General features: G+C 46.2%; 105 protein-coding genes and 1 tRNA gene. 57 read left to right on the top strand and 49 right to left on the bottom strand.

Annotation, left to right across the window (positions count from 1 at the left end; genetic code table 11):
• Window positions 1-57 precede the first annotated feature (57 nt).
• Window positions 58-1,443, top strand: a complete 1,386-nt coding sequence (locus ABS362_RS07080) for an FAD-dependent oxidoreductase (RefSeq protein WP_350411697.1) — start codon at window positions 58-60, stop codon at window positions 1,441-1,443.
• A 56-nt stretch (window positions 1,444-1,499) separates the two neighbouring features.
• Here ABS362_RS07080 and ABS362_RS07075 read toward each other — a convergent pair whose 3' ends face one another.
• Both ABS362_RS07075 and kynU read right to left on the bottom strand, forming a co-directional pair.
• The gene (locus ABS362_RS07075; RefSeq protein WP_350411696.1) at window positions 1,500-2,969 is read right to left on the bottom strand and encodes a potassium/proton antiporter; all 1,470 of its coding nucleotides are present in this window, start codon (window positions 2,967-2,969) and stop codon (window positions 1,500-1,502) included.
• 132 nt (window positions 2,970-3,101) lie between these two features.
• Window positions 3,102-4,379, bottom strand: a complete 1,278-nt coding sequence (kynU, locus tag ABS362_RS07070) for a kynureninase (protein ID WP_350411695.1) — start codon at window positions 4,377-4,379, stop codon at window positions 3,102-3,104.
• 269 nt (window positions 4,380-4,648) lie between these two features.
• Here kynU and ABS362_RS07065 point away from each other — a divergent pair, with 269 nt between their 5' ends.
• Both ABS362_RS07065 and ABS362_RS07060 read left to right on the top strand, forming a co-directional pair.
• Window positions 4,649-5,746, top strand: a complete 1,098-nt coding sequence (locus ABS362_RS07065) for an amidohydrolase family protein (protein ID WP_350411694.1) — start codon at window positions 4,649-4,651, stop codon at window positions 5,744-5,746.
• Window positions 5,747-5,938: 192 nt separating this feature from the next.
• The gene (locus tag ABS362_RS07060) at window positions 5,939-6,457 is read left to right on the top strand and encodes a DUF4168 domain-containing protein (protein ID WP_350411693.1); all 519 of its coding nucleotides are present in this window, start codon (window positions 5,939-5,941) and stop codon (window positions 6,455-6,457) included.
• 68 nt (window positions 6,458-6,525) lie between these two features.
• Here the strand turns inward: ABS362_RS07060 and ABS362_RS07055 are convergent, their stop codons facing one another.
• The 3 genes from ABS362_RS07055 to asnS form a co-directional block, all read right to left on the bottom strand.
• Complete coding sequence (locus ABS362_RS07055) at window positions 6,526-8,064, bottom strand: hypothetical protein (protein ID WP_350411692.1); 1,539 nt, start codon at window positions 8,062-8,064, stop codon at window positions 6,526-6,528.
• A gap of 101 nt (window positions 8,065-8,165) precedes the next feature.
• A complete protein-coding gene (locus ABS362_RS07050) occupies window positions 8,166-9,665 on the bottom strand; it encodes a hypothetical protein (RefSeq protein WP_350411691.1) in 1,500 nt (499 codons plus the stop codon).
• A 116-nt stretch (window positions 9,666-9,781) separates the two neighbouring features.
• Window positions 9,782-11,221 carry an asparagine--tRNA ligase gene (gene asnS / locus ABS362_RS07045; RefSeq protein ID WP_350411690.1) on the bottom strand — a complete coding sequence of 480 codons (1,440 nt, stop codon included), beginning with the start codon at window positions 11,219-11,221 and terminating at the stop codon, window positions 9,782-9,784.
• 272 nt (window positions 11,222-11,493) lie between these two features.
• Between asnS and rpoN the strand changes: the two genes are divergently transcribed.
• The 4 genes from rpoN (at window position 11,494) to ABS362_RS07025 (ending at window position 16,001) form a co-directional block, all read left to right on the top strand.
• Entirely contained in the window at window positions 11,494-12,945 is a 1,452-nt protein-coding gene (rpoN, locus tag ABS362_RS07040) for an RNA polymerase factor sigma-54 (RefSeq protein ID WP_350411688.1), read from the top strand.
• Window positions 12,946-13,077: 132 nt separating this feature from the next.
• A complete protein-coding gene (locus ABS362_RS07035; RefSeq protein ID WP_350411687.1) occupies window positions 13,078-13,698 on the top strand; it encodes a hypothetical protein in 621 nt (206 codons plus the stop codon).
• 607 nt (window positions 13,699-14,305) lie between these two features.
• Entirely contained in the window at window positions 14,306-15,088 is a 783-nt protein-coding gene (locus ABS362_RS07030; RefSeq protein WP_350411686.1) for an enoyl-CoA hydratase-related protein, read from the top strand.
• Between the two features lie 184 nt (window positions 15,089-15,272).
• On the top strand, window positions 15,273-16,001 hold the full coding sequence (locus ABS362_RS07025; protein ID WP_350411685.1) for a TapB family protein: 729 nt from the start codon (window positions 15,273-15,275) through the stop codon (window positions 15,999-16,001).
• Window positions 16,002-16,069: 68 nt separating this feature from the next.
• Here ABS362_RS07025 and ABS362_RS07020 read toward each other — a convergent pair whose 3' ends face one another.
• Together ABS362_RS07020 and ABS362_RS07015 are read right to left on the bottom strand one after the other, a co-directional pair.
• Window positions 16,070-16,900, bottom strand: a complete 831-nt coding sequence (locus ABS362_RS07020; RefSeq protein ID WP_350411683.1) for a hypothetical protein — start codon at window positions 16,898-16,900, stop codon at window positions 16,070-16,072.
• Between the two features lie 86 nt (window positions 16,901-16,986).
• On the bottom strand, window positions 16,987-17,814 hold the full coding sequence (locus tag ABS362_RS07015) for an ABC transporter ATP-binding protein (RefSeq protein WP_350411682.1): 828 nt from the start codon (window positions 17,812-17,814) through the stop codon (window positions 16,987-16,989).
• A 103-nt stretch (window positions 17,815-17,917) separates the two neighbouring features.
• On the opposite strand from ABS362_RS07015, the gene ABS362_RS07010 reads away from it, so the two are divergent.
• A complete protein-coding gene (locus ABS362_RS07010; protein WP_350411681.1) occupies window positions 17,918-18,496 on the top strand; it encodes a DUF4142 domain-containing protein in 579 nt (192 codons plus the stop codon).
• A gap of 86 nt (window positions 18,497-18,582) precedes the next feature.
• Window positions 18,583-19,149, top strand: a complete 567-nt coding sequence (locus tag ABS362_RS07005) for a DUF4142 domain-containing protein (protein WP_350411680.1) — start codon at window positions 18,583-18,585, stop codon at window positions 19,147-19,149.
• A gap of 138 nt (window positions 19,150-19,287) precedes the next feature.
• Here ABS362_RS07005 and uvrA read toward each other — a convergent pair whose 3' ends face one another.
• From uvrA to ABS362_RS06980, 5 genes are all read right to left on the bottom strand, one after another.
• Entirely contained in the window at window positions 19,288-22,191 is a 2,904-nt protein-coding gene (uvrA, locus tag ABS362_RS07000; RefSeq protein WP_350411679.1) for an excinuclease ABC subunit UvrA, read from the bottom strand.
• 131 nt (window positions 22,192-22,322) lie between these two features.
• Window positions 22,323-22,712 carry a YidH family protein gene (locus ABS362_RS06995; RefSeq protein WP_350411678.1) on the bottom strand — a complete coding sequence of 130 codons (390 nt, stop codon included), beginning with the start codon at window positions 22,710-22,712 and terminating at the stop codon, window positions 22,323-22,325.
• A 111-nt stretch (window positions 22,713-22,823) separates the two neighbouring features.
• Entirely contained in the window at window positions 22,824-25,565 is a 2,742-nt protein-coding gene (locus tag ABS362_RS06990) for a T9SS type B sorting domain-containing protein (RefSeq protein WP_350411677.1), read from the bottom strand.
• A gap of 168 nt (window positions 25,566-25,733) precedes the next feature.
• Window positions 25,734-26,597 (bottom strand): LOG family protein, encoded by an 864-nt coding sequence (locus ABS362_RS06985; protein ID WP_350411676.1) that lies wholly within the window; start codon window positions 26,595-26,597, stop codon window positions 25,734-25,736.
• 141 nt (window positions 26,598-26,738) lie between these two features.
• Complete coding sequence (locus ABS362_RS06980; protein ID WP_350411675.1) at window positions 26,739-27,986, bottom strand: ABC transporter permease; 1,248 nt, start codon at window positions 27,984-27,986, stop codon at window positions 26,739-26,741.
• 183 nt (window positions 27,987-28,169) lie between these two features.
• Between ABS362_RS06980 and queA the strand changes: the two genes are divergently transcribed.
• The 3 genes from queA to ABS362_RS06965 all read left to right on the top strand — a co-directional run bounded on the left by queA (window position 28,170) and on the right by ABS362_RS06965 (window position 30,755).
• The gene (gene queA / locus ABS362_RS06975; protein ID WP_350411674.1) at window positions 28,170-29,216 is read left to right on the top strand and encodes a tRNA preQ1(34) S-adenosylmethionine ribosyltransferase-isomerase QueA; all 1,047 of its coding nucleotides are present in this window, start codon (window positions 28,170-28,172) and stop codon (window positions 29,214-29,216) included.
• A 183-nt stretch (window positions 29,217-29,399) separates the two neighbouring features.
• Window positions 29,400-30,041 (top strand): CatB-related O-acetyltransferase, encoded by a 642-nt coding sequence (locus ABS362_RS06970; RefSeq protein WP_350411673.1) that lies wholly within the window; start codon window positions 29,400-29,402, stop codon window positions 30,039-30,041.
• A gap of 36 nt (window positions 30,042-30,077) precedes the next feature.
• On the top strand, window positions 30,078-30,755 hold the full coding sequence (locus ABS362_RS06965; protein WP_350411672.1) for a 2-C-methyl-D-erythritol 4-phosphate cytidylyltransferase: 678 nt from the start codon (window positions 30,078-30,080) through the stop codon (window positions 30,753-30,755).
• 585 nt (window positions 30,756-31,340) lie between these two features.
• On the opposite strand, the gene ABS362_RS06960 is transcribed toward ABS362_RS06965, so the two are convergent.
• The 3 genes from ABS362_RS06960 to ABS362_RS06950 form a co-directional block, all read right to left on the bottom strand.
• A complete protein-coding gene (locus tag ABS362_RS06960) occupies window positions 31,341-32,063 on the bottom strand; it encodes an ABC transporter ATP-binding protein (RefSeq protein ID WP_350411671.1) in 723 nt (240 codons plus the stop codon).
• A gap of 85 nt (window positions 32,064-32,148) precedes the next feature.
• The gene (locus tag ABS362_RS06955) at window positions 32,149-32,370 is read right to left on the bottom strand and encodes a DUF2795 domain-containing protein (RefSeq protein ID WP_007652164.1); all 222 of its coding nucleotides are present in this window, start codon (window positions 32,368-32,370) and stop codon (window positions 32,149-32,151) included.
• A gap of 277 nt (window positions 32,371-32,647) precedes the next feature.
• Window positions 32,648-33,967 carry a DUF349 domain-containing protein gene (locus ABS362_RS06950; RefSeq protein WP_350411670.1) on the bottom strand — a complete coding sequence of 440 codons (1,320 nt, stop codon included), beginning with the start codon at window positions 33,965-33,967 and terminating at the stop codon, window positions 32,648-32,650.
• Window positions 33,968-34,302: 335 nt separating this feature from the next.
• Between ABS362_RS06950 and ettA the strand changes: the two genes are divergently transcribed.
• Window positions 34,303-35,973: an energy-dependent translational throttle protein EttA gene (gene ettA / locus ABS362_RS06945; RefSeq protein ID WP_350411669.1), complete on the top strand. Its 1,671-nt coding sequence runs from the start codon at window positions 34,303-34,305 to the stop codon at window positions 35,971-35,973.
• 467 nt (window positions 35,974-36,440) lie between these two features.
• On the opposite strand, the gene ABS362_RS06940 is transcribed toward ettA, so the two are convergent.
• Both ABS362_RS06940 and ABS362_RS06935 read right to left on the bottom strand, forming a co-directional pair.
• Window positions 36,441-38,015, bottom strand: a complete 1,575-nt coding sequence (locus ABS362_RS06940) for a serine hydrolase (RefSeq protein ID WP_350411668.1) — start codon at window positions 38,013-38,015, stop codon at window positions 36,441-36,443.
• A gap of 832 nt (window positions 38,016-38,847) precedes the next feature.
• On the bottom strand, window positions 38,848-39,819 hold the full coding sequence (locus ABS362_RS06935) for a zinc dependent phospholipase C family protein (RefSeq protein ID WP_350411666.1): 972 nt from the start codon (window positions 39,817-39,819) through the stop codon (window positions 38,848-38,850).
• 218 nt (window positions 39,820-40,037) lie between these two features.
• On the opposite strand from ABS362_RS06935, the gene ABS362_RS06930 reads away from it, so the two are divergent.
• Both ABS362_RS06930 and ABS362_RS06925 read left to right on the top strand, forming a co-directional pair.
• Entirely contained in the window at window positions 40,038-41,102 is a 1,065-nt protein-coding gene (locus ABS362_RS06930; protein WP_350411665.1) for an FUSC family protein, read from the top strand.
• Window positions 41,103-41,233: 131 nt separating this feature from the next.
• Complete coding sequence (locus ABS362_RS06925; protein ID WP_350411664.1) at window positions 41,234-41,881, top strand: hypothetical protein; 648 nt, start codon at window positions 41,234-41,236, stop codon at window positions 41,879-41,881.
• A 129-nt stretch (window positions 41,882-42,010) separates the two neighbouring features.
• Here ABS362_RS06925 and def read toward each other — a convergent pair whose 3' ends face one another.
• The 8 genes from def to ABS362_RS06885 form a co-directional block, all read right to left on the bottom strand.
• On the bottom strand, window positions 42,011-42,580 hold the full coding sequence (gene def, locus ABS362_RS06920; protein WP_350411663.1) for a peptide deformylase: 570 nt from the start codon (window positions 42,578-42,580) through the stop codon (window positions 42,011-42,013).
• Window positions 42,577-42,996 (bottom strand): Holliday junction resolvase RuvX, encoded by a 420-nt coding sequence (gene ruvX / locus ABS362_RS06915; RefSeq protein WP_350411662.1) that lies wholly within the window; start codon window positions 42,994-42,996, stop codon window positions 42,577-42,579. Before ruvX ends, def begins: the two co-directional genes overlap by 4 nt.
• 102 nt (window positions 42,997-43,098) lie before the next feature.
• A complete protein-coding gene (locus tag ABS362_RS06910; RefSeq protein WP_350411661.1) occupies window positions 43,099-43,593 on the bottom strand; it encodes a DUF2231 domain-containing protein in 495 nt (164 codons plus the stop codon).
• Between the two features lies 1 nt (window position 43,594).
• Window positions 43,595-43,912: a hypothetical protein gene (locus ABS362_RS06905; protein WP_350411660.1), complete on the bottom strand. Its 318-nt coding sequence runs from the start codon at window positions 43,910-43,912 to the stop codon at window positions 43,595-43,597.
• A gap of 63 nt (window positions 43,913-43,975) precedes the next feature.
• Window positions 43,976-46,402, bottom strand: a complete 2,427-nt coding sequence (locus tag ABS362_RS06900; RefSeq protein ID WP_350411659.1) for a TonB-dependent receptor domain-containing protein — start codon at window positions 46,400-46,402, stop codon at window positions 43,976-43,978.
• Window position 46,403: 1 nt separating this feature from the next.
• Entirely contained in the window at window positions 46,404-47,777 is a 1,374-nt protein-coding gene (locus ABS362_RS06895) for an HTTM domain-containing protein (protein WP_350411657.1), read from the bottom strand.
• Window positions 47,778-47,789: 12 nt separating this feature from the next.
• Window positions 47,790-48,902, bottom strand: a complete 1,113-nt coding sequence (locus tag ABS362_RS06890; RefSeq protein WP_350411656.1) for an imelysin family protein — start codon at window positions 48,900-48,902, stop codon at window positions 47,790-47,792.
• A gap of 93 nt (window positions 48,903-48,995) precedes the next feature.
• Window positions 48,996-50,093, bottom strand: a complete 1,098-nt coding sequence (locus tag ABS362_RS06885; RefSeq protein ID WP_350411654.1) for a DUF4856 domain-containing protein — start codon at window positions 50,091-50,093, stop codon at window positions 48,996-48,998.
• 261 nt (window positions 50,094-50,354) lie between these two features.
• Here ABS362_RS06885 and ABS362_RS06880 point away from each other — a divergent pair, with 261 nt between their 5' ends.
• The 5 genes from ABS362_RS06880 to ABS362_RS06860 all read left to right on the top strand — a co-directional run bounded on the left by ABS362_RS06880 (window position 50,355) and on the right by ABS362_RS06860 (window position 57,043).
• Window positions 50,355-52,016 carry a S41 family peptidase gene (locus tag ABS362_RS06880; RefSeq protein WP_350411653.1) on the top strand — a complete coding sequence of 554 codons (1,662 nt, stop codon included), beginning with the start codon at window positions 50,355-50,357 and terminating at the stop codon, window positions 52,014-52,016.
• Window positions 52,017-52,090: 74 nt separating this feature from the next.
• Window positions 52,091-53,293, top strand: coding sequence for a homogentisate 1,2-dioxygenase (locus ABS362_RS06875; RefSeq protein ID WP_350411652.1), 1,203 nt, complete (start codon window positions 52,091-52,093; stop codon window positions 53,291-53,293).
• A 102-nt stretch (window positions 53,294-53,395) separates the two neighbouring features.
• A complete protein-coding gene (locus ABS362_RS06870) occupies window positions 53,396-53,920 on the top strand; it encodes a hypothetical protein (protein ID WP_350411651.1) in 525 nt (174 codons plus the stop codon).
• A gap of 14 nt (window positions 53,921-53,934) precedes the next feature.
• Window positions 53,935-54,312 (top strand): co-chaperone GroES, encoded by a 378-nt coding sequence (locus ABS362_RS06865; protein ID WP_350411650.1) that lies wholly within the window; start codon window positions 53,935-53,937, stop codon window positions 54,310-54,312.
• 181 nt (window positions 54,313-54,493) lie between these two features.
• Window positions 54,494-57,043, top strand: a complete 2,550-nt coding sequence (locus ABS362_RS06860; RefSeq protein WP_350411649.1) for a DUF5916 domain-containing protein — start codon at window positions 54,494-54,496, stop codon at window positions 57,041-57,043.
• Window positions 57,044-57,330: 287 nt separating this feature from the next.
• Here the strand turns inward: ABS362_RS06860 and ABS362_RS06855 are convergent, their stop codons facing one another.
• From ABS362_RS06855 to ABS362_RS06840, 4 genes are all read right to left on the bottom strand, one after another.
• A complete protein-coding gene (locus ABS362_RS06855) occupies window positions 57,331-61,092 on the bottom strand; it encodes a S8 family serine peptidase (RefSeq protein WP_350411648.1) in 3,762 nt (1,253 codons plus the stop codon).
• Window positions 61,093-61,274: 182 nt separating this feature from the next.
• Window positions 61,275-62,246: a porphobilinogen synthase gene (gene hemB / locus ABS362_RS06850; RefSeq protein ID WP_350411897.1), complete on the bottom strand. Its 972-nt coding sequence runs from the start codon at window positions 62,244-62,246 to the stop codon at window positions 61,275-61,277.
• A gap of 199 nt (window positions 62,247-62,445) precedes the next feature.
• Window positions 62,446-63,687 carry an ornithine--oxo-acid transaminase gene (gene rocD / locus ABS362_RS06845; protein ID WP_350411647.1) on the bottom strand — a complete coding sequence of 414 codons (1,242 nt, stop codon included), beginning with the start codon at window positions 63,685-63,687 and terminating at the stop codon, window positions 62,446-62,448.
• 121 nt (window positions 63,688-63,808) lie between these two features.
• On the bottom strand, window positions 63,809-64,117 hold the full coding sequence (locus ABS362_RS06840; RefSeq protein WP_350411646.1) for a hypothetical protein: 309 nt from the start codon (window positions 64,115-64,117) through the stop codon (window positions 63,809-63,811).
• Window positions 64,118-64,265: 148 nt separating this feature from the next.
• On the opposite strand from ABS362_RS06840, the gene ABS362_RS06835 reads away from it, so the two are divergent.
• The 11 genes from ABS362_RS06835 (at window position 64,266) to ABS362_RS06785 (ending at window position 72,035) form a co-directional block, all read left to right on the top strand.
• Window positions 64,266-64,439 carry a C1orf53 family protein gene (locus tag ABS362_RS06835; RefSeq protein ID WP_350411644.1) on the top strand — a complete coding sequence of 58 codons (174 nt, stop codon included), beginning with the start codon at window positions 64,266-64,268 and terminating at the stop codon, window positions 64,437-64,439.
• 15 nt (window positions 64,440-64,454) lie between these two features.
• Entirely contained in the window at window positions 64,455-65,348 is an 894-nt protein-coding gene (locus ABS362_RS06830) for an arginase family protein (protein ID WP_350411642.1), read from the top strand.
• A gap of 139 nt (window positions 65,349-65,487) precedes the next feature.
• Window positions 65,488-65,727 (top strand): 50S ribosomal protein L28, encoded by a 240-nt coding sequence (gene rpmB, locus ABS362_RS06825; protein ID WP_162346556.1) that lies wholly within the window; start codon window positions 65,488-65,490, stop codon window positions 65,725-65,727.
• Window positions 65,727-67,136 (top strand): aminopeptidase P N-terminal domain-containing protein, encoded by a 1,410-nt coding sequence (locus ABS362_RS06820; RefSeq protein ID WP_350411641.1) that lies wholly within the window; start codon window positions 65,727-65,729, stop codon window positions 67,134-67,136. Before rpmB ends, ABS362_RS06820 begins: the two co-directional genes overlap by 1 nt.
• Window positions 67,137-67,281: 145 nt before the next feature.
• Window positions 67,282-67,470, top strand: a complete 189-nt coding sequence (gene rpmG / locus ABS362_RS06815) for a 50S ribosomal protein L33 (RefSeq protein WP_162427922.1) — start codon at window positions 67,282-67,284, stop codon at window positions 67,468-67,470.
• 2 nt (window positions 67,471-67,472) lie between these two features.
• Window positions 67,473-67,625: a DUF4295 domain-containing protein gene (locus ABS362_RS06810; protein ID WP_162346559.1), complete on the top strand. Its 153-nt coding sequence runs from the start codon at window positions 67,473-67,475 to the stop codon at window positions 67,623-67,625.
• Between the two features lie 109 nt (window positions 67,626-67,734).
• Window positions 67,735-68,697, top strand: coding sequence for a signal recognition particle-docking protein FtsY (ftsY, locus tag ABS362_RS06805; RefSeq protein WP_350411640.1), 963 nt, complete (start codon window positions 67,735-67,737; stop codon window positions 68,695-68,697).
• A gap of 9 nt (window positions 68,698-68,706) precedes the next feature.
• A complete protein-coding gene (locus ABS362_RS06800) occupies window positions 68,707-69,228 on the top strand; it encodes a carboxypeptidase regulatory-like domain-containing protein (RefSeq protein WP_350411639.1) in 522 nt (173 codons plus the stop codon).
• Window positions 69,229-69,512: 284 nt separating this feature from the next.
• On the top strand, window positions 69,513-69,938 hold the full coding sequence (locus tag ABS362_RS06795; RefSeq protein WP_350411638.1) for a hypothetical protein: 426 nt from the start codon (window positions 69,513-69,515) through the stop codon (window positions 69,936-69,938).
• 234 nt (window positions 69,939-70,172) lie between these two features.
• Window positions 70,173-71,486, top strand: a complete 1,314-nt coding sequence (gene rimO / locus ABS362_RS06790; protein ID WP_350411637.1) for a 30S ribosomal protein S12 methylthiotransferase RimO — start codon at window positions 70,173-70,175, stop codon at window positions 71,484-71,486.
• Between the two features lie 153 nt (window positions 71,487-71,639).
• Window positions 71,640-72,035 carry a hypothetical protein gene (locus ABS362_RS06785; protein ID WP_350411636.1) on the top strand — a complete coding sequence of 132 codons (396 nt, stop codon included), beginning with the start codon at window positions 71,640-71,642 and terminating at the stop codon, window positions 72,033-72,035.
• A gap of 3 nt (window positions 72,036-72,038) precedes the next feature.
• Here ABS362_RS06785 and ABS362_RS06780 read toward each other — a convergent pair whose 3' ends face one another.
• The gene (locus ABS362_RS06780) at window positions 72,039-72,419 is read right to left on the bottom strand and encodes a PH domain-containing protein (protein ID WP_350411635.1); all 381 of its coding nucleotides are present in this window, start codon (window positions 72,417-72,419) and stop codon (window positions 72,039-72,041) included.
• Window positions 72,420-72,848: 429 nt separating this feature from the next.
• Here ABS362_RS06780 and bshC point away from each other — a divergent pair, with 429 nt between their 5' ends.
• Together bshC and ABS362_RS06770 are read left to right on the top strand one after the other, a co-directional pair.
• Entirely contained in the window at window positions 72,849-74,426 is a 1,578-nt protein-coding gene (bshC, locus tag ABS362_RS06775; RefSeq protein ID WP_350411634.1) for a bacillithiol biosynthesis cysteine-adding enzyme BshC, read from the top strand.
• Window positions 74,426-75,001, top strand: a complete 576-nt coding sequence (locus tag ABS362_RS06770) for a 5-formyltetrahydrofolate cyclo-ligase (protein WP_350411632.1) — start codon at window positions 74,426-74,428, stop codon at window positions 74,999-75,001. Before bshC ends, ABS362_RS06770 begins: the two co-directional genes overlap by 1 nt.
• Before the next feature lies 1 nt (window position 75,002).
• On the opposite strand, the gene ABS362_RS06765 is transcribed toward ABS362_RS06770, so the two are convergent.
• The 3 genes from ABS362_RS06765 to mnmC2 all read right to left on the bottom strand — a co-directional run bounded on the left by ABS362_RS06765 (window position 75,003) and on the right by mnmC2 (window position 77,449).
• The gene (locus ABS362_RS06765; RefSeq protein WP_350411631.1) at window positions 75,003-76,109 is read right to left on the bottom strand and encodes an endonuclease/exonuclease/phosphatase family protein; all 1,107 of its coding nucleotides are present in this window, start codon (window positions 76,107-76,109) and stop codon (window positions 75,003-75,005) included.
• Window positions 76,110-76,272: 163 nt separating this feature from the next.
• Window positions 76,273-76,617 (bottom strand): hypothetical protein, encoded by a 345-nt coding sequence (locus tag ABS362_RS06760; protein ID WP_350411630.1) that lies wholly within the window; start codon window positions 76,615-76,617, stop codon window positions 76,273-76,275.
• Window positions 76,618-76,771: 154 nt separating this feature from the next.
• Window positions 76,772-77,449 (bottom strand): tRNA (5-methylaminomethyl-2-thiouridine)(34)-methyltransferase MnmC2, encoded by a 678-nt coding sequence (gene mnmC2, locus ABS362_RS06755; RefSeq protein ID WP_350411628.1) that lies wholly within the window; start codon window positions 77,447-77,449, stop codon window positions 76,772-76,774.
• Window positions 77,450-77,668: 219 nt separating this feature from the next.
• Here mnmC2 and ABS362_RS06750 point away from each other — a divergent pair, with 219 nt between their 5' ends.
• Together ABS362_RS06750 and rlmN are read left to right on the top strand one after the other, a co-directional pair.
• Window positions 77,669-78,100 carry an acyl-CoA thioesterase gene (locus ABS362_RS06750; RefSeq protein ID WP_350411627.1) on the top strand — a complete coding sequence of 144 codons (432 nt, stop codon included), beginning with the start codon at window positions 77,669-77,671 and terminating at the stop codon, window positions 78,098-78,100.
• An 18-nt stretch (window positions 78,101-78,118) separates the two neighbouring features.
• The gene (gene rlmN / locus ABS362_RS06745) at window positions 78,119-79,192 is read left to right on the top strand and encodes a dual-specificity RNA methyltransferase RlmN (protein WP_350411626.1); all 1,074 of its coding nucleotides are present in this window, start codon (window positions 78,119-78,121) and stop codon (window positions 79,190-79,192) included.
• 26 nt (window positions 79,193-79,218) lie between these two features.
• Here the strand turns inward: rlmN and ABS362_RS06740 are convergent, their stop codons facing one another.
• Window positions 79,219-80,181, bottom strand: coding sequence for a YihY/virulence factor BrkB family protein (locus ABS362_RS06740; RefSeq protein ID WP_350411625.1), 963 nt, complete (start codon window positions 80,179-80,181; stop codon window positions 79,219-79,221).
• A 134-nt stretch (window positions 80,182-80,315) separates the two neighbouring features.
• Between ABS362_RS06740 and ABS362_RS06735 the strand changes: the two genes are divergently transcribed.
• The gene (locus ABS362_RS06735) at window positions 80,316-81,071 is read left to right on the top strand and encodes a DUF6503 family protein (protein WP_350411624.1); all 756 of its coding nucleotides are present in this window, start codon (window positions 80,316-80,318) and stop codon (window positions 81,069-81,071) included.
• 46 nt (window positions 81,072-81,117) lie between these two features.
• Here the strand turns inward: ABS362_RS06735 and ABS362_RS06730 are convergent, their stop codons facing one another.
• From ABS362_RS06730 to ABS362_RS06720, 3 genes are all read right to left on the bottom strand, one after another.
• On the bottom strand, window positions 81,118-82,560 hold the full coding sequence (locus ABS362_RS06730; protein ID WP_350411623.1) for a DUF4403 family protein: 1,443 nt from the start codon (window positions 82,558-82,560) through the stop codon (window positions 81,118-81,120).
• A gap of 191 nt (window positions 82,561-82,751) precedes the next feature.
• On the bottom strand, window positions 82,752-83,390 hold the full coding sequence (locus ABS362_RS06725; protein ID WP_350411622.1) for a BT1926 family outer membrane beta-barrel protein: 639 nt from the start codon (window positions 83,388-83,390) through the stop codon (window positions 82,752-82,754).
• Between the two features lie 169 nt (window positions 83,391-83,559).
• On the bottom strand, window positions 83,560-84,534 hold the full coding sequence (locus ABS362_RS06720; RefSeq protein WP_350411621.1) for an NAD-dependent epimerase/dehydratase family protein: 975 nt from the start codon (window positions 84,532-84,534) through the stop codon (window positions 83,560-83,562).
• A gap of 345 nt (window positions 84,535-84,879) precedes the next feature.
• Between ABS362_RS06720 and ABS362_RS06715 the strand changes: the two genes are divergently transcribed.
• The 3 genes from ABS362_RS06715 to ABS362_RS06705 all read left to right on the top strand — a co-directional run bounded on the left by ABS362_RS06715 (window position 84,880) and on the right by ABS362_RS06705 (window position 87,420).
• Window positions 84,880-85,740 carry a hypothetical protein gene (locus ABS362_RS06715; RefSeq protein WP_350411620.1) on the top strand — a complete coding sequence of 287 codons (861 nt, stop codon included), beginning with the start codon at window positions 84,880-84,882 and terminating at the stop codon, window positions 85,738-85,740.
• A 54-nt stretch (window positions 85,741-85,794) separates the two neighbouring features.
• Entirely contained in the window at window positions 85,795-86,991 is a 1,197-nt protein-coding gene (gene kbl / locus ABS362_RS06710) for a glycine C-acetyltransferase (RefSeq protein WP_350411619.1), read from the top strand.
• Between the two features lie 207 nt (window positions 86,992-87,198).
• Window positions 87,199-87,420 (top strand): PLDc N-terminal domain-containing protein, encoded by a 222-nt coding sequence (locus ABS362_RS06705; RefSeq protein ID WP_350411617.1) that lies wholly within the window; start codon window positions 87,199-87,201, stop codon window positions 87,418-87,420.
• Here the strand turns inward: ABS362_RS06705 and cdaA are convergent, their stop codons facing one another.
• Together cdaA and folP are read right to left on the bottom strand one after the other, a co-directional pair.
• A complete protein-coding gene (cdaA, locus tag ABS362_RS06700; protein ID WP_350411616.1) occupies window positions 87,421-88,260 on the bottom strand; it encodes a diadenylate cyclase CdaA in 840 nt (279 codons plus the stop codon).
• Entirely contained in the window at window positions 88,257-89,114 is an 858-nt protein-coding gene (gene folP / locus ABS362_RS06695) for a dihydropteroate synthase (RefSeq protein WP_350411896.1), read from the bottom strand. The genes cdaA and folP overlap by 4 nt, the downstream gene beginning before the upstream one ends.
• A 44-nt stretch (window positions 89,115-89,158) precedes the next feature.
• Between folP and ABS362_RS06690 the strand changes: the two genes are divergently transcribed.
• From ABS362_RS06690 to ABS362_RS06655, 8 genes are all read left to right on the top strand, one after another.
• Window positions 89,159-89,710, top strand: a complete 552-nt coding sequence (locus ABS362_RS06690; protein WP_350411615.1) for a DUF1599 domain-containing protein — start codon at window positions 89,159-89,161, stop codon at window positions 89,708-89,710.
• A 55-nt stretch (window positions 89,711-89,765) separates the two neighbouring features.
• Window positions 89,766-90,416: a hypothetical protein gene (locus ABS362_RS06685; protein WP_350411614.1), complete on the top strand. Its 651-nt coding sequence runs from the start codon at window positions 89,766-89,768 to the stop codon at window positions 90,414-90,416.
• A 54-nt stretch (window positions 90,417-90,470) separates the two neighbouring features.
• Window positions 90,471-91,568: a BT_3928 family protein gene (locus ABS362_RS06680; protein ID WP_350411613.1), complete on the top strand. Its 1,098-nt coding sequence runs from the start codon at window positions 90,471-90,473 to the stop codon at window positions 91,566-91,568.
• A 113-nt stretch (window positions 91,569-91,681) separates the two neighbouring features.
• Window positions 91,682-92,344 carry a hypothetical protein gene (locus ABS362_RS06675; RefSeq protein WP_350411612.1) on the top strand — a complete coding sequence of 221 codons (663 nt, stop codon included), beginning with the start codon at window positions 91,682-91,684 and terminating at the stop codon, window positions 92,342-92,344.
• A 37-nt stretch (window positions 92,345-92,381) separates the two neighbouring features.
• Window positions 92,382-93,443, top strand: a complete 1,062-nt coding sequence (locus ABS362_RS06670; RefSeq protein ID WP_350411611.1) for an ABC transporter permease — start codon at window positions 92,382-92,384, stop codon at window positions 93,441-93,443.
• 113 nt (window positions 93,444-93,556) lie between these two features.
• Entirely contained in the window at window positions 93,557-94,063 is a 507-nt protein-coding gene (locus ABS362_RS06665; RefSeq protein ID WP_350411610.1) for a shikimate kinase, read from the top strand.
• 104 nt (window positions 94,064-94,167) lie between these two features.
• Window positions 94,168-94,776, top strand: coding sequence for a sterol desaturase family protein (locus ABS362_RS06660; protein WP_350411609.1), 609 nt, complete (start codon window positions 94,168-94,170; stop codon window positions 94,774-94,776).
• A 316-nt stretch (window positions 94,777-95,092) separates the two neighbouring features.
• Window positions 95,093-97,432, top strand: coding sequence for a T9SS type A sorting domain-containing protein (locus ABS362_RS06655; protein ID WP_350411608.1), 2,340 nt, complete (start codon window positions 95,093-95,095; stop codon window positions 97,430-97,432).
• Between the two features lie 36 nt (window positions 97,433-97,468).
• Here ABS362_RS06655 and ABS362_RS06650 read toward each other — a convergent pair whose 3' ends face one another.
• The 5 genes from ABS362_RS06650 to pheS all read right to left on the bottom strand — a co-directional run bounded on the left by ABS362_RS06650 (window position 97,469) and on the right by pheS (window position 100,428).
• Complete coding sequence (locus ABS362_RS06650) at window positions 97,469-97,639, bottom strand: hypothetical protein (protein ID WP_350411607.1); 171 nt, start codon at window positions 97,637-97,639, stop codon at window positions 97,469-97,471.
• Between the two features lie 186 nt (window positions 97,640-97,825).
• Window positions 97,826-97,899 (bottom strand) — tRNA-Asn (locus tag ABS362_RS06645).
• Between the two features lie 130 nt (window positions 97,900-98,029).
• A complete protein-coding gene (locus ABS362_RS06640) occupies window positions 98,030-98,488 on the bottom strand; it encodes a hypothetical protein (protein ID WP_350411606.1) in 459 nt (152 codons plus the stop codon).
• Complete coding sequence (locus tag ABS362_RS06635) at window positions 98,436-99,293, bottom strand: 3-hydroxyacyl-CoA dehydrogenase NAD-binding domain-containing protein (protein WP_350411605.1); 858 nt, start codon at window positions 99,291-99,293, stop codon at window positions 98,436-98,438. Before ABS362_RS06635 ends, ABS362_RS06640 begins: the two co-directional genes overlap by 53 nt.
• Window positions 99,294-99,402: 109 nt before the next feature.
• Window positions 99,403-100,428 carry a phenylalanine--tRNA ligase subunit alpha gene (gene pheS / locus ABS362_RS06630; protein ID WP_350411604.1) on the bottom strand — a complete coding sequence of 342 codons (1,026 nt, stop codon included), beginning with the start codon at window positions 100,426-100,428 and terminating at the stop codon, window positions 99,403-99,405.
• A gap of 409 nt (window positions 100,429-100,837) precedes the next feature.
• Between pheS and ABS362_RS06625 the strand changes: the two genes are divergently transcribed.
• The 9 genes from ABS362_RS06625 (at window position 100,838) to ABS362_RS06585 (ending at window position 111,012) form a co-directional block, all read left to right on the top strand.
• The gene (locus ABS362_RS06625; RefSeq protein ID WP_350411603.1) at window positions 100,838-101,650 is read left to right on the top strand and encodes a LiaF transmembrane domain-containing protein; all 813 of its coding nucleotides are present in this window, start codon (window positions 100,838-100,840) and stop codon (window positions 101,648-101,650) included.
• A 7-nt stretch (window positions 101,651-101,657) separates the two neighbouring features.
• Window positions 101,658-102,698, top strand: coding sequence for a sensor histidine kinase (locus ABS362_RS06620; protein ID WP_350411602.1), 1,041 nt, complete (start codon window positions 101,658-101,660; stop codon window positions 102,696-102,698).
• Complete coding sequence (locus tag ABS362_RS06615) at window positions 102,676-103,419, top strand: LytR/AlgR family response regulator transcription factor (RefSeq protein ID WP_350411601.1); 744 nt, start codon at window positions 102,676-102,678, stop codon at window positions 103,417-103,419. The genes ABS362_RS06620 and ABS362_RS06615 overlap by 23 nt, the downstream gene beginning before the upstream one ends.
• Window positions 103,420-103,440: 21 nt before the next feature.
• A complete protein-coding gene (locus ABS362_RS06610) occupies window positions 103,441-103,854 on the top strand; it encodes a hypothetical protein (RefSeq protein ID WP_350411600.1) in 414 nt (137 codons plus the stop codon).
• 245 nt (window positions 103,855-104,099) lie between these two features.
• A complete protein-coding gene (locus ABS362_RS06605; RefSeq protein WP_350411598.1) occupies window positions 104,100-104,741 on the top strand; it encodes a TetR/AcrR family transcriptional regulator in 642 nt (213 codons plus the stop codon).
• Window positions 104,742-104,765: 24 nt separating this feature from the next.
• On the top strand, window positions 104,766-106,133 hold the full coding sequence (locus tag ABS362_RS06600) for a TolC family protein (protein ID WP_350411597.1): 1,368 nt from the start codon (window positions 104,766-104,768) through the stop codon (window positions 106,131-106,133).
• 4 nt (window positions 106,134-106,137) lie between these two features.
• On the top strand, window positions 106,138-107,316 hold the full coding sequence (locus tag ABS362_RS06595) for an efflux RND transporter periplasmic adaptor subunit (protein ID WP_350411596.1): 1,179 nt from the start codon (window positions 106,138-106,140) through the stop codon (window positions 107,314-107,316).
• A gap of 19 nt (window positions 107,317-107,335) precedes the next feature.
• A complete protein-coding gene (locus ABS362_RS06590; RefSeq protein WP_350411595.1) occupies window positions 107,336-110,749 on the top strand; it encodes an efflux RND transporter permease subunit in 3,414 nt (1,137 codons plus the stop codon).
• Between the two features lie 8 nt (window positions 110,750-110,757).
• Window positions 110,758-111,012 (top strand): acyl carrier protein, encoded by a 255-nt coding sequence (locus ABS362_RS06585; protein ID WP_350411594.1) that lies wholly within the window; start codon window positions 110,758-110,760, stop codon window positions 111,010-111,012.
• A gap of 212 nt (window positions 111,013-111,224) precedes the next feature.
• Here the strand turns inward: ABS362_RS06585 and ABS362_RS06580 are convergent, their stop codons facing one another.
• The 5 genes from ABS362_RS06580 to ABS362_RS06560 form a co-directional block, all read right to left on the bottom strand.
• Window positions 111,225-111,365, bottom strand: coding sequence for a hypothetical protein (locus ABS362_RS06580; protein WP_350411593.1), 141 nt, complete (start codon window positions 111,363-111,365; stop codon window positions 111,225-111,227).
• A gap of 569 nt (window positions 111,366-111,934) precedes the next feature.
• Window positions 111,935-112,675: a M48 family metallopeptidase gene (locus ABS362_RS06575; protein ID WP_350411592.1), complete on the bottom strand. Its 741-nt coding sequence runs from the start codon at window positions 112,673-112,675 to the stop codon at window positions 111,935-111,937.
• Window positions 112,676-112,926: 251 nt separating this feature from the next.
• On the bottom strand, window positions 112,927-113,112 hold the full coding sequence (locus ABS362_RS06570; RefSeq protein WP_350411591.1) for a hypothetical protein: 186 nt from the start codon (window positions 113,110-113,112) through the stop codon (window positions 112,927-112,929).
• An 18-nt stretch (window positions 113,113-113,130) separates the two neighbouring features.
• Window positions 113,131-113,673 (bottom strand): YkvA family protein, encoded by a 543-nt coding sequence (locus ABS362_RS06565; protein ID WP_350411590.1) that lies wholly within the window; start codon window positions 113,671-113,673, stop codon window positions 113,131-113,133.
• Window positions 113,674-113,854: 181 nt separating this feature from the next.
• Window positions 113,855-114,487 carry a C40 family peptidase gene (locus ABS362_RS06560; protein ID WP_350411589.1) on the bottom strand — a complete coding sequence of 211 codons (633 nt, stop codon included), beginning with the start codon at window positions 114,485-114,487 and terminating at the stop codon, window positions 113,855-113,857.
• Between the two features lie 282 nt (window positions 114,488-114,769).
• On the opposite strand from ABS362_RS06560, the gene ABS362_RS06555 reads away from it, so the two are divergent.
• On the top strand, window positions 114,770-115,150 hold the full coding sequence (locus ABS362_RS06555) for a hypothetical protein (RefSeq protein WP_350411588.1): 381 nt from the start codon (window positions 114,770-114,772) through the stop codon (window positions 115,148-115,150).
• Window positions 115,151-115,343: the final 193 nt, after the last annotated feature.

Raw genomic sequence — 115,343 nt, 5'->3', positions numbered from 1 at the left:
AAATGAAAGGAAACCGTTACTTTACAGCAACAGTGGTATTGCCCTATACTTTACACTATGACCGAGAAGAAGAACATCGCCATTATGGGAGCCGGGCTTGTAGGCTCGTTGCTATCGTTGTACCTGGCCAAGCGCGGCTATAAAGTAGACCTGTATGAGCGCCGCCCCGATATGCGTGTCAGTACCCTGGATGGCGGCCGTTCTATAAACCTCGCACTCAGCGATAGGGGCTGGAAAGCGCTGCGTGGCATAGGCATAGAAGAGGAAGTGCGCCAGGTAGCAATACCTATGTATGGGCGTGTAATGCACGACGAGCAAGGCAACCTGACGTATCAGCCATACGGCAAGGAAGGGCAGGCAATTTACTCCGTGTCGCGGGCCGGGCTGAACATGGCGCTTATGAATGTGTCGGAGCCAAACCCGGACATAAACTACCACTTTAACCGCCAGGTGCAGGACGTAAACCTGAAAACCAACGAAGTAACCCTGCGCAACCACGATAACAATACAGACGAAACTATAGCGCCAGATCTGATCTTTGGGGCAGATGGGGCTTTCTCGATGGTGCGCGGTGCCCTGCAGAAAACAGAACGGTTTAACTACCAGCAAAGCTACCTGGAGTATGGCTATAAAGAACTAACTATACCGCCAGCTGAAGGTGGCGGCTGGCTCCTCGAAAAAAATGCCCTACACATATGGCCGCGCGGCAACTATATGATGATCGCGTTGCCGAACACAGACGGCAGTTTTACCTGTACCTTGTTTTTCCCTTACGAAGGCGAACGCTCTTTTGCCTCCATCAAGAATGATACAGACCTGCTTAACTTTTTCCTGGAGGTGTTTCCGGATGCAGTGCCGCTGATGCCGGATCTGGCCCAGGACTATTTCTGCAACCCAACAGGCTCACTGGTAACTATAAAATGCTTTCCGTGGAGCTACGAAGATAAAGTGCTGCTGATAGGTGATGCCTGCCATGCAGTAGTTCCGTTTTACGGGCAAGGTATGAATGCCGGCTTCGAAGACATTACTGTGCTGGATAAGATGCTGGATACTTTTGACGGCAACTGGCAAAGCCTGTTTAAAACCTTTGAGCGCAAGCGCAAGCCTGATGCAGACGCCATTGCCGACCTGGCCGTGATGAATTTTGTAGAGATGCGCGATAAAGTGGCCGATCCGCGTTTCCTGCTCCGCAAAAAAGTTGAAGCTAAAATAAGCGAACAATACCCGGGCAAATGGAACACGCTCTATAGTATGGTAACCTTCTCCGATCTGCCTTATTCTTACGCCCTCGAAACCGGCAGGCAACAGGACAAGATCATGAAAAAAGTGATGAAGCACATCCAGACCATAGAAGACTATAGCAAGCCGGAAGTGCAGCATCTCCTCGAACAACAACTTATTCAGAAAGAGAAACTGAAAACTTACCAACCACAGGAGGCATAACCTGTTTTGCTTAAACTATAGATAGCAGGCAGAGAATTAGAGTTGCACGTTATAGTTTATGCAGGAATGCCGAGTGCCTGGTTTACTTTTTCCAGTTCGCTGTCATTATCGATCATGACCAGCAGCTTGTCGTTTTCTTCGAGCACGGTGGCGCCATTTGGGGTAACATATTTGCCGCCCCGGTTTATAAGCACGATCAGGGCTGTTTTCGGGAACTGCAGTTCAACTATAGATTTGCCAACGCCGGTGCTGTTGCTGGTAAGATCCAATTCTACGAGAGCATTTTTCATGTCCAGGCCCATTTCCTCGCCCAACTGAAAACGCTTCGGAGATTTGTCGTTGCGCGATAAGCGGAGCCACCTGGCCACCAAGGCAAGTGTGGTACCCTGCAGCATAACCGACGTGAGTACAATAAAGAATACGATGTTAAAGATCATGTTTGATTTACCTACACCGGCCAGCATGGGGTAAGTGGCAAACACAATAGGTACCGCACCGCGCAAACCTACCCACGAAATGTAAAGCTTATCCCGAAACGTGCTCCGGAAAGGGACCATACTGACAAACACGCTTATCGGGCGGGCCACCAGAATCAGGAAAACAGAGATCAGCATGCCAGTACCTAGCACCGGTATCATCTGCGACGGAAACACCAGCAACCCAAGCGTTAAGAACATCAGGATCTGCATGAGCCAGGCCACGCCATCGTAAAATTTGGTTAAGCTGCCTTTGTGTATAAAGTTACGGTTACCCAGAATAACGCCCGCAATGTACACGGCCAGGAAACCGTTGCCATTAATAACCGCAGTGAACGCATAAGTAAAAATTAACATGCCCAGCGAAAGCGCCGGATAAAGTCCTTCCTGCTGCAAGGTGATGCGGTTGATGACCCAGGCCATAATACGGCCCATAGCAATGCCCATTACAGCGCCAATACTCATCTGCAGGAAAAACATGGGCACCAGACTCCAGATACTGGCCTCACCCTCGTTCACCACCATAAAAGTTAAACTTACCGTCAGGAAGTAAGCCATCGGGTCGTTACTACCAGATTCCAGCTCGAGTGTGGGGCGCAGGTTATGTTTAAGGCCGATGTTTTTGGAGCGTAGGATTGAGAACACTGCCGCAGCATCAGTAGACGAAACGATAGAACCAAGCAATAAACCTTCCAGCAGTGTAAAATCAGATATCAGCCAGACAAATACGCCCAGCAGCATAGCCGTTATAAATACCCCTACAGTTGATAAGCTCACACCCCGCCAGAGAATAGGCTTAGTGGTTTCCCAGCGCGTATCCAGGCCGCCTGAAAAAAGGATGATGGTAAGCGCGACAGTACCCATCGACTGTGCCGAACCCGGATCGTTAAAATGAATGTTGCCAATGCCTTCGGAGCCGGCCAGCATACCAACACCCAGAAACAGAACCAGCGCCGGAATACCAAACTTACCAAGGCTCCTGCTGAGCAAGATGCTTATCAGCAACAGGATGGATGCACCAAGCAAAATGTTCTCTATCGATAAATTCATCCGCAGGGTTGATAACTATAGTTGCTATTTATACTTAAAACCGAGTCAAAGTTTCGGGCTTCAGAAAAATTACTCACAAAAAAGGCCTGCAGTACATACTACAGGCCTTTCAGTGGTTAAAACTTTACGCGATTACTGATGCACTTCCAGTGTTTTATGCAATATTTCTGAGAAGCGATACACTTCCTCGAAGCTATTGTAAAGCGGGGTAGGAGCCACACGAATAACGTTTGGCTCACGGTAGTCCACTATAATGCCGGCCTCCATTAGTTTATTAAACAACTCACGGGCATTTTGTTTTACTAAAATAGATATCTGGCTGCCACGGGCTTTCGGGTCTGTTGGGGTAATCATCTCCAGCACGTCTTTGCCTACATGTACATCATTGATCAGGTACTCCAGGTAACCGGTCAGTTTTTCGCTTTTGGCGCGCAGGTTTTCCATGCCAGCCTCATCAAACAACTCCAGAGATGCACGGTGCACGGCAAATGGCAATATCTGCCCGTTGCTGAGCTGCCAGCCTGCCGCTCCGGGCATTGGTATAAAACCTTTCTTCATCTGGAAACGAGAGCTGGCATCGTGGCCCCACCAGCCGGCAAAGCGCGGCAGGTCCGGGTTGTTGCCGTGGCGCTCATGCACAAATACACCGGACGTACCGCCCGGCCCCGAGTTCAGGTATTTATAAGTACACCAAACGGCAAAGTCAACATTCCAGTCGTGCAGCTTAACAGGTATGTTCCCGGCTGCGTGCGCGAGGTCAAAACCAACTATAGCACCTGCTTCGTGGCCTGCTTTGGTAATAGCTTCCATATCAAACACCTGCCCGGTATAGTAGTTAATGCCACCCATCATGACCAAAGCCAGTTCATCGGCATGTTGTTTTATACTTTGCAGGATGTCTTCGGTGCGCAGGGTGTGCTCGCCTTCGCGCGGGTAAAGCTCAACTATAGCTTCGTCGGGGTTATAGCCATGAAAGCGGGTCTGTGTTTCTAAAGCGTATTGATCAGAAGGGAAAGCGCCTGCTTCGGTGATGATCTTGAAACGCTTGCCTTCCGGTCTGTAAAACGACACCAGCATCAGGTGCAGGTTTACCGTCAGTTGGTTCATGATAACGACTTCGCTTTCTTTGGCACCTACTACACGCGCAGCACCGGCAGCTAACAGTTCGTGGTAATTAAACCAGGGTTCCTCGCCTTTAAAATGCCCTTCCACAGCCAGGTTAGCCCATTTGTACATCTCGTTATCGATGTACATCTGTGCCGATTTAGGCTGCAAGCCAAGCGAGTTGCCACAGAAGTAAATAGCATCCTGCTTGTTTACCTGCGGAAAGTAAAATTTATCTCTGAAGTGATGTAACGGGTCGTTCTTGTCCTGCTCCTGCGCAAAGGCAAGGGTATTCTGGTAGTTCATTGTAAATGCAGATCGTTTATAATTTGTGCCACCAAGCGCGGCTATAGTTCGTAAAGGTCTGCGAATATACTAATTTGTGCCGGTTTGCTTTTGCGTTATAGTTGGGTTTGCTGCCGTGGCTATAGTTTATAGTTAGAGCTGCTGCGCAACTATAAAATCAGGGAAGCTTTTGTAGCCGGGCCTGCGTATTTATAGTATAAATGCTTATATTGTTGAATTGCCTGACAGTGCCGTATAGTTGAAACCGGCATTTTCGCCCTTGTTACATCATGCACATACATACGCCCACACATCCTGTACTAACTGATTCCGGTCTGCTGAAGATCGATATACACACGCATATTTTGCCAGCTACCTGGCCCAACCTGCGCGAGCGTTACGGTTATGGCGGCTTTATACGCCTGGAGCATCACAAGCCATGCTGCGCCCGCATGATGATGGACGACAAGTTCTTCAGGGAGATAGAGGACAACTGCTGGGATCCAAAGGTGCGCATGCACGAGTGCAGCCAGCATAAAGTTGGGGTGCAGGTGCTGAGCACTGTGCCGGTCATGTTTAATTACTGGGCCAAACCCGAACATACCTACGACCTGAGCAAATTCCTGAACGACCATATTGCCGGTATTGTGGCCGATTACCCGGACCGCTTTATTGGCCTGGGTACGCTACCGATGCAGGACACCGAGCTATCTATAAAAGAGCTGGAGCGGTGCGTAAAAGAACTGGGCATGCCGGGCATACAGATCGGAACCAATATTAACGGCCAGAATTTAGATGCTGCAGAGCTCTTCCCGATATTTGAAGCCGCCCAGGATTTAGGAGCCGCCATTTTTGTGCACCCCTGGGACATGCTGGGCAAAGACCGCACAAGCAAATACTGGATGCCCTGGCTGGTAGGTATGCCTGCAGAAACTACCGTTGCTATCTGCTCGATGATATTCGGAGGTGTGTTTGAGCGCCTGCCGAAACTACGTGTAGCGTTTGCGCACGGTGGTGGTTCGTTCCCGTCAACTATAGGCCGCATTGCCCATGGCTTTGAAGTAAGGCCAGACCTTTGCGCTATTGATAACAATGTGAACCCACGCGATTATTTAGGCAAATTCTACTTCGACTCGTTGGTGCATGACCCATTAATGCTGGAGTATCTGGTGAACCTGGTAGGTGCTGAAAAAATCGCCTTGGGAACCGATTATCCCTTCCCGCTGGGCGAATTAGAGCCTGGTAAACTGATAGAATCGATGCCTTACGACCTGGCAACTATAGAACGCATGCTGAACGGCACCGCTCTGGAGTGGCTGAACCTGAAAAAGGAGCAGTTTTTGAAAGAGCCAACTATAAAATCAGCATCTTCAGTTGTGGGTTTATAGTTAGATTAACACTATGGCCATTTTATAGTTTCGGTAGCCTTTTCCGTATTAATCTCGGGCTTTATACTATAGCTTTGATTCCCCATGTTGCCTCGATTTAAGAACTAAACCGCCACTAAAAGAGTATACTATAGGTTTATGGCTGCTAATCAGCTTCAATTTATCCACTCTTAAAACCAATCCGGGAATTTTATGAACATGATCAATAATAAACTGAAAGGGTTTGCTGTAGCTATACTTATAGTTGGGGCAGGCACTGTTACCAACTCAGCTTTTGCACAGAAAAAGCAGCAGACGCAACCCGTTCAGCCTAAAACAGAACAAAACACACCCACCACTAGCTTCACTGATGCAGACCTTAAACAGTTCGCCGATGCCAACAACCGCCTCATAGTGGTGCAGCAGGAAGGCGAGAAAGCCATGCTTGCTATTTTAGCTGAGGAAAAACTGAGCGTAGAAAAATTCAGTGAGATGGCAAAAGCGCATCAGCAGCAGAAAATGAACGAAGTAAAAGCAACTCCCGAAGAATTCGCAGCTTTTAACCGTTCTGCGCAGCGTATGATAGAAATGCAGCCAACAATGGAGCAGGACCTGGAAAAGGCAATTGTAAAAGACGGCATGACCGTAGAAAAGTATGAGCAGATAATGGTCGCCTTTAAACAAGACCCAGCTATGCAGGCCAAAGTGCAGAAACTGATGGAACAGAAATAAGAAAACGATAGACCATAAAAAAGCGCTGCTCTAAAAGGGCAGCGCTTTTTGCTTGTATTCTCTTTTCTTTAGCTCTCCGGTGCAAACTCCATTATCCGGAAAGTTTTTGTCTTGCGGTCGTAGTAGCCGTAGTGCAGTTTGTTGCCATAGCGGTAAACCGTTTTATAGTCTGGCTCCGACTTCAGCTCCTGCTCAAACTTATCTACCTTGTCCTGTACCAGCTCGTTTGTCCCATTATCAGCTTTTGCCAACGTGTTATCGTCCAGCACAGCCCTGAAATAAGTGCTTATGCCAGGCCCTGACGGACGACTACCGCCCTGCCCATACGGGTCGTAAAAGTAGCGGCTATAGTACGGCGAATTAAGATAGTAGCTTGGGATATTATAAGCCGGCACCCAACGTCCGGGTATCATCATCAGTCCGCGCGAAGTTCGGTAGTACTGGTCCGGGGTGCGCACCATTCGCGACATATCCTGAGATGGATTGCGCTCTCCCGGCGGATCATAAGAGCCTATTGTTAACTGTATGGTGCTATCCGTAAATGCATTTACTGTAATGGCAGGCAGGCCGTCAGCCAACTTCTTCATTACTTTGGATGTCTGCTTTACGGTATCTACATCAGATGCAAACAAGCCGCGCATACCACGCTGATACACTGGCGTAGACTTGATCGCTATTTCCTGGTCGCCGCTGAAGGTATAGGTTTTTACAGGCTCCAGGGTAGTGAAGTTATAAGCAGTTAAGTTCAGCTTATCACGGTCGAGTTGCAGCCTGAAAAGCGTATCGCGGAACAGGAAAGAGTTAAAAGCCGGGTCGTTGCGCTGCTCCAACGCGGGCAGCGTACGGTAAGTTGATTTTCCGGTATCCCAGTCCAAAGCCAGAATTTCGGTTGTCGCTTCTTTTCGGTTCAGGTCCTTAAGGGGCTGTCCATCAAAGATCATGTAAATATTGCCATCACGACTATAGATCTTGCCGCTATGGTAACCAGCTGTTACTGTCTGCTCCATATCCGGGTGCACATACACCAGATCCATCAGGCGTGCATCACGGGTGCGGGTTTCGGGCAGGTTAGGCTCAAATATCCGGCGCTCCATTTTGGCAAGTCCTTCCTGCGAATCGTTGCTGCGGTATAAGTGCAGGCGGTCTTTCCGGTCGGTATACAACATATAAAAGTGCTCATCGTCGCCGAAACCACCTACGAAATATGTATTGCGCTCTTTGTCAAGCTCTACATCCTGCAAGCTTCTGAAAGCACCAGTCTTACGGTTAATGGCAAAAGGTCGCACATAATCGCGGCGGCCATTTTCGTAGCGGCTGTAAAATATAAAATCGGTATCGGTTACGCGTGTGCCCAACACCTGTGGGTCGCGGTTCCAGCGGTAAGGAATCTCATGCTGGGCCCGAACTTCTCCGGTAGGGGATACAAGGGTGAAATGCAGCTTATTATTTTGATAAAAATACAAGCAAACATTCCCATTATCGTCGGCCACTGAAACCAGGTCTTCTGGCTGGCGAAGTGGCAGCTCCAGGTTTGCGAACTCGCGCTGGGCACTGGCCATTTGCGCAAATCCCAAAAACAGGAGCAGGGTTAGGATGAATCTATGCATAGTTTAATATACTGTTTTTAAAGTATAACTAGCAAATTTCCAGCCAGAAGTATTAAGTTAGAGATAATTTATAGTTGTGATTTTATATATTGGTTCTAGAATTACTGGGCAGGTGCTGAAAACATTACAAGCTTCAAGGCTTTTTCGTCCAGGTCCTCATAAACAAAGTAAGCATTCCCATTGGCTTTATAAGTAGCTGTTGAGCCTATTCTTTTATCTCCTTTTTGAAGATGTATCTCATAATCATCAACCTGGTCCTGTAAGGTTCTGCCTGTAGTATGTTCTACTTTAGTGTAGGTTGCTGCATTTAAGAAAGCCTTAAAATAAGTGCTTACGCCGCTTCCCTGGCTATAAAAGCCCGGGCTTGCCATAGCCATACGGGTGGAGGGTAACGTTACTGACCCGCCTGGTGTGGATATGGTGCCACCGCCCATTGGCATGCCCATACCGCCGCCATAGCCACCAGAAGGCGTAGGTGCTACATAAGAACCAATCGTTAATTGCAGTGTGTTTGTTCCAGTCTCTTCAACGGTAATAGCCGGTGTACCTTTATCCATTTTGCGTAACACTTCGCTAGTCTTCTCCAGTACCTTATAATCCGAATCATAGATGGTAGCAGCGCCACGTTTTAATACCGGTGTGGATTTTAACGTTAACTGATCATCTTTGCCGTAACTATAGTTTTTCAGCTGTTTTAGCGTAGGGAGTTCATATACATCAAGTATAAGTTCTTTGCTACTTACCTGCACCCTGAATAACTGGTCTTTAAATAAGTATGAATTAAAGTTTAGCCCGGTTTTGTAAGGCATCTCGGGTAACTTGGTAAGCTTTGATGTGCTGTTAGTAAGGTCGAGTTCTAAGATATCGGTTGTAGTAAACTTGGTATTCCCAAGCATAAAGGCGTCAAAAACAAAGTATAGCTTGTCTCCTTGCTTGTAAAGTTTCTTTTGGTGGTGGGCTGCATAAACTGTTTTAGCCGACTTCTCATTCATAAATTCTACATCAGAGTAGCGGAGAAACCTGCTCGGACCATTATCTATAGTTATAACTATAGTTTTAATATTGCTTTGGCTATTGGCATCTAGCTGAAGTACCTGCAGAGCACTTTCTTTTTTACTGTAGAAAAGCATGTATACCTGGTTGCCTTCTGTAAAGCTGGTAACGAACTTACACCCTTTCAGCAGTTCAGGCTCCAGATCAGGGAGAATTGTGTTTTCGCCAGTAGCCTTATTTACCTTGTGCTGTATGATCTTATAACCTCTGTCAGTCTTGCTATATTTGTAAAAATGGAAACTCTCCCCTTGGTCAAGTGATCCCAGGAAGTCTTGTTGCTCTATAAAATCAGAATTTAGCTTTGTTTTGCCTAATACCTGACCAGTTGGTGTAAGTGAAAGGAAGTAGGTAGAAGTAAATTTGGTGAAGAGGTTATACTGCGTCAGGTAAAGGCATGTGTTTCCGGCATCGTCAATGGCTGGAGAAATGTCTTTTATAGTTGAGATCTTTCCTGAAAAGCTCTTGATAGGTACTGTTAATATTTCCTGTTGAGCTACAGCTGTAAATGGCAGCAACACGGCCAGTGCTAATTTGTAAAGTTTGGTCATAGCTTATAATTAAATTCGGAGTATCAAATATAAGCAAAAACATATATGCTATGTTATAGTACACAAAAAAGCCCGACCAGTTATGGTCAGGCTCTCCTGTAAAGTATAAATCTTACTTAAAACTCTGCGTTCTGCGGTGTTCTTGGGAAAGGAATTACGTCGCGGATGTTGCCCATGCCTGTAACGAACTGCACCATACGCTCGAAGCCAAGACCGAAACCAGCATGCGGACAGCCACCGAAACGGCGGGTATCCAGGTACCACCATAGGTCTTCCTCGTGTATGCCAACGCCTTTCATGCGCTCTACCAGAATATCCAGACGCTCTTCACGCTGCGAACCACCTACAATCTCACCAATGCCCGGAGCAAGTATATCCATAGCCGCTACCGTTTTGCCGTCGTCGTTCAGGCGCATGTAAAACGCTTTGATATCTTTCGGGTAATCGGTAACTATAACCGGTTTTTTGAAATGCTTCTCTACCAGGTAACGCTCGTGCTCACTCTGCAAGTCAATGCCCCAGCTAACTTCATACTGGAATTTCTTCTTCTTGTAATGGTTCGAGTTTAATAGAATATCGATGGCCTCAGTGTAGGTTACACGCTCAAAATCGTTGTTTACCACAAACTCCAGCTTCTCCAGCAGGGTCATTTCCTGGCGCTCGTTCTGTGGCTTGGCTTTATCTTCTTCTGTTAAACGCTGGCCCAGGAACTCAATATCCTCACGGTTGTTTTCCAGTGCATAACGAATGATGTATTTGATAAACTCTTCGGCCAGGTCGGCGTTCATTTTCAGGTCGTAGAAAGCCATCTCCGGCTCAATCATCCAGAACTCTGCCAGGTGGCGCGTCGTGTTCGAGTTTTCAGCACGGAACGTAGGCCCGAAAGTATAAATATCACTGAAAGCCATGGCAGCCAGCTCGCCTTCCAACTGACCGGATACCGTAAGGTTAGTAGCCTTGCCAAAGAAGTCTTCAGCGTAGTTTACCTGTCCGTCTTCTGTTTTAGGCGGATTGATCGGGTCTAACGTAGTCACACGGAACATTTCGCCGGCACCTTCTGCATCCGAAGCTGTGATGATAGGCGTGTGCATGTAAACAAAGCCTTTTTCGTTAAAGAACTTGTGCACTGCAAATGCCAGCGAGTTACGCACTCTGAAAACAGCGCCAAACGTGTTAGTCCGGAAACGCAGGTGTGCAATCTCACGCAAAAACTCCAGCGAGTGTGCTTTCTTTTGTAACGGATATGCTTCAGGGTCAGCTTTGCCAAGTACTTCTATGGTTTTAGCCTGTATTTCAAATGCCTGTCCTTTGCCCTGCGATGCTACCAGCTCACCGGTAATAGAAACGGCAGCGCCGGTTGTAACGTCTTTCAGTGCTTCTTCGCTGAAATTATTGGCATCGGCTACAACCTGTATCGTATTTATAGTAGAGCCGTCGTTAACGGCAATAAAGTTCACATACTTATTTCCGCGCTTGGTGCGCACCCAGCCTTTCAGCAGAACATCTTTGCCCGCTTCGGCGCCCGTTAGCAGGTCTTTTACTTTTGTGCGTTGCATGTAACGTTGCGTTTATGTAATTTAAAAGTAGCCAACTATAAAGGTATAAAGAAAGACCGGAAATGTTGTGGCCGGTAACCCATAGTTTATAGTTGATAGCCTGCAAAGGTAAGCCAGAAACTATAAAAAGCGATAAACACGCAGGTGAGGATGGACGTTCTTAACAAAAAATGTGCTAAACAAACGAATTTTCAACCTTTTGTTGATAATGCGAGTAAAATTATTCTAAATTTGAAATACGGGGAACCGTTATAATAACCAAATCTTAACCCATGCAGCGTCTCGACTTAAGACAACTTTTACAGCAGAAGCTATCGCCGCAGCAGATACAATTTATAAAGCTGTTGCAGATACCTACGGCCGAGCTGGAGATGCGCATTAAAGAAGAGCTGGAAATAAACCCAGCCCTGGAAGAAGGTGCTGAACAGCCTGAAGACCAATATAGCGACACAGATTCTGACGAATATGGTGATAACGACGATGACTACGGCAAAGACGATGTAGACATTAACGATTACCTGAACGATGACGAAATAAGCGGCTATAAAATGCAGGGCGACCGTGGCGGCGAAGACGAAGACGACCGCGAAATGCCGATTGCTGTTGCTTCTTCGCTTACTGATCAGTTGATGGATCAGCTTGGTTTTCTGGATTTGGATGACAAGCAGCATATTATTGGCATGCAGCTGATCGGAAGTATAGATAACGATGGTTACATCCGGCGCGACCTGAGCGCTATTTCTAACGACCTGGCTTTCTCGCAGAACGTGGATGCCAGCGAAGAAGAAATTGAAGAAGTGCTGCACATGATCCAGACCTTCGACCCGGCCGGTATTGCTGCCCGTGACTTGCCGGAGTGTTTGTTGCTGCAACTGCACCGCCGCGACCAGGACGAAACAATTATACTTGCCGAGCGCATTTTAGAAGATGCCTTCGATGAGTTTACCAAAAAGCACTACCAGAAAATACAGTCTAAGTTTAGCGTGTCGGAAGATGAGCTGAAGAAGGCTATAGATATAATTACCAAGCTTAATCCAAAGCCAGGTGGTGCCGGAGCCGGCATGACGCGTATTCAGTATATCATCCCGGATTTTATATTGACCAACAATAACGGCCAGCTGGAGCTTTCTCTAAACTCGCGTAACGCACCGGATTTGCGCATCAGCCGCTCGTATGCCGATATGTTTGATGCCTATGATAAGTCAGACAAGAAGGACAAGAAGCTTAAAGAGACGGTAACGTTTGTAAAGCAGAAACTGGATGCAGCCAAGTGGTTTATAGATGCCATTCGCCAGCGCCAGAACACGCTGTTGCGTACGATGGAATCCATCATCAAGTATCAGCACAATTTCTTCCTGGAAGGTGATGAAAGCGAACTGCGACCGATGATCCTGAAAGATATTGCCGAAGATATTGGTATGGACATTAGTACTGTAAGCCGTGTTGCAAACAGCAAAGCCGTGCAGACCGAGTTTGGTATTTATCCGCTCAAGTATTTCTTCTCAGAGGGTATAGCCACCGACTCCGGCGAAGATGCCAGTAGCCGCGAAGTAAAGCATATCCTGAAAGAAATTATTGAAGGAGAAAGTAAGCGCAAGCCACTTTCTGATGAAAAGATAGAGCAGATACTGAACGAGAAAGGCTACAACATTGCCCGCCGTACCGTTGCCAAATACCGCGAGCAGCTGAACATACCAGTAGCCCGCCTTCGCAAAGAACTATAATTGTTGGTGGTTAAATTGTTTAATGGTTGTATGGTTAAATTGCTGGTTTTACTGACGTGTAAGATGCAACGAGTTGCGTCTCTACAATTATAACTTTCTAACTTCTCAACTTTTTAACTTTCTAACTCCAACGTGAATCGTTCGCTCGCGAAAGCTCTCTCTTTTGTTTTACACCCGCTGTTGCTGCCAACATACCTGTTTGCTTTTATACTTTATTACTTGCCTGCCCCCGCACTTTCGCTTCCAATGCAAAGCCGCTGGATCGTGCTGGGTATGATCTTCTTTACCACGTTTATTATACCTGGCTTAGGTGCCTATGCCATGGTGCGCTCCGGCCAACTGGACTCTATGGAAATGGAGCGCCGCGAACAACGCCGTTTGCCGCTGTTATTTACCAGTGTGTGTTATGGCATCACCACTTACCTGCTCTACCGCGAACCCGCTTTTGATGAGATATTTTACTTTATAATGGTCATTATCACGGCATCGGTGTTACTAACGTATGGCATTTCGATGTTCTGGAAAGTGAGCGCGCATAGTGTAGGAATAGGAGGGGCTTTAGGCTTACTTTTATTGCTGAGTAAACTGGTGCCAGACGTGCCGATGCTGTTGCCCATATCCCTGAGTATAGTTTTAACTGGTGCTGTTTTATCAGCCCGTTTAGCGCTACACGCACATTCTCCCGCAGAAGTATACACTGGTTTTGGAGCAGGCTTGTTACTGGCGCTAACTGCTGGTATGTTTGTGCTGTAGTTTGTTTGATCCCTTCCCGGTCTTCTCCTAAGAATAGTGTAAGTCTTTAACCCACCCCTGCCCCTCCCGAGAGGGGAATTTCTGCTACAGTTATAGTTGAGACTATAGTTCTATAGTTACAGTCCACGAGCGGACAGGTCGCGACCTGTCCCTACGGAACTATGACCACGATAAATATCGAAGCTTACCGGTTCTAACTATAATTTAGCAGTTGCTATGAGAAAGATCACAGTCTTTGGGTTGAGCGCCTTGTGAATATCTGATGCCGCAGGCATTGCGAGGCACGAGCAAAAGAGATTCGCACAGCGCGATGCCCAAAGACGGGGCCTCCCGGCCGTGAGGGCACCAAAGCTAGTTTGAAACTATAGGTTTATAGAGCTCCCAGGATTAGAGGTAATTTGAAAGGATAGCTTGGTTCTAGTTGTGGTCAATTAAACTATAGGACAAATAAGATCCCTCGGCTACCGCTCGGGATGACAATAGAGAAACTATAGAATCCGGATTTCTCCCGATGGTCGAAATGACAATCAACACACAACACCATACACTTTGCACTTACCCCCATATCCATTACCTTTGAATAACTACAAAACAAACCTTACAGACTATGACTTACGAGTGCTTACTATATGATGTGCAGGATGGTGTGGCAACTATTACGCTTAACCGACCGGATGTATTTAACGCTTTTAACGACCAGCAAAGCTACGATCTGCAGGATGCCCTGAAACAGGTAACCCGAGATGACAATGTGCGCGTGGTGGTATTAACCGGTGCCGGCAAAGCGTTCTGCTCAGGGCAGGATCTGAAAGCAATTGCCAGTGCCAGCAAACGTGACTTGTCAGAGTCGTTGGAGAAACGATATAACCCGATCATCAGAGCCATGCGCAATTTACCAAAGCCGATCATCTGTAAACTGAATGGCGTGGCCGCTGGAGCAGGGTGTTCGTTGGCGCTGGCTTGTGATATGGTGGTGGCATCTACAGCAGCCAGTATGATCGAAGTATTTGTGAATGTAGGCCTGGTACTGGATTCTGGTTCATCGTTCTTCCTTCCGCGTGTAGTGGGTTCTTTAAAAGCATTTGAGTTGAGTACATTAGGCTCTAAGGTATCTGCGGAAGAAGCATTGCAATTGGGCATGGTAAACAAAGTGGTAGCTCCTGAAGAACTGGATGCTGCCGTAGCAGATCTGGCTGCGCGTTATGCGGTGGCGCCTACCAAAGCCATTGGCCTGATGAAGAAAATGCTGAATAAGTCGTTTAACTCGTCGTTGGATGAGATGTTGGATTACGAAGCGTATTGCCAGAAAATTGCCGGTAACTCTGCTGATTATAAAGAAGGTGTAACTGCCTTTAATGAAAAGCGCAAACCACAATTTAAAGGGGCATAACTATAAACTATAGTTTAAGCAATATAAGATGCCGGGGTTATGCTCCGGCTTTTTTTATGATTGCTCCAAAGCCCTTTACAAGTTATATCCGTAAATATAGTCTGGCGGCTTTTATGCCTTTATGCATTGACCAGCAAGGCGTTAAATCGTTTCTCTGTGATCCTTTAACCAACTCTTTATAAGAATGAAAAATAAGGTCTTTTACTTTTTGATGCTGCTGACGGTAGCAACTATAGTTTCGGTGCCGGTGCGGGTACTTGCACAGGAGTGTTCAGGGTATTATATGTTGAACAACAATGCGGAGTACGAGCTTATTAACTATGATAAAAAGGATAAGCTAACGGGCAGGGTACATTACAAAGTTACCTCTGTTAACAGCAGCCCTACCAAAACCGAAGCAAACATCCATAGTAAGATCTACGACGAGAAAGGAAAGCTTGCCACCGAAGGCGACTATACCGTTACCTGCCAGAACGGAAGTATCCTGATCGATATGCGCTCCATGATGAATCCGGGGATGTTAGCTGCTTACAAAGACATGGATGTGAAAATGCACGGCGACCAGATAAATTACCCCTCGACGTTAACAGCCGGACAGAAGCTGGAAGACGGCACCTTTACCATTGATGTACTGGACAAACAAAGCGGGCAGGCTCTTACGTCTATCGTTATGAATATTACAGAGCGTATAGTTGGCGATAAGGAAAATATAAATGTACCGGCAGGCGCGTATAATGCTTACAAAATAAACCAGGAGATGGAGATGCAAACCAAAGCGATGGGCATGAGCATGCCGGCAACACGCATTCAGACGGTGGAATATTTTGTGCCGGGCGTAGGGATGGTTCGGTCAGAGTCTTACAAAAACGGAAAGTTGCTGTCGTATAGCGTGCTGAACAAGTTATCAAAGTAAGTACTATATAAACTATAAAAAAGGCCTGCTATGTAGAGTAGCAGGCCTTTTTTATAGTTTATAGTTGCTTAACGCAGTTCAATTCTTTTAGTACGGCCATTTATAGTTAGGTCCGCGATCTTGTCGCAGGGTTCGCCGCCAATAGGGTCGTAGTTTAAGAGTAACGTGTGGCCGTTTTCGGTGGTAGTGCGTACCAGGCCCGCTACAAAGTTACGAACACAGGTTTCTGCCAATACCAGTTTCAGAGGCTGCTCAATTACGGTATTAAATTTTACATTTCTTCGGTTCACGCCAGCCGATCTACCTGTTATCTGGTATACATCATCAGCTATCAGGCGGGTATCGGTGCCGGCAATCTGCTCTACAACGCGAATAGCGCTCCATTCTACTTTCCCTTTCTCTGTTTCGATGCTGGCATCCCTTACCACTACGTTCATTTTATTAGCATTTACATAGGTCTTTACTTTAGTTCCTGTAACATGCATGTCGTTTACATAGTAATCCTGCAAGGTTATAGTTACGCTGGAGCCTGCTGTATGGCGCTGGCCATCAAAAGTAGCTATGATTTTGCCTCGCCTGCTTTTACCGTCGCGGCAAACGCAGTTGGTGCTACCAAAATCGATCGTAAGGGTGCGGGTTTCGGTGTTAAAGGTACGGGTAACACATGCCGGTAATCTCTCTGCTGTTGCAACAGTACGTCCGTTCATTAGCGCGTCGTCGTTGCTAGCGTCTTCTACATACGCATCCGTCGCACTGAACTCCATTTCAGCCAGCGTTTCGGCTTCCACAGTTTCGGTATCCATTGCCTGCGCATCATCTGCATCTTTCTGGCAACCGGAAAAAACTAACAATCCGGCCATTGCCAGTAGCGGTAAACTTTTTAATAGCTGCTTTTTCATTTTGGGTTCGGGTTAGGGTATACGCCTGTTAGAGTGTAAATTACAATAATAGTTTAACGCTATATTAAAAAAATATTGTAGATGTATCAGAAGGCATACCCTACCGAGAATTTAAGCTTACCAAGCGGGGTAGCTGCAATGTAAGAGCTTTCGTCGCTGATGATCTCGTAGCCTATAATATGCTCGGGCAAAAGTTCTTTAGCGCTGCTGGCTTTGGCATATTTTACGCGGCCACCTAAGGCACCGGCAAGCTCCAGTGTAAAATGCCTGCCTACCAAATACTGATACCCGATCTGGTAGCTGAGGTCTAACGAGTGCTGGTACAAACGGCCTACATAACGGTAGTTGGGCGAAGTTGGGTCTTGCTCAGGCAATTCAAAAACATCTTTATCGAACAGCAGGAAGCGATAGCCGAACACCGGCCCATGAAAAAAACCAAAAGGAGCATCTTTCTTTTTAGAGGTATAGTGGCGCTGGCTCATGTGTACGGCAACGCCCAGCACATCTTTCGCCTCAAAGTCTTCCCAATCCTCTGTGCCGTCTTTTAGATAACTTTTATAGATGTACCCTATCCCATACTCGTTGGCTATCCGCTCTGTGCGCAACTTCTCTAAGGACAGGTATATCTCGCCAAGCTGCAACGGATGAAACTTTATGATGCGGTCATGCGCTTTATCTATCTCTTTCACATCTTTTGAGTCCGGGTCTGGCTCCTGGCCCCGTTGTGCTGTGGCAGCATTAAGCGATAAGATGCAAACCAAAAGTAAACAGGCTTTAATCAGCGTGTGTAAATTCTTCTTCATAGAGATCGGGTTAAGAGGCCAACTATAGTTTAAGCCTGTAACTATAAAAGTAAACAGTAAAGTAATGATAATCTTTACGCAAAAATAACCGGCATTAGCCAAAGCTGCCATAGCACTGGTTTATAACATGCCCTTACGTTATAACTTGATGACTATCAGGGCGTATAAAATATGTTGTAACGCGTTGTTCTACTACTATACAAACTATAAAACTATGAAAAAATTAACATCAACAACATTGATAGCCTGTGCTTTGCTTTTTGGCTTTAGCTGTAACCAGAAGCAGGAACCTGTAGAGGAAGCGCAGGAGGCGAACGAACAAACCTTTGAGGACACTTCGGTAGAGGAAACGATGGACGACCTTTCGGAGTTTATGACCGAGGCAGCCAGCGGCGGCATGATGGAAGTGGAGCTTGGTAAAATGGCCCAGGAAAAAGCACAGCACGCCGATGTAAAAAGCTTTGCCCAGATGATGGTAACAGACCATACCAAAGCTAACGACGAATTGAAAGTACTGGCAGGCACTAAAAGTATTGTGTTACCGGATAGCATGAGCAAGGACCACATGGACCACATTACTGAATTGCGTGATAAGACCGGAGCCGACTTCGATAATGCTTACATGGACCTGATGGTAGAAGACCACGAGGAGGATGTGAAAGAGTTTGAAGAAGCTGTGAACGAACTGCAGGACCCGGAAGCAAAGGCATTTGCCAGCAAAACACTTACTACTCTGCGTAAGCATCACGAACGTGCCAAACAGATAAATGATATGCTGGATAAAAAGAAATAGTGAGATCCGGCTTAAATCTTTAAAACATATAGAAGCATCTGTAAGTAACTATACTTAACAGATGCTTTTTGTTTAATTAAAGAACTATGAAAAAATATTTATCCTATTGTCTGCTGTCTGGGGTGTTGCTCTTTACGCAAGTAAGCTGTAACTCCAACGACAGTATAAAAGCCGCCGCCGAGCAAAGCGTAGCCCAACTGGAACAGGCCGGTGTTAAAGATATGGAGAACGATGCCATTTTCGTGGCCGAAGCAGCCAGTGCCGACATGTTGTACCTGCAGCTTAGCGAAGAAGCTTTAACCCGTGGTGTAAGCCCAGAAGTAAAACAGATAGCACAACAGATGCAGGGAGAACACCAGCAAATGCTTACAGAACTGCAGAACCTTAGTGCCCGGGCAAACCTGGTGCTACCGCAAACTTTAGGAAATGCCCATCAGGATATCTATGACGAAGTAGCTAATAAAGAAGGTATTGCTTTTGACCTGGCTTACATCAGGGAAGTAAGACATTTGCACGATAAGCTCCTGGACCGCTACGAAGATATGGCGGAGCATGGTGTATCGATGGAGGTGAAACAATACGCCTCGCGGCAACTGCCACTGATAAGGCAACACTTGGAGCAGGCCGAAGCACTGGAAAACAAGATACAGTAAACTAAAAAGCCGCAACTATAAACTATAGCTGCGGCTTTTTAGTTAATTGCCCTCGCTCGCGTCCCGCGAGTGTGAGTTGCCAGCGGACTCTGGCCGCGCTATAGTTTAGCAGACAAACCAGTTTTTGTAGATTGCTAACTATTGCTGTTCCTGTCCGTCTTCTCGGTAATGGCTGGTAGCCAGTTCCTCTTTCAGGAATTTCGAAGTATAGCCTTTCTTTACTTTGGCCACTTCTTCCGGGGTACCTTTCGCAACTATAGTTCCACCGCCTTCACCACCTTCCGGACCAATATCGATGATCCAGTCTGCGATCTTGATCAGATCCAGGTTATGCTCGATAATAAGAACGGTGTTGCCCTTGTTGGTCAGTTTATGCAATACTTCTGATAAGTGCTCAATGTCCTGGAAGTGTAATCCGGTCGTTGGCTCATCCAGGATATAAAGCGTCTGGCCGGTATCTTTTTTAGATAACTCCGTTGCCAGTTTCACACGTTGTGCCTCGCCACCGGATAGGGTAGTAGCCTGTTGCCCCAGTGTAATGTAACCTAAACCAACTTCGTTCAATGTCTGGATCTTGCGCAGGATGCGCGGCTGGCTCTCGAAGAAATCTACGGCCTGCTCCACGGTCATGTCCAGCACATCGGTAATGCTTTTTCCTTTAAAGCGAACTTCCAGGGTTTCGCGGTTGTAGCGTTTTCCTTTGCATACTTCGCAGGGTACATACACATCCGGCAGGAAGTTCATTTCTATCGTTCGCATTCCGGCACCTTCGCAGGCCTCGCAACGGCCGCCTTTTACGTTAAACGAGAAACGGCCCGGAGAATATCCCCTGATCTTAGCTTCCGGCAGTTGTGCGAATAAACTTCTGATATCGGTAAACACGCCCGTGTAAGTAGCAGGGTTAGAGCGCGGGGTACGCCCGATCGGCGACTGATCCACTTCAATAACCTTGTCTATCTTATCCAGCCCTTCTATCTTTTTATAAGGCAGCGGCTCGCGCTTCGCCCGGAAGAAATGGGTGTTAAGTATAGGATACAGGGTATCGTGTATAAGAGATGATTTACCAGAACCTGAAACACCGGTTACACAGATCATCTTACCCAAAGGCAGTTCCAGTGTTACGTTTTTCAGGTTGTGGCCTGTAGCTCCGATCAGTTTTAATGTTTCGCCATTGCCCGGGCGCTTGGTGCGCGGTACAGCAATGCCGCGGCGGTTGCTCAGGAAGTCGGCTGTAGTGGTGCCGGCGTTCATCATTTCTTCCGGGGTGCCAGCTGTAACTACCTGTCCGCCGTGTATACCTGCTCCCGGGCCGATATCCACCACGTAATCCGCCTGCATGATCATGTCCTTGTCGTGCTCCACCACTATAATAGAGTTACCCAGGTCGCGCAGGTCTTTCAGGGCATTTATCAGGCGTTCGTTGTCGCGTTGGTGCAAGCCTATACTTGGCTCATCCATAATGTAAAGCACACCCACCAGCTGCGTACCGATCTGGGTAGCCAAACGAATTCGCTGGCTTTCGCCACCGGAAAGTGTTTTAACCGGGCGGTGCAGACTGAGGTAATCCAGGCCTACATCCAGCAAAAAGCCGATACGCTTCCGGATCTCTTTCAGCAGTTCTTTGGCAATTACATTCTGGCGCTCGGTCATACGTTCTTCCAGACCCTCGAACCAGGCAGCCAGTTTATTTATATCCAGCACCGAAAGCTCACCAATGTTTTTGCCAGCTATCTTAAAGTGCAGCGACTCTTTTTTCAATCTATATCCGTTACACTCCGGGCAGGTATTGGTTTGCGTAAAATCTTCTACCCACGAACGGATGTTATCTGAATCAGACTCCATCTGGCCTTTCAGGAAGTTGATGATACCTTCGAACTCCACCACATAGTTGCCTTTCTTGGTATTTACTTCCAAGTCTTCGTCCAGGCCATAAAGCAACACCTTCATCACATCTTCAGGTAAGTCCTTAAGCGGAATAGAGACCGAAACTTTAAAGTGCTTAAACAGGGCTTCGATCTGCTTAAAGATCCAGATATCGCGGTACTCACCCAGTGGCGCAATACCACCACGACGAATACTCAGGCTTTTATCAGGGATAACCGATTCTTCTGTGATTTCCTGTATCTCGCCTAGGCCATTACAAACCGGACAGGCACCGTAAGGCGAGTTGAACGAGAAGGAGTTTGGAGCCGGGTCGTCGTAAGCGATACCGGTAGCCGGGTCCATTAAATGACGCGAGAAGAAGTGGGTTTTATCAGCATCGGCATCTAATATAAGCACGGTGCCTTTGCCATGTGTCAGCGCATTCTGGATGGAGCCTGACAGACGGAAACGATCCTCTTCTTTTACAACGATCTTGTCAATTACAATCTCGATGTCGTGAATTTTATAGCGGTCTACCTGCATTTTGGGCGCTATCTCCATCAGTTCGCCATCCACGCGGGCCCGGATAAAGCCCATTTTGCGGATCTGCTGGAAAAGCTCACGGTAATGTCCCTTACGGCCTTTAACTACCGGCGCCAGCACAACTATACGCTTGCCATCGAAATTCTCGAGGATGTGGTTCACGATCTGGTCGTCGCTTTGGCGCACCATTTTCTCACCGGTCACATAACTGAACGCTTCGGCCGTACGTGCCCACAACAAACGCATAAAATCGTAGATCTCGGTGATGGTGCCAACCGTGGAGCGCGGGTTGCGGCTCGTGGTCTTCTGCTCGATAGAGATTACCGGCGACAGGCCTTCGATCTTGTCTACATCAGGTCGCTCCAGGCCACCCATAAACGAGCGGGCATAGGCCGAGAAGGTCTCCATGTAGCGGCGCTGCCCTTCGGCGTAAATAGTATCGAAAGCCAGCGACGATTTGCCTGACCCACTGATGCCCGTAAAGACAACCAGCTTGTAGCGCGGCAGTTTTATAGATATGTTTTTGAGATTATGTTCGCGGGCGCCATATACTTCAATCTGCTGCGTTTCGCCGTTATGCGAGAAGGCTGCTGAAGCTACGCCGGTATCTGTAGTTTGCTTTTGTTCTAAAGCCATTCAGGATGCGTTGATTTTAAATAGCAAAGGTATAAAAATGCCGGCGCTTTACGACTGTAAAACTCCAACCCTTCTTAACAGAAAACAAGGGCAATTGGTTTAGCAAATGATAACATTCCTGTAGCTATAGTTTAATCGGTGTTGCCGTAGCGGGATGCTTCTTTTTCGTGTATTTTGGCGTGGTGGTGGCTGGTCTCTGCAAAATCTTTACGCTGATGTTCTATAAGGTTCTGTTTTATTTTATAGCGGTATAAACTATAAACAGACAGTATGACCCCAATAAACAAAAGCCCTCCCCCGGCAATCTCCATATAAATGTGCCCGGATAACTTGATCGCGGCAATACCACCGGCAATAATAGTGATAGCTGTACGGAGGTAAGCCATAAGTGTGCGCTCGTTGGCAAAAATAGTACGCTGTATAGCCATCTGGTTCCGTATCTCGGTATTCTTTTTCTCCTGCTCCTTCAGCTTCTTTTTCAGCTTTTTTATTTCTTCCTGTTCCGGGTCGTGTAGCATCATGGCATTGAGTAAGGTATATGGCAGTAACTATAAGCTGAACTATAGGGTCAGGTGTATCCGTCTATAGTTCGTACTAAAAGTATACGGCGGCAGGTAAGCAGGGGATGATACCTATTGCATTACCTCCAGCCAGCCTTTATAAGTACGACCTGTTACAGGGTGCTGAAGCAAATAATAGAACATGCCTGTGTTGGCAGCCTGCGGTGCCCAATCGTTTTTATAGTTGCGTGTACGGTATATCTCTTTGCCCCAGCGGTTAAACATAACTAGCTCCCAATCGTCCTCCGTCAGGCCATGTATGTAAAACACATCGTTTTTGCTATCCCCATTTGGAGTGATGATGTTAGGGATGAACAGGCCGCCAATGCAGTCTTTAAACTTAACGGTTATCTCATCGGTGGCTTCGCAGTGCTGGTTGTAGGCTTTTAGTTTGTAGGTGCCGGGCTTAGTAATAGCAAACGTTGCCTCAGTGCTGCCATCCTGCCATTCGTACCGAATGCCGCCAGGCAGTTCCCTGCCAACTATAAGGGTATCGCCGTAGCAAAGGGTGGTATCGTTGCCTAAATTTATAGCTGGTCTTGTAAGGTAAGGTAGCCATATCTCATCGCGCACTACGCAGCCTAACTCATTGGTAACATCTACCCAATACTTACCTGGTTCTGATACTAAAAATGTCGGGTTAGTGGAGCCATCCTGCCACAGGTAAGTGGAGTTAGGGTAAGTAGCATCCAGCAGTTTGGTGTCGCCGGTACAAAGTGTTTCGTTAGGGCCCAGGTTAACTATAGGTATTGGCAGGTGTTTTATCCGGATAGCATCGGCGGCGCTGCAGCCTTTGCTATTGGTAAGCGTTACCCAGTATTCGCCGGCATCTGCTATAGTTATAGTTGGCGTAGTGGCGCCGGTACTCCATTCGTAGGTCATGCCGGGTTGGGTAGCGTCCAGGGTTATAGTTGTGTTGGCACAAATGTCGCGGTCGGGGCCAAGGTTTATTACAGGCAATGCGTTGTAAACTATAGTTATCTCATCTGTAGTTTTGCAGCCTTCCGCACTTGTAACTTCTACGGTGTATTTACCGGCCTTTGTAACTGTAAATGTCGGGTTGGTAGAGCCATCCTGCCACAGGTAAGTTGCTCCCTGGTTAAAGGCATTCAGTTCTATAGTCTGGCCTTCGCATAGTTCGCGGTCAGCACCCAAGTTTACAGTTGGCAAACTATAGTTCGATATCTTTACTTCGTCGCGGGTAGTGCAGGGGCCAACTGTAACATCAACCCAGTAATTGCCCGGTGTGGTAGTGGTTATAGTTGGCGATGTGCTGCCATTGCTCCATTTATAAGTAGCTCCGGTGGTAGTTGCATCCAGGGTTACTTCGGTGCCGGGGCAAACATTGCGGTCAGGGCCAAGGTTAACTACAGCCGGTGCCTGAATAACTATAGTTATAGTATAGGTCTCTTCTCTGTTGGCAATGTGACGTGTAAAGGTAACGGTGTACTCGCCGGGTGCGCTGAAATTATGGTTGGCGCTTAAGCTGCCGGCTGTGTTGTTGTTTCCGGATGCCGGGTCGCCGAAGTTCCATTGCATAAAGGTGGGTTTATCCCAGGGAGCGGCATCAAACGTGAAAGTACTGGCCTCACCAAAACACCTGATCGTAAATTTCACATCGGAAGGATAGGCAAAATTGCTTTGTACAAAAGCCGGTAAACCCATACCATTTCTTCTTCCTGACAGGTACAGACCCTTGTCATCGTAGTTACACGCAATACCGGCATTGTTGGGGTCTTTAATTACACCCATGTGCGCGCTGTATGGTTTTGCAAGGTAAATCTTACCATCTGGGGCTAGCTGTAAACTACCACCAATATACCTGATCGTCCGGTCGAGGTTTGCTTCTCCTATCAGTACGCCGGTGGCATCTATAGAGGCGGGGTTGTTAAGGTTAAGGTCATACTGATAGATCCTGGTGCCCTGGTCTGTAGAAACGTATAGTTTGGAGTTGTCCGGAGAGAATTCTACGCCATAAGGTCCGCTGCCAAGGCTTAAGGTTACAGCTCCCGAAAAAGTCGGGGTAGAGAACAGGCCCAGTGTACCGGTAGCATTATCGAATTTAAACAACCGCGTTGTGTTAGTGCGACGGTTGGCTACCGCTAACATATAGCCATCCGGCGATATCTTCATACACCCTATGGCATTTACGGGCACATTTGCCGGCGGATAAATGTCGCTTGAAAAACTTGAACTTACTGCCTTAACAGTTACATCAACGCCCGCTTCGTCAACCAAAAAGCTCAGAAATGTGCTGGAGCCATGTTCTTCCACTACTACCCAGGTGTCGCGTTTGTTTCTGTGTTGTACTGCAGTTAGCTTTTCAGCAACAGGTGTATGCAGATATGTATTTTTCTCTATTACTTCTCCTAAGCCATTATTCCTGCTCATGTCTATAGTAGAGTATGCCAGGCCTCCGCTTCCGTTAGCGCCAGTTGTAAACAGGTAGTATATGTGTTGCTTTCCCGGGTTTTTGACAATAATACACGATTGTGCAGAGTTTGCGTTTCCGGCCAGGTTAGCCCCATTGCTCATGATCTGATGTTCCTTGTTCCAGACGGCGGTGCCATCCGAATAAAACAGGAGCTTGCCTGAGGCATCGGCCACAGATGCGGTACCCTCAGAAGCATCGAAGCCGCCATCTGTCAGCACTGTTGGGGCACCACTGTTAAAATCAAGGCCAGCACCGTTCCCGAAATACCAGATGTTACTTTCTTTCTGAGCAAACACCTGGGAAAAGGCTCCAACTATAAAAAAACAAACTATAAATGCTGCTGCTCTGCTAAACAGCGTAAGCCAAACCTCACGGGCCATATTTTATCAAACTATAGATATCCAGAATACTGTAAATATAGTTGTTATAGGATGTTATAAGTATAGGATAGGGTAAATATTTAGTGAAGGGAGTTCGCTTGGATGAATGACACAAAAAAAGCCCGCTGTGTTGGCAGCGGGCTTTCGGGTAAACTATAGTTGTTTCTCTTAAAAGTTCGGAGAAAGCAGGTACTTGTTATAGAAATCATCGATCACCTTAACGGCTTCCGATGGGTCGTCTACAATATGTACCAGGTCAAGGTCTTCCGGGCTGATGTTGCTTTCCATGCGCAGCATTACATCCTCTACCCACTGCATTAAACCGCCCCAATACTCGCGGCCTACTAATACGATCGGGAAGGCACCGATCTTCTTGGTCTGGATAAGCGTGATCGCTTCGAAAAGCTCATCCAGCGTACCAAAACCACCTGGCATAACTACAAAGCCCTGTGCATATTTCACAAACATAACCTTGCGCACAAAGAAGTAGTCGAAGTTTATAATCTTATCAGAGTCGATGTAGATGTTGTTGAACTGCTCGAACGGCAGGTGAATGTTAAGTCCCACCGATTTGCCACCCTCAGAGTGTGCGCCTTTGTTACCGGCTTCCATAATGCCCGGGCCACCGCCTGTAATTACACCGTAACCATGGCGCACCAGCTTGGCAGCAATTTCCTCGGCCATTATGTAGTATTTGTTGTCGGCTTTGGTTCTTGCCGATCCGAAGATAGAAACGCACGGACCAATTTTGGCCAGCTTCTCGAAACCATCCACAAACTCAGCCATTACCTTAAATATCTGCCACGAGTCGGCTATTTTAATCTCGTTCCAGTCTTTGTCTACAAACGCTTTACGAATGCGGATATCTTCTTCAGAGGCAGGAGGGGCTAATACTTCGCCGGCTTCGCGCAGGTCGGTAATAGATTTTGCCTTGTTTTCGTTTGCATCGGGGTTTAAAATGGTACGCCCGCTACCAGAGTTAAGCGACTCGTCGTGTAACTTTGTCTTGCTCGTTTTTCTAAGCTTTGTCATAATAAATTAAAATCATCTTCTCGGCAGGGCAACAGTACCCTGCGGCGCTTTTTATCTGGCGCCTTTCATCATCAAAAATATTTAGTGCGCAAAAATGCAGGCAGTGAGGGGGCACTGCAAAAGCGCGGGGTGTAAATTACTTTATTTAGAGCGGATTGCAATAACCGGATCAAGATTTGATGCCAGTACAGCCGGAATTATACCTGATAGCATCCCAATCACGGCGGATACGCCAAGTCCCAGCACAATGTTACTCACCGAAAGACTTATCTTCATCATGTCCTGCGGAATTATGGTGATCAGGAACACCAGCAGGATGCCGATGCCGCCACCTATCAGGCTTAGGAACACCGACTCGAACAGAAACTGGAAAAGAATAAAATAGTTTTTAGCTCCCAGTGATTTTTGTATACCAATAATGTTGGTTCGCTCTTTTACCGATACAAACATGATGTTGGCAATACCAAAGCCGCCTACCAGTATGGCAAAGCCGCCAATTACCCAGCCTGCCAGGCCTATCACATCAAAAAAGCCGGTTACAGCCTGTGTGGCCATTTCGGGGCGGTTAATGGCAAAACTGTCGTCGTCACGTGGTCGCAGGCCGCGTATGTTCCGCATCATGCCGCGGACTTCATATTCCAGTTCCTGCAGGCCTTCATCTTCGTCGCGGCCTTTTACGGCTATAGTTGTGCCCACGCCATCCGGGCCGGTGTCGTACATTTTACTGAAGGCCCCGAACGGAATAACGCCCATCTGGTCGAAGTTAGGAGCGCCAAACATGTTTTCGCCCTGCTTTTCTACCACGCCTATCACCCGGAATCGCTGGCCGCCAACTTTAAGCTCCTGGCCAATGGCACTGCCGTACGGGAAAAGTGTTTCAGCTATTTCTTTACCGATCACGATCACGTTACGGGATGCATCCACTTCCTGCGGTACAAAGTAACGGCCTTCCTCTATCGGAATTTCACTCACTTTGCTGTAGTCGTAGGTTACGCCCATCAGCATGCCGTCAGAAAAACTGTTGCTGCGGTATTTGTATGTACTGCCACCTTTGTCGGCAAAAATAGCCACGCCGGCATCGTTGGCCAGGTTGCGGTCCAGTAACTTAAACTCGCGCATAGTTGGCTCGGGGCGCTGAAAATATTTCCACCACGGGTAACTGCCCCCAAAACTCCAGGGCCATTTCTGCACATACAAAACCTTATCGCCGATAAAGCTCATGCTGTCGCGCACGTTTCGCTCCAGGGAGTCTACGAGCGTAAAAACCGAAATAATCGCGAAGATGCCTATAGTTACGCCGAGCAATGAAAGTAAGGTACGCAGCATATTGGCACGCAAGGCTTGCCAGGCAAATCGTATGCTTTCTGCTATCAGGCGCAGGTATATCATCTGGTTTTTGTGTTATGGAAAGTAATTTTGTTAAAAGTAATAATATTTCGGTCAAACTGAGTAAATTTGCGGCTCGTTTTTTTGTTTATTGCCGGGTTAATTTTCCGAACTCCTTAAGGCTACTTCGAGTTATAGTTAAAGCTTTTTCACCATTTGGAATCCAAATACCGTAATATTTGATCTATGAAGTTATCAGAATTTAAGTTCGATCTGCCGGAAGAACTACTGGCTACACACCCATCCGAAAACCGCGACGAATCACGCATGATGGTGTTGCACCGTGACACAGGCAAGATCGAGCACCGCATTTTTAAAGACATTTTAGAGTACTTTGACGACGGCGACATAATGGTAGTAAATGATACCAAAGTGTTCCCGGCCCGCCTTTATGGCAACAAAGAGAAGACTGGCGCGAAGATAGAAGTGTTCCTGCTTCGTGAGCTGAACAAGGATATCCACCTGTGGGATGTGCTCGTTGACCCGGCCCGTAAGATACGCGTTGGTAACAAACTATACTTTGGCGAAAGCGACTTGGTAGCTGAAGTTATCGACAACACTACATCGCGCGGCCGTACCATTAAGTTCTTGTTTGATGGCACCGATGAAGAGTTTTACAAAACTATAAACGACTTGGGTGAAACGCCGCTGCCGCGCTACATTAAGCGCGAAGCTGAGCCGGAAGACCGTGAGCGTTACCAGACAGTGTATGCCAAAAACGTAGGTGCTGTAGCGGCTCCAACTGCCGGCCTGCACTTTACAAGAGAAGTACTGAAGCGCCTGGAGATTAAAGGTGTGGATGTGGCTCCGCTTACACTGCACGTTGGCCTGGGTACTTTCCGCCCGGTTGATGTAGAAGACCTGACCAAGCACAAAATGGATTCTGAGAACTTTAGCGTTCCTGCAGAAACTGCTGAGATGGTTAACAGAGCGTTGGACAACAAGAAGAAAGTTTGCGCTATTGGTACAACTACCATGCGTGCCCTGGAGTCTTCGGTATCGGCGAGCAACCGCCTGAAGCCAAATGAAGGCTGGACAGACCGTTTCATCTTCCCTCCATACGATTTCAAAATTGCGAACGCACTGGTTACGAACTTCCATATGCCGGAAAGCACCTTGCTGATGATGACTGCTGCTTTTGGTGGATACGAACTGGTAATGAAAGCCTACGAAGAAGCTGTAAAAGAGAAATACCGTTTCTTTAGCTATGGCGATGTAATGCTGATCCTGTAAGGGTAAATTGCTTATAAAGTATAAAAAGCCCCGGCCACAATGGTTGGGGCTTTTTGTTTGTTGATTGCTGATTGCTAAATTGTTTGAATCAGGATTTTCAGGATTATAGGATTAGCAGGATTTACCATGTGAAATCACTAAATTTCTAACTCCTAAACTCTTTAACTCTCAAACTGCAAGACTATGGCCGGACCTGATCCAGATACTACCTTTCCTCTACAGCATCACCACAAACTGGTTTTTCTCAAAAACATCATCCAAAACCCTAATATTATAGTTGGCGATTATACTTACTATGATGACCTGGAAGATCCCTGCAATTTTGAAAAGAATGTACTGTACCATTTCGACTTCTTAGGTGACAAACTGGTTATTGGAAAATTTTGTGCGATCGGTTCGGGCGCAACGTTTATCATGAACGGCGGCAACCACGAAACCAAACCAGTATCTACTTACCCTTTTGCTATTTTCGGAAATGGATGGGAGAAAATTACAGACGATGTAGACCTTAAGGAGAAATACCCAACAAAAGGAGACACTATAATCGGCAATGATGTTTGGATAGGGTATGAAGCTGTGATAATGCCGGGGGTGACGATAGGAGATGGGGCAGTTGTAGCAACTAAAGCTGTTGTAACCAAAGATGTGCCACCTTACAGCATTGTAGCCGGCAACCCCGCACAGGTTGTAAAAATGCGCTTCCAGGATGAGACGATAGCAAAGCTACAGCAAATAACATGGTGGGATTGGGATGCAGAAAAGATAACCCGGAACCTGCACCTTATAAACTCCAATGATGTAGACGCATTGGCTGCGTGCAAGTAATGCCTCCCAAACTATAAATCTTTCTAACTTTGCGTTATGGCGCAACAATTACCTGAATATGCGATTATAGTTGCCGGTGGCTCTGGTAGCCGCATGCAGCACGATGTACCCAAGCAGTTTATTCCTGTGGCCGGTAAACCAATACTGATGCATACTATAGAGCGGTTCTATAACTATAACCCAACTATACGACTCATCGTGGTGCTGCCTAAAGAGCAGTTAACTACGTGGCGGGAATTGTGTAAAGAGTATAATTTCACGGTTTTCCATATGATGGTGCCGGGAGGAGCTACGCGCTTTGGGTCTGTAAAGAATGGCCTGGATGCAGTAATGGGAGATGGGTTGATTGCAGTGCATGATGGTGTAAGACCTTTTGTGGAAACTGAAACTATAGAAGCTGCTTTTGAGGCTGCTGCAAACTTTGGAAGTGGGGTAGTAGCCGTGTCGCCAAAAGATTCTATCCGGGAAATGACACCTGAAGGAAGCAAAGCTGTGCCACGCGCCAACTATAAGCTGATGCAAACACCTCAGGTATTTAAAGCCGGGATTCTTAAAAAAGCATACGAACAATCAGAGCAGGACTATTTTACCGATGATGCCTCGGTGGTGGAAAGTATAGGTGAAACTATAACCTTAGTGGAAGGTAGTTATCGCAACATCAAAATAACAACTCCTGAAGATCTGATCTTGGCGGAGGCTTTTGCAAAAGTATAGTTATAATAACCTTACTAAGAATTGATACAGAATATCTATTACAGAATGTGAACAGATTGCATAACTAAATGAGGTCTGTTCCTGCAAATCATAGTGTCTGGAAGTTTTACTGCTTGTCATTTGTCTCTATGGCAATGGCATTCAATTTAGCAGTAGTCACGTCAGTGCTGCAGCGGTATATTCTGAAAACATCCTTCTATAATTTAGAAATTGATTTTTTTTCCGGGTGATAATTTAGATTACTTTTTCAGCTTCTTTGTTAGATTTTTAATGCCCTTCCTGGTAATCAATTATTATTTGATTTTCTACAAGAGTAAGTATAAGAGTATAGTTAAAGAGTATGAAACCTATGGCGGGAAACTCTTTCTATGGTATTTCTTACTGTCTTTATTTGGGCCAATAATAGTATTGTGGATTGGAGTTTTTCTGAGATAACTATAGTTGAGACGCAATAGGTTACGCCTTTTTTATTGAATACTTAAATAGCGAGTCTGGAGACTCGCGCCCACTATAGGTGCCAGGCTAATCTGGAATTTAGGTTTCCCGTTTCAGCCTAACCTTAAAATCCCTAAAATCTTACAAATCTTAGTTCCGGCCGGCCTCTAAAAATGCCTGGTTTGCTAAAACGGTTTCCCTGGAGATAACTTCCAACTGAGGGTCAGGTTTGGAAAGATTGATCAGGTAGCCTTCCATCGGGATTAAGTTGTGCAAGTCGTGGGTAATGCAGAGCACTGTTTTATAGTTGTCGTTTACCCAGCTTTGTAGCAGCTTAAATACCTTGTTCTTATAGTATACATCCAGTTGCTGCGTAGGCTCGTCCAGCAGGTTTATAGTTGCATCCTGCAGCATTAACTGCGCCAGCCACACCAGTTGCTGTTCCCCACCCGATAAGGTTGTAAAATCGTGGTCTTGCAGGTGTGTGAGTTGTAGTTGCGCCAGCACGTTGGCGGCAGTATCGTAATCCTGGGAAGTGTAATGATCGAAAAAGCGCTTCTTCCTGAAAAGGCCCATCACCACCAGGTCTAAAACTTTAATAGAGAAAGAAACCGTGTTGCGCTGCGGAAGATAGGAGAGGATGCCTTGCTTGGTAGCGTGTGGCAATGTTTTCAGGTCGTGGCCCTGCACGAGCAGTTGCCCCTGGTAAGCCACCCTCTGCTGAAAGGTCCTGAAAAAGGTAGTTTTGCCTGCGCCGTTATGCCCGATAATGGCAACAAAAGCCGGAGCAGGTATAGAAAAAGAAAGGTTGCGGATAAGAGTACGTGCCTCATAACCCGCAACCAGATTTTTTACTTCAACGACGTTATTCAATGATTAATTACTAATGACGAATGAATAAGGAGTAAGCTTTAAAGCTATTGGCAATTATTCATTATTCATTACCAATTATTCATTATTAATACTCGTCTTCGTTGAACATGAAATCTTCCTTGGTAGGATAGTCAGGCCAGATCTCTTCGATGTTCTCGTAAGGCTGTCCGTCATCTTCCAAAGCCTGAAGGTTCTCTACAACCTCCATTGGTGCTCCTGAGCGGATTGAGTAATCAATTAACTCATCTTTCGTTGCAGGCCAGGGTGCGTCCTCCAGGTATGATGCTAATTCAAGTGTCCAGTACATAGTATGTGTCTCCTTAACTAATTGTTGGCTATTTTCAAATTGGTTTGCAAAAGTATAAATAAATATAAAAACAAAAATTTATACTTTAAAAAATTGCTTTTTTATTTGTTTTTAACAACACAACGCAAATAAAAGGCAAATGTTCAAAATGCAGCGGGTATTTTTCAGATACAACTATAAATCTGTAACAAAAGCTGTACTATAGCCCTGAAACGCCCTTTTAAAAGAAAAAGCCTGCACGGCGGCAGGCTTTTGTAATACATGATTTCAGGGTTGGTTAAGCGTTATTGCTGTAAGCTCCCAGTTGCTCTTTAAACCCTTCAATCAGTTGCTGTTTTGTATTGATCTTGCGCTTAAAGTTACGGATCTTGCCTTGCAGCATGCTTCGGAAGGTGTCGTTACTTGGCGAGTCGCTGAGTTTATCCAGGTTATCTTCCAGTACTTCCAGCTCGCTTTTATCCGACTTTATAAAATCCTTAAGTGCGTTAATGCGGGCATTCAGGCCTTCTGCTTCGCTCAGTTTTTCGTTGTTGGCTTGCTGGCGCTTCCGGATGTAATGTTCCAGGCTGCTGGTTTCAAATATCCTGTCGCAAGCTTTTATAAACTGCTCCCACACCTGGTCTGATACCGAAGGGTGCACCGGGCCAACTTTTTTCCATTCGGCCTGCAGTTCCTTTGCACGACGAACAGCATCGTTCAGGTTATGCTGCTGTAGTAAACCATTTGCTTCATCTACCAGCTGCTTTTTCTTATCGTAGTTGGTCTCATAAAACTGCTCACGCGAAGCATTTTTCTCGCTATTGATCTTCACTTTCAGGCGCTCGAAGAAATGGTTGTGTGCCTTGCGGAAATCCAGCCATAGTTTGCTGGTAACCTTACGCGGCAGGCTGCTGTCTATCTCTTTCCACTGGTTTTGCAGTTGCTTCAGCTTTGCTGTTGTGTTCTCCCAGTCGTCTGAGTTCTGTAGCGCTATCGATTGCCTGATAAGGTCTTTATACTTATCGTAGGCGTAGTTCTGCATGCGCTTTTTATCCTCGAAGAAGTTCTTTTTACGCTCGAAGAAAGCCTCAATCGGGGCTTTAAAACGCTCTTCTATTTCTTCGGTCAGGTCTTTATCTACAGGGCCGGTTTTGATCCAGGTCGAGCGCAGTTCTTTCAGCTGGTCCGATGCTTCTTTCCACTCAATGCTGTCCTGCAGCGCTTCGGCTTCCTGAATCAGGCCTATCTTAATCGCCAGGTTTTTCTCCCGGTTCTGTTTTATAGTTTCGTTTATATCTTCCTCAGCTTTGCTAAGGGTATGATAGATGGCTTCAAAATCACCGAGGGCATCGTAGTTGCCTACCTGCTCTTTCATATGAAGCACTTTCATCAGAAAGGATCCCTTGTTCTCGGATGACGCTATTCGCTCCAACAGGGAGTTTACTTTTTCACGGAACATTTCAAAACGTCTCGCAAAGTACACTAAGGAGTCGTTCTCAGATTCTTTTACCTCGCCTACCTGGCGTGCCGGGTAGCTCATGAAGGGTTTCAGCCACACCTGCTGGTCCTGAATAAAGCCATATTTCATAGCTTCTTCCAATAGATCGTTGTTTTCCATTTGACTGGATCGGGTTTTGCGTCGAAAAAATAGGGTAAGGGCACTTTTTAAACTAACTTTAGCATACGCAGCTTTACCTTTCGCGTTTAAATGAGCACATCCGTAAAAACGGAAGGACCAAACAGTTTACAGGCAAACTTGTTGCAAAGCAAGTATAAGTATACTAAACCCAACAGTATTTTACAAGTTTAACGATTTCGCGGCAATATACTGAAGGGTAAATGCATGAAATTTTACGATATTTGTAAACAATAACAAACAAAAATGATGGCTAAACACTGTTTGTAAAAGCAGTTTTGCCACTTTTCGGAAGTATAACCTGACAGAGCGATAGCATGAGCAACGAAACGATCATTTTCTCGATGGCTGGGGTAAGCAAAGTTTACCCTCCTCAAAAACAAGTACTTAAAAACATTTACCTGTCTTTTTTCTATGGCGCTAAAATTGGTGTGCTGGGCCTTAACGGTTCCGGTAAATCAAGCTTACTGAAGATAATTGCAGGTGTAGACAAGCAGATACAAGGCGAAGTAGTCTGGAGCCCGGGCTATAGTGTAGGTTACCTGGAGCAGGAGCCGCAGCTTGACCCGACCAAAACCGTGCGCGAAGTAGTAGAAGAAGGCGTAGCTGAAGTGGTGGCTTTGCTGAAGGAATTCGACGAGATCAACATGAAGTTTGGCGAGGAGATGACTGACGATGAGATGAACAAGCTTATCGACCGCCAAGGTGTAGTGCAGGAGAAACTCGACCACCACAACGCATGGGAACTTGATAACCGCCTGGAGCGCGCCATGGATGCCTTGAGAACTCCGCCGGAAGATGCCATTATCGGTAACCTGTCGGGTGGTGAGAAGCGCCGTGTGGCCCTTTGCCGTTTACTACTACAAGAGCCGGATGTTTTATTACTGGATGAGCCTACCAACCACCTGGATGCTGAATCGGTAGACTGGCTGGAGCAGCATTTAAAGCAGTACAAAGGAACCGTAATTGCCGTAACCCACGATAGATACTTCCTGGATAACGTGGCTGGCTGGATTCTGGAACTGGACCGTGGCGAAGGTATTCCGTGGAAAGGTAACTATAGCAGCTGGCTGGAGCAGAAATCTAACCGCCTGGCTAAAGAAGAGAAGACCGAAAGCAAGCGCCAGAAAACATTACAGCGCGAGCTGGAGTGGGTACGTATGGCCCCGAAAGCGCGTCAGGCCAAATCCAAGGCACGTATCAGCCAGTACGATAAACTTGCCAGCGAAGAGGCCAGCAAGAAAGAAGAGAAACTGGAACTGTTTATACCTGACGGACCACGTTTGGGTAACCAGGTTGTAGAAGCGCACCACGTAAGCAAAGCCTACGGCGACAAACTGCTTTTCGAAGACCTGAACTTTGCGCTGCCACAGGGTGGTATAGTTGGTATCATCGGTCCGAACGGTGCCGGTAAAACAACCTTATTTAAGCTTATAACAGGCCAGGAGAAACCGGATGCCGGCGAGTTTATAGTTGGCTCAACGGTGCAGATATCGTATGTAGACCAGGAGCACGCGCAACTGGATGGTACTAAATCTGTTTTTGAAGTGATATCGGGTGGTACGGAACATATGATGATGGCCGGACGCCAGATCGTTTCCCGTGCCTATGTTAGCAAATTCAACTTCTCGGGCGGCGACCAGGAGAAGAAAGTAGACAAGCTGTCGGGTGGTGAGCGTAACCGCGTGCACCTGGCCATGACTCTGAAAGAAGGCGGTAACTTACTGCTACTCGATGAGCCAACCAACGACCTGGACGTGAACGCAATCCGGGCGCTGGAAGATGCCCTGGAGAACTTTGCAGGTTGTGCCGTTATTATCTCTCACGACCGTTGGTTCCTGGATAGAATCTGTACGCACATCCTGGCATTTGAAGGTGAGTCGCAGGTATATTGGTTTGAGGGTAACTATAGCGAATACGAAGAGAACAAGAAGAAGCGCATGGGCGATGTAGAGCCGAAGCGTATCCGTTATAAGAAGCTGGTTTAAGCTTATTATAAATCATTTTTAAAAGCCCGCTGCAACACTTGCAGCGGGCTTTTTATTTTTGCATAATCCTGAACGTTAACCTGAACTGTCATTTACTGATCATCCCTGCCAGATTATGAAAAGAGATACATTTTAGGATGATTTTAATTGCACTATATTAATTAAAATTTGATTGATTTTTAGTTCTTTTATCTTGTGTTAACAAATTGATAACAAGGCTCGTAGCAAGTAATATAAAGACAGCCAAAGGGATAAATCAGTGTTTAACGATTAAAGGTTGTTTATTATGAAAAATGTTTACCACAACGATGAAGAATTAGCTTACTGGATCATTGCTGGATATTTTGCTGCCGTTGGTGTAATTGCCATGCTGGTATCTTAAGTTAATTTACTTATTCCTTTTCAGGAAATACAAAAGCCGCACCCGTAAGTGCGGCTTTTGCATGTTTAAAACTATAGTTCTAAGCCTATTTTACACGCTCAAAATCAAGCTCATCAAAATGGAAATCAGGGTTGTCGGAATCCAGGCGCATCTGGCTTATAGTTCCGTCTTCGCCTACCAGGAAGCGTACGCGTGTTGGCGTTAACAGGGCAAAATCGTTTTTCCAGTCCAGGTCAAAAATATCGTGCTGCCAGTGGTTCAAAGTTCCGCCTAATGCCTGTGCCGGTACCAATTGTATCTCTAGTTTTCCGTCTTTTAAAGTAACCGTAGCGTTTCCGTATAGTTGGCTATGGTAGGTGCCCGTATAAGCACTCAGTTCCATAGTTGGTTTTGTCTTGCGCTTCTTCTTTTCTTTAGGGGCTTTTGCCTGTGCCTCAGCCTGCTCTTTTTTAGCTTTGGCCATCATATTCAATAAAAACTGGCTCCAATCGCGGCCATTCTGCACACCAAAAAACTGGTCTAATGTATAGTTTGCCAACGGCGTCATAATGCTGCTCATACTGTTGGTCAGGATCACGATGCCCAGGTTTTCTTCCGGAGCAAGTACGGTCCTGCTGTTCATGCCTTCGTGCCCACCGCCATGGTAAACCAGTTTACGACCTTCGTAGTCGCTCACAAACCAACCCAGGCCTGTCGCATTAAAGTGTGTAGATGGTGTAAACTCTTCCGCACCTTTCGATACCGGTATAGCATTATGGGCTTGCCACATGTGGCGACTCGCATTCTCAGAGAAGATCTGCTTGCCTTTGTAAGCGCCACGGTTTAGTTGAAGGCGCATCCACTGGGCTTGTTGGGTAACGCTGGTAAAAATGCCAGCAGCAGGGTTCCAGTTGTCCCAGGCGGTAAGGGTAGTGGCTACAGGTTTATCATCTTTATCAAAACCATGTGGCGAGGCTACGTTCTGCAAACCTTTAAGTGCATTAACAGAAGTATAAGAGCGGGTCATGCCCAGCGGCTGGAAAAAGGTTTCCTTTATATAGTTTTCCCAGGTCTTGCCAGTCACGTTTTCGATCACTTCGCCGGCCGTAATAAACATCAGGTTAGAGTAACCATAACCATCCCGGAAGTCATAAGCCGGCTCCAGGTACTGCATTCTTCGGATAATTTCTTCGCGGCTATAGTTGGTGTTGTACCAAAGCAGATCGCCGCCAAACGTCTTTAATCCGGCGCGGTGGCTCAGAAGGTCTTCGATTGTCAGGTTTTCGGTAACGTAAGGCGAGTACATTTTCAGGTAAGGGATGTACTTATTTACCCTGTCTGTCCACTTTATTTTACCGGCATCTACTAAAGTAGCAAGAGCAGCAGATGTATACGCCTTGGAGTTTGACGCGATGCCGAATAGCGTATTGGCATCTACCTGTCCGCCGGTTTTGTTGTTTAGTACGCCATAACCCTTGGCAAAAATAACCGAGTCATCTTTTACGATCGCGATAGCCATGCCCGGCACATCCCAGTCTTTTAAAGCTTTCTGGTAATAGGCATCGAGTTTGGCTATAGTTGCGTTTGTGTTGGTTTTCTGGGCGAAAACAGGCTGCAACAACAGGCAAAAAACAAGGCACAGCCATACATAGCTGAAGCGGGGAGTATAGTTTATGTTCATGAAGAATGATGTTTTAAGGTGCAGCAAGATAGGGATTTTTGCAGTTGCAGGAAAATGAGGGTTAGAAGTGGGGTTTTAAGCAAAGTTCAGAACCTTTGATCGTGTTCTGGTTTCACTTTGTCATTTCGAGCATTCTCGAGACGAGAGTCGAAGAGAGCCAGCGTAGCTGTGAGGAATCTTATTTGTCCTTTAGTTTGCGAAGTTTCTAACTTGAACAAAGCTATCCTTTCAAATCAACTCCAATCCTGGGAGCTTTACTTGCCTATAGTTTCATCTTTAGCTTTGGTGCCCTCACGGCCGGGAGGCCCCGTCTTCGGGCATCGCGCTGCTGCTTTCTTGCTACCCTCGCTCTGCTCGGGTTGCCTAAAGGCACCGCAACAAATCAAAGGCGCTCAACCCAAAGACTGTGATCTTTCTCATAGCAACCACCTGTCTATAGTTATAACCGGTAAGCTTCGACTTTTATCAGCAATTTAATTCTGTAGAGACAGGTCGCGACCTGTCCGCCCGTGGTCTGAAACTATAGAACTATAATGCTAACTATAGCAACAACAGAAAGTCCCCCTTTGAAGGGGGCGAAGGGGGATGTTAAACTGTACCAGATCTCTCACGCTGTATGAAAAGACAAAGTAAAAAGCAGAAAGTGCCCCGCCTTAGACTACCGAGAAGAGATTTCGAAGGTAGCGAGCGTAGCTCTGAGGGGCCGGAGGTGGTTGGATAACAGTAGCTACAGAACTATAACCCAGACACTAGCAGGAACTGCGCACACTGCTAGGTCAAGAAATCCTGTTAATCCATTAATCCTGTAAATCCTGATTCAGACAAGATTAACCTAATTCCCTTCCTCCCTGGGTTTATGCGGACCGGTCTCATATTCCTTTTTCTCCATTTCCAGGCGATGCAACTCGTCTGGAGTTAAAGAGGTGGCGAGTGTCCCTAAATTGGGCTGGCCGGCATCTACCCAGGCGGTATACCAATAACTGGCAACAGCTTGTATGGCTAAGCGCATTTGCCGCTCTACCTGCCCGTTTAGTTTCTTGCTGTAAGCCTCCGAAAATTCGCGGGAATACACACGGGTTGTCAGGTTATTGCGGAGCTCGAAACCGTACTTCTTTTCTTCATCGAAATCTATAGTTAGCTGCCTTTCAAAATGTAAGACTGAATCAAGGGCAGTATTAGCACTGGCAACCAGGTCCCATGCCCGGAGCTGCGGTTGCTCAATGTACAGGGCAGGCCCTACAAAAAAGTCATAGTTATCAGAAAATAGCTCCGGCAGCCGTGACTCCCAGAAAGCATGGATTCCGCGCTGACCGGTAAGTTGCCCGTTATAGTTGCTGGTAGTGTGCAACGGCACGCAGGCATCGGCAATGTAATGGCCCAGGTCAGCTGACACCCTGAGGATCTTATCCAGGTTACGCTCCTTAAAAGCCTGTGTAAGCTGGTACTTCATAAAGTTGATATGCCAGGGCACAATGCCATACGCCATCAAAGTATCCTCCGAAAGTTGCTCCACAGCAGGTTGCCAGTAACGCGGCAGTTTATACAGAGCGCTGTCACCGTACATGTCCAGGTCAATGTAGTGGCGCGGGGCTTCGCCTTCTACAGCATAGCGCCGTTTGTCGGGGTTAACGGCATTCTCGGTAATGTAACGGATGTGCTTTTTATAGAATCCCACCATTTCGGGAGGCAAGGCAAATACCGCCAGCCGGTTTATGCGTTGGTGCGCATAGAAGCCCCAACTATAGCCATGCAAAGGCAACAGCAAAACAAGCAGGAAAAGTATAGTTATTATAGTTCGGGCCATACCTGCCATGTACGGAACATACCTGTAAGTTGATTTTGGAACGGCCTTATACTTTTGAGAGCTATAGTTTAATGCCAGTCATCGCATACAAATCCGGACTTACCATTCGCTGTAGTATTAGAAGAGCTTAAATTCAATTTATGATTTTAGTCATCTCAGGTGAAGAACTTAACCTATACCTTTGAAACCAGTTAAATAATGAGTTGACACTAAGCGGTATGCCACAAATAGTAAAGCAACTTCTTGAATTTAAACCAACAGACCGTAAGTGGCATTTGCCGGTTCTGGCAGGGCTCTGTGTGGGCATTCCGGTTTTGGGTGGCTACTTTACAGGTAACCTGCAGGATGGCAAACTGGCTTCGATGGCTGCACTGGTTATTCTGTACATTCAATCCCAGAGTATAGCCCGCCGGATGATCGTGCTGATGGCAAGCTCGTTCGGAATTATGGTGTCGTATGCGGTGGGGGCTTTGTTCGGTTTTAACCCGGTGGTGGCATCTCTGGTGCTTGGTCTGTATGCTTTTACGGTGCACCTGGTGCTCTATTACCTTAAAATGGTGCGCCCGCCTGGCAACTTCTTTTTTATCATGATAGCGTCGGTAGCCATCTCCATGCCGCACAACCTCGAAACAGTGCCGCATAACATAGGGCTTGTGGGCATCGGAACCATGATCTCGTGCCTGTTAGGGTTAGTTTATAGTTTGGTAACCTTAAGAAATACCCGCTCTGCAGATGAAGTTATAACCGTTACTAAGAACCCGTATGTCAATTTTGTGGAGTCGGTTACGTTCGGCTTTTTTGTAGGAGTTTCGTTGCTTATTGCCCATTTACTGGAGTTGGATACGCCTTATTGGGTGCCAACCTCGTGTGCAGCGGTAATGCAGGGAATCAGTGCTACGCATATCTGGCAACGAAGTGCGCAACGTGTGTTGGGTACGTTTATCGGGTTGGTACTGACGTGGTTCATACTACTGCTAAACCCATCTATGCTCATCATCACGTTAGGCATTATCCTGCTACAGATAATTGTGGAGTTTCTGATCGTTCGCAACTATGGCATTGCTGTTATTTTTATCACCATCCTCACCATCTTCCTGGCCGAGACCGGAGCAGCATTAACTATAAACCCAAGTGAATTGATCGAGGCGCGCTTCTTCGATATTTTAACCGGAAGTATAATCGGTGCTATAGGCGGCTGGATACTTTACAACGAAAGGCTTCAATTCCTGGCAACAAGGCAAATCCGCAAAACAAGGATTTCTTTGGTGAGGCGGAAGTTATAGTTTAGGTTACACTTGAAGAGTATAGAAACTATAGTTAGAGGAGAATTACTATATTTGATAAACTGCTACTCCTGCTAGCCGCCGTATTTGGCAGATAGTGGGAGTGGTACTCCTGTTATACAGTAGTTAGCATGAAAATGAACTATAAATTAGATATGAAAACAATCTTTCAAGCCATTCTTGTTGCTGTTGCATTGAGCTCATGCAATGCTGACGTAAAAACAGAAACTCTTAGTAATAGTATTAATCAAACGGCAGTTGATAATTCAGACGCTCAATCCGCCCACTTCGCTCAGACAAAGGGAGAAAGCGAGTCCACGCAACAAAAGAGTAGCAGCCTGATAGGCAAAACCAGTGTTGAAATAGAAAGCATGGGTTGGTTTAGTTGCGCTGGCACTGTAATAGATTCTGAAAAAAGCGAGATTAAGTACGCCGTCTTCCAACTTGCTAAATCACAAAAGGAATGTAGAAACGGCGAAGGCAAGATTCTGCTTGAAAGGTTTGTTAGGAGAAATGGGGACAAAGCTGTGTTTGAAGTCATAGATGAAATCAACATTCAGTCAAACTATCCTGAAAAAGAATACAGCTGGACAACCTGTGAAATAAAAGGGGCTGACGGTGGGCAATTTTATGTGATACATTTTAAAGACCAGCGGCAGGCTGAGCTCACGGAAATCTATGAATTGTGGGCTGTAGACCATATTGCTGGTAAGTTTGTGAAGGTGAAGAGTTCGGAGGGTGTCACTTGCGTAAATCCTGACTACTCTGATGGATTATAAATTCTAATGCTAACCACACCTTTACCATAGCTTCGCCATGGCAAAGCCCAGTCCGTTAAAACCACAAAAACCAAACCGGCCTGCTATAAAACTATAGCAGGCCGGTTTCATTAAATCTAAAATATAAACCTATCGGCGCTTATCGGCAGCCGGGAACTTCATTTTATAGTCGGCGTCTACTTCGCCTTTCGATATTTTGGTCAGCTTATTTTTGATCAGGCGCTTTTTCAGGCCGTTCAGGTGGTCTGTGAACAGGATGCCTTCGATGTGATCGTACTCGTGCTGGATAACGCGGGCAGTCATGCCATCATAGGTATCCGTAAACTCGTTCCATTCTTCATCAAAGTAACGGATAACGATGCGCTCCGGGCGGTAAACGGTTTCGCGCACGCCAGGGATGCTTAAGCAGCCTTCTTCAAAGCCCCACTCGTCACCAGATTCTTCCAGTATTTCCGCATTAATAAAGGCTTTCTTTACACCTTTACCTTCGTCCTCGTCATCCATCATCGGCTCCGAATCTATCACGAACAGGCGAATGGCTTTTCCGATCTGTGGTGCTGCCAGGCCTACGCCATGCGCATGATACATGGTAGTATACATGTCTTCAACCAGTTCTTTCAGGTTCGGGAAATCCTTTGGCAGGTCATCTGCTTCCGTTTTAAGTACAGGGTCGCCGTAGGCTACAATTGGGTAAATCATAATATGTTTTTGCTCTCTAAATACGATTGTAAAATAATGGCGGCGCTTACACGGTCTACGGTGCCTTTGTCCTGGCGGTCTTTCTTTTTAAGCCCACCAGCCAGCATGGCAGCCTGTGCCATTTTAGATGTAAAGCGCTCGTCTATGGTATGTACTGGTATAGCTGGAAACTCTCTTTGCAGAATACGCATAAACCCGACCACATGCTGCGTTGCATCCGAGTCTTCGCCGGAAAGGCGACGCGGCATACCAATAACTATAGCCTCAACAGGTTCGCGCTGCACATACGCCTTCAAAAAAGCCAGCGCATCTTTGGAGTGTACTGTTTCAAGCGGGTTTGCGGCAATCTGCAGCACATCCGTAACGGCTATGCCAACGCGTTTTGTTCCGTAATCAATTGCCAGTATCCTGCCCATAGTTCGCTTTTGCACTACAAAGGTAGGAATTTAATCTCTGAAGGCTAAATTGTTAAATGGCTGTTAGTGTAAGTTTAGAAAAGTAGGTGCCTTTGGCTATAGTTATTCAAATCCGGCACAGTCGGAGGTAGGTATATTTACGCCACCAGCCTGTTGGTATACTACCTGCGCACCCAAATGGCCGGCATAAGTAAGGTAGCCAGAGCCTATCAGCATAAGCACCACTGTAAGTACATGCAGCGCCTTTGGCCATACTTTTATTAACCCAAAGCTAAGCAATAAGTTAAGCGCCGCGGCAGCCGAGAATAGATAAGCAACATTAAAGGCAGCGATCTCATGATCTTTTAGCACGGTCGGGTCGCAGAGTTTGCGCGATACAATGCCGTCGGCCATGTCGCCGGTGTAAATGGCAACCCAGGCAGTAATAAAACCTAGGTAAAGTAAATAGGAGCCAGCCTTTTGCCAGAAAGGTTTCTGATCGCCTTGTACAAATAGTGCTACACTTTTGGCTATAGTTGCCAGCAGTAATATAGCTATCGGAAAATGTACGCTCAGCGGATGCCAGATCTCTGTCCGCCAAAAGGTTGGCTCGCTCATGTTATTCCAGAATTTTTACCGCAACAGGGTCAAGGCGCTGACCTGTTTTCTCAACCTGTACCTCTACTTTACCGCCTTCTTTCAGGTGGTCGAACGGTACAGTCTCGCCGTTGTGTGTCAGTGTGGTAGATTCGGTAAAGTATAACTCCAGCACTTTGCCGTCATCTGTCTTTACATAGATCTCGTCTTTTTCAGGCTCAACTTCCTGTATCGTGCCCTGGTAAGTTCCGGATTCAACAACATCAGTAGATTCCTGGCAGCTGTAAAAGAATGGCGCCGCAGCCACAAGGGCCGGAAGAAGCATTTTCGTGATTTTCATGTTTTATAAGATTAGGTTTTATAAATATAAGCTTTCAGAATTTAGTACTACGTTATTTCTGCCTTAAAGCCTGAACTCCAGGGTAACATAGTAGTTGCGGGCATCGGAAGGTATAATGCCCGGGCCCGGGTAACCGGTAGCGCGGCGTGTAAAGTAGCGGTTATCGGTGAGGTTGTTGATGCCGGACTCCAGGGTAAAGCGCTTGTAACTATAGCTTCCCGATAGGTCCATTACCCAGTAAGCCGGAATTAAACCTACCACTGCCGTTGGTTCCTCAATACTGTTAGGTGCATCGGTATACTGCTCCGATGTATAAGCAAACTGATATGCCAGCTTAAAGTTATTACGCTTAAACGACAAGCCTGCTTTTGTGATAAGTGACGGGGCCATTTCTACTTTTTTGCCATCTACACTGCTCAGGGGGCTGCTGTAAGTAGCATGCACATACGTTATGTTCGAAAAAGCTGTAATACTGGTCGGATGATCTGCTCCATAGTATAATTTCAGCAGGTCTGCTTCGGCAAATGTTTCGAGGCCATAATGGTACGTGTCGCCGGCATTAGTGCGGATACGCTCTATCGCATTATTTTCGTTAGGCCTTTCTATAGTGGTGATACGGTCTTTGTAGGCTATATAGAACAGGCTGGCATCATAGTTCAAAACCCCGCTTATGTTACCCCTGAAACCCAGATCCGAGCTATAGCCGCTCTCATCCTGCATGTTCTGGTCAACTACTTGGTTCGGGTTTATGATGCGCATGTCGTTGAAGTTAATGGCACGGTAATTTTGCGAGAAGTTACCATACACTTCCATCTGTTCGCTCGGCTTGTAGCTCATGCCTAATCCAAGCAAAAATATGTTACGCGAGCTGCTGCGGTCTTCTGGTATAACCTTATCGTAAATTACAGTTCCTGCCTGGTTGCGCCTGATGTCGCGATAACTGCCATCAGCATTGGTGTTTATCCACTCATAGCGCACCCCCGGGGTTAAGCTTAGCTTTGGTGTGATGTTAAAAATGTTCTCGGCAAATAGGGCTATGTTACGGCTCAGGTAATCGTAGCTGGAAGTATTTGGCCCGCCGTTATCAGAGTAAAACCGGAAGTCGGCATCTGCAGCCAGGGAGCCATCGCCTTGCTTCTGGTCTGTAAAGCCACGGTAATAGCGCGTGCCTACCAGCAAAGTAGAAAATGAGTTGCCCAGGTCGTAGCGGTGTATCAGGCGTGTTTCGTTACCAATGTTCCGGAACTTGTCCTGCAGCAAGGTGCGTGGCATGCTAAGGTCATCGGGGCGGTTTATTTTACCCATAAAACCAAGGGCATCGCGCTGCGCCAGTAACCCGAAGTTGCGTACATTCAGTTTGGTGCGTTCCCCGATGCGATAGTCCAGTGTCAGGGCCATCAGGTTCCATTTCACTTTAAACCAGTTGCGGTCGCGCTTGGATTGCTGTGCATCCTGCTCAAACTCAGTGTCCGTCAGGCCGCCCGGCTGCTGCGCCAGGTAATCCATAAACGTGTAATCAAAGCCTATTTCCAGTTTCTGGTTTGGCTTAAAGTGTATTGAGCTGAAGGCGGTATGGGCATCAAAGCCTGAGTTCTCGCGCCAGCCGTCGCCGCGCTTGTACTGGTAAAAACCATAGTAATGAAACTTACCTTTGCTGCCGCCAATACTGTTAAAAGAGTTGAACAAGCCCCACGAGCCTATAGTTTGTCTGGTAGTCAGTTCAAATGGTTTGTCCTCCGGACCTTCTCTCATTACAAAATTTAGCATGCCACCAAATTGGGTACCATATTGCAAAGATGCGGCGCCACGAACTACTTCTATTCTGTCAAGGGCTTCGGTAGGTGGAGTGTAGTAACTTTCCGGGTAGCCCAGGGCGTCAGCACTTATGTCATAACCATTCTGGCGGGTGTTAAAGTTGGAAGTGCGGTTCGGGCTCAGGCCACGACCACCTATTCCTAGCTGCAGGCCGGCGCCGTCGCTTTCCCAGATGTTTAGTCCTGCTACTTTGGCAAACACCTGCCGGCTGTTGTTAGTAGCTTTGTTGGCTGTGATATCGCTGAGTACTACTACCTCGCTCTTTTTTGCCTCGTAAATGGCCGTGCCTTCCACAGAGTTTAAGCGCGTGATACCGAAAGTAGCCTCCCGTTGTGAGGTTACATTTACTTCTTTCAGTTGGCCTTCCATCGGCTTCAGTTCAAAATTAAGTACAGCAGTTCCGTTCTCAACGGTTACCTGTTTTGTAACTGAGCTCAGGCCTTCGGTATAAGCTGTGAGGGTATAGGTGCCGGGGCGTGCAATTTCTATACTATAGTTACCACTTGCATCTGAGATATAAACTTTGCCTTGGTTAACAAGCAATACCTCTGCTTTAGTCACTGGCCGGGATGTGTTTGCATGAGTAACTTTACCTGAAATATAAAGGGATTGAGCCAGTGCCATTTGCAGGCCACAAACTATAAATAAGAGCGTTAACGAAAATCGGTACATCATGTTATTTCTGCCCTACCGCGTGTTGTGGCGGGACAGCTCCATCAAAAGGTAAAATCCAGGTTTTAGGTAAAAAGCTATCTTCTTCGGCAGCCAGGTTTTTGGTCGGGTCTATAAAGAGGCGGCTGTCGCGGCCATTCATCGTTACATACACTTCCGCACGAACTTCGGGTGCAGAAATGCCTTTTTGTTTATAGTCGTCGCGAATGATGTGGGCAAACTGAACGAGCATGTCGGGTTGTGTGGCCACCATTTTTTCCTGGTTTGCGGTCAGGTAATCGCGGTTGTTTATTTCAGATTCTTTTCCGGTGCGCGGGTCACGAACATAAAAGAAGGCTGTGCCGGCTTTCTCCATCAGCATCACGCGCCAAGAGAAACGGTAGCCCTGTTCTGTCCAGAAAAGTTTATCAGGGTATAACATAAAACGCCACGGCACCAGCACCTGCAACACAAAGTAAAAAGCCAGCAAATTTAAGAGTACAGGCTGGGATTTTATAGTTGCTACCCTATAGTTTTGCGGCAGCTGCACACGGGCTATACTTCTGAAGAAGGTAAGTATGCGCTCATGGAAAGCAGGAGAGAAGAAAATCAGCGTACTTACCATCATAATGTATGGGAACATCCCGATCTGGAACAGCATGGCCGTCAGCATATGGAAAACAATAACCTTAGCATAGGCCAGCAGCCTGCTCTTGCGCCAGCTCAAAAAGAATGGAATAGTAAGATCATAAAAAGCGCCAAACCAGCAGAACAGGTAAGCAACCCAAACATAGTCGAATAGTGGGCCGATGATTGGCAGGTGTGTGTGAGCCGGTAGCCAGGCTCGCAGGGGCATGGCTTCCAACAACCAGTCGGGGTTAAGTTTGGCTACTCCGGCGTAAAAGTACACCAACCCCAGTTGCAGCTGAAAGATAAGGATAGTCCAGCGTGGTACATGGCTTACCCATAAGCCGGGTTTTCGTAACACATCCAGCGAAAAATGACGGTGCGCCGGCACCAGTATCATCAGTAAGGCAACTATGCTAACAAAGTAATAATGGTTCAGGTAGTTGGTCTTATCGATAAGCTCCACATAGGTAAAGCTCAGGAAAAACAACACAGCCGCCCAGCGGTAAAACAGCCCCAGCATAATACCAAGTGACGAAAGTGCTATCAGTCCGAACAAAGCATACATCCCGGTCTCACCTAAAGGTTTTACCCACTCAAAACCATAGAACGGGAAGTATACTCTGGGCAGCACATATAGCTCCGTAACCCAGCCCTTCAGCATAAACCGCGCAATACTGGCCAGCATCATTCCGCCGAAAATAATGCGGAACACTGCCAGCGGAGCCGCAGACACAGGAGCAGTAAGGAAAGGCCGGAGCTTTTGCAACATACCTACAGGCTGTTAATCGCCGTCGTTATCGGTGTAAGAAATGGTAACTCCCAGTTTAGATGGCATGTCGGTTTTGGTAAGCACGATCAGTTTCTGCAACTCATCATATAGTTTGTTTACTGCTGCCTGGTTAGTAGTTACGGCCTGATCTATCGGAGCATTTATAGCTTCTGCTGCTGCAATTGCCAGGTTAAACTGCTGCTCTATCGCATCTGACAACAGCATAGCATCCTTTTTGGCATTTACATGGTTCAGGTAATCGTCTAGCCCAATGCCGTTAATGTTATCTGCTGACATTCCCAGGAATAAGGCTTTCTCTGCTCTCAGGTTCTGCAGCAATAACTCCAGCGAGGTGTGGCTATAGTATGCCTCGGCTTCGGTAGGGCGTGCAGTGCCCGCGGTAAACTTGCCAGCCGGTATGCCTACTTTGTAGCGCTTGGTAATATCGATATCAGAATTAAGCTGGTTTACCAGGTTGCCAATGGCACTGCCAACTGCCGTACCCTCTGACTGCTTAAAGGTGGTGCTATAGTTCTGGGTCCAGGCATCGTAAGTGCTCTGCGCTTGCTGCGCTACCAGGTTTGTTATATCCTGAAGGTACTTTTTGCGGTTGGCTGCGGTTGTCGCAGTGGTATACTGCGCTATTACTTCGGCTTGCGTTGCCTGGCCATATAGCAAATAATCCAGTGCCGGGAGTCCTTTCGCTGCCAGGTTAGCTGATGCCTGCAGGTCGTAAGTGCCGGACGATACATTGCTCTCGATCTGGGTAGCGTTTGTTGGGTATACATTCAGGTTGGAGCGCAGCATTTGCTCGTCTGCGGGGCCAAACTCATACATGCTCAGTTCCTGCCAGGTAAGGTAGGCCTGCTGGTACTTCTGGCGTGCAGTAGCTAGCATAGCCTCAGATGGTGAAGCTGCGAAAGCCTCAACCGCAGTTTTTAACTCGGTGGTAGTCTCTGCAAAACGCTGGTAGCCGGGCACGATCAGGTTATCAGCATAGTTGGTGAGCATGGCCTTACGGTCAAAGTCAGAGCCTGTGTTATCGTCTCCGTTATCTGAGCCGCAGCCTGTCAGGCTGGCTATACCGGCCAGCATTGCCAGTACATAAATTCTTACCTTCTTCATAATGTACTTTATATGGTAAAAGCAGCAACTATAACATTATGCAATGCTATAGTTGCTGCTGTATTTAATTAAATATGCTTCTGCCAGCAGTTACTATAGTTGACCTTTAATGGCATCCATGTTATAGGCTGCACTCAGAATGTCGATAGCAGCTACAATGTCAGTGCTTGTCGTGTTGTACAGGTTTGTGCCAATTTTAGCCATTACCTGCTCATATTGTGTATTGTTCAGTTTTCTGTCTGTTTTATACTGCAGGCCCATTATAAAGCCCATAGCTTCAGATAGGTAATGGCTCTTCTTTGCCTGGTCTGCAATGTTGGTTTTGGCTGCATTCAGTTCGTGTATTGCCGATGCAGCAACTAAACGTTCCCACTCATTACGCAGGGTAGCAGCAGCAGCATCTTTACCAGCCATATCTTTTGCCGAGATGGCAGCACGCCCTTTTATAAAGGCATCCATCATGGTCTTGTTGCTGTTAAGGGCCGGGTTTACCTGGTTGCTATAGTTTGCCCAGAATTTAAGGTTCGTTGTATTTGCCGGGAAGTCGATAGGGGCACCGAAGTAACCGAAAGCTTCATCCCAGTGGTGTTCCATTTTAGTACCTTCACCCGGGGTTACCGTTGTGTTGTCTACTGCAGGGCCGATCTTCAAATCAGTCAGGTAACCTTCTACAGCCTGGTTATAGAAAACAGCACCCATCAAACCTTTGGCAATTACCTGTGCATACTCAACACCGTTGGCATCTACTAAGTACTTTTTGTTATCGGCAGTAGTAAGTATACCGGCTGTACCGTTGCTGGCAACAGCACCCGCTGACTGGCTGGCAGTGGCTACGGCATCAAAAAAGCCTTCAAAAGTAGTTTGCGCTGTAGCTATAGTCTTATCTTTCAGTTGCTTTCCGGAAGTGTTCAGGCTGGCATCAGCAAAAGGTGCGTTGGCATTTGCATACATATTGCGCATTACCTGTGCATCTAGTACCTCACCCGTATGGCCTCTTTTTATATAAGCATCCAGTTCACCAAGCATGGCAATACGTGCAGTCTGGCCGCTATAGTTTACATTCTGGAAGTTATAAGTGGTAGGTACATTATAAGAAATGTTGTCGTCACCATCCTCGGAGCAGGAGGTTAGCATAACGCTGGCAGCAACAGCAGCTAGGGCAAAAGTTCTATATTTGAAGAAGTTAAGCATGTGTAAGGTGTGTTTTGTTTATTTAGACTTATTTTAAATAGTGATGCAAAGCTAAAACGCATACGTACATCAGGCAAGAGTTATTTAGAATAATTTTAAATAAGTCTGCAATTAAATGATAACAACAGGTGTAGGAAGGCAGGCGTATGCAACCCTGTTAAATTTGTATTTGTATAGATAAGTAGCCCTTCCGTATATTTAAGAGTAATTGGTATTGCGGCTTAGTTTTTGAGCTGCTACTACACAGACACACAAAGAACTATGAGTAAAATGGAGCACAGCGAAGAAAGGAAGAACATCCGTAATTCGTCTATTCAGATAAAATTGCCACTTTTTATTGCGTTGGCACTAGTGGCAGGCGTACTGATCGGGGCAAATACTTTCTCACCATCCACAAACAACCCGCAGGACACTGCCAAAAGCTACCTGAAGTTCCGCGACATACTAAGTTATATAGACCGCGACTATGTAGATACTGTAGATGTAGAAGCGCTGACAGACCATGCCATTACCGAAATGCTGGAAAAACTGGATCCGCACACGTCTTACATTCCAGCTAAAGATATGGCGATGGCCCGCTCGTACCTGGAAGGCGACTTTGAAGGCATAGGCGTGGAGTTCAATATTTTTAAGGATACTATTTATGTGATAACCCCGCTGAGTGGCGGGCCATCGGAAGCGGCTGGTTTGCTGTCCGGCGATAAGATCATTAAAGTAGATGGCGAAACTGTAGCCGGAACCGGCATTACCAACGAAGGTGTGTTCAAGCGCCTGCGCGGCAAAAAGGGCTCAAAAGTAAATATCAGTGTTATGCGCGGCAGCAACTCTAAGCTACTGCCATTCACTATTCAGCGCGATAAGATACCAACTGTATCGGTTGATGTGAGCTACATGGTTGGTGATAAGACAGGCTACATAAAAGTGAGCCGTTTCTCAGCCAATACCTTTGAGGAATTTAAGCAGGCGCTTATTGGTCTTAAAAAGAAAGGAATGAACCAGCTTATACTGGACCTGCGCGGAAACCCGGGCGGTTACATGGACCACGCTACCCGCATGGCCGACGAGTTTCTGGCTGGCAACAAACTACTGGTTTACACCGATGGCAAAGGCACACGCTACGACTCTAAAAGTTTTGCCCGCACCAAAGGCGATTTCGAGAATGGTGCCCTGATCATTTTGCTGGATGAAGGCAGCGCATCTGCTTCCGAAATTGTGGCAGGCGCCATACAGGACAACGACCGCGGGCTTATAGTTGGTCGCCGGTCGTTTGGGAAAGGCCTGGTGCAAATGCCGATCCCGCTGAACGATGGTTCAGAGCTGCGCTTAACTATATCCAGGTACTACACACCAAGCGGTCGTTCTATTCAGAAATCCTATAAAAACGGTACCGAAGAGTATGCCAAAGACATGCTTAACCGATTGGAAAGCGGCGAGTATTTTCACCCGGACAGCAGTCTGTTTGTAGATTCGCTGAAGTATAAGACCGAAAAAGGCCGTATAGTTTATGGCGGTGGCGGTATTATGCCCGATGTGTTTGTGCCACGCGATACAACCGAATTCTCGGAGTATCTGAGCCAACTATACAACAAGAACGTGATGCGTGAATATGCCCTAGCCTACTATAAGAACAACCAGAAACAGTTGGAGAAAATGAGCTTTGCGCAGTTTAAGAAGTCGTTTGATGTGACGGACAAAATGCTGAAGGATATGGTGGCACTGGCCGGTAAAAGCGATGTAGCATATAATGCCGAGCAGTTTAACCGTTCTAAAAACCTGATCCGCAATAACTTGAAAGCTTTTATTGCACGCAGCGTGTATGGAAATGCTGGTTTCTTTCCGGTGCTGCACGAGTCTGACGAAGAGTTCCAGGCGGCGCTAAAGCAGTTTGGCCGGGCACAGAAACTTGCTAAAGGTGGCGTGTAAAAGTACTGTCGCGGATATTTGTACATTTGTAAAGCTCTCAACTATAAGTTATACCTTAAATAAAGCTATAGCGCATGCCATTTTATTATAAACTGGGAGAGATCCCTCAAAAAAGACACACGCAGTTCCGGCAGCCGGATGGCAGCTTATATGCCGAGCAGCTGGTGGGTACACTGGGTTTCAGTGGCGTTTCGTCGTTGCTGTACCATATAAACCCGCCAACCAAAATAAGCCGCATCGATGAGCCAGTGCCATTTAAGCCGAAAGTTGCCGAAGGTATAAAACTGGCGCCACACCACCTGCGCACGCTAAACCTGGAAGTTACCGGTACCGATTACCTGGATGCACGAAAAACCGTGATGCTCAACAACGATGTGGATATCAGTATCTGCAACCCGAGTGAGCGCGAAATGAACTACTACTATAAAAATGCAGCCAGCGACGAGGTAGTTTTTGTGCACGATGGCAGCGGCGACCTGCTTACCCAGATGGGTCGCATTCCGTTTAAACCCGGCGATTACCTGGTTATTCCGCGCACGGTTATTCATAAATTCCGGTTCGACGAAGGCCAGACAAGATTGCTTATTATTGAAAGCCACAGCCCTGTAGAAACGCCGCGCCGCTACCGTAACCACTTCGGTCAGTTGCTGGAGCACTCGCCGTTCTGTGAGCGCGACATGCGCCCGCCGGTAGAACTGGTAACGGAAACTGAGAAAGGCGAGTACCGTGTGCAGATCAAAAAAGAAGGTTATCTGCACCAGTATTACTATGAGTTCAGCCCGTTTGATGCGGTTGGTTGGGATGGTTACTTTTTCCCGTATGCTTTCTCGATCTATGATTTTGAACCAATAACGGGCCGCGTGCATCAGCCGCCTCCCGTACACCAGACCTTCGAGGCGCATAACTTCGTGATCTGTTCGTTTGTGCCAAGGCTTTTTGATTATCACCCGCTGGCTATACCTGCGCCATACAACCACTCCAACGTAGACTCTGATGAGGTGCTATACTATGTGGAAGGTGATTTTATGAGCCGCAAAGGCGTAGACAGGGCATCGTTTACGGTGCATCCGGGCGGTATTCCGCATGGTCCGCATCCGGGCACAGTAGAGGCAAGTATCGGCAAAAAGGAAACACACGAATATGCTGTGATGATCGATACCTTTAAGCCATTGCACCTGACCGAATACGCCGTAGACCTGATGGATAAAAATTACCCGATGAGCTGGAGCGAAGACCACCCGACCAATGGCCCGCGTGCAGCTGATATGATGGATTAATACAATTATTTTTTATTAAATTTGCGGCAGGTGTAGTTAGCGCAAGCTATTATGCCTGCCGCATTTATATTTCATATTATTTTATTTAAACCTTATTGTCTTATGAAGCGCATATTTTTTGCCCTTGCAGTGCTTTTAACTTTTGCTATAACTGCCTGCGATAAAATTGATGATCTGTTAACTTTTTATATCAACGAAGAGACAACTATAGTTGTAGAATCTAACTTCCCGATAGGCCTGGTAGCTTTTGACCCTGTAACCATACCTACTAACTCTGAAGAAACATTTAAGAACAACAATACACGCGCAGAACTGGTTAAAGATGTAACACTGAACAAGCTGACTTTAAGTATTCCGGAAGAAGAAGGAGCTGACTTTGATTTCCTGAAAAAGATAGAGATATACATAGCAGCAGATGGGCTGGATGAAGTGAAGGTTGCCTACCTGGAGGACGTGCCCATGAATGTGAAAACGCTGAACATGAACCTGACAAACGCCAAGTTGGACGAGTACCTTAAAAAAGACAGCTACACGGTGCGTACCCGTGCAGAACTGCGAAGCTCTGTTGTGAGCGATGTAAATGTTAAGGCTGCTATGCGCTTTAAAGTAACCGCTGATCCTATTTAATGCACGTACTGCCAATGAGAATATCCGAGAAAAATAAGCTGGAGAAGATCATTATAGTAGGAGACCGGGTACTTATTAAGCCAAAATCATCGCGGGAGCAAACCAAGAGCGGTCTGTACCTGCCACCCGGCGTGCAGGAAAAAGAGAAAGTACAGGAAGGCTACATAATGCGCGTTGGCCCCGGCTACCCCATACCTGCCGACTATAGTTTAGATGAAGAAGACTGGGACGAGGACAAGGAAGACGTGCGCTACATACCGTTACAGGCCAAAGAAGGCGACCTGGCCATTTACCTGCAACGCGATGCCATTGAGATAAACTATATGGGCGAAAAATACTTTATAGTTCCGCAGTCGGCAGTGCTGATGCTGGTTCGCGAAGAGGACCTATAGTTTATAGTTACAACCTATCTAAAGCCACGCAGCAATGTGTGGCTTTTTTATTTTATAGTTTATGCCTACCCCAAGCAACTATTTATATGTTTGCTGCATCTTTATCTCATTAAGGTTACAAAGGGCATCAGGCAATACTTTACATTTGTACCTTGATTTAAATTGTACGCGCTATTAAACTATGAAAAACCATTTACAAGCAACTCTGTTACGTGCATTTTGTTGCTGCTTATTATGCTTGCCAGGCCTGCAAACGATGGCGCAGGCAACCAAAAAATCCCAGCCTGCAGTTGTAAAAAAAGAACTGGCAGCGCTTCGTATCACTACTTCTCCTAAAATTGATGGCGTGCTGGATGAGCCCGAATGGCAGCAAGCCCAGATCGCATCAGAATTTATCCAGAACAGGCCAACTCCGGGACCAAAAGAAAAGCATAAAACCGAAGTACGTGTTATGTATGATGACGCTGCTATTTATATAGGCGCTATTATGCACGATGTGTCGCAGGATAGTATTTTAAAGCAGCTTGGCAAGCGCGATGATTTTGGAAATACAGACTTCTTCGGTGTTTTCCTGGATACTTATAATGACCAGATAAACGGCTTTGGCTTTTTCACGACCCCGGCAGGTGTGCAGTTAGATGCCCGCTACTCATCTAACGGGGAAGACTTTAGCTGGAATGCTGTTTGGGAGAGCAATGCAAGTCTGCAGGGCAACAGCTGGGTAGCCGAGTTCAAAATTCCTTATTCAGCCATACGTTTCAGCAGCAAGCCAGAGCAGTTGTGGGGCCTTAACTTTATGCGTAACCGCCAGTCCACGCGCCAGGGTTATTTCTGGAACCACGTAGAGCCTGCCATCGATGGTTTCGTGAACCAATGGGGCAAACTGACAGGCCTTAAAAATATAGAAGCGCCGCTGCGCTTATCCTTCACTCCATATGTCTCGGCCTACGCCGAAACTATACCCCAGATACAGGAAGGCAGCACTGAAGATGTAAGCTATCGCAGCGACTATAATTTTGGTGGCGGTATGGATGTGAAGTATGGAATTAATGATGCCTTTACCCTGGATATGACTCTGATCCCGGATTTCAGCCAGGTGCAGTCTGATAACCAGGTGCTGAACCTGAGCCCGTTTGAAGTACAGTTTAACGAGAACCGGCCATTTTTTATGGAAGGTACAGAGCTGTTTAATAAAGGCAACTTCTTTTACTCCAGAAGGATAGGAGGAATGCCCATTAACTTTCTTAACCGTGATGCAGAAGAAGAGCTGGGCAATAAGATCATCGATAACCCACTGGAAACGAAGATGCTTAACGGTACAAAGATATCAGGTCGTACAGAATCAGGGTTAGGTGTTGGGGTGTTTAATGCTATAGTTGGCCGGCAGTTTGCCACCCTGGAGAATAGCGAAGGCATCAGGTTTAAAAAAGAAACGCAGCCGCTTACCAACTATAATGTCTTTGTCCTGGACCAGTCGCTTAAGAACAACTCTTACGTAACTCTGATCAACAACAATGTTATGCGCCAGGGCAGCACTTATGATGCAAACCTGACAGGGCTCCTCTTTAAGTTTGCGAATAAGAAAAACACATACGCCATAGATGGTAAAGCAGCTCTGAGCCAGAAATACTTATCCGATAGCACTGCGCTGGGCCACACCTACCGCATCGGGTTAAGCAAGATAAGTGGTAACTTCCAGGTTTATGGTTCGCATACAGTTATATCCGATACCTATGATCCTAATGACCTGGGTATCTTGTTCGTGAACAACTCGATGGAAGAGAACCTGCAGTTCAACTATAATATTTACCAGCCTTTCTGGAAGTTCCTGAACATGTATACCAACATTGGCGCAATTTATGCGCGCAGGTATGAACCGGATGCCTTCCAGAACTTCGTGATATATGGTAACCTTAACACCACTACAAAAGGTTTTACAAGCCTTGGAATGTTCTTTAACGTTGAGCCGGTAGTAACTTACGACTTTTTTGAACCACGTGTAAACGGTTGGTACTATGCGTTCCCGACAAATAATAATGTTGGCGGATACATCTCTTCTGACTACCGCAAAAAGCTTGCATTGGATGTAAGTGGTAATTATCGTTGGTTTGATGAAAATAACAGGCAAAGTGTTAGTTATTCCATATCGCCAAGATACCGCGTAAATGATAAACTGATGTTCGTGTATAGCTATGACCGTAGTGTGCGCATGGATGATATGGGCTTTGCCAGAACATTTATGGACCCGAACGGCGACGACCCTAACAGTGAGCGTGTAGTGGTATTTGGCCTGCGTGATGTGAATGCCACTACCAGCACGCTTACCGGCAGCTATAGTTTCAACAACAAAATGTCGGTATCGTTGCGGGCGCGCCATTACTGGTCTAAGGCAGAGTATTCTAAGTTTTACCGTTTGGCAACCGATGGCAGCTTAAGCCCAGATACTTACCCAAGTGGCTACAACGGCAGGTTTGAAGATGCTGACCACAACCGAAACTTCAATGCCTTTAACATTGATATGATCTACTCGTGGTGGTTTGCGCCTGGTAGCGAAATAAGCATCGCCTGGAAGAACGCCATCATGGAGGATCAAAGCAGTGTAGTGCCACGTTACCTGGATAACTTTACCAACACCATATCATCACCGCAGAACAACAGTATTTCAGTTAAAGTATTGTACTACATCGATTACCTTACCCTGAAAAACAAATTTGGCAAAGGCAGATCGTAAAAGGCAAACTATAGTTGAAACTAATTCAGAACTATAGTTCAGCGCTGATATTTTCCTGTAAATGACTCTAAACAAAAAAGGCTCTGAATTATCAGAGCCTTTTTTGCTGGGTTATAGTTTAGAGCATGTTTAAAATTCATCTTTTGCACTGCAAACCAACCATAAAGGAACCTGACTTCATCTTTTTATCACCACGTAGCGCTGCTATGCGGCTCTAAAAACATTTCGCCAGAACCCTTCCTGTCTGACTCTCACATGCAAAAACGAAATTTAAACATGCTCTTAGCTTAATGCTGTACTATTATTCGTTTTACAATTACTTCGTCATTCCTCTGTATGCGTAGCAGGTACATTCCCGACGCTGCAGAAGATAGATCTATCTGGCCTTCGTACTGACCGTTATAGTTGGTTATAGTGCCATTGCGCAGGGTGTTGCCCAGCATATCATAAACCGTAAAGGTTACCACATCCTCCAGGGCAAGCTCACCTTCTACTATAAAGATACCCGTACTTGGGTTAGGCGATACTACAAACTCTTTTCCTAATACAGCTTTTTGCGGCTTGTAAGAGAAATTATACAGCTCCGACCTGTCTGATACGCAACCGTCTTTCTGTATTTCAACCGTGTATTCACCGCTCTCCTGAGGAGAGAACTCCTGTGCAGTAGCGCCAACTATAGCTGTGCCGTTCAGGTACCATTGGTTGCCTTCAGTAGCGCTGGAACGTAACGTTAGGCCCTGTCGGGTAACTACCGGCTGCGCAAGTGGCTCTGTGCCTCTAACCTGTACCTCCGTACGCTCACTCTTACAACCCAGGGCTTTCACTTTAAGGTCGTAGAAGTAATAATAGTAGGTGTTGGTTTCGGTGGTGGCAGAGTTACCGGTTATCAAAAACACATTTGGTATGCCTAACGGGTAAGGTACGTTTGCCTGGTTGTTTCTGTAAATGGTAGCATCCTCGTCGTAAGAAATAGCGATTCTATAGTCACCGGCCTCCGGTAGTGTTAAACCCAGGTAATACACCTGGCCCTGGTCTGTCGGGTCGTTAGGCTGCGGGCCTTTAGCCGGGTTAGACTGAGTGGCTGTTACTTCCAGTTTTCTTTCAGATACCTGTACGTTATCCTTATTATACACCGTGAACGTGATCTTACCCCTATGGCCGATATATAACCTGGCGCTTTCCAGCATCATCGGGGCATAGGCTTTTACAAGCACGTCCGGAGAGAACTGGTTATAACCACCCAGCGGCAGATCAGACTTCTTCTTATAACCTGCTGTTCCACTGAAGTCGTTGAGGGCGGCAAACATTTTGGTGCCAATACTTTCTTTAGGCAACTGTAACTGATTTCCGGCTGCTACAGGGTTTGTAGCAGTAGCCGACGTATACCAGTAGATCGTGCCATTGCCTGAGCCTGTTAAAGAATAGTTAGGCGTATCGCCACAACGGAAAACAGAAGCTTCCGGTGCCGGTTCAGGGTTCGGAACAGTAAAGCTGGCACTTATGGTATTGTTACCCACCTGCGAATCGCCCTGTAACGATGTTACAGCCTCCAGCTCGTAAGATGCGCCGGATTCGGTAGCAAATGAAGTAAGGGTTAGCTCAGCCTCACGCGACGGATTTATAGTTCCTTTGTAAACACCAGTAAGCTGTGATATCTCTGTTCCGTTTTTGCGCACTTTTACAGTTACCGGTATGTCGCTTATTGGTAGCGCACCGTTGTTGCGGATCTTTACAGTGATAGCTTGTTCCGGTGTGGCGCAAACGGACTGGCCAGCTGTACTTACCAGTACAGTTTCAATGTCCTTTGCAGGTTTGCTAAGCTGTACCACATAATCCTGGGTTTCGCCTTTGGCGTATGTGCCACACGGGCTAACACTTGCTGCATCTGTCGTTTCAGATAACACGATACGCATACGTACCTTAATACCTGTTTTAGCTGTTGCTGGCGCTTTAATGGCCGCTGTTATAGTTGTGTTGTCTGTTATTATTCCTGATGCTGCCACCTGTTCTCCGGCATCTGCAAAGCTTCCGTTGCTGTTCCAGTCTATAAACACCTTCGCAATTTTGCTTGCATTTGTAGTGCACGTAGCTGGCGTTATAGCTATAGTTCTGGTCTGGCCGCTTTCCAGTGTAAACTGGTTTTCGGTGAAGTTGCTGTATGTGGTACAGCCAGGCGTACGTGCCGGCGATATCTTAGTGCCGTCTATCAATACGCTTTCTATGCTGGCACCCTGGTCTGATGTTGGGGCAGAAGTGCAGTAAGCTGTGCCGCCAATGCCACTGGCAACTATAGAATATGCCTGCGGAGCCTTTACAAGCGTACCTTTGTGGCGGATCTCTACTCTGTATGTTTCGCCGGGGATAGCATTTGCAATAAGTACCTGCTCTACGTTGTCAAGTTTGTTATCGCCAGGCGTAGCCGGGCTGGCAGGAGTGGCGGGGTTCATGGTCCAGGGCTGGTAGCTTGTTCCGTTGCGGCTTATGCGCAGGTCCAGGTCATTTACCAGGCGTGGTGTTCTGTTGTTTAAAAGGTTAGATGGCACCGGCGATGCTTCCGGGTCCGTCCAGGAAATAGTAACCACAAGCGGGCCTTCACCTGAAGCTACTACATCGAAACCATACACCTCGCTGTTCTGTAACTGGCGCTCAGCCAGCAGGTGTTTGGCGTTTGGAGTTGCTTTAGCACCTGAGATAACCGTTGCTGCACGGGCCATGTTCAATAATCCCCAGCCATAAATATAGTCAGGGCCAGGGGCTTGTCCTGCTTCATCGGCAGTATGTATAACAAGCCCTTTAAGCGTAGCTGCGCGCATTATGCTGCCACTCTTTACATTAGAATAGTGCTCCTGCAATAATAGTAACGACCCGGATACATTTGGCGCTGCCATTGATGTACCGCTGAACTGTGCATAAGCGGTATTGTTGGTGCCAACAGAAGACATTACATCTACACCATTCCCTACAATATCCGGTTTAATACGGCCATCATCGGTTGGTCCCCAGCTACTGAAACCAGAGATTTGTACATCAGAAGCCTGGATATAGCCGTTGGCGATCGGGTTTACAGCGCCAACTGTAAGTATATTTTTAGCATTGCCATAGGTCGAGATAATATCGTACCCGTCGTTGCTGCTCAGGTCTTCGCTGCGCGAGTTTATAAGGGTAAAAGCGCCGCTGCTGCTGCGCTGGTAATATGGCAGACCCGGAGCAGGGCCGTTCTCGTTACGGTTATTGCCCGCCGACTTAACTATAAGGTAAAAAGGTGCCTCATACGCGATCTGGTCCCAACGCGCTGTGCTGTTGTCATAAAAGCCAAATCTATAGTCTTCGGTAGCACTGATAGCCGGGTTGCCCCACCATTCCCAGTTAGGATCTGCGGCAGTACCTTTCCTGTCGGAGTTAAAGCGCCAGCCGGTAATAGAGCCATACGAGTGGTTCGAGATCAGGAGGTCTTTAGCGGCAGTTGCCATTTCAGAAACATCGCTGTTAAAATCGTATGCGGCCAGCATTTTAGCTTCGTAGGCCATGCCTTTTGCCTGCTTGTTAACCCCTGTCGCGATCATGGTTCCGGCTACGTGTGTAGCGTGGTCATCTACCTGCGATGGTTTGTCTTTCTGCTCTACACGGCCTGTCAGCTCCTGGTGTGTTTCGCGTACTTTGCCGCCATCCCAGAGGCCAAGTTTATTTGCTACGGCATTACCTGCGCCACTCAGCGTAAGACCCAGGGAGCCACCAGCCCAGAGTTGATCGGTACCAACTGTAGCTGCCGCACGCGCGTTGTTATAGGTAATGTAGTAAATGGGCATCCCCTGTGAGTCGAGGCCCTGTAAAGAAATGCGGGTACCGTCAGGATAAGCCTTTTCAATGACCCAGCCTTGTGCTTGTGCCAGTTTAAGTGCTTTGGCTCTGTTCGCTTTATAATCTTTTGATGCAGCAGAGGCAATTTTGTCCAGCTTTTTAAAGTTTGTGCGGACTTGTGTTTGTTGGGCAATTGCCGAGGTGGTCGTAGCCAGGGAGATAACTGCGAGCCAGAGGCTTAATCTTTTCATAAACTGGTAAAAGTGGTAGTCATATAGTTTCTCAAGTTACTACTTAAGCTTCAGAAAGCCAAAGTTGTTCCTGCTAAGGTATAATTTTTTTGAGTGGATTATAACAAAGGTTGTATGAGGCCGGCTAAATAAAAAAGCACCGGTAGTAGCCGGTGCTTTTTTATTACTATAGTTAGCAGGTTTTATCTGCGGATAAACTGGGCGTATTCTTTCGCAAAATAAGTAAGAATAACATCAGCACCGGCGCGTTTTATACTTGTCAGTACCTCTACCATCGCTTTTTCGCCATCTATCCAACCATTCTGGGCAGCTGCTTTTACCATGGCATACTCGCCACTGATGTTGTAGGCTGCAATTGGCAGGTGAGAGTTTTCGCGCAGCAGTTTAATGATATCTAAGTAAGCTAAGGCTGGTTTCACCATCAAAAAGTCTGCACCTTCCTGGGTATCCAGTTCGGCTTCTATAAGGGCTTCGCGGCTGTTGGCGAAGTTCATCTGGTAAGTTTTTTTGTCGCCTTTTTTAGGAGCAGAGTCCAGGGCATCGCGGAACGGACCGTAGAAAGAGCTGGCATACTTGGCTGTGTAGCTCATAATACCCACTTTGTTATAACCGGCATCATCCAGCACTTTACGGATATAGCCAACACGGCCATCCATCATATCCGAAGGGCCAACTATATCGGTACCGGCCTGAGCCTGCACTAATGCCATCTTGCCTAACACTTCCAGGGTTTCGTCGTTCAGGATTTCGCCGTTCTCAACTATACCATCATGGCCATCCGAACTATAAGGGTCCAGGGCAACGTCGGTCATCAAAACTACATCCGGGAAATTCTTCTTTATCTCGCGTATGGCTCTCGGGAACAGGCCGTCCGGGTTATGGCTTTCGGTGGCCATTTTATCTTTAAGCTGCTCAGGAATGCTGGCAAACGGGGCAAAAGCTTTCACACCCAACTCTACGCAGCTATTCACTTCTTCTAAAAGGGTATCTATAGAGAAGCGGTTAATGCCGGGCATCGAGCTGATCTCTATTTTCTTATTCTGGCCTTCAATTATAAATAGCGGAAAAATGAAGTCGTTCAGGCCCAGGGTAGTTTCTTCCACCATGTTCCGGATAACTTCGCTCTGTCGGTTACGACGTGGTCTTCTTGTCATCATATCTATAGCTGATAAATATAAAAAGCGTGTAAATCAATGTACTGCAAAGGTACGGTTTAATTGCTGATTGTTGAATTGTTGAATGGCTGAAATCCAATGGCAGCACAAAAACAGTAGGTGGTAAGCATTTGTTATAAACTATAAAAGCGACACCGGGGCGTCGCTTTTATAGTTTATAATGGAAAGCTATAGTTGCTTAGAAGCTCATCAGAACAGACTCTATAATATCGCAGCACTCGTGTAGTTGCTCTTCGGTAATAACCAGCGGTGGTGCAAAACGGATAATGTCTCCGTGGGTTGGTTTGGCTAACAGGCCTTTCTCCATTAATAACACACACACATCCCAGGCAGTGCGGCCGTCAACAGTTGGCTCTATCACAACAGCATTTAAAAGGCCGCGACCACGAACTATAGTTACCAGTTCCGGGCGCTCCATTTTTATCTGCTCCATGCGCTGACGGAAGATGTGGCCTAGCTTGTTTGCGTTCTCAGTCAGGTTCTCGTCTTTAATAACATCAAGGGCTGCCATGGCAACGGCTGCGGCCAATGGGTTGCCGCCAAATGTAGAACCGTGCTCGCCTGGCTGTATGCACAACATGATATCATCATTCGCCAACACACACGAAACCGGAAGCACACCACCTGACAAAGCTTTGCCCAGGATCAGGATATCGGTTTTTACATCATCGTAATAAGTGGCTAGTAATTTACCGGTACGGCCAATTCCTGTCTGTATCTCATCGGCCATGAACAGCACATTATACTCCTTGCACAACGCATGACATTTAGCAAGGTAACCTTCATCCGGAACCATGACACCGGCCTCGCCTTGTATCGGCTCTACCAGGAAACCGCAAACGTTCGGGTTCTCTTTCAGGGCCAGCTCCAGTGCATCAGTGTCGTTGTAAGGAATTACTTTGTAGCCCGGCATATATGGGCCGAAACCTTTAGTAGAGTCAGGGTCGGTAGAGAAGGAGATGATACCAGTAGTGCGGCCATGAAAGTTATGCTCCACAACTATAATCTCAGCGGAGTTTGGTGCCAGTCCTTTTTTAGTGTAGCCCCACTTGCGCGCCAGTTTTATAGCAGTTTCTACGGCCTCGGCACCCGAGTTCATGTACAGGGCTTTGTCGTAACCAAAAAACTCGCAGATGTGCTTTTCAGCTATGCCCAGTTTATCGTTATAAAATGCCCTGGAGGTAAGCGTGAGTTGCTGTGCCTGCTCGGTAAGTGCGTTTATGATGCGCGGGTGGCAGTGGCCCTGGTTTACGGCGCTGTATGCCGACAGGAAATCGTAATAGTGTTTGCCTTCTACGTCCCAAAGGTGCACGCCTTCGCCACGGGTAAGTACAACAGGCAGCGGATGGTAGTTGTGAGCGCCATATTTATGCTCGATGTCTATGGCTTCCTGGCTCGATGAAATAGTATGTGTGTTCATAGTTTTATAAGGTAAGCTCTTGTTTGGGCGCGGGTATACCTTTGCCGTTATACTTTTACATAAAAAAAAGTTAATTGTTGTAAATGTAGCAAAACCCGCCCTCAATTAAAACTACGACTGCTTATGCGCGAGGTGCCTGACGCAGGTAACGGCCAACTATAGCTTCAAACTCATCGGGAGCATATTCTGCGTAGGTGTCTGTCATTATTCCAAGTTTGTTATCCTGCGTCCTGAATCCATATATTTCCCGGTGGCCTGTTGTGTCGTGCGCTTTTACGTGGTGATGCTCCAGTAGTGTAAGTTGGGCAGGAGAGATGGGGATGGAAAGTTCGGGGCAGAAAAGTTGGTGCTGCTGTATAGTAAAGGTGTTTACGAATCCGCGGGCGCGCATATCAGCAATGGCATCGGTAAGTGTATGGTAAGTAGGCATAAGCTGATGGGTTAAAGTAAAGAAAAGATTAGCATGACTATATTATAGTATAACGCCTGGGAGGGCTTAGGCAGTACTATAGGCTTGTGATTTTGGCTAACGCATCATATTTGCAGATATTTGTAAGCAATAGATAAGCAAAAAGGAAATGCAGCCGCTAAAAGAAGGAGAAGATTATTATTTGAATGAGCAGGGGCTGATGGTCTTTACGGCAAAATACCACCTGAAACGTGGCTATTGCTGCCAGAACGGATGCCGCCACTGCCCCTATGGTTTCCGGAAAAAGCAATCTGAAACTGATGAGAACAAAGACAAACGATAGCCCAACTATAAAACTATGATACAGCTCGTTGGTATCCCCACTTTTGCAGGTGCCCTTTACCCCGGCACCGAAGAAACACCGGCAGCTTTGCGAAAACATGATTTAAAAGAAACAATAGAAAAGTCGGGTATTAACGTTTCTGATTTCGGGGATGTAGCCTTACCTGCTGACCTGCCACGGCACAACATAGCCCCGGTGCGTAACTGGCCAGCTCCGCGCATGGTCTGGGAAATTATAGTGGAGCAGGGCATCAAGTGGTTCGATCCTGAAAAGTTCTCATTGCTACTGGGCGGCGATTGCAGTATAGTTGTTGGCGTAGCGGATCATCTGGCAAAACTGTACGGAGATAAGCTATATATATTGGTTGTAGATGCCCATGTGGATGTGGTAAAACCTGAGCCAGATGTGTGCATTGGCGCTGCAGCCATGGGACTATGGTTTTTAACAAATGAGAACCTGTTCTGGACAAAGCCCGCAACTATAAATCCGAGCGAAATTACTGTACTTGCCTGCCAGAATGTGCCAACTGAAACCTACGGCATTCAAACTATAACCCTGGATCAACTACGCAATAACCTGCAGCAAACTATAGCAACTGTCCTCTCCGGTATTCCTGTGGATGGGAAGATCCTGATCCATTTTGACGTGGACAGTGTTTGCCAAAACGAAATGCCAGCTGCGTATGCCCCCAGCGAAACCGGCCTAACTATAGCTGAGGTTCGCGAACTGCTGACCTGCCTTGTAGCAGATTCACGAACTATAGCCATGGAAGTAACAGAATTTTCGGCAGTGAAAGATACGGCTGGTAGTAATGCACGGAGCCTGAATAAATTGCTTGCAGACAGTTTAAGAGATGGACTAAAAGAGCGGAAATTACAGACAGAGCCGGAAACTATAGTTATAAAGTAGCAAGAACAAACCAAGAATAAAAGCAGCTCAGGCGCTTAGAAAGGGTGATTGCATAAAAATATTCACTATGGCTTTGACATTGTGTATCATTTTGTTGATATTTGCACCCCTATTGAAATAATTTAGAAGATAATACAAGATGGCACGAGTTTGCGACCTAACCGGTAAAAGACCTCAAGTAGGAAATAACGTATCACACGCTAACAATAAAACGAAGCGTAGATTTTATCCAAACCTTCAGAAGAAGCGTTTCTACATCCCTGAAGAGGATGCATGGATCACTCTGAAAGTTTCTACTTCAGCTTTAAGAACTATCAACAAGAATGGTATCACTGCTGTTCTTAACAAAGCAGTAGAGCAAGGCTATATCCTGTACTAATGGCCGCCTTCCGGCTATGCGTGCTGCTTGTTTGGGCAACTATAACAGCTGCCACGGCACAGTCGCGTATATCACCGGACAAGCCATCTGATACATTAGATAAAGAATTTCACCGGCAACGGAGAGAGCAATTGCGTAAGCAGTTACCAGCTCGCTCCGTTGCCGTTTTCTTTACTTCCCCGGTCCGCAATCGTGCAAACGATGTGGATTACTACTACCATCCGGATCCTGATTTCTATTACCTGACCGGTTACACCGAGCCAAACGCTGTGCTTATAGTTTATGCCGAGCCACAAACTATAAACGGCAAGCAGGTGCAGGACCTTCTGTTCGTGCAGCCTAACGACCCACAGGCCGAACTATGGAACGGCAAACGCCTGGGCGTTGAAGGTGCCGCCACAACACTTGGTGTTGCTACCCAACCAAATACTTCCTTCCAGAAATTCCAGTTCAGTAAAGACCTGCAGAAGGCCTATATAAAGCCGTTGCCTGCTGATGTGCGCGACAACGAGCGCGATAATGCCGACCTCTATAGTTTGCTGGAGCAGTTCAACGCTAAAAACCTGACTACTGATGCGCGAGCATTAGAAATGGTGATGGGCCAGTTGCGCGAACAGAAAACTCCTGAAGAACTCGAACTGCTGCGCAAAGCCGTAACGATATCGGCAATGGGTCAGATTGAAGTGATGAAAGCGATGAAGCCGAATATGTCGGAACTGGAGATACAGGGCTTGCATGAATTTGTGCACAACAAGTATGGCGCACAGCATGTAGGCTACCCATCTATAGTTGGGGCCGGCAACAACGGCTGTGTGCTGCATTACATCGAGAGCGCCAAGCCAAGCATAACAAACAATGAGCTGGTGTTGATGGACGTGGGAGCAGAATACAAAGGCTACACTGCCGACGTAACCCGAACTATACCAGCCAACGGCAAATTTTCTCCGGAGCAAAAGGCTATTTACGAACTGGTTTTAAAAGCGCAGGATGCCGGTATTGAACAGTGCAAAGTAGGTAACCAGTTTATGGCTCCCGGCCAGGCTGCCCAGGAAGTTATTGCAGATGGCCTTGTAAAACTGGGAATCATTAAAAATAAAGCTGATGTGCGTCGTTATTTCCCGCACGGCACGTCGCATTACTTAGGCCTCGATGTGCACGATGCCGGCACCTATGGCCCGTTTAAGCCTAATACGGTTATAACAGTAGAGCCCGGGATTTATATACCAGAAGGCAGCCCCTGCGACAAAAAGTGGTGGGGGATAGGCGTTCGCATCGAAGATGATATCCTGATCACAGAGAAAGGCTGGGAAAACTTGTCTGAACTTGCTCCGCGCACTGTAGCGGATATCGAGAAAATGATGGCGCAGCCTAGCGCGTTGGATGATTTTAAGCTGCCGGAAATCAAGTAAATTGAACTATAAACCGTGTTTTAGCGCATTTTAAACTATAGTTTTATCGTCTAACGCTGAACTTTAGAAGAAAATTTATAGTTTGTTTGTAGTTAAGAATTTAAGATTCTATATTTGCAGTCCCAAATAAAAAATTACGAGAGAGATGGCTAAAAAAGCAAAAGGTAATAGAATCCAGGTGATTATGGAGTGCACAGAGCATAAAACTTCTGGCATGCCTGGAACTTCAAGGTACATCACTACCAAAAACAGAAAGAATACGGCTGAGCGTTTAGAGCTTAAGAAGTATAACCCGGTGTTGAAAAAAGTAACTGTACATAAAGAAATTAAATAACCATGGCTAAGAAGGTAGTTGCAACCCTAAAGACCGCCACAGGTAAAGACTGGGCAAAAGTGATCAAAGCCGTTAAGTCGCCAAAAACTGGTGCTTACAGCTTTAAAGAAGAAATGGTTCCTGTTGATAAAGTGCAGGAAGTTCTTGCAAAGTAATACAAGCCTACTCTACTATTTAGATAGATAACACGAAGAAGTCCCTGCATTGGGACTTTTTTAGTATATTACCGTTTCACCGCTAAAGCTTACCCAACAAAAACGCAGCATGGGAATTTTTGACTTTTTCAGTAAAGAGAAGAAAAAGGAATCGCTGGACAAAGGGCTGGAGAAAACCAAAGACAGCTTTTTTGGCCAACTGAGCAAAGCCGTTATAGGTAAATCTACTGTTGATGTAGAAGTGCTGGACGAGCTGGAAGAAATTCTGGTGCATGCCGATGTAGGCGTTGAAACCACCGTAAAGATCATCGACCGCATTGAGAAGCGTGTAGCCCGCGATAAGTATGTAAACACATCGGAGCTGGACCAGATTCTGCGCGAAGAGATTGCAGCCCTGCTGGAAGAGAACAAAGCCGGTGACGGCGCTAACTTTGATCTGCCTGCAGGTATAAAGCCATACGTGATTATGGTGGTAGGAGTGAACGGTGTAGGTAAAACTACAACTATAGGCAAGCTTGCCTCACAATTCCACAAGGCCGGTAAAAAAGTAGTGCTTGGCGCTGCTGATACGTTCCGCGCAGCTGCCGTTGATCAGCTGATCATCTGGGGTGAGCGTGTAGGTGTGCCGGTTATATCGCATGGCATGAACACCGACCCTGCCTCAGTGGCTTACGATGCTGTGAAAAAAGGTGTGGAGATTGGTGCTGATGTGGTAATCATTGACACGGCTGGCCGACTGCACAACAAGGTTGGTCTGATGAACGAGCTTTCGAAGATCAAGCGTGTGATGCAGAAAATAACAGAAGATACCCCACACGAGGTATTGCTGGTACTGGATGGCAGCACCGGTCAGAATGCCTTATTACAAGCCCGTGAGTTTACTAAAGCTACCGACGTTACAGCACTTGCCATTACCAAGCTGGATGGCACAGCCAAAGGCGGTGTAGTGATCGGTATTTCGGATGAGTTCAAGATTCCGGTGAAATATATTGGCGTGGGTGAGAAAATTGAAGACCTGCAGTTGTTTGATAAGCAGCAGTTTGTAGAGTCGTTCTTTTCGCGCAAAAAGTAAACTATAGGTATGAAGGGATTTCTGTTTTTGGCGCTGCTATTGCTGGCGGCCTGTTGCGGTAGCAAGCAGGGCAAGGCAACTACAGGCTCAGAAACAGGAACTATAACTAACTCGCAAACAACGCAGGTGCAGCAAAACCAGGCAGCAGCTATCAAGCAAGGTATAACCGGTCGCATTATATGGGAATCCGGTAACCGGATGCCATCGCCGGATGCGCCGCCAGCCGAAAGCAAGCGTGGTGTGCAGCGTGCGGTTTATATCTACAAACTCACCAATGCCAACCAGGTTACCACACAAGACGGTGTTTTTCATACTAACATCCAGACTAAATTAGTCTCCCAGGTTGAAACAGATGCTGACGGAAACTTTTCTGTTGCGCTGGATCCCGGCAAGTATAGCCTTTTCACGAAAGAAGAGAAGGGCCTTTTTGCCAACCTTTTTGATGGGGAAATGAATATTTACCCGGTTGAAGTGAAGAAAGGGCAGGTAACAACTATAGAGTTCCTGGTAAATTACCAGGCGAGCTACTAACCGGCTCTCCAACCGGAATACGTGCCTTCTCAACCCTCAGCAGTACCTAATCAAGCCTGCACTTTCTGCTTATGTATATAGCTGAACACTTATAAGTTTAGGCTACTATAGTTCAAAACCATAAAATTCCTGTTATATTCAAAGAAACAATTACCAGAAACTGAACAAAGACAGTTTCATTGGGTTGTCTGTGTGGATAGAGAGATAGCAGACAATGAAAAGCGCTGATTAATACATTCGATAGAAGGTTACTATTTAGAATTTACTCGCTAAAGATACTTGCCATGGAAGTCAGCTTAATGGAATTAGCCTATGATGACGTCCGGAATATATTAAGCGTAAAATGGTCTGATGAGCTAAGTGTTGAATCGGCTCAGTTTTTTGATACTATAGTTACGTTATTTGCCACTATCCGGGAAAAGCAGGTTACAAACCTGGTGGTAGACTCTGGTATTCCGGCTGGCGGTTTACTTACCGGAGAGATCATCGAATACTTTATCCAGCAGATTCCCAACACCCCACTAAAAAACATTGCCATCCTGGAGTCACCTGATTACCTGTGGGACAATAACCTGTACCAGGTAATTTTATTGCTTATAACTACTTATGAATTGCCCATTGCAGTTAAACTGGTGAAAAACTGCTCCGTTGCATTAGAATGGTTTCCCCAGTCATTGTTTATAGAGACTTCTGAAGAGGAAAGAACTTAATGCTGTAGTTAACGGGAAGTAAATCCTGCCTTTTACCTTTTTTGCAACATATACATCATTCCTTTCCGGCTTTAAAAACCAAATAAACTAATCAGATAAGGCTCAGTTGTTTCGCAGTCCGTCTTTTATTAGCCAAACAAATTGTACCTTTGCAAACTGGTTTTCAAAACGAACCAATATTACCTGTTAAGGGTTTTTATTGATTGTAGCGTATTTCATTAAAAGTATAAGTAAGTGAAAGTAAGATCACTCAAAAAAGATAAGGTAAACGTAATTACATTGGGTTGTTCTAAAAACCTGGTGGATTCGGAAGTGTTGATGGGGCAGCTGCGTGCTAACGAGTTTGATGTGGCGCACGAGTCTGATAAAGATGATTCGAACATCATTATTGTGAACACCTGTGGTTTTATAGACAATGCCAAGCAGGAATCTATAGACACCATTCTGCGCTACGCCGATGCCAAAGAAGCCGGCCAGATAGACAAACTATACGTTACCGGTTGCCTTTCGCAGCGCTACAAAGATTCTCTGGAAGCGGAGATTCCACAGGTAGATGCTTACTTTGGTACGCTGGAGTTACCGCGCTTGCTGAAGACCCTGGAAGCTGACTATAAGCACGAACTGATCGGCGAACGCTTACTGACCACACCATCGCATTACGCATACTTTAAGATTGCAGAAGGCTGTAATCGCCCGTGCTCTTTCTGTGCGATACCGTTGATGCGTGGCAAACACGTTGATCGCCCAATTGAAGACTTAGTAAAGGAAGCGAAGCGCCTGGCAAGTATGGGAACGAAAGAACTTATATTGATTGCCCAGGACCTTACGTACTATGGTTTGCAGCAATACGGCGAACGTAAGCTGGCTGATTTGTTGAGAAACCTTTCAGATGTGGAAGGTATTGAGTGGATCAGGATGCAGTATGCGTACCCGTCGCAGTTCCCGATGGAAGTGTTTGATGTAATGAACGAGCGCGACAACATCTGCAAGTACCTGGATATGCCCTTACAGCACATCTCGGATAACATGCTGAAGACGATGCGCCGCGGTATAAGTAAGCGTAGGACTATAGAACTTGTAGACCAGATTCGTCAGCGCGTGCCGGATATTGCCCTTAGAACAACCCTAATTGCAGGCCACCCGGGCGAAACAGACCAGGATTTCCGTGAACTATATGATTGGGTAGAAGAAACCCGTTTCGACAGGCTGGGCATTTTCGCTTACTCGCACGAAGATAACACGCACTCTTACACGTTGGAAGATAACGTGCCGGAAGAAGTGAAGCAGGAACGTGCCGATGCCATTATGGAATTACAGCAAGGTATCTCTGTAGAGCTGAACGAGGAGAAAGTGGGCAAGACATACAAAGTACTGTTTGACCGTAAAGAAAGCGGCTATTTTGTTGGCCGTACACAATACGACTCTCCGGAGGTTGATAACGAAGTACTGGTACCAGCAGATAGCAACTATGTGCGTTTAGGTGATTTTGCTACTGTGAAGATCACAGACTCTTCGGACTTTGACCTTTACGGCGAAGTAGTAGCATAACAAACTATAGCTATAAATTATAAAAGTCCTTACCGGTTAACTGGTAAGGACTTTTCTTTTTGTTCTGAATGAATCTGTGGTTAACTTAGGACTGCAGAACTACTAATACTTACCTGCTGGTTTTTTGCAGAAGCAGCAGGTTCTATCTCACCTATGAAGCATATCAAACTCCTGACCACTGAATTCCTGACGATAGAGTACAATGCCGTTGATGACTTTCTGCATGCAGAGTGGCATGGTGCTGTAACAACAGAAGCTATGGTGCAGGGGTACGAACAGGTGTTATATTTTCTGCGCCGCGAGCACAGCCATAAACTGCTCGATAACCACTATAACGTGCAGAGCATGTGGGCAGAACTGGCCGATTGGTTTGCCAACGACTGGCACCCGCGCACCGAAGCAGCCGGCCTGCAATACCATGCCGCTGTTTATTCTCAAAACTATTTCAGCAGGCTGTCAACCGACAAAGCTATTAAACTAGTGAAAAGTGGAATAGTGAAAGGTTTTGATACCGTTGAGAATGCAGAAGGCTGGCTGAATTCCTTTTAAGGTTTACTTCAGCACGTATTTGCTCAGCACTTTGTAGGCTTCGTTTATATTATCGCCTTTCCTGAAATCCTGTTTTATAGTTGGCGCAGATTCACCGGTCAGCCATATTTTTAGTTCAGCGTCGAAGTCCATCATGCCGGCAGTTTCTTTCGAGAACATTTTAATGCTGCTGTACGGAATGCTCTGGTAATCTACTTTAGAGCCAGTTAAGCCCTGCTTGTTTACCAGTATCAACCGCTTGTTCGTAAACACCAGCATATCCCGGATAAGCTTGTATGCCTTTTCAATCTGCTCATTATCCAGCAGGATCGGCTGAAATTCGGTGGTTAGTTTTTCGATAGACACTTCGGAGGCGTGCCCCATCAGTCCGCTTAGTAATCCCATAGTTTTTATAGTTATAGTTTGATGCACAGAAAGATAAGAGATATACTTTATAGTTGGAAATTTGTCTGAACCAGGATTAGCGGAATTAATGGATTATTAAGGTGCAACTATAGATCCTGCCATCGATGGTACTTCACCGACAACTATACTTTAACGGACAGGTGCTTACTGGCGAAAATACACAGCAAGGGCACTTTTCATCGGGTTTATTAAAACTTAAAACAGGTTTGATAATAGAATCCATACGTTGCTAACTGTTATTTGTGGCTGGTGCGTGTGTTTTCATCCGGTAAATCCTAAAATCCTGTAAATCCTGGTTCAGACAAATAAATAAAACCCGTACTTTGCGACGTGGGTGGTAAACTATAGTTTACCTGAAACACAAACCCGATAAAGCTGTTAAAGTAGCTATAAAATAACCTGCTCCTGATGGAAGTAACCACTATGAAGATCACGAAGATGGATTACGCCGCAACCGGCGCCTTCTCCCAAACTATAGCCGACTACCTTTCGCAAAACGATAAACTAAAATCGTTCTACAGCCGCTTCCCAACTATAGCCGCCTTTGAAGCACAACTGCAACAGAAAAGCTTTAGCCCGGATCAGCGCGAGGTTTTGCATAAGGCATTACAGGAGCAGTATAGTGCTGTTACAGATATCAACCCAAAGGTGCAGCAAAACATCGATCTGTTGTTGCAGCCGAATACCTATACCGTTACTACCGGCCACCAGCTAAATATTTTTACCGGACCGTTATACTTTGTATATAAGATCATCACGGCGATAAATACCTGTAAGCAACTGCAGGCGCATTACCCGAACTATAACTTTGTGCCGGTTTACTGGATGGCCACCGAGGACCACGACTTTGCCGAGATCAACCATTTTAATTTGTTCGGGAAAGGCTACAGATGGGAGAGTGAACAGACCGGGGCAGTAGGAAGATTCAATCTGGATGGCTTGGATAAAGTGCTGGATGAACTGCCTGAGCAGTTTCCGGTGTTTGAAGAGGCTTACCGAAACAGCAAAACCCTGGCCGATGCTACCCGCGCCATTACCCATAGTTTGTTTGGCGAATACGGTTTAGTAACTATAGACGGCGACCATGCCGAACTGAAAAAAGCGCTGACACCTATAGTTGAAAAAGAACTGACCGAAAACCTGTCTCATAAGTTGGTTTCTGAAACAAGTGCACAACTGGAAGAAGCAGGCTATAAATCACAAGTGTATTCCCGTGAGATCAACCTGTTTTACCTTGAAGATGGCCTGCGCGAGCGTATTGTGGAGGAGAACGACAACTATAAAGTACTGAATACCGACATCAGTTTTAACAAAGAAGAGATACTACAACTGGCAAAAGACCACCCCGAGCAGTTCAGCCCGAACGTTATTTTAAGGCCACTTTATGAAGAGCTGATATTACCCAACCTTGCTTACATTGGTGGTGGCGCTGAAGTGGTATACTGGTTCCAGTTGAAGAAGGTATTTGAGAACTATAACGTTGCCTTTCCGCTGCTGATGCTGCGCAATTCGGCGATGTATATTAACCGTGGCAATGCCAGCCGCATGCACAAACTGGGCCTTACGCCGGAAGAATTATTCAAATCCTACCTGGAGCTGAAGAAACACCTGTCTGGGCAACTGCACGACGAAGAGATAACCCTGGAAGCACAGCGCCAAACAATAGAAGCCGCCTTTAAGGAAATAGAAAAACTGGCCCAAACTATAGACGCAACCCTGGTAAAGGCAGTAGCCGCCGAAGAACAGAAAGCACACAATGCCCTGCAGATGCTAGAGAAAAAGCTATCGAAAGCCCGCGATAGCAAACACGAGCAAACTTTTAAGCAACTCGAGAACCTGAAGGAGAAATTGTTCCCGGGAGGCAGCCTGCAGGAGCGCCACGATAACCTGCTATCAATACAGGCCAATAACCCTGACTTTATAGCTGCGCTGGTTGATGCGTTTGACCCGCTGGAGTTTAAGTTTACGATACTGGAAGAAGAATAATGCTGAAAGCAGAATTACGGAAACTGATGTTGCAAAAGCGACGCGCCCTACCACCAGAAGAAGTGCAGCGCCGCAGCAAAGCTATAGCTGATCAGTTTTTTGCTGACTTTCCGTTACAGGCCGGGCGAACTGTGCACATATTCTTACCTATAGTTAAGAACAACGAAGTAAACACATGGCCTATAATTGAACGGCTTCGGCTGCAGCATCCCGAAGTACGCGTGGCCGTGGCCGTAACCGATGTAACGCAAAATATCCTGACACACCACCATCTAACCGATGAAGCCATATTGGTGGAAAACCCCTGGGGAATACCGGAGCCGCAAAACGCGCAGCACATACTGGCCCACGAAGTAGATATAGTATTGATACCGTTGCTGGCTTTTGATGAAACAGGTCATCGCGTAGGATATGGCAAAGGCTTCTACGACCGCTTCCTGGCCGACTGCCGCCCCAATGTTCTGAAAGTAGGTCTATCGCTGGAGCCGCCCGTAGAAACTATAGCCGACCCTAACCCCTTTGATGTACCGCTGGATGCCGTGGTGATGCCGGATGGGGTTTGGAGAAGTAAATGATCTATTCCGATTCTCCTTCGCGTTTATCTTCTGCAGCTTCCTGTTTGCCTTCTTCAATTATCTCCGATGCTTCCTCCTGGGTTTGTGCATCGGCTTCAGGCTCTTCCTGCTCATACTCGTTTTCCGGGGCAAAGCTTAACCTGATAAAGATCGGGAAGTGGTCTGATTCAATATCCGGGAGCCTCTCCATACTTTCAATTTTAAAATGCGTGGAGTGGAAAACGTGGTCGAGGGGCCAGCGCAGTATAGGGTAATTGGCATTAAAGGTATTGTAAAAGCCGCGTCCAAGGCGTGGGTCCAGCAGGCCACTCACTTCCTGGAAAAGCTCTGTGGTTCGCGACCAGGCTACATCGTTAAAATCGCCGGCTACTACCACCGGGTACTTAGAATCAGCAATGTCACGGGCAATCATCACGATCTCGGCATCGCGTTTTTCAGAAGTGGCATCTTCGGTAGGTACAGGTGGTTTGGGGTGCACCACATGCAATTCAACCCAGGTGCCGTTTCGCAATTTCACAAATGTTTTAATTGATGGGATGTCCTTATCGAGGAGGTAGCTTACTTCTTGCTGGCGCAAGGGCAGCTTGCTGTATAGGTGCATGCCATAGGTATTTTTAAGCGGAATCTCGACGCGGTAAGGATACTGTTCGGTAACGGGTGTCATAGCTTGTTGCCATACCAGGTCAGATTCTAACAGCAGCAATATATCAGGCTCCTTTTCCCGCACCAGTTGCATCAGTTTTTCATGCTCCTTGTTATCCATATACACGTTAGAGACAAGCAGACTCAGCCAGGTGTTTTCTGCGGTGTTTGCTTCAGCATCTTTCACCTCTTTAGGAGCCAGAAAGGTATAAGGGGAGATATTGACAGCCTGGTAAACTATGGCAATGGTAAGAGTGGCCAGCAGAAACTTATCGCGTTTCCGGTTTCTCGGGGCCAGCCAGAGGTAAAGTATAAAACTAATAACAGCCAGCCCAAAAAGCTGCAGACGGGGATAATCGAATACACGGATGTACCATTCCTGTGAGTGCAATAACGGCAGGAAAGTGCCAAGAATAGAAAACGTTGCCAGGGCTTGTAGTGTAATAACTAAAGCCGGACGCTTCATAAGGGTAGATGGTTTAGGTGTAGCTGACAATGTATAGTTTAAGCAGTATATATGCAGCAGTACGCAGTAGCGTAAATGAAGTTAAGATGGCCGGAGATATCACGAAACAAAAACGCCCTGCTGAACTTAACCAACAGGGCGTTTATAGTTGCAGCAGTAGCTGTTATTTCTTTTTCTTGCCTTTGTTCAGGCTTTTCAGGTGCTGCACCGGGCCAAACTCAGCCTGCTCTATTGTTTTGCCGCCGATATAGATCTTGCGCAGCTGCACTTCAACAGGAGCCATTGTTTTGGTCATATCCGATGATACAACTTTGGTATAAAACTCGCGGGCTTTAACGCCTGAACCACGCTCGAAAGCATGCTTCTGCTCATTTTTGCTAACCGGCATGCCCGGTATAACCTGGTAAGTGGTGCAAACTACCTCGTACTTCGACTGGAATGGCTTTACTACCGTGCGGCCCATTGCCTGTATCGGGCTGATTGCTTTTTTAAGTAATGTCTTCACCATATGGACAAAAAGTTGGAAAAGGGTTTTATGATGTTTATGCAAAATACTACATTATCCCGAAAGTTAAAGTTCACTAGCCAAATAAAAGTATAAATGCAATACAGATACCAGTATAGTTATACTTTTGCGGTAAGCTAACAAATTGATTTACAGGTTATAGTACAGGCCTTATGCCGCGTGTCATCTCGCGTTTACCGGGAGGGCCAGGCAGGGCTTCTACTATAAAACCGGCTGCTTTCAGGTTACGTTTAAAAGCTCCTTTGGCGCAATAAGTTACCAGTGTACCGCCCGGTCGGGTAGCGGTGTATAGTTTGGTAAATACTTCTTCGGTCCAGAGCTCGGGTTGCTTTTCGGGAGCAAATGCATCAAAATACACTACATCATAGTAGGCTTCCGGCGGAGAGAATTCTTCCAGCGTTTCGTGAATTTTCTGCAGTGTAAAGTATGGGCTCAGGTCTACCGGCTCATTCCAGGGGGCGGCGTGCATCTTTCTAAAATTATCAAGCAACTCAGGGTTCAGAATAAATTGCTCGAAATGAAGTTTGTCCACAACGTCCTGTGTAAGCGGGTATTTCTCGAGGGTGTCGTATTGGATGAACGCCTGCTGGGCCAGCGCAAATGGCAGGGTAAGAATGGCATTAAGGCCGGTACCAAACCCGATTTCTAGTATCTTTACATCGCGCTTCTGCTCCAGTGCATATTCCAGGCCGTGCTTTATAAACACATGCTGCGATTCCTGCAACGCGCCGTGTACCGAATGGTAATGCTCGTTCAGATCAGGAACATACAGGGTGTTAGAGCCATCTTTGGTCTGGCGTATTTCGAGGTGCATGATTTTTAGGGTAAGTTACAAATGTAAACATATCCGGTCACTGTGTGCAAGTATTAATGATTAATTAGGAATGATTAATGACTAAAATATTCAGAAAGTCTGCACCACAGATTAATAAAGATTTATGGGATTAAGCTGGGTTAAGCACCTGTTAATCATTTTTAATCACTCTTAAATCTGCGGTTCTGATAATCAACAATCAAGCAATCAACAATTAAAATGGCTCGCATAAAAGTAACTATACCGCAACACAAACATTTTACGGCAACTATACCAGTGCGCATAACCGACCTGAACTATGGCAACCACCTCGGCAACGATGCGCTGCTTTCTATACTGCATGAAGCACGCATGCAACTACTAAACCATTTTGGCTGGAGTGAACTACAGATTGGAGGCGCAAGCATGATAATGGCCGATGTGGCGATAGAATACAAAGGCGAAGGATTTTACGGCGATGTGTTAACTATAGACCTGGCTTTCGACGAACTGAACAAATATGGCTTTGATATTACCTACCACGTCACTAACCAAACGGGCAAAGAAGTAGCGCGCGCCAAAACCGGTATGCTCTGCTTTAACTATACCGATCGCAAACTAATGGCACTGCCCGACGAAGTAAAGGCTAAAATTGAAACTAAAGCCGGCTGATTTTTGTAATTTTGCAGTATGACTTTGATCGCAGATATTCCTATTCTTAATAAAAAAGACATTCGTAAGCTGAAGCTCGACGACCTGAAGGCCTGGCTGGTAGAGATCGGTGAGAAGCCTTTCCGTGCCAAGCAGATCTATGAGTGGCTCTGGAAACACTCTATTCAGTCGTTTGCGGAGATGAACAACGTGAGCCTTGCCCTGCGCGAAAAGCTGGAGCAGCACTTTGCCATTAACGCCGTGCAGGTTGCCACCGAGCAGCTGAGCAACGACGGAACTATAAAATCTGCTTTTAAACTATACGATAGCAACATTGTAGAAGGCGTGCTGATTCCGCACGATGAGCGCAAAACTGCCTGTGTTAGTAGCCAGGTAGGTTGCTCGCTTACCTGCAAGTTCTGCGCTACCGGCTACATGGACCGCGTTCGTAACCTCGATGCTGCCGAAATTTATGACCAGGTAGTGCGCATAAATGAACAAAGCCTTCGCCAGTATGGCCAGCCGCTTACTAACATTGTGTACATGGGTATGGGCGAACCGATGCTGAACTATGCCAACGTTATGCAAAGCATTGAGCGTATTACAGCACACGATGGCCTGGGTATGGCAGCGCGCCGCATTACGGTAAGTACAGCTGGTATTGCCAAGATGATCAAAAAGATGGCGGATGATGGGGTAAAAGCAAACCTTGCCTTGTCGCTGCACGCGGCAAACGACGAGAAGCGTAACCAGATCATGCCTATCAACGAGACCAACTCGCTGGAAGCCTTGAAAGATGCCCTGAGGCATTACCACGAGGTAACAGGCCGCAAGGTAACCTATGAGTACATCGTGTTCGATAACTTTAACGATACCCTGCAGGATGCTGAAGAACTGCTTCGCTTTTCCAAGATCATCCCGTGCAAGATCAACCTGATCGAGTATAACCCGATTGCCAACGCTGATTTTGTGAACACTGACGATGACCGTTTGCAGAACTTTATTTACTATTTAGCAGATCGTGGGTGCCAGGTAAACGTGCGCCGCAGCCGTGGAAAAGATATTGACGCTGCCTGCGGACAGCTTGCTGTTAAAGAGAAACAACAGGCTTAAACTATAACTTAGTCATAGATGACTGATTACGGGTTCTTATTATATCTTCCTTCTGCTTTTGGTCTGCCGCTTTTAGTGTCTTCTTTGTCTTCGGTCACTTCTACGGAGCGCACAAATACGGCATGTTGTTTAGGCCGGATACGCTGGCCATACTTGTCGGCGTATTGCTGTGTAAACTCGGCTCCGTAAAACACGATCATCGACGAATAATAGATCCAGACAAGTATAACGATGATAGAACCTGCTGCACCGTAAGCCGAGCCGGGGTCGGAAGTGCCGATGTACCAACTGATCAGGAATTTACCTAACCCAAATAGTAAAGCTGTTACCATTGAGCCGATCAGGGTATCTTTCCAGCGGATAATGCCATCGGGCAGGTACTTAAAAATAAGAGCAAACAGCAACGTGATCAGCGCAACTGAAACTACAAAGTCGATGAGCTTGATAACCCAAACCCCTACACCCGGAAGCAGATCTGATATATAGCCGCTTAAAATAGAAATAGCCGCACTCATTACCAGCGAGAATAGCATCAGCAGGGCAATGCTAAGTATGATCCCGAACGAGAAGATACGCTCCTGTAACATGCGCATAATACCGTTAGTTGGCTTTACTTTCAGATTCCAGACACTGTTAAGCGATTGCTGTAACGTTACAAAAAAGGTGGTTCCTGCAAATATCAAAGTACCAATACCAACCCAAAGCGCCCAGCCACTTTCACTTAAAGCAGCATTCTGGATAATAGCTTCAACCTCTTTGGCAGCCTGTGGCCCGATAGCTTTGGATATCTGATTCGACAGCTCTCCTGAAACAGCCTTTTCACCAAAAAAGAAGCCGGCTGCTTTTATAATGATGAGTAGCAGGGGCGGAATTGAGAAAATAGCGTTAAAAGCCAGCGCCGCAGCCAACCTAAGCGACTCGTTGTCCAGGAACTCAGAGACAGAAGTTTTAAGTAGCGAGAAGATATCTTTAAAAGTATAAGTAGCCATTCGTTATGCCATTTGTTAGGTTTTTGATTACGGTTCACTTCTTATGATAGTTGGATTCTGCACTTTAGACAGTGCGGGAAATGACAGAATAAACTCCTGAAACGTATACCTGCTAACTATAAATGTTAGGTGCGATGTGTAAATCAAGTAATAAATTCCGGCTGAGTGTATGGTGGATGTTGTTTTTGTTCTTTTCAGTGGCTTTTTATGCATCACCTGCAGCTGCTCAGGACAAAAAAGCACAACAACTGGCTCAGAAAGCAATACAGCAAATGGGCGGCAAACAAGGTTGGGCCAATACCCGCTTTATAGCCTGGAGCTTCAGGGACCAGTATCAGGTATGGGATAAAAAAGCCGATCACTACCGGTGGGAAAAGGACAGCCTTGTTGCCATTGTCAGCACCCGAACCAAGAACGGAAAAGTATATGTTGCCGGTAAAGAGCTGCTGAACCGGGAAGAAAAACGTAAGTTGCTGGACAAAGCCTATGCTGCCTGGATTAATAATTCTTACTGGCTGGTGATGCCGTTTAAGTTACACGACCCGGGTGTAAGGCTAAAGTATATAGGTGAGGGTAAAACGATGGATGGTGCGGCAGCCAGCATCCTGCAGATGACCTTTGCAAATGTAGGCCTGACCCCGGAAAATAAATACCATCTCTGGATAGATAAAAAATCAGGGTTGGTTACACAATGGGCCTATTTCAAGAACTTTAACGATAAGACACCAACTTTTACGCGCCGTTGGGCAGATTACAAGAACTTTGGAGCTATAAAATTGGCATCAGACCGCAGTAATCCAGAGAGCGACTTTACCCTGGAAAATATTGCAACTCCTAAGCAAGTGCCCGCTAGTGTGTTTTACAGCCCGAGGCCAATCCGGAAACTATAAACGGCCACCTGTTCGGTCGCCGTTTATAGTTTTGGGTTGAGTGTTATTATAGGTTGTCTATAGTTGCCGTCAGGTTGCCTTTTGCATTTATTACTGTGCGTATGGCGGTAGGTGTCAGGTAGATATTATCCGGCTCTATGCTTTGTATCCTGCCTTTCAGCAAAACCGATTCGTGCACACGTCCCTGCTTATCTAAAGCCAGCTGCAGCGACTTGTGCGCATTTGTCAGTTCGTCTTTTACCGGTATAGTTACCTGTTGCTGAATCATATCTTTAAACTTGTTCTTAGCTAACCAGCTGGCTGTGCTCAGCAGTTTATCTTTTGTTTCTAAAGTATAATCTACGTCGCGCACTTTTATCGATGCCGTGGCTGCATCATAATAAGGAGTACCTTTCAGGTACACTTTGCCCACGATTTTTTTAGTGAACAGGCCGGCTTTGGTTTTACCATCCACGTCCAGCATCAGTACCAGTTTATCGCCACCAGGTGTTATAGTTGCGTCTTTTACGGTTAGCTGGCTTTTGCCGTCGTCGAACTTGTAGGTCTGGTTGGCCACCTGTTGCTGCAGCATTTTGCTGGCTTGTGTATAAGGTATGTCTGCCGTTAGCCCCACCTGAATATTATCAGCCAGTTTGTTATCAAGTACCAGGTTTGGAAGCTTCTTCAGGGACAGTGCTTTTGGTTTGCCGTCGGTGGTAACGTTTATATAAGATGTAATACCAATGCGCATAGCCAACGTGCCATTACGTGCCTGAAGTGGCGTAACTCTAACATCCTGCGGCAATACCTGTAGCCAGGCATTCATGTTGTCGTCAACCTTAACAGGCTCCTGCAACATGTTCCAGGCTTGCTGCACATACTGCTTTACATTGATCTGCTTCTGTAGCTCGGCGTCGAGTTGCTTGGTAAGGGTAGCCATTTGCTTGCGCAACGCCGGCTCCACAAAACGCGCCAACCCGATCTTTAAAGGACCTAGCTCCAGCACAGGTTTAGTATTTCCCCATTCAAAGTCGCCGGTGGTGGTAGTTTTTAATTTATAGTCTTCTGTCAGCCCAAGCTTACTTTCCGTGTTGATGACCATATCAAATCGGGTGTCTTCAGTCTTATTGATGGCAGGGCACAGCTTGCACGGGTCCCATTTCCAGCGGCCTTTGGCGTAAATGTTCAGCGGAACACTAAAATAGATCTTATCCTTTTCGGCCCGGATGCTCATGCGCCCGTTCTTGCTCACTGTTACGGCTACATCGTCATCATCCAGGTTGGTGTCTTTGTAAAGTACGCCGGCAAATTGTCGGTTCAGCATTTCTTCTATAGTTGTCACCTGCACGCTTACAGGTATAGTTATAAAAGATAGCTTAGGCTGATAAACCGGAACAGCAGATGCCGTGGCAACAGGTGCTTCGGTCTGCAGCTTGGAAGTGCTTGTGCAAGCAGTTAAATAAAGTAAGGCTGTTAGCAACAGCGTAGTTGTAAGTGATGTGGATCTCACGGGGTTATGGTCTTTTCTGAAATTGCGGCGCAAGTTAATACAGATTTAGTTGCTGTAACATAGGGGAAGTAGGAATAGTGCCGGGGAGGGGAAATGCTAGGTCTTATTAAGGAACCTTAGTATGAGGTTAGTCTTAAATACAAACAGCCAGTAATGCATACTGGCTGTTTGTATTTTTGTAGCAGGTTAAGTTAAAATGCAAATCCTATGCGGAATCCGCCGGTTGCAAAGGTGTTGAAATTTATGCTGCTACCCCCTTTTATTGTCCGGTCATTGAAATCATATTCTTTATAATCTATTTTTACATCCTTGTACTTTCTGTAAAAGACTCCTGCCCCGAATTCCAGACCAACGTAAAAATTCTTTACTATATAAAAGTCTACTCCAGTTACTGCATTCAGACCTGCTCCTATAAAAGCTCTGTTATATTGTTCACCCCACGCCCCATTAACTGTTTTCTCTGGGCTTTCGGATTTACTAAAAGCTACAGATAAGGGTAACTCTGCCCCTATATAAGGAGATAAGCGGGATGTGCCAGCAAAATGTCGTTCGATACCAGGGATAATGCTGATGGCGCTATACATTTCGGTGAAGTCATCATTTGGAGCGTTATAGCTGAACTGTAAGTTCCCACTGAGACGCAATGCCTTTTCATCAGTAATAAATTGGCGATATTTAAGAGTACCGCCATATTGAAAGCCCTGAAGACTAGACCCTGCTTCAATTGTTCTATCACCAATAACAGGCTTAAACTCAGATGATGAATCCTGTGCCTGTAAAGTGAAAATTGGAATTAATACCAGTATAAATGTTAGTAGTGTGTTTTTCATAAAAGTTGAATTAGATTAAGTTAAATTATGACCACACTTAAGCAATAACTATTCCAAATATAGTATTTGATTAATATTTAATTTGATTGTTGGTTTTTGTGAGTGTTTGGGAACAAAAAAGGCGATACATCTCTGCATCGCCTTTCTCTAAATCTATACTTTACAAACCTCAAACAGCCTGCTCTTCCTTCATCTTCTTTAAATTTAACAACATATCAGCAGTCATCGCATCCAGGTCGTACGCTGGTTTCCAGTTCCAGTCCTGTTGTGCGGCGCTGTCGTCTATGCTTTGCGGCCAGGAGTCGGCAATTTGCTGGCGCGAATCTGGTTTATAGCTGATCTCAAACTCCGGGATGTGTTTCTGGATAGACTCGGTGATCTCTTTTGGCGAGAAGCTCATGGCACTCAGGTTATATGAGCTGCGAACTTTTACCTGTTCGGCTGGTGCGTGCATCAGGTCCAGGGTCGCTTTCAGGGCATCCGGCATGTACATCATCGGCAGGTAAGTGTTCTCGCTCAGGAAGCATTCGTAGCTGGCAGTTTCCAGAGCCTGGTGGTAAATATCTACCGCATAATCTGTAGTGCCACCGCCTGGTAATGCCTTGTAACCGATAAGGCCAGGGTAACGCAGGCTGCGCACATCTAAGCCATATTTCTCGAAATAATATTCGCACCAGCGCTCACCGGCTTGCTTGCTGATACCATACACCGTGTTCGGGTCCATGATGGTGTGCTGCGGGGTGTTCTGGCGTGGCGTGTTCGGGCCGAAAACCGCGATAGAGCTAGGCCAGTAAACCTTCTCTACTTTCTGCTCCAGTGCCAGGTCCAGCACGTTAAACAGGCCGTCCATATTCAGTTTCCAGGCAAATTTGGGGTTCTTTTCGCCGGTTGCCGATAACACAGCTGCCAGGTGGTAGATCTGCTTGAATTTATACTTTGCTGTCAGTTCGCCCATTGCTTTGGGGTCCAGCACATCTATTTTCTCGAAAGGGCCTGAATCGCGCAGGTCGGTGTTTTTTGGTGCTGCAATATCTGCTGCCACTACATTGCTTCCGCCATAGATATTACGCAGTTCCATGGTCAGTTCTGAGCCAAGCTGGCCGCTCGAACCTATTACCAGTACCGTGTCAGTTGTGTTTGCCATAGTTACTAAAATCGTTTGCACAAAGTAACCTATTTCAGTGCAATCCTGAAAGTATAACTGATAAGAAACACAGAGGCTTGTATGATTTGGATAGGAGAATGTTGCTTAAATGCAAAAAGAGAGCATCTGCCTGCTGCAAACGCTCTCTGGTACTTAAACTAATCTAACTTTTTACTCACCTTGTAACAAAGGTAACCTGCTGGTCTTAGTCACGGAATAGCTAACAGCAGACTTAAAGATTAAATAATATTAGCCCTAAAAGCAGTAGTAGGGGTACTGGCTTGTACTTCGGATTTGCCTATATTTGTAAAGAAGTTGCCTGTATTATAACAACAAGGCCTGTACATGACTTTTGAAGAATACCTTGTAAAGAAGCGCATCCATAAAGCTGCATTTGCCGCCGGCGACCCTGCGCGGTTTGCTGCCTGGGCCGACATGTACGCCCAAATGCACCAGAATAGCTTTTACATTGCTACTAAAATGGTGATAAACGATGTGCGTCTGCGGTACCATTTAAAAGAAGAAGATGTACCTAAAACCGCTCCTGCACCTGCAGCACCAAAACCAGTTATGCGCCGCGCTGCGCCAACTGCAGAAGCAACTCAAGCTGCTGTTCCACAGGAAACAACTGACGCAACACCAGCACCACGCCCTATACCAAAGCGCCCAACTATAGCCAGACCAACTATAGCAAAACCAACTATAACCGAAGGCGAAACTATAAATCCGGAGGAAGTAAAACCGGCAGAGCCAGCCAAGTCGCGGCCTGTAATCAAACGTCCGGTTATCGCTAAGCCGGCTACAACAACGGAAGGCGAAACCACAGAAAGTAAACCAGCAACTGAAGGAACTGTACCCGCCAGGCCAAGACCGGTAATTAAGCGCCCTGCCGCGTTGCAGAAACCAGCCTCTGAAAATACAGAAACCGCTAAACCTTCAGAGTCACCTATAGCTCCGGAAGTTGAAGCCTCGAAACCAGCAGCAAGGCCACGACCAGTCATAAAAAGGCCAACGCCTGCTGAGGGACAAACTATAGATCAGGAAACAAAACCGGAAGAGCCAACATCAGCTATAGCTAATCCTGAAACTGAACGGCCAACTATAAATACAACCGAAGCGCCGGCAGACGAAACTATAAAACCAAAGCCGCCGCGCCCGAGGCCGGTCATTAAAAGGCCGCCGCCAAAACCGGATACGGAACTATAACCGAGAACCTACGAATAACCAACAACCGATAACGAGCAACTAATAACGATAACTATGTACGAAACCTTAAAACCAGACCTGGAACAGCAACTTGCTGAAATAAAAGAGGCCGGACTATATAAGCAGGAACGCATCATTACTACGCCGCAGGGCGCTGATATCGATACGACACAGCAGCACCACGTGCTTAACTTCTGTGCAAACAACTACCTGGGCCTTTCTGCCCACCCAAAAGTAATCGAAGCTGCCAAAGAAGCTATCGATACGCATGGCTACGGTATGAGTTCGGTGCGTTTTATCTGTGGCACCCAGGACATCCACAAAGAACTGGAGCGCAAAATTTCTGAATTCTTAGGCACTGAAGATACAATACTTTACGCGGCTGCCTTCGATGCGAATGGAGGCGTTTTTGAGCCTTTATTTGATGCGGATTCGGCTATTATTTCGGATGCCCTGAACCATGCGTCTATAATCGATGGCGTGCGTTTGTGTAAAGCACAGCGTTTCCGTTACGAGCACAACAACATGGCCGACCTGGAAGCAAAACTGCAGGAAGCTGTAAACGCCAATACCAAGCACCGCATCATCGTTACCGACGGTTCTTTCTCGATGGATGGTACCATTGCCCAACTGGATAAAATTGTAGAGCTGGCCGATAAGTATAAAGCCCTTATTATGATAGATGAGTGCCATAGTTCGGGTTTCCTGGGTAAAACAGGCCGTGGTACACACGAGTATCGTGGTGTAATGGGCAAGATCGATATTATAACCGGTACGCTGGGCAAGGCACTTGGCGGTGCCATGGGTGGTTTCACATCAGGCCATAAAGAGGTGATTGAAATGCTGCGTCAGCGTTCACGTCCTTATTTGTTCTCTAACTCGCTGGCTCCGTCTATAGTTGGTGCTTCTATTGCTGTTTTAGATTTGCTGAGCTCAACTACAGAGCTGCGCGATAAACTGGAGTGGAACACCAAATACTTCCGTGAGAAAATTACAGAAGCCGGTTTCGATATTAAGCCAGGCGACCATCCGATTGTACCGGTAATGCTGTACGATGCACCGTTGGCGCAGGAGTTTGCCGCCCGCATGCTGGATAAAGGCATTTATGTGATTGGTTTCTACTACCCTGTAGTTCCGAAAGGCCAGGCCCGTATCCGTGTGCAGATATCAGCCGTGCACGACAGGGTACACCTGGATAAATGTATCGCCGCCTTTACTGAAGTTGGTAAAGAGCTTGGTGTGATCAAGTAAGTAATAACATGGCGCGAGCGTCCTCGCTCGTGACTAACTATAGTTGGGCCTCTGGCCCAGTCGGATTACAAATCCGACATGATAAGTAAGACACGGGTTACAAACCCGCGCCAGCGAAAAGTGAAGTAGAAAAGCCACTCTTATAACAGGAGTGGCTTTTAATATGGCTTGGTTTTAGTAACTTGATCTTTAAACTATAGAAGTACAATGGAATTCCTGACACCCGGCAATAGCAGTTTTATGTATAGTGTTATCGTTACGCTACTCATTATTTATTATGGCGGCGCATTGATCTCTCTTATTCACCTGATATTTAAAACCGACTATAAACTGACTGACCGCCTGCTCTGGATGCTGGTACTTTGGGTAATCCCGATCTTTGGATTGATATTTTACTGGGTAAGCTGGTTCAGACGTAAAAAATCTTAGTTAGGCGGCACTCACTGATTTTTCGGAAGGGCTTATAGATGGGCGCTGGTCTGTGTCGAACAGGAACTGGTTTAGTTTAACGCGCAGGTCTGAAGACGATAAATTTCGGAAAGCTTCGCCATTACGCACTAAGGCAACCTGACCGGTTTCTTCCGAAACTACCAATACAATGCTATCTGTGATCTCAGTCAGGCCGATAGCTGCACGGTGACGCAGACCCATCGAAGCTGGGATTTCCTGGTTTTCGGACACGGGGAGAATACAGCGGGCAGCTTTAATGCGGTTATTAGCAATAATTACAGCACCATCGTGCAGCGGACTATTCTTGTTAAAAATCGACATCAGCAAACGTTTTGAGATTACAGCATCGATCAAATCGCCCGACTCGGCATAATATTTCAATTCAGAGCTTTTCGCGAAAACTATAAGCGCACCAGTGTTTTTAGCAGCCAGCGACTTAGCAGCTTCAATAAAAGGCGTTAAGCTTAATTTTTCGGTTTGCTCGCGGCGCCACGGAAAACCCCAGAAACGGTCGTGGTTAAAGGCAGTGGTTTTACCGATCAGCAACAGGAAACGGCGTATCTCAGGCTGGAAAAGGATGATGGCGGCAAGCACACCCACACCCATAAACTGCCCCAGAATAATACTCAGCAACTCCATGCCGGCAGCACGCACCACCAAGTACAGCAAATAGATAGATAACAGGCCTAAGAAGATCTTGAGCGCAACGCTACCGGTAAGCAGCTTGTATAGTTGGTACAGCAGCGCCGTTACGAGCAGAATGTCGATGATGTCGAGCAGCTCGATCTCTAAAAACCCTATCGTGAATAAAAAAGTCAAAGTGTTGTTTTCTTGTAAAGTTCTATTGTCTGCTTAGTTTCTTTTACGTCGTGTACGCGCAAAATAGTGGCGCCTTTCATCAGGGCAATCGTATTCACAACTATAGTACCAGTTAAGGCGTCGGTCTGGTGTATGCCAAGTGTTTTATAAACCATCGATTTACGTGACATGCCCGCCAGCACAGGTAAGCCCAATATACGCAAATCTTCCAGACGGTTCAGCAATTCAAAATTATGATGGGTAGTTTTTGCAAAACCGAACCCTGGATCGATGATGATATCGTTAACGCCGAGCCTTGTAAGTTTACTTACCTGCTGCTGTAGTTCGTCCAGCACTTCTATAGTTACATTGCTATAGTTGGCCATGGCTTGCATGGTCTGCGGCGTGCCGCGCAAGTGCATTAGTATGTACGGGACCTGGAGCCGGGCCACGGTCTCAAACATCTTCTCATCTAAAGTACCGCCAGCCACATCATTAACTATAGCCGCGCCTGCTTTTATACTTGCCTCAGCCACATCTGCCCTGAACGTATCTACCGAAAGTATAACATCCGGGAATTCCTTAACTATAGCTTCGATGGCAGGTATCAACCTATCCTGTTCTTCCTGAGATGAAATATCTGCAGCGCCGGGCCGTGTAGAGTAACCACCAATATCGAGTATATCTGCCCCTTCAGCCAGCATAATGCGGGCGCGTTCAACGGCTTCTTCGGTGGTGCTCAGGCGGCTGCCGGGGTAAAAAGAATCGGGAGTAACATTCAGGATGCCCATCACCAGCGGTGTGTCCAGGGAGAGGAGCTTTCCGCGGCAATTGAGTGTGGTTTTTTTCTTAAAAAGCGTATCTTTCGATTCCAATGTAGGCACTTCGGTCTATAGATTTTAAAATTAAAGCTAAAAAGTTGATTAGTCAAACACTCCAGGAATATAATCAGGTAGTACAGCGCTGCAAAGACACTTTTGTGAAGAAAACAAAAGACTATGGCACGGCCTGGCGCGTGCTGCGACTGCCTTCCATTACCGATCAGATCTTTATCAAGGCGCAGCGCATCCGCTCTATTCAGGAGAAGGGCAAGCAGTTGGTGGAAGATGACATCCGCGATGAGTTTGTAGGCATTATAAACTACTGTGTTATTGCACTGATGCAGCTCAGTTTGCCAGCCGATGCCGAGCAGACCCTGCCAGCCGAAGAAGTAGAGCGACAGTACACGCACCACATAGAAGAGAACATTAAGCTGCTCACGGCTAAAAACCACGATTACGGCGAGGCCTGGCGCGACATGCGTGTTAGCTCCATCACCGACATTATCCTGATGAAACTATACCGTACCAAGCAGATAGAAGACAACGAAGGCCAGACCCTGATCTCGGAAGGGGTAGAAGCCAACTACCGCGACATGATCAACTACGCCGTTTTCGCCCTGATAAAGCTCGGTGCAGGGGAGAAGGTGTAGTAGGTTATAGTTCGTGCAATCAATAAATTGTTTTAGAATCTTTCGATAAACAAAAATGAAAATTATTCAAACGGATTCAGAACAAGGACATGATAGAATAGAAGGGTATCCAAATAATTGTCCGTTTTGCCATAAGACCATTACACCTACATTTCTTTATGGACATGAGAAGTTTAGAACTTTAGAAGTTTTGACAGTATGTCCGAGTCACGATTGTAAAAGGAGCTTTATAAGTTATTATGAACTTGTGCAAAACCAATATTTTCAATTTAGTGGAGTAACTACAATTGGGAATCTAATCGGTAAAGAGTTCAATAATGTAATCCAAACAATCTCTGAAAACTTTGTAACTATATACAATCAGGCATATTCTGCCGAACAGCATAATCTTAATGAAATCTGTGGTGTAGGATATAGAAAGGCCTTAGAATTTCTTATAAAAGACTACATTATTAGTAATAAACCTGCAGATAAGGAGAAAGTTGTGAAGATGCCATTAGCTGCTTGTATTGCTGAGTATATCGACGATAGCAGAATTAAATCTGTAGCAAAAAGAGCAGTATGGTTGGGTAATGATGAAACCCATTATGTGAGAAAGTGGGATGGGAAAAATTTAAATGATTTGAAAAAGCTTATTGATTTAACTATTCATTGGATTGAAATGGAAGTTTTAACAAAAAGCTTTGAACATGAAATGCCAGATTAATATTTAGTAATATACTACTACCAACCTTTAAACTTTCTAACTGAAAGCAGAACCATGAAATACATCACCAAATTCTTCTGGCTCTTTGTGGGCGTGCTGTTCATCTTTTCCGGGTTGATCAAGATAAACGACCCGGTAGGAACTGCCATTAAGCTGGAAGAGTATTTCGAAGTTTTCTCGACAGACATTGCACCCTTCTTTAACGCACTAAAGCCGGCTGCGCTGTTCTTGTCCATTTTCCTGAGTGCACTGGAGATCGTGCTGGGCGTGGCTCTGCTCGTGCGCTGGAAACTGAAAGAAGTGCTGTGGCTGCTACTGGCCATGATCGTGTTCTTCACCTTTCTCACGTTCTATTCGGCCTATTTCAACAAAGTAACCGACTGCGGGTGCTTCGGAGATGCCATTAAACTAACGCCTTGGGAGTCGTTTACAAAAGACATTGTGCTGCTCGTGATGATCATCGTGCTGCTGATGACGCAGCGTTACCTGCAGCCGTTTATCAGCTCAAAAGTGGGAGCAACTATAACTGCCCTTACGGCCATACTTTCGGTAGGAATTGGCTGGTACGCGTACGAAAACCTGCCTTATATCGACTTCCGCGCTTACAAAATTGGCAACAACATCCCGGCACTCATGAAGCCGTCTGCACCGCTCAAGTATAAATACATCATGACCAAAGGCAGCGAAGAGCAGGAGTTTACAGAATACCCAACCGACACGACCTGGGTGTTTAAAGAGATGGTAGCTATAAATCCGGAAGATGGCCCGAAAATAACCGACTTCAACGTATGGAACGACCAAGGCGACCACACTCAGGAAATACTGACTGGTACTAAACTGGTTGTAGTAGTGCACAACGTAGGCAAAGCCGACACAGGTAATTTTGAACGAATAAATGCTTTAGTTGCCGAAGCAGAAAAACAGGGTATTACACCAATAGTAATCACAAGCAGTAGTGGTCAGGAGTTTGAGCAATTCCGCCACGAAGTAAACCTAGCTGCCCCATATTACTATGGCGACCATACTGTGCTTAAAACTATTATCCGCTCTAACCCGGGCATCTGGCTACTGAAAGACGGAACCACCAAAGGCCTGTGGCACCACAACAACACGCCAACTATAGATGAGGTGAAAGAGGCTCTTGCTGATTGATAGTTGTTGATTGTTGTTGGCTGCCCAAATTGTCATCTCGACGAAAGGAGAGATCTATTTAGAATCTGAGATAGATTTCTCGCTGCACTCGAAATGACAACTATAATCTATAAATGAAACACCGGCTTCTACTTCTTATTTTTTCTCTGATATTTTCATCATGTGCTGATGAGTCAATCACAAGTGAATTCGTAGGGATAGAGACGCAGCAAATTGATTCAACAGAATACGATCTGATTAAATCAGAATTCAGTTACTTTGATGTGAGAAGGGCATCGGAATATTTAGGTGGCCTTAGCCCAGAATTTAAATTTGCGTATACTTTTGCCCTTTGCGGTAACGACAGCATTAATTATTGTCGCGATTCAGAATGGGCAAATAAGGGGATGATGTGTGGTTGCAAGAATTTGGTTGTCAAGAATACTGAGGGGTTCAGTACTATAAGTAGCAGATCAGAATTTAAAGAAGTCTTTGCCCCGATAGAATCAAGGGGAGAAGCACTGAGTTACGCTATTGCTATGTCTGGTAACTTTCCTGTGTTCGATAAGGAATACTTTAAAGATGAATACAGGTACTATAATGGTATACCTGGCACAACGGTAGTTCAGGAATTTGATGATTACTATTTAGTACAGCTGTTTGATTACAAAGCATTTGGTTGCGATCATCCATATTATTCAGTGCTGATACGGGTTGATAAAGATGGTAATATATCAGAGCACAGAAGGAAAGCTGTATTTGAAGATCCGGAAGACGATGGGCTTTGCAGAGATTAACAATTTAGCCATTTAACAATTAAACCATTAAGCATACATGAAATTTATAGGATTTATACTTAGCCGACTGGGGCACGGCCTGCTGATCATGCTGGGTGTGTTGGTGGTGGTATTTTTCCTGTTCAACGTGCTGCCCGGCGACCCGGTGGCGATGCTGGCTGGCCAACGCTCCGACCTGAGCACCCGCGAAGCCATCACCAAAGACCTTGGCCTGGACAAACCGCTTCCGGCGCAGTTGCTATACTACATAAATGATGTGTCGCCGTTGTCGGTGCACGAAGATACGGAAGCCAACCAGCAGAAGTATGAGTACAGTACTATAGTTGATTTTGGCCAAGATGCTTTGGTCTGGAAGATGCCCTACCTGCGCCGCTCGTTCCAGAGCAACAAATCTGTAACTGATATCCTGTTAGATCATTTTCCGGGCACGTTATGGCTGGCTGTAGCGGCTATGCTGATTGCTACGGTGTTTGGTATATTATTCGGGGTGCTGGCATCACTCAAGCCGCATAGTACCTTAGACCATACTTTAATCACAACATCCGTTCTGGGTATTTCAGTGCCATCGTTTGTGGCGGCTATTCTTATCGCCATTACCTTCGGGTTTTACTGGAGCGACTGGACCGGCCTGAGCCTGACCGGTCAATTATACGAGATCGACCCTTTTGAAGGAAGAGAACTGATGTTGCGTAATTTGTTGCTTCCGGCCTTTGCCCTGGGTATTCGCCCGCTGGCGGTTATAGTTCAGCTTACGCGCAGTTCTATGCTGGATGTAATGTCGCAGGATTATATTCGTACTGCCCGCGCCAAAGGCCTGAACAGAAGCAAAGTTATAGTTAATCACGCGCTAAAAAACGCTTTGAACCCGGTAGTTACGGCTGCATCCGGCTGGATGGCCTCATTAATGGCTGGTGCGTTTTTTATCGAGTACATCTTCAACTGGAAAGGCTTGGGTTCGGTAACTATACATGCTGTTCAGAACCTGGATTTCCCGCTGGTAATGGGCGCCACGTTGTTTGTAGCCTTCCTGTTCGTGCTCATCAACATCTTTGTAGACCTGCTGTACGCCGCCCTGGACCCACGTGTTAAGCTGGACTAATGAGTAATGACGAATGATTAATTTACAATACAGCCGGGCCACGATTATTCATTATTCTCTGTTAATTAGTCATTAGCTATTCATTACTCATTATCAATTAATCATTAAAAAAGATGCTAATCTTTTTGTTAGGTATGATGGGCAGTGGCAAGACCACGCTGGGCAAGGAGCTGGCTGAAAAGCTGGGCTATACTTTCCTGGACCTGGATGCCGTTATCGAGCAGAAAGAAAACAGAACTATAGCTGAAATATTTGCTGCAGAAGGGCAGGAGCGGTTCCGGGCATTGGAGCGCGAAACGTTACAAACTATAGTTACCAACTATAAGCAGGCTATAGTTGCAACTGGAGGTGGCACACCTTGCTTTTTCGATAACATGGCCCTAATGAATACTTCCGGCGAAACTGTTTTTCTGGATGTGTCGGTAAAAGATATTGCCCAAAGGCTCTCACAATCAGATCTCTCTACACGCCCGCTGCTGGCTGGTAAAACACAATCCGAACTAATCTCGTTCTTAGGCAAAACATTATCAGAAAGGCGCCGGTTTTATGAGCAGGCAAGGCACATAGTTGCGAGTCCGCCGTATACTATAAATGCATTGCTGGCGTTGCTTCCGCTGTAATTATAGATCGCTGAATCCATACTTTTAGTCTCTTTTTCCGGCGAAGCAGCTTTCTGTTTTAATTAGTTTTGCGGTCTGAAAAAACTATTGCCTAAACAAAAACTATGAAACCTAATCACAAAGGACGAGCCCAGATTTTCGAGAACCCCGTTCTTGAAAGACTGACCAGAACACACATTGCCCTCCCGATCTTCATTTTTATCGCTATCTCAGTAGGCCTTATTTACTATGGTATTACCTATGGGTTTATAGGTGTGCTCGAAGCAATTGGCCTGTTCTTTCTGGGTTGGGTACTCTTTAGCCTGATGGAATATGCGGCGCATCGCTTTATCTTCCACATGGATACCGACACACCTATGAAGGAGCGCATCCAGTACACGTTCCATGGTAACCACCACGAGTACCCTAAAGACAAAGAACGCCTGGCCATGCCGCCTATAGTTAGCGTTTTGATCGCCTCGTTCCTGTTCTTTGTGTTTAAGCTGGTGTTCGGGCAGTTGGTATTTGGTATTGTAGCCGGTATGCTGTTTGGATATGCTATGTATTTGTTCGTGCACTATGCCGTACACGCCTATGCACCGCCTAAAAATTTCCTGAAAACGCTTTGGGTACATCACAGCATTCATCATTACAAAGACCCTGAAGTAGCTTTTGGGGTATCGTCGCCGCTTTGGGATTACCTGCTGGGTACTATGCCGAAGAGATCTAAGTAACTGATATAAGCTGTATAGAAAAAATTTAAGGGAGCCAGGCGCTCCCTTTTTTTATTGCTTAACCTGTAAGTGCAGTCAGGCAAAATATGGCTATTAATAAATGTTTAAACATTGTATGTGGCTGACTAACAGTGTTAAAGTATTGCACTTAACAAATACAAGTCTCTTTTTTTTATATATGTTTTTAGATTAAAGTATTAATGATTAGGTTTTTATAATATGGTTATTATTGTATATATGAAGATATGGTCATATCTTCGCACCCCTGTTCCTAAGATGTAGAAAACACTATATAGGCTGATTTATAAACCTGAAAATGAAGAAGCAAATAACTTACAAAAGTGTACTTATTCTCTTTTTCATGATGTACAGTTTAACAATAAGCCCTGTAATTGCACAGATCAGCATTCCGCAAATGACGGCTTATGGTTACCAGTTAAAGCATACCTATTCCCAAGATTTTAATTCGTTACCAGCTACCGGCAACTCCGCCTGGGTAAATGGCAGTACCTTGCCTGGCTGGTATGCAACCCAACACGACGGGGCAAACCCAACTGCCATCAACTCCAGCAATAATTACACAAGAGGGGTGGCTCTTTATAGTTTCGGAAATATAGCTAGCACAGACAGGGCTTTAGGGGGGCACGGTGCAAATGGCTGGGGTGGCTATTATTATGCAGCACGCTTTAAAAACAACTCAGGTAAAACTATAAAGCATATTAAGGTAAGCTTTGCTATGGAGCAATGGTACTGGACAAAAACGGCTAACTCGCCTTTCAGCTTTTCTTATAAAAAGGGTGCTAATGTAGCTGACCCGACTACTGCAACCGGCTGGACATCGGTAAATACACTTAGCGGAGTTATCGCAACTACATCCTGGAACAATAGCGCGAAAGAAACTAATGGGAATGATGCTACTTACAGAGTGTTGCGCCAGGATCTGGTAATGCAGGTAAATCTTGCCCCCGGAGAGGAAATTATGTTGCGCTGGAACCAGGAAGAACCTGTTTATGAATCAAACAATAAAAACGAATATCCATCTATAGCTTTAGATGATGTGCAGATCGAGTTCGTCCAGAATGATGTGTTTTATGCGATAGGCAAAAATCTAAACAACAGTAATAACTGGTCGATAGACGGAACAAACTCCGGTAGAAAGCCTGTGAATTTTACAGATCAGGACCAGCTGTTTGTTGTAGCAACAGCAGGTAACTATAAACTTAACGGTAACCTTACGATCTCGGGGCTGAACTCTAAGCTTATCCTTGGTGAAGAAACTGCCATAGCCACTTTAACAGTTCCTTTTAAATACAAGCTTGCTACAACCGTTGATATAGCCAATGGCTCCACACTAACTATTAACCACGAAACGGATGCCCCAACCTTCGGTAACCTGGCGCCTAATAGTAATGTGGAATATAACACAGACAGCACGAATGCACCCATACAAGGCAACTATGGCAACTTGCACATAACAGGAGGCAAAGAGAAGGTGATTGATATGTCAGTGCAGGTGCGGGGAAAACTAAAGTTGGTAAACACCGGAGTACAGCTGCAGAACGCGACCATTACCTTAGAGAACGGCGCAACTATAGAACACACCGGCGAAGCAGCTTTTATTAAAATTGGTGCTGGCAGTAGTGTAAAGCAATATTTGCAACCCGGCAACACGCGTTTTTTACCTGTAGGCACCCAGCGAAGCTATACACCCCTACGTGTGACATTGCCGGCAGATAAAGCAGGGCGCTATGTAAGTGTGGCAGTAGAAGATGGTATTTATGTACATTATAACGGTGCTCTAAAGGGTCTTGGCGAACCATTGCATAACGGATTGGTAAATAAAGTATGGCATATTAGCCAGGAAGGCGCAACCAGTCCGGATGCAGAAGTAACCTTTTACTGGAACGTTGCAGATGAGCTCCCAAATTTTGACCGGACTATGGCCGAAATGGCGTACTATAATGGCTCGGATTGGGAATCAGCGGGGGGATTGATAACAGCCAGTGCCGGTGCCCGCACTGCGGCTTCTTTACCAGCTAATGCAGTTACCTTAACTAATGCAAGAAGCGGAATGTATGGCGTATGGCAGCCGCCACGTAACCCGTTGCCGGTAGAGCTTACATCATTTACCGCGAAATATAAAGACGGCCTCACTACCTTAAACTGGACAACCGCTTCGGAGAGGAGCAGTAATTATTTTTCGGTAGAAGTAAGCACCAACGGAAAACATTTCAGTGAAGCGGGGCAGATAAAAGCGGCGGGTTTCAGTTCGGGTGTTAGGAATTACACTTTTGTACACCAGCCAGCTGACCAGGGAATAATTTACTACAGGCTAGTAGAGTATGCCGAAGATGGCGAAAAGACCTACTCCAGAATAGTAAGCGTAAACGCGAAGGAAAATGGCCCGGTTAAAATAACAGCTTATCCTAACCCGGGACATGGCAAGCTATACCTTACATCGGCAACTATAAAAGGTGCTGCCAATCTGGTGCTAACAAACCTGAATGGTAAAATCATCCTCTCCAAAACGATCGTATTATCTGCTATAGAGCCGACAGAAATAGATATGCAGCACCTGCCGGCAGGTGTTTATATAATACAGTTACAAAGCAGCGCAGGTCGGCAAACGATTCGGCTGGCGCATCTTCCAAAATAGTAATAAAGTAAAAAGGAGCCTTTCGGGCTCCTTTTTTTATCTTCTGAATTTTCTGAAGATCCAGACAACCAGGAGTATGATCAATACTATAATAATGAGGGCAGTCCACATGCCCGCCTCAAAAATGTCTCCTACCAGTTCGCAACTGCTTAGGGTAAAGGCCATCAGTATAAACAGCGTAGCCAGGTATGTTCTTAAGTTATTCATAGTTCTATCGTTTAGTGTTGTCGGATAACGAACTGACTATAGTTAAACTATAATCCGCCCGTCATATGAAAATATACTTATTGATAGATACTATAAAATAAGGTAAAAGGTTGAAAGCAGGGAAAAGAAGAAAGACTATGGAGAAGGTTAGAAACAAAAAAGCCACTCATTTCTGAGTGGCTTTTGCTCCCCCTCCTGGGCTCGAACCAGGGACCCCCTGATTAACAGTCAGGTGCTCTAACCGACTGAGCTAAGGAGGAATTTATGTCCAGTGGCGGCTTCTACCGCCGAATGATGATGCAATATTACAGCCTCTTTAGGGATTATGCAAGTACTCTTCTGAAAAAATCTTTCATCTTTTTATAAGCTTCTGAAACTCAAAGCAAAAATTTAATTGGAGATGTAAAGGATGTTATTGGCAAGCGATGTTTTGTACTGCCTGAGGCCATAAACAGCCGGCCCGGATGTGACATTGCCCTGGAAGTTGAATTGCGAACCACAACAACTATGCGTCAGGAACAGGTTTGATTGATCTACGGTAACTACGCCGCAGGAAGCGGCCGGGTCGTAAGGGCAGGCGCGCTCGAAGGCGTAATAGGTGCTGGCATTTTGCCGGATAACGATAATACCCCGGTAACCGGACTGCAAGTAAGCATAACCACCATCCTGGCGCAGCATCGGGTACTGCAGGCTATTCACGCTTATCTGTTCGCTGACCGGTACAACAGGTATGCCGGGGCCAACATTGTCAGAACTGCAGCCAACCAGCACAACTATAGCCAGCAGCGCGAAAAGCTTATTTATAGTCGTAAAAGCCTTTGCCAGACTTGCGGCCGTGGTGCCCGGCATCCACTTTTTGTTGCTGTATGCGGCTTGGTCTGAATTTAGGATCATAATGGAAAGCCTCGAACATGGATGTGGTTACGGAAAAATTGGTATCTACGCCGATCAGGTCCATCAACTCGAATGGGCCCATCTTAAAACCGCTGGCCTGCATCAGTTTATCTATAGTTTCAACATCGGCCACGCCTTCTTCCAGCAGTTTCAGTCCTTCTACATAAAAATGGCGTGCTACACGGTTAACGATAAACCCTGGCGAATCTTGCGCCATAACCGGCGTTTTCTCCAGCTTAAGAGCTAACTTTTTTATAGTTAAAGCAATTTCCGGGCTGGTGGCTGCACCGGATATAACTTCTACCAACTTCATAATGTGGGCCGGGTTAAAGAAGTGCATGCCCACTACGCGCTCGGGGTTTGGTACACCAGCCGCAATACGTGTGATCGGGATAGAAGAGGTGTTGGAGGCAAGTATAGTTTGGTCGGAGTTGATATCTGCCAGTTCCTTAAAGATGCTCTGCTTTACTTCCAGTCGCTCTACCACTGCTTCAATGATCACATCGCAGTGCATATCGAGGGTGTTGCCTGTGAAGTTTAGGTTTGCCAGTGTTGCTTCTTTATCTGCTATTGTTAGTTTACCACGTTCTATGCCCTTGTCCAGGTTAGTAGCAGTGGTTTTCTGAGCCTTATCCAGCACAGTGGCGTTTATATCAAACAGAATGGTTTTATAGCCCGCCTGCGCACATATCTGTGCAATACCCTGCCCCATGGTGCCGGCTCCAACTATACCAATCGTTTTTATATCCTCGAATTTCATCTTTTAAATGGTTAAATTGTTTGATGGTTAAATTGTTGAAAGGCTAAACTATAACTATAAACCAGCTATTAGCGAAGCCCAACAATTAAGCAATTCAACCATTTAGCCATTAAATTACCCCTTCAAACTGGCGAAGGAAGCGCACGTCGTTCTCGGTGAACAGGCGCAGGTCTTTTATCTGGTACTTCAACATGGTTATACGCTCTATGCCCATACCAAATGCAAAACCGGAATATACTTTCGAGTCGATGCCGCAATTTTCCAGCACAGCAGGGTCAACCATACCAGATCCGCCAATTTCTACCCAACCGGTTTGCTTACAGATATTACAGCCGTCGCCCTTGCAGATCAAACAGGTAATATCTATCTCGGCGCTTGGCTCCGTGAACGGGAAGAACGACGGACGGAATCGTACTTTTGTATCCTGGCCGAAAAGCTCCTTGGCAAAGTAGTAAAGCGTTTCTTTCAGGTCTTTAAAGCTCACGCCTTTGTTTACATACAAGCCTTCTACCTGGTGGAAAACCATGTGCGCACGCGCAGAAATGGCTTCGTTACGGTATACGCGACCAGGCATAATGCTGCGCAGCGGTGGCTGGTTGTTTTCCATCAGGCGCACCTGTACCGTTGATGTATGAGTACGTAGCAACCTGTTTTTGTCTTCGCTCAAAAAGAATGTATCCTGCATTTCGCGGGCAGGGTGGTTCTCCGGGAAGTTAAGGGCAGTAAAGTTGTGGAAGTCGTCTTCAATCTCCGGCCCTTCGGCCACGTTAAACCCGATACGCTCAAAAATACGCACGATCTCGCGGCGCACTAAAGACAGCGGGTGGCGTGTGCCTAAGGTGTTTGGTATAGTTGGCAGCGTAAAATCAAAGCCAGTGTCGGCTGTTGTGTCGGTAGCATTGGCCAGTTGTTCCTGTGCCTGGTCGAAACGCTCCTGTGCACGGTTTTTCAGCTGATTCAATTGCTGACCAACTTCGCGGCGCTGCTCGGGTGCAACTTCTTTCAGGTTATCAAAAAGAGCTGCTATCTGGCCTTTACGACCTATATATGTAATTCTGAACTGCTCCAGCTCGGCTGCATTGCCAAGCTGTGCTGCTTCTATTTCCTGGGCTACTGTCTGTATCTTCTCAACCATAGTATGCAAAGATAATAATTTGCAGGATACACCCCATTCCAGCCTTCCCCTTTTAAAGAGGGCCCTTACCCCAAAACAGGGGAAAGGGTTTTCCTAATGTATTATTAGTTTTATGTCTTTTCGAGTTTAGCGAGAAATCTTTTTAGAATTCCAGATAGATCTCTCACGTTGTTCGAGATGACAAAAGAGAAACACCCTCTCCTGTTTTTAGGAGAGGGCTGGGGTGAGGTAAATTCAAAATAATATAGCACCTTTACTATACTATAAGGTGGCGGTAAGCAAAAACGATCGTTTCGTTTGCCGACGCAATCCTGCAGCTTACCGACTTTTTGCCTTGGCCAGCCTACTAACTATGGCCGCCACTTGCTGATTGAAGTACATTTGATCAGAAATTAAAACAAAAACAACTATGGAAAATCAAGATTTAAACACAAACAAAGGTTACAAAGGCTGGAAAGACAGAAGCGACAACAGAAGTGGAAGAGTAATGGCCGGATTACTGCTCGTAGTTATAGGAGTGGTATTGCTGGCTTACAAAATGAATGTGATTTTTTTACCGCGCTGGCTTTTCTCGTGGCAGATGATCCCGATACTTGCTGGTCTGTTTATTGGGTTCAAGCACTCGTTCCGGAACCCGGGCTGGATTTTGCCAGTGGCATTAGGCGTAATTTTCCTGATCGATGATTACGTGCCTGGTATTTCTTTCCGTAACTACCTTTGGCCAATTGTTGTGATTGTGATAGGACTTTGGGTAATGCTGAAGCCGAAACGTGACATGCGTCCCCACCTGGTACAAGGAATTCCAACGATGCCGCCCAGAGGTGTAAATAAAGATGGCACAACTACAGCAAGTCCTTTGTGGGAAGATGCAGCCACATCCGGAGACGATTATATTAACTCCACAGCCATTTTAGGGGGCGTAAAGCGCAATATTTTGTCTAAAAACTTTAAAGGCGGCGAAGTTGTAAGTGTGTTTGGCGGTAACGAAATAAACCTGACCCAGGCCGATATACAACACCCGATCGTGCTGGATACTACCCAGATATTTGGCGGAACATCGCTTATCGTGCCTCCGCACTGGGAAGTAAGAAACGAAGTGGTAGCTATATTAGGCGGTGTATCTGATAAGCGTATGATGCTGCCAGGCGGCTACGACCCGAACAAGGTGCTGGTCATTAAAGGTACTGCCCTCTTCGGCGGACTTGATATCAAGAGTTACTAAACTATAAATGGCTCAAATGCGTGTGATCTGGCTTTACCTGGCATGGGCCGCTTTCTGGTCAGGGGTGTTGGTGCTGGTGCTTTTGCCGGCCAACTATAGCCTTCACCTCACCCTTAAGGACAGTTTGCTCTACAACCTGCTGCTGACCCTGGCTGGTTTTGCGGCAAGCACGGGCCTGCGTTACTATCAGCCCACACTACGGCAGGGCATTCTGCTCTTGGCCTGGAGCTTAGGTTTAGCCGGAATCTGCACATTGCTCTATAGTTTCCTGATCGGTAGATTTGTATACGATGCTGACTACCTGGTTTTTGCCGGAAGCTCGTTGCCGATGCGGGTGGTGTTTGGGTGGTTGCTGTTGCTATTGTTGTTGCTGATAAACTGGTTCTGGTACTATACCAAAGAGCAGCGTTTGCTGGAAGAACGAAAAGCAGCCACCGAAAAACTAGCCCGCGAAGCCGAACTTTTTACCCTGCGCCAGCAATTGCAGCCACACTTTTTATTTAACAGCCTTAATTCTATAAGCGCGCTGGTGATAGTTAAGCCCAACCAGGCCCGCACCATGATCCAGCAGCTTTCGGATTTTTTACGTGGCACTCTCCGGAAAGAGAACCAGCAGCAGGTAACTTTAGCCGATGAATTAACCCAGTTGGAACTATACCTGGCCATTGAAAAAGTAAGGTTCGGGCACCGGCTGCAAACTATAGTTGATGTAACTGATGACGCTAAAAACCTGAAAATCCCCGCCCTGCTGTTGCAACCTATAGTGGAGAATGCCATTAAGTTCGGGCTTTACGGCACCACCGGCGATACAACTATAACTATGAAGGCTTTCAGGGAAGATGCAAAACTGGTGATACGTATTCAGAATCCTTTTGAAGCCGATGCCACGCAAGCCCATGAAGGAACAGGTTTTGGATTGAGTTCGGTGCAGCGCAGGCTATACCTGCTTTATGCCCGACCTGACCTGGTACAAACGCAGCAACACGAAAATCAATTTACTACTACCGTAACCATACCCCAAAACTATGATCAAGTGCCTCATAATTGATGACGAACCGCTAGCCCGGAGTATAGTTGCCGAATACCTGCTGAAGCACCCTGATGTAACGATAGCCCAGGAGTGTGGCGATGGTTTTGAAGGTATTAAAGCCATAAAACAGCACCAGCCCGACCTGATCTTCCTGGATGTACAGATGCCCAAGATAAACGGCTTTGAAATGCTGGAACTGTTGGAAGAGCAACCGGGCGTGATCTTTACCACTGCCTTCGATAACTATGCCCTGAAAGCGTTTGAGGCCAATGCCGTAGATTATTTGCTAAAGCCCTTCAGCCAGGAACGGTTTGATGCGGCCCTAAAAAAATGGCAGGAAAAGCATACGATAGAAACTATAGATAAGCCAACTATAGACCTGAGTGAAGTACCAGCCAAGCAACCCGAAGAGCGCGCCCGCATTGTAGTCAAAGCCGGCAACGATATCCGCATAATACCTGTGCAGGATGTGCTGTACCTTGAAGCCTACGACGATTATGTGAAGATCCACACCAGAGACGGCCTCTTTCTGAAAAAGAAGACGATGGGCTATTATGAGCAAACCCTTGACCCAACACAGTTCGTAAGGGTACACCGCTCTTACATTATCCCTATCTCCCAGCTCACCCGCATAGAACCTTTAGAAAAAGACAGCCACGTGGCCCTGCTTAAAAATGGTGTGCGTGTGCCGCTCAGTAAGAGTGGTTATACCAAACTGCGGACCGTGCTGGGACTCTAAAATTGATCTCTTTAAGTTAACATGGAAAGATCATGGATGCCGGATAAAAAGCAATTAACAAGACTTCTGTTGATTTTTTGTGCCGTGTTTTTAGTAGGTATTTATGTCTATCAAAGAAGGGAAAAAGATACTATTCAGGAGAATTTAGGTGTTACAACCTGCAAGATCACTAATGCAAGTGCAGGATATAGAGGAGGAATTCAAATGAAATATTCTTTCATCTATAACGGCAAGGAGTATACAGGAGGAAGAAAATACTTTATAAGTAACGCTTATGCCGATAGCTTTTTAGGCTATAGTTTCCCGGTAGCTTTTGATAAAAATAACCCTTCGCAAAACACTGTTTTATTGCTCCCAGCTGACTTTCATGAATTCAACCTCGACTTTCCTGATAGTTTAGAATGGGTGGTTATCCTGGATAAAAAATCTCTATAAGTTTTTTTGTAGTAATCTTTTGTGTTGCAACACTGATCTGGTGTGTTGCCTGGCTTGCCATTCTTATAGTTTGTTGGGGTGTTAGTCTATGTAACACAGTAGTTTGTCAGAAATAGGGGCTTCAATGCGCAGATATAGCTTTTTGCAATTTAGCTGGAAATGAGATTTTTATGATCTTTTTTCTAAACAAAATACCTCTTTGGAAACTTTGGATATAAAAATCGTTTCCATAGTTTTGCGTCATTATGAGTACCACCGAATTAGAAGAAAGAACAAACGCCAAGACTAAGATTTCCTGCACCGCTTTCCAGCTGTTCTGCCAGCGTGGCATTAAAAGCGTGTCGATGGATGATATTGCCCAGTTCCTGAGCATGTCCAAGAAAACGATCTATAAGTGGTTCGAGAATAAAAATGAGCTTGTGGTAGCTTCAACAGGCGCTTATCTGGATGATATGCAGCAACGTTGCGAAGTATATTTTCAAAGTTCCGGTAACGCCATTGAAGAGCTTTTCAATATGATGAGCATGACCCGCGAGCTTTTCAACCAGTTTCACCCTTCCATTTTCCACGACCTGCAGAAATACCACCCCGAAGCTTTTAAACTTTGGATGCAGCACCGCGACGAGTACATGTTTGTGAAGATTAAAGAGAACCTAGAGCGCGGCATAAAAGAAGGTCTTTACCGCAAGGACCTAGATGTGGAAGTGATGTCGAAAGTACGGTTGGTGCAGGTGGAGCTACCTTTTAATCCTGTATTGTTCCCGCCTCATAAGTACGACCTGAAACGCGTGCAGATGGCCACCCTGGAGCACTACATGTTAGGTTTAGCAACCCTGAAAGGCCATAAACTGATAAATGAGCTGAAGCAGATTAAAGAAGAAGAGTAACCGACTCCCTGACCAAAATAAGCCATGAAAAAAAGAATAACACTTATAGTTGCAGCACTTACATTGCTTGGCTCTACAGGGGCACATGCCCAGGAAGTACAGCAGTTTAGTTTGCAGCAAAGTATAGACTATGCACTGCAAAACAGGGCTAGCCTGCAGGCCGACCGCAATAACGAGAAAAGTGCCAAAGCCAGGGTGGGAGAGATACGTGCCATGGGCCTTCCGCAGATAGATGCTATCGTGGATGTTGGGGATAACTTTATTCAGCAGCAGAGCTTTTTGCCAGGTGAGTTTTTAAATGATCCGGATGATCCGAACTCTCCGCAGCCGGGTACTTTTGTGCCTATAACATTTACGCCGGCTTATACCAGCAATGCAACTATAACAGGCAGCCAGTTACTTTTCGATGGCTCTTACCTGATCGGGTTAAAAGCCGCTAAAACTTATACTGAGCTATCGCGCAAAACCACCATTCAGAGCGAGATTGAGGTGGCCGACCAGGTGAGCAAAGCTTACTATGGTGTGCTGGTGAACCGGGAGCGGATGGAGCTGCTTAACCAGAACCTGGTACGACTGGATACCCTGCTAAAACAAACACGCATTATGTTTGATAACGGAGTGGCCGAACAGCTGGATGTAGACCGCCTGCGTGTATCTTTTAATAACTTGAAAGTTGAGCAGCAGAAAGCAGAGCGCCTGATGCTACTGAGCGAAAACCTACTGAAGTTCCAGATGGGGCTGCCGCAGAAGCAAACTATAGTTCTGACAGACAAATTGAGCGATGTAGAAGTGGAGACTGCAACAACTACCAGTGAAAACTTTAACTATAGCAACCGCATCGAATATTCCCTGCTGGAAACACAGCAGAGCCTGGCCCAGCTGGACCTACGCAATATAAGATCAGGTTATCTGCCTAAACTATACTTAAATGCCCGCTATGGTTATAATGCAGCCAGCAACAGTTTCAGCGACATAACCACCACAAGCAGCTACCTGGAATATGGCTATGTGGGTGCGCAATTACGCATCCCGATCTTTGATGGCTTGCGCAAACACTACCAGATACAGCAAAGCAAAGTAACCGTGGAGAACACCAAATACGGATTCGAAACGCTGCGCCAAAGCATTGACCTAGAATTGAAACAAGCCTCTACCGAACTTACCAACTCCCTGGATGTGCTGAAGGCGCAGCAGGAAAACCTGGCGCTGGCCCAGGATATTGCCCGGGTAGCCAAGATCAAATTTCAGGAAGGGGTAGGCTCTAACCTGGAAGTGATAACTGCTGAAACCGACCTGCGCCAGGCGCAAACCAATTATTACGCCGCCGTTTACGACGCCCTTATCGCCAAAGTGAATCTTGAAAAAGCAAAAGGCACCCTGATCTCAAAATAAAACCATGAAGAAGACCGCACAACGACACATGAAAAGCACATTAAATATAGTAGCTATAGCACTTATAGTTGGCCTGGCATCCTGCGGGGGCGGCAACGACAAAGTCGCAGAACTGGCAGAGCTGAAAAAGCAAAAATCTGAACTCGACAGTAAAATTGCAGCCCTCGAGACCGAACTGAAAGCCGAAGGCAAGAATGGCGGAGCGCAACGCAAAACTGTACCTGTTGCGGTAGCAACTCTGCAGCAGGACACCTTCAACCATTACCTGGAAATGCAGGGGAAAGTTGATTTCGACCAGAACGTTTTTGTAAGTGCCCGTGTACCCGGCGTGCTGACCAGTGTGCGTGTGCAGCCCGGCGACCGCGTAAGCAAAGGCCAGACCATGGCAACTATAGATGCACAGGTATTGGAGCAGAACATAGCCGAGCTTCGCACCCGCCTGGACCTGGCCCGCATTGCCTTCGAAAAACAGAAAAACCTGTGGGACCAGAAAATAGGCACCGAAATGCAATACCTGACTGCCAAAAATAACAAAGAGGCCCTGGAGCGCAGCTTGTCAGCGTTGCAGCAGCAGCGTGACCAGTATAACATAAAGGCTCCTGTAAGTGGTGTGGTAGACCAAGTGGTGCCAAATGCAGGCGAGGCCGTAGCGCCTGGCGTCGGCATTATCAGGGTAGTAAATATGTCGGGTAGTAAAATAGTGGCAGAAGTATCGGAAGCTTACCTGAGCAAGATAAACAAAGGCGATAAAGCCATCGTGTTTTTCCCGGACCTGAACAAAGAAGTTGAAACTACAGTGGATGTGGTAGGCTCTTTTATAAACCCGAGCAGCCGCACTTTTACTATAGAACTTAACCTGAAAGATAGCAAAGGAATAGAACTGCGCCCTAACCTGGTAGCCATGGTTCGCATCCTGGACTATAAAAACGAAAGCACTATAGTTGTGCCGGTAAACCTGGTACAAAAAGACGAGAAATCGGAGTATGTGTATGTGGCTAAAAAAGAAGGGAAAGACTATGTGGCAGCCAAGCGCGAGATAAAAACAGGCCAGACCTATAAAGGCAAAACCGAAGTGCTGAGCGGACTCGCTGCCAACGACCAGATCATAACTGCTGGTTACCAGAACCTGAACGAAGGCCAGCCTGTGGTGTTTGAACAGGCCAAAAGTCTGAGCCAGAAGTAAACCCTATTGCTCTAAAACTATGAAACAGTTCAAGCCGACCAATTGGTCTATCGATAATAAAACCAGTATCTACATCATCACACTGATCATCTCGATCTGGGGTGTTTTCTCTTACATCAATATCCAGAAAGAGAATTTTCCGGATGTGGTGATCCCGACGGTGTTTGTGAGTACGGTATATGCCGGCACGTCGCCATCGGATATGGAAAACCTGGTAACGCGACCGATAGAGAAAGAGATAAAAGCCATTTCAGGGGTTAAAAAGATCACTTCCAACTCTATCCAGGATTTCTCGATGGTAGTGGTGGAGTTTAACACCGATGTGGATGTGGCTGTAGCCAAGCAGCAGGTAAAAGATGCCGTAGATAAAGCCCGCACCGATCTGCCACAAGACCTGACGCAGGAGCCTAACGTGCAGGATGTGAACTTCTCGGAGTTCCCGATCATGCAGGTAAACATTTCGGGTAACTATAGCCTGGACCAACTGAAGAACTATGCCGAAGACATACAGGACCGCATTGAATCGCTGACTGAGATTACCCGTGTAGACATGGCCGGCGCTTTGGATAAAGAAGTGCAGGTGGATGTGGACATGTATAAAGCGCAGGTAGCGCAGGTTACTTTCACGGATATCGAAAATGCCATTGCCCGCGAAAACCTGACCTTGTCGGGTGGTAACGTAACCGTAGGCGAAATGAAGCGATCGGTGCGTGTGGTTGGCCAGTATGTTGATCCTAACCTTATTGGCGACATTGTGGTGAAGTCGATGTCTGGTGCTAACATTCAGTTGAAAGAGATTGCCCGTGTAAGAGAAGGATTTGAGGACCAGGAAAGTTTTGCCCGCCTGGATAACGAGCCTGTAATTACCCTGAACGTGATCAAACGCAGTGGCGAGAACCTGATCGAGGCATCGAACAAAATAGAAGACCTGCTGGCAGAAATGGAAGGCACCACGCTGCCCAACGACCTGAAAGTAACGGTTACCGGCGAGCAGGCTACTCAAACCAAGCACACCCTCAACGACCTGATCAACACGATAATTATCGGCTTTGTGCTGGTAACTATAATTCTGATGTTCTTTATGGGTACAACCAACGCCATCTTTGTGGGGTTATCGGTGCCTATTTCCATGTTCGTCGCTTTCCTCATCTTCGACTCGATGGGCGTGTCGCTGAACATGATCGTGCTGTTCGCTTTCCTTCTTGCCCTTGGTATAGTGGTGGATGATGCCATTGTGGTGATCGAGAACACGCACCGTATTTTCCATACATCTAACCTAGGTATTACAAAAGCTGCTAAAGTAGCTGCCGGCGAAGTGTTTGTGCCGGTGCTGGCAGGTACGCTTACAACTATAGCTCCGTTCTTCCCGCTGCTTTTCTGGCCGGGTATAGTAGGTGAGTTCATGTTCTATCTGCCGATAACGCTAATCGTTACATTGCTGGCATCGTTGCTGGTAGCCTTTATTATAAACCCGGTTTTTGCAGCATCTTTCATGCATAAAGAGCACAAAGAGCGGTCTCCAAAATCGCGCAGACGCTTTGTTATAGTTCTGATCGCGGCTATAGTTCTGGCTATCGTGTTTTACATAGCTGGTTCTTATGGCTTTGCAAACTTGTTAATGCTGGGCGTAGTACTTATGGCCCTGAACAGGTATGTGTTAACCGGCCTGATAGATAAATTTCAGCAAAATACACTGCCACGCTTTATGGCGAAGTACGAGCAGTTGCTACGCTGGATGCTGGCCGGTAAACGCCCTGTTTATGTGTTCGTTGGTATTTTTGCGCTGCTTTTCCTGTCCATTGGTTTAGTTGCAGTTCGTTCTCCTAAGGTGGTTTTCTTCCCGGAAAGCGACCCGAACTTTGTATATACTTACATACAGATGCCTGTTGGTACCGACCAGGCTGTTACGGACTCTGTTACCAAGGTAGTGGAAAAGCGCATTTATAACGTGATCGGGGATGATAACCCGGATGTAGAGTCGGTAATATCGAACGTGGCTATAGGTGCCGGCGACCAGAACGATCGCAGCGTAACAGCCCAGTCGCATAAAGGTAAGGTAACGGTTGCTTTTGTAGAGTACATGGACCGCACCACCGACAAAACATCCAAAGAATACCTGACAGAGATACGTGAAGCGGTAAAAGGAATACCTGGCGTTGAAATAACGGTAGATCAGGAGCAGAACGGGCCGCCTGTTGGTAAACCGATCAGTATCGAGATATCCGGCGAAGAGTTTCCGGAACTGATCGCGCTTTCTAAAAATGTAGAGCAGTACATCTCTAACCAGGAAATTGGTGGTATAGAAGGCCTGAAATCTGACCTGGAAGATAGCAAACCGGAGATCGTTATCAACATTGACCGTGAGCGCGCTAACCGCGAAGGCTTAAGCACCGGCCAGATCGGGATGGAAATAAGAACAGCCATATTTGGTAAGGAAGCATCGAAATTTAAACTGGACGAAGACGAATACCCGATTCAGATACGCTACGCAGAACCTTACCGCGAAAACATTGATGCCCTGCTGGATATGCGCATTACTTACCGCGATATGAACTCCGGACAGGTTCGCCAGATCCCGCTTTCGTCGGTGGCAAGTATAGAATATGGCAACACGTATGGCGGTATCAAGCGCAAAAATCTGAAACGTGTTGTAACTCTGGAATCGAATGTGCTGGCCGGGTACAACGCCAACGAAGTGGTACAGCAGATAGAACAGTCGTTGCAGAATTTCCAGACGCCGGAAGGGTACGAGGTACGCATAGGTGGCCAGCAGGAAGATCAGAAGGAAACATCCGATTTCTTGGGCCTGGCTTTTGTGGCAGCTTTCCTCATCATCTTCCTGATCCTGGTTACACAGTTCAACTCCGTTTCAAAACCATTCATTATTCTGTCAGAGGTGCTGTTCAGTATTATTGGTGTGCTGCTGGGCTTCTCGATCTTTAAAATGGATGTGTCAATCGTTATGACGGGTGTTGGTATAGTTGCGCTGGCCGGTATAGTTGTGAAGAATGGCATATTGATTGTGGAGTTTACAGACCTGCTGCTGGAAGAAGGCAAAGGCTTGAAAGAGGCGCTTGTAGAAGCTGGTAAAACACGTCTGAACCCTGTATTGTTAACTGCTACGGCAACTATACTAGGATTGATACCGCTGGCGTTAGGGGTAAACCTTAACTTTTACACACTGTTTACAGAGTTTAAGCCCAACTTCTTTATGGGTGGTAACAGTGCCGCTTTCTGGGGCCCGCTCGCCTGGACCATTATTTTCGGGCTTGGGTTTGCAACTATAGTTACACTACTGATAGTGCCGGTTATGTACCTGCTGAACGAGAAATTAAAGGACAAGCTGATAGGCAAAAAGAAACGTGCCGCAGCCCTGAAGATAAAGCAGGATGAAATGCCTGTGAATGGTAAAGTTAGAGAATATACATATTAATAGTACCCATGCTTACAAACAATAAAGCTATTGAGCAGGAGGTTATCCGCATCATTAGCAGAACCAAAAAAGTGCAGCCTTCACGCCTACAAGCCGATGTAAGTTTAGAACAAAAGCTCGGTTTTGATACCCTTGATGTAGTTGATATTATACTGGCGCTTGAGAAGAAATACCATATCGTTATTCCGGATGAAGTTCCGATTAACACGGTTGGTGATTTTGTAACCTATGTTGCAGATCATTCGGAGCTGGTAGCAGCGTAAAAATTTTACATTCAACTATAAAGGCGGAAGTTATCCCGCCTTTATAGTTTAAATACATTTAGTTGATTATTCCTTTCTGTCATCCTGAGCGTTAGCCGAGGGATCTTAATTACCCTTAAATTTCACTTTTGTCATTTCGACGTTAGGAGAAATCTGAGTTTTATAGTTTGATTCCTTTCCAACTTGAACCAAGCTATCCTTTCAAATTACCATTAATCCTGGGAGCTCTGATTGCCCATCGTTTCACCTTTAACTTTGGTGCCCTCACGGCCGGGAGGCCCCGTCTTTGGGTATCGCGCTGCGCGAATCTCTTTTGCTCCTTCGTCGCAATGCCTGCGGCACCAGATATTCACAAGGCGCTCAACCCAAAGACTGAGATCTTTCGCATAGCAACCACCTGTCTATAGTTTGAACCGGTAAGCTCCGAGATTTATCGTGGCTGTAGTTCCGTAGGGACAGGTCGCGACCTGTCCGAGGATAGGCTTTACCTATAGAACTATAAGGTAAACAATAGTAAAGGCCGAAAGTCCCCCTTTGAAGGGGGCGAAGGGGGATGTTAAACCATACCAGATCTCTCACGCTGTTCGAGATGACAAAGTAAAAAGCAGTAAAACTCCCCTCCTTAGACTACCGAGAAGAGATTTCGAAGGTAGCGAGCGTAGCTCTGAGGGGTTGGGGGTGGTTGGACAACACCAACTATAGAATTATAGCCAAAGCTACTCCATGTCTGTCCCTATCGGGCCAGTTGAGTCGGGAGACTCAACACCATCTTAAGTCACGAGTCCGGAGACGCGCGCCAGCTCATTACGAAACCCAACCTACAAAAAAACTCCCTTGCTTACTCATGTACAATACACGGCAGGCAAGGGAGCTTTAGGGAATTTGACTTTACTATAGTAGCAGTATAATCAATAGGCTATTTTTAGAAAATAGAGATTCGGTAGTCTTTTAGCTTTTTATCAAGGGCTTTGGAGTTGCCGCAAACCTTGTCCAATAGTTTCCAGAAGCGTGGGCCATGGTTCTTTTCTACAGTGTGTGCCAGTTCGTGCAGTATCACATAGTCGCAAAGAGCATCGGGCAGGCGCATCAGGTGCAGGTTCAGGTTAATGTTGTTGGTGTGCGAGCAGCTACCCCAGCGGCTTTTTGCATTTTTAATGAACACCGTCTGGTACTCAAACCCGAAGCGCTCGGCGAAAAAAGCAACCCGTTGCGGCAAATACTCTTTTGCTTCCTTACGATACGTTTCCTCTATCGATTTGCGGATAAACTTCTGAACCTCCGGTTCGCTGGCGTCTTTAAAAGCAGGGTAAAATACATTTATGTATCCGTCCTCAATTACGCAGCGCATGTTGTACTGGGCGTGGGTAAGTAACCGAAGTGTATGGAACCTGGTTTTAAATTCCGTATCAGGATCGTAAGTAGTAACCTTGGATTCCTGCTGCTGCATACGGCTCTGGTGCTCCTTTATCCAATCGGCTTTGGTATAGATAAGCTGCTCGGCTTTATCGAAGCTGATATGGGGCGGCACGGCCACTCTGATCCCTTTCAGAGGCCTTACGCTGATACTTATGCGCTTGGCTTTATCGCTGCGCTCTATCAAGACTTTCCCGATGCCGTCGATGTGAACATTGACAGATGAGAGTTTTAAAAAGGTTGTAGGCACTTTGGCTAAAAGTTAAAATACAAAATCTTTCGATCAAATATAGATAATTATTGCCTTAGCAATCCAATATATAGCGGTCTTTTTTCTTTTTTTATTTAAATCTATGTATTTGAATTGTACTATATTTTAAGGTTTTTTAGAGCCGATAACTATAGTTGCTGCAACTATAAATAGCTGTGTTAAGGCTTATAAAAGCACAAAAAAAGCCTGCCGGTTTTTAAGTGGCAGGCAGTTCTATAGTTTAAATACTGTTAGCGAATGTTGCCGCCGGTGGCCATGTCGTCGTGGCGACTTTTGTGCGAGCGGCTGCTGTCGGTGGTGTAAGAGCGTAATGTTGGTTCTTTGTTCGCTTTGCCAGTTCCGGCCACTTCAGGGTCTTTTTCCTGTTTGTCGGTTGGTTTGTTTTCAGGGGTCTGTTTTTTGTTATCTGGTTTCATAGGTATAGTAGGTTAAGTTTACAATTCAGTATGCCTGTCTACTTCTACGTTATCGCCGGATCTGTCGCTGTATTTTGGAGTGCCAAATGATGGGTCAGCATTATGTGAGGTGCTGTTATGAGCCGCCTGGCGCTGCTGTTCCTGGAACAGGATGTCCCAGTCTTTAAAGCGATCAAGCTCCGTTTTTATACTCGTCATAAACCAGGCCAGTAAGCTGGCATCGTCCAGCAAGCCAATAACCGGTATAAAATCCGGGATAAGATCGATAGGCATAATAAAATAAAGAATAACCGCCACGCCACCTACCAGGGTAGTTGTTGGTATTCCTTTATAATCGCCGGCCACAGCTGCTTTTATCATTCGGGATAGTATCTGCAGGTTCTCCCAGGCTTCGGCGGCCAGGGTGCCTACGCTCTTTTTAGCTGTTGCTTTTTTAAAAGCCTCGTTCAGCAGTTTTGTTACTTCTGCAGGGTGCTTCAGGTATCGTTCGGCTTTTGCCAGCAGGGTTTTAAATATCGAGCTTTGGGATATGTTTTTACCGTCGGGTGCCTGGTTATCCATAGTTTATAGTTGTAATGTTGTTTGTGATGTGTTGTTTTATAGTTGCCGTTTTGCGGGTGCAAAGTTGGTTAAACTAAAGCTAACCTTCCTATACTTGCCACATATAAAATTGTTGTACCTGCGGTAAATAAAAAAGCCCTGCAGGTTGCTGCAAGGCTCATAAAACTATAGTTGGGGCTGCTTAATTTACGCGGCCGCCGGCATAATAGTTCTTCCGGTAAAAGGGCTCTGTAAGCGAGCTTACCATTACACCACCGCTGGTAGCAGAATGTATGAACTTCCCGTTTTTAAGATAGATGCCCACATGGAATATCGGTTGCTTTGGTCCGCGCTTAAAGAATACCAGATCGCCTGTACGCAGGTTGTCTTTTTTAACACGCTTCACATCCTGGAACATTGACTGCGAACTGCGGCTTAGCTTAACCCCGTATACTTCGCGGTAAATGCTGGTTACAAACCCGGAACAGTCGGTGCCTCTTTTAGAGCCTCGGCCATAACTATAAGGGGTACCAAGCCAGCCGGCTACAGTTTGTATCAGATCTTTGTTTTTGCTGGTGGCAAACTGTATGCGCAGTCTTTTAGAGTAAAATGCCTCTTCTTCAGGTTTAAGTTCCGGTGTTGGCTCTGGTAAGGTTACCAACGGAGCTTTCGTGAGCAGGGCGCTGGTAAGGTCTTCGCCGGAATTAATGGCGTAAGGCGTTATAGTTGCAACTGGTTCAGGCAGGTTCGCCGACTCAGCGGGCGTTACTTCGTAAAAGTATGACAGAACAAGCGATAAAGCCGCGAGTATACTTAGTATGATGGTTTTTTTCATAGGGTTTGGCTAGTTAGCTCCCGCACCGTGCGAGTAAACAGTTTCACCTTATTTAAGCAGCTATTTTTGCACCGAAATTGGCTTTAAACATTAAAATGGTATTTTGTTTCAGGCTGCTGCTGGCAAAGATAAGTGCAAAATATTTAATAGCCAAATCAGGGTATTTTCGTATTCGCCTGTATATAAGATTCTTTCACCCGGGTTTTGTTGCCATTAGCCCTTTGGGTTGCAGCTATAGTTTAAGATGATGTAATTAAAGTTATAAAATGGAGTGTCTGAAAAATGAACTATAAAATTGTAGAACAATCTCCGTTTGCCCGTATTGCCCGCATGGTTTTGAAGAGCCGGAACGTGGCGATGGTGCTGGGCAAAAGCATACACCTGAGCGGTGTAGACAAGCATACTTTTTTAGAAGACAAAGGCTGGTTTGAGCATGAGCTCTGCCATATCAAGCAGTTCCAGGAGCATGGCTTTTTCCGGTTTCTGTGGCTGTACCTGAAAGAGTCTTGGCGGGTGGGGTACTATAACAATAAGTTTGAAGTAGAAGCCCGCGAAGCCGGCATGAAGCACAAGCGCTTTTTTAGCGAGCAGCTAAAGAAAGAAGCCGGAGCTGTAGTGCCATCAGGATTGCCACTGCCGGCTGATGTTAAAAAGGATGGTTGATGTTAACGTACAGGTATAGCAGATTGCAAGGCGAAGCCAAAGCAGTACTGCTGTACTTTGTTGTGCGTTCGTTTATTCTCCCAATGCAATAGTTGTTCTGTAAATTTCCTTTTGGTCCATCGAATAAAAGGTACCTTGTTGTCCACCCAATATGTCTTCAGTATAAATGTATTTTAGCCTTGTCGGTTGCTGC

The sequence above is a fragment of the Pontibacter populi genome, assembly GCF_040278685.1.
GTDB lineage: Bacteria > Bacteroidota > Bacteroidia > Cytophagales > Hymenobacteraceae > Pontibacter > Pontibacter populi.
The sequence above is the reverse complement of the archived record's forward strand: the minus strand, read 5'-3'. Positions and strand labels throughout refer to the sequence as shown.

Excerpts from the sequence above, each read along its gene's own strand:
- ABS362_RS07080 (WP_350411697.1), top strand. The coding sequence starts at position 58 with ATGACCGAGAAGAAGAACATCGCCATTATGGGAGCCGGGCTTGTAGGC.
- ABS362_RS07075 (WP_350411696.1), bottom strand. The coding sequence starts at position 2,969 with ATGAATTTATCGATAGAGAACATTTTGCTTGGTGCATCCATCCTGTTG.
- kynU (WP_350411695.1), bottom strand. The coding sequence starts at position 4,379 with ATGAACTACCAGAATACCCTTGCCTTTGCGCAGGAGCAGGACAAGAAC.
- ABS362_RS07065 (WP_350411694.1), top strand. The coding sequence starts at position 4,649 with ATGCACATACATACGCCCACACATCCTGTACTAACTGATTCCGGTCTG.
- ABS362_RS07060 (WP_350411693.1), top strand. The coding sequence starts at position 5,939 with ATGAACATGATCAATAATAAACTGAAAGGGTTTGCTGTAGCTATACTT.
- ABS362_RS07055 (WP_350411692.1), bottom strand. The coding sequence starts at position 8,064 with ATGCATAGATTCATCCTAACCCTGCTCCTGTTTTTGGGATTTGCGCAA.
- ABS362_RS07050 (WP_350411691.1), bottom strand. The coding sequence starts at position 9,665 with ATGACCAAACTTTACAAATTAGCACTGGCCGTGTTGCTGCCATTTACA.
- asnS (WP_350411690.1), bottom strand. The coding sequence starts at position 11,221 with ATGCAACGCACAAAAGTAAAAGACCTGCTAACGGGCGCCGAAGCGGGC.
- rpoN (WP_350411688.1), top strand. The coding sequence starts at position 11,494 with ATGCAGCGTCTCGACTTAAGACAACTTTTACAGCAGAAGCTATCGCCG.
- ABS362_RS07030 (WP_350411686.1), top strand. The coding sequence starts at position 14,306 with ATGACTTACGAGTGCTTACTATATGATGTGCAGGATGGTGTGGCAACT.
- ABS362_RS07025 (WP_350411685.1), top strand. The coding sequence starts at position 15,273 with ATGAAAAATAAGGTCTTTTACTTTTTGATGCTGCTGACGGTAGCAACT.
- ABS362_RS07020 (WP_350411683.1), bottom strand. The coding sequence starts at position 16,900 with ATGAAAAAGCAGCTATTAAAAAGTTTACCGCTACTGGCAATGGCCGGA.
- ABS362_RS07015 (WP_350411682.1), bottom strand. The coding sequence starts at position 17,814 with ATGGCAGCTTTGGCTAATGCCGGTTATTTTTGCGTAAAGATTATCATT.
- ABS362_RS07010 (WP_350411681.1), top strand. The coding sequence starts at position 17,918 with ATGAAAAAATTAACATCAACAACATTGATAGCCTGTGCTTTGCTTTTT.
- ABS362_RS07005 (WP_350411680.1), top strand. The coding sequence starts at position 18,583 with ATGAAAAAATATTTATCCTATTGTCTGCTGTCTGGGGTGTTGCTCTTT.
- uvrA (WP_350411679.1), bottom strand. The coding sequence starts at position 22,191 with ATGGCTTTAGAACAAAAGCAAACTACAGATACCGGCGTAGCTTCAGCA.
- ABS362_RS06995 (WP_350411678.1), bottom strand. The coding sequence starts at position 22,712 with ATGATGCTACACGACCCGGAACAGGAAGAAATAAAAAAGCTGAAAAAG.
- ABS362_RS06990 (WP_350411677.1), bottom strand. The coding sequence starts at position 25,565 with ATGGCCCGTGAGGTTTGGCTTACGCTGTTTAGCAGAGCAGCAGCATTT.
- ABS362_RS06985 (WP_350411676.1), bottom strand. The coding sequence starts at position 26,597 with ATGACAAAGCTTAGAAAAACGAGCAAGACAAAGTTACACGACGAGTCG.
- ABS362_RS06980 (WP_350411675.1), bottom strand. The coding sequence starts at position 27,986 with ATGATATACCTGCGCCTGATAGCAGAAAGCATACGATTTGCCTGGCAA.
- queA (WP_350411674.1), top strand. The coding sequence starts at position 28,170 with ATGAAGTTATCAGAATTTAAGTTCGATCTGCCGGAAGAACTACTGGCT.
- ABS362_RS06970 (WP_350411673.1), top strand. The coding sequence starts at position 29,400 with ATGGCCGGACCTGATCCAGATACTACCTTTCCTCTACAGCATCACCAC.
- ABS362_RS06965 (WP_350411672.1), top strand. The coding sequence starts at position 30,078 with ATGGCGCAACAATTACCTGAATATGCGATTATAGTTGCCGGTGGCTCT.
- ABS362_RS06955 (WP_007652164.1), bottom strand. The coding sequence starts at position 32,370 with ATGTACTGGACACTTGAATTAGCATCATACCTGGAGGACGCACCCTGG.
- ABS362_RS06950 (WP_350411670.1), bottom strand. The coding sequence starts at position 33,967 with ATGGAAAACAACGATCTATTGGAAGAAGCTATGAAATATGGCTTTATT.
- ettA (WP_350411669.1), top strand. The coding sequence starts at position 34,303 with ATGAGCAACGAAACGATCATTTTCTCGATGGCTGGGGTAAGCAAAGTT.
- ABS362_RS06940 (WP_350411668.1), bottom strand. The coding sequence starts at position 38,015 with ATGAACATAAACTATACTCCCCGCTTCAGCTATGTATGGCTGTGCCTT.
- ABS362_RS06935 (WP_350411666.1), bottom strand. The coding sequence starts at position 39,819 with ATGGCCCGAACTATAATAACTATACTTTTCCTGCTTGTTTTGCTGTTG.
- ABS362_RS06930 (WP_350411665.1), top strand. The coding sequence starts at position 40,038 with ATGCCACAAATAGTAAAGCAACTTCTTGAATTTAAACCAACAGACCGT.
- ABS362_RS06925 (WP_350411664.1), top strand. The coding sequence starts at position 41,234 with ATGAAAATGAACTATAAATTAGATATGAAAACAATCTTTCAAGCCATT.
- def (WP_350411663.1), bottom strand. The coding sequence starts at position 42,580 with ATGATTTACCCAATTGTAGCCTACGGCGACCCTGTACTTAAAACGGAA.
- ruvX (WP_350411662.1), bottom strand. The coding sequence starts at position 42,996 with ATGGGCAGGATACTGGCAATTGATTACGGAACAAAACGCGTTGGCATA.
- ABS362_RS06910 (WP_350411661.1), bottom strand. The coding sequence starts at position 43,593 with ATGAGCGAGCCAACCTTTTGGCGGACAGAGATCTGGCATCCGCTGAGC.
- ABS362_RS06905 (WP_350411660.1), bottom strand. The coding sequence starts at position 43,912 with ATGAAAATCACGAAAATGCTTCTTCCGGCCCTTGTGGCTGCGGCGCCA.
- ABS362_RS06900 (WP_350411659.1), bottom strand. The coding sequence starts at position 46,402 with ATGATGTACCGATTTTCGTTAACGCTCTTATTTATAGTTTGTGGCCTG.
- ABS362_RS06895 (WP_350411657.1), bottom strand. The coding sequence starts at position 47,777 with ATGTTGCAAAAGCTCCGGCCTTTCCTTACTGCTCCTGTGTCTGCGGCT.
- ABS362_RS06890 (WP_350411656.1), bottom strand. The coding sequence starts at position 48,902 with ATGAAGAAGGTAAGAATTTATGTACTGGCAATGCTGGCCGGTATAGCC.
- ABS362_RS06885 (WP_350411654.1), bottom strand. The coding sequence starts at position 50,093 with ATGCTTAACTTCTTCAAATATAGAACTTTTGCCCTAGCTGCTGTTGCT.
- ABS362_RS06880 (WP_350411653.1), top strand. The coding sequence starts at position 50,355 with ATGAGTAAAATGGAGCACAGCGAAGAAAGGAAGAACATCCGTAATTCG.
- ABS362_RS06875 (WP_350411652.1), top strand. The coding sequence starts at position 52,091 with ATGCCATTTTATTATAAACTGGGAGAGATCCCTCAAAAAAGACACACG.
- ABS362_RS06870 (WP_350411651.1), top strand. The coding sequence starts at position 53,396 with ATGAAGCGCATATTTTTTGCCCTTGCAGTGCTTTTAACTTTTGCTATA.
- ABS362_RS06865 (WP_350411650.1), top strand. The coding sequence starts at position 53,935 with ATGAGAATATCCGAGAAAAATAAGCTGGAGAAGATCATTATAGTAGGA.
- ABS362_RS06860 (WP_350411649.1), top strand. The coding sequence starts at position 54,494 with ATGAAAAACCATTTACAAGCAACTCTGTTACGTGCATTTTGTTGCTGC.
- ABS362_RS06855 (WP_350411648.1), bottom strand. The coding sequence starts at position 61,092 with ATGAAAAGATTAAGCCTCTGGCTCGCAGTTATCTCCCTGGCTACGACC.
- hemB (WP_350411897.1), bottom strand. The coding sequence starts at position 62,246 with ATGACAAGAAGACCACGTCGTAACCGACAGAGCGAAGTTATCCGGAAC.
- rocD (WP_350411647.1), bottom strand. The coding sequence starts at position 63,687 with ATGAACACACATACTATTTCATCGAGCCAGGAAGCCATAGACATCGAG.
- ABS362_RS06840 (WP_350411646.1), bottom strand. The coding sequence starts at position 64,117 with ATGCCTACTTACCATACACTTACCGATGCCATTGCTGATATGCGCGCC.
- ABS362_RS06835 (WP_350411644.1), top strand. The coding sequence starts at position 64,266 with ATGCAGCCGCTAAAAGAAGGAGAAGATTATTATTTGAATGAGCAGGGG.
- ABS362_RS06830 (WP_350411642.1), top strand. The coding sequence starts at position 64,455 with ATGATACAGCTCGTTGGTATCCCCACTTTTGCAGGTGCCCTTTACCCC.
- rpmB (WP_162346556.1), top strand. The coding sequence starts at position 65,488 with ATGGCACGAGTTTGCGACCTAACCGGTAAAAGACCTCAAGTAGGAAAT.
- ABS362_RS06820 (WP_350411641.1), top strand. The coding sequence starts at position 65,727 with ATGGCCGCCTTCCGGCTATGCGTGCTGCTTGTTTGGGCAACTATAACA.
- rpmG (WP_162427922.1), top strand. The coding sequence starts at position 67,282 with ATGGCTAAAAAAGCAAAAGGTAATAGAATCCAGGTGATTATGGAGTGC.
- ABS362_RS06810 (WP_162346559.1), top strand. The coding sequence starts at position 67,473 with ATGGCTAAGAAGGTAGTTGCAACCCTAAAGACCGCCACAGGTAAAGAC.
- ftsY (WP_350411640.1), top strand. The coding sequence starts at position 67,735 with ATGGGAATTTTTGACTTTTTCAGTAAAGAGAAGAAAAAGGAATCGCTG.
- ABS362_RS06800 (WP_350411639.1), top strand. The coding sequence starts at position 68,707 with ATGAAGGGATTTCTGTTTTTGGCGCTGCTATTGCTGGCGGCCTGTTGC.
- ABS362_RS06795 (WP_350411638.1), top strand. The coding sequence starts at position 69,513 with ATGGAAGTCAGCTTAATGGAATTAGCCTATGATGACGTCCGGAATATA.
- ABS362_RS06785 (WP_350411636.1), top strand. The coding sequence starts at position 71,640 with ATGAAGCATATCAAACTCCTGACCACTGAATTCCTGACGATAGAGTAC.
- ABS362_RS06780 (WP_350411635.1), bottom strand. The coding sequence starts at position 72,419 with ATGGGATTACTAAGCGGACTGATGGGGCACGCCTCCGAAGTGTCTATC.
- bshC (WP_350411634.1), top strand. The coding sequence starts at position 72,849 with ATGGAAGTAACCACTATGAAGATCACGAAGATGGATTACGCCGCAACC.
- ABS362_RS06770 (WP_350411632.1), top strand. The coding sequence starts at position 74,426 with ATGCTGAAAGCAGAATTACGGAAACTGATGTTGCAAAAGCGACGCGCC.
- ABS362_RS06765 (WP_350411631.1), bottom strand. The coding sequence starts at position 76,109 with ATGAAGCGTCCGGCTTTAGTTATTACACTACAAGCCCTGGCAACGTTT.
- ABS362_RS06760 (WP_350411630.1), bottom strand. The coding sequence starts at position 76,617 with ATGGTGAAGACATTACTTAAAAAAGCAATCAGCCCGATACAGGCAATG.
- mnmC2 (WP_350411628.1), bottom strand. The coding sequence starts at position 77,449 with ATGCACCTCGAAATACGCCAGACCAAAGATGGCTCTAACACCCTGTAT.
- ABS362_RS06750 (WP_350411627.1), top strand. The coding sequence starts at position 77,669 with ATGGCTCGCATAAAAGTAACTATACCGCAACACAAACATTTTACGGCA.
- rlmN (WP_350411626.1), top strand. The coding sequence starts at position 78,119 with ATGACTTTGATCGCAGATATTCCTATTCTTAATAAAAAAGACATTCGT.
- ABS362_RS06740 (WP_350411625.1), bottom strand. The coding sequence starts at position 80,181 with ATGGCTACTTATACTTTTAAAGATATCTTCTCGCTACTTAAAACTTCT.
- ABS362_RS06735 (WP_350411624.1), top strand. The coding sequence starts at position 80,316 with ATGTGTAAATCAAGTAATAAATTCCGGCTGAGTGTATGGTGGATGTTG.
- ABS362_RS06725 (WP_350411622.1), bottom strand. The coding sequence starts at position 83,390 with ATGAAAAACACACTACTAACATTTATACTGGTATTAATTCCAATTTTC.
- ABS362_RS06720 (WP_350411621.1), bottom strand. The coding sequence starts at position 84,534 with ATGGCAAACACAACTGACACGGTACTGGTAATAGGTTCGAGCGGCCAG.
- ABS362_RS06715 (WP_350411620.1), top strand. The coding sequence starts at position 84,880 with ATGACTTTTGAAGAATACCTTGTAAAGAAGCGCATCCATAAAGCTGCA.
- kbl (WP_350411619.1), top strand. The coding sequence starts at position 85,795 with ATGTACGAAACCTTAAAACCAGACCTGGAACAGCAACTTGCTGAAATA.
- ABS362_RS06705 (WP_350411617.1), top strand. The coding sequence starts at position 87,199 with ATGGAATTCCTGACACCCGGCAATAGCAGTTTTATGTATAGTGTTATC.
- ABS362_RS06685 (WP_350411614.1), top strand. The coding sequence starts at position 89,766 with ATGAAAATTATTCAAACGGATTCAGAACAAGGACATGATAGAATAGAA.
- ABS362_RS06680 (WP_350411613.1), top strand. The coding sequence starts at position 90,471 with ATGAAATACATCACCAAATTCTTCTGGCTCTTTGTGGGCGTGCTGTTC.
- ABS362_RS06675 (WP_350411612.1), top strand. The coding sequence starts at position 91,682 with ATGAAACACCGGCTTCTACTTCTTATTTTTTCTCTGATATTTTCATCA.
- ABS362_RS06670 (WP_350411611.1), top strand. The coding sequence starts at position 92,382 with ATGAAATTTATAGGATTTATACTTAGCCGACTGGGGCACGGCCTGCTG.
- ABS362_RS06665 (WP_350411610.1), top strand. The coding sequence starts at position 93,557 with ATGCTAATCTTTTTGTTAGGTATGATGGGCAGTGGCAAGACCACGCTG.
- ABS362_RS06660 (WP_350411609.1), top strand. The coding sequence starts at position 94,168 with ATGAAACCTAATCACAAAGGACGAGCCCAGATTTTCGAGAACCCCGTT.
- ABS362_RS06655 (WP_350411608.1), top strand. The coding sequence starts at position 95,093 with ATGAAGAAGCAAATAACTTACAAAAGTGTACTTATTCTCTTTTTCATG.
- ABS362_RS06650 (WP_350411607.1), bottom strand. The coding sequence starts at position 97,639 with ATGAATAACTTAAGAACATACCTGGCTACGCTGTTTATACTGATGGCC.
- ABS362_RS06640 (WP_350411606.1), bottom strand. The coding sequence starts at position 98,488 with ATGCCGGGCACCACGGCCGCAAGTCTGGCAAAGGCTTTTACGACTATA.
- ABS362_RS06635 (WP_350411605.1), bottom strand. The coding sequence starts at position 99,293 with ATGAAATTCGAGGATATAAAAACGATTGGTATAGTTGGAGCCGGCACC.
- pheS (WP_350411604.1), bottom strand. The coding sequence starts at position 100,428 with ATGGTTGAGAAGATACAGACAGTAGCCCAGGAAATAGAAGCAGCACAG.
- ABS362_RS06625 (WP_350411603.1), top strand. The coding sequence starts at position 100,838 with ATGGAAAATCAAGATTTAAACACAAACAAAGGTTACAAAGGCTGGAAA.
- ABS362_RS06620 (WP_350411602.1), top strand. The coding sequence starts at position 101,658 with ATGGCTCAAATGCGTGTGATCTGGCTTTACCTGGCATGGGCCGCTTTC.
- ABS362_RS06615 (WP_350411601.1), top strand. The coding sequence starts at position 102,676 with ATGATCAAGTGCCTCATAATTGATGACGAACCGCTAGCCCGGAGTATA.
- ABS362_RS06610 (WP_350411600.1), top strand. The coding sequence starts at position 103,441 with ATGGAAAGATCATGGATGCCGGATAAAAAGCAATTAACAAGACTTCTG.
- ABS362_RS06605 (WP_350411598.1), top strand. The coding sequence starts at position 104,100 with ATGAGTACCACCGAATTAGAAGAAAGAACAAACGCCAAGACTAAGATT.
- ABS362_RS06600 (WP_350411597.1), top strand. The coding sequence starts at position 104,766 with ATGAAAAAAAGAATAACACTTATAGTTGCAGCACTTACATTGCTTGGC.
- ABS362_RS06595 (WP_350411596.1), top strand. The coding sequence starts at position 106,138 with ATGAAGAAGACCGCACAACGACACATGAAAAGCACATTAAATATAGTA.
- ABS362_RS06590 (WP_350411595.1), top strand. The coding sequence starts at position 107,336 with ATGAAACAGTTCAAGCCGACCAATTGGTCTATCGATAATAAAACCAGT.
- ABS362_RS06585 (WP_350411594.1), top strand. The coding sequence starts at position 110,758 with ATGCTTACAAACAATAAAGCTATTGAGCAGGAGGTTATCCGCATCATT.
- ABS362_RS06570 (WP_350411591.1), bottom strand. The coding sequence starts at position 113,112 with ATGAAACCAGATAACAAAAAACAGACCCCTGAAAACAAACCAACCGAC.
- ABS362_RS06565 (WP_350411590.1), bottom strand. The coding sequence starts at position 113,673 with ATGGATAACCAGGCACCCGACGGTAAAAACATATCCCAAAGCTCGATA.
- ABS362_RS06560 (WP_350411589.1), bottom strand. The coding sequence starts at position 114,487 with ATGAAAAAAACCATCATACTAAGTATACTCGCGGCTTTATCGCTTGTT.
- ABS362_RS06555 (WP_350411588.1), top strand. The coding sequence starts at position 114,770 with ATGAACTATAAAATTGTAGAACAATCTCCGTTTGCCCGTATTGCCCGC.